General features: G+C 61.6%; 99 protein-coding genes and 1 pseudogene. 18 read left to right on the forward strand and 82 right to left on the reverse strand.

The window, feature by feature from the left end; genetic code table 11:
* Positions 1 to 210: 210 nt before the first annotated feature.
* From EGJ09_RS21245 to EGJ09_RS21270, 6 genes are all read left to right on the forward strand, one after another.
* Positions 211 to 1,104 carry a 2-hydroxy-3-oxopropionate reductase gene (locus EGJ09_RS21245; RefSeq protein WP_039603965.1) on the forward strand — a complete coding sequence of 298 codons (894 nt, stop codon included), beginning with the start codon at positions 211 to 213 and terminating at the stop codon, positions 1,102 to 1,104.
* Positions 1,105 to 1,270: 166 nt separating this feature from the next.
* The gene (locus EGJ09_RS21250) at positions 1,271 to 2,545 is read left to right on the forward strand and encodes a glycerate kinase (RefSeq protein WP_046785315.1); all 1,275 of its coding nucleotides are present in this window, start codon (positions 1,271 to 1,273) and stop codon (positions 2,543 to 2,545) included.
* Positions 2,542 to 3,957: a pyruvate kinase gene (pyk, locus tag EGJ09_RS21255; RefSeq protein WP_125924714.1), complete on the forward strand. Its 1,416-nt coding sequence runs from the start codon at positions 2,542 to 2,544 to the stop codon at positions 3,955 to 3,957. The genes EGJ09_RS21250 and pyk overlap by 4 nt, the downstream gene beginning before the upstream one ends.
* A gap of 191 nt (positions 3,958 to 4,148) precedes the next feature.
* Positions 4,149 to 5,018, forward strand: coding sequence for an urea transporter (locus tag EGJ09_RS21260; protein WP_115274204.1), 870 nt, complete (start codon positions 4,149 to 4,151; stop codon positions 5,016 to 5,018).
* Positions 5,019 to 5,063: 45 nt separating this feature from the next.
* A complete protein-coding gene (locus EGJ09_RS21265; protein ID WP_046785318.1) occupies positions 5,064 to 5,888 on the forward strand; it encodes an ion transporter in 825 nt (274 codons plus the stop codon).
* Between the two features lie 88 nt (positions 5,889 to 5,976).
* Positions 5,977 to 6,975, forward strand: a complete 999-nt coding sequence (locus tag EGJ09_RS21270) for a sulfate ABC transporter substrate-binding protein (RefSeq protein ID WP_125924715.1) — start codon at positions 5,977 to 5,979, stop codon at positions 6,973 to 6,975.
* Positions 6,976 to 7,032: 57 nt separating this feature from the next.
* Here the strand turns inward: EGJ09_RS21270 and EGJ09_RS21275 are convergent, their stop codons facing one another.
* Both EGJ09_RS21275 and EGJ09_RS21280 read right to left on the reverse strand, forming a co-directional pair.
* Positions 7,033 to 7,968, reverse strand: coding sequence for a class I SAM-dependent methyltransferase (locus tag EGJ09_RS21275; protein ID WP_125924716.1), 936 nt, complete (start codon positions 7,966 to 7,968; stop codon positions 7,033 to 7,035).
* Positions 7,969 to 8,066: 98 nt separating this feature from the next.
* Positions 8,067 to 8,963 carry a DMT family transporter gene (locus EGJ09_RS21280; protein WP_125924717.1) on the reverse strand — a complete coding sequence of 299 codons (897 nt, stop codon included), beginning with the start codon at positions 8,961 to 8,963 and terminating at the stop codon, positions 8,067 to 8,069.
* Between the two features lie 133 nt (positions 8,964 to 9,096).
* Between EGJ09_RS21280 and EGJ09_RS21285 the strand changes: the two genes are divergently transcribed.
* From EGJ09_RS21285 to EGJ09_RS21295, 3 genes are all read left to right on the forward strand, one after another.
* Positions 9,097 to 9,534, forward strand: coding sequence for an Lrp/AsnC family transcriptional regulator (locus EGJ09_RS21285; RefSeq protein WP_039603292.1), 438 nt, complete (start codon positions 9,097 to 9,099; stop codon positions 9,532 to 9,534).
* A gap of 450 nt (positions 9,535 to 9,984) precedes the next feature.
* Entirely contained in the window at positions 9,985 to 11,517 is a 1,533-nt protein-coding gene (locus tag EGJ09_RS21290; RefSeq protein WP_046785322.1) for an NCS1 family nucleobase:cation symporter-1, read from the forward strand.
* Positions 11,518 to 11,533: 16 nt separating this feature from the next.
* Positions 11,534 to 12,262: an aspartate/glutamate racemase family protein gene (locus EGJ09_RS21295; RefSeq protein WP_125924718.1), complete on the forward strand. Its 729-nt coding sequence runs from the start codon at positions 11,534 to 11,536 to the stop codon at positions 12,260 to 12,262.
* Positions 12,263 to 12,384: 122 nt separating this feature from the next.
* Here EGJ09_RS21295 and EGJ09_RS21300 read toward each other — a convergent pair whose 3' ends face one another.
* The 15 genes and pseudogenes from EGJ09_RS21300 to ccmA form a co-directional block, all read right to left on the reverse strand.
* Positions 12,385 to 13,047, reverse strand: a complete 663-nt coding sequence (locus EGJ09_RS21300; RefSeq protein WP_125924719.1) for a histidine phosphatase family protein — start codon at positions 13,045 to 13,047, stop codon at positions 12,385 to 12,387.
* A gap of 211 nt (positions 13,048 to 13,258) precedes the next feature.
* The gene (locus EGJ09_RS21305; RefSeq protein ID WP_125924720.1) at positions 13,259 to 13,597 is read right to left on the reverse strand and encodes an FKBP-type peptidyl-prolyl cis-trans isomerase; all 339 of its coding nucleotides are present in this window, start codon (positions 13,595 to 13,597) and stop codon (positions 13,259 to 13,261) included.
* 72 nt (positions 13,598 to 13,669) lie between these two features.
* Positions 13,670 to 14,077, reverse strand: a complete 408-nt coding sequence (locus EGJ09_RS21310; RefSeq protein WP_046785326.1) for a GFA family protein — start codon at positions 14,075 to 14,077, stop codon at positions 13,670 to 13,672.
* A gap of 177 nt (positions 14,078 to 14,254) precedes the next feature.
* Positions 14,255 to 15,043 (reverse strand): PhzF family phenazine biosynthesis protein, encoded by a 789-nt coding sequence (locus tag EGJ09_RS21315; RefSeq protein WP_046785327.1) that lies wholly within the window; start codon positions 15,041 to 15,043, stop codon positions 14,255 to 14,257.
* A 51-nt stretch (positions 15,044 to 15,094) separates the two neighbouring features.
* Positions 15,095 to 16,034: pseudogene (locus EGJ09_RS21320) on the reverse strand (2-hydroxyacid dehydrogenase).
* A gap of 116 nt (positions 16,035 to 16,150) precedes the next feature.
* On the reverse strand, positions 16,151 to 16,570 hold the full coding sequence (locus EGJ09_RS21325; protein ID WP_039601243.1) for a lipoprotein: 420 nt from the start codon (positions 16,568 to 16,570) through the stop codon (positions 16,151 to 16,153).
* A gap of 12 nt (positions 16,571 to 16,582) precedes the next feature.
* Positions 16,583 to 17,773, reverse strand: coding sequence for a c-type cytochrome biogenesis protein CcmI (gene ccmI / locus EGJ09_RS21330; RefSeq protein WP_125924721.1), 1,191 nt, complete (start codon positions 17,771 to 17,773; stop codon positions 16,583 to 16,585).
* Positions 17,766 to 18,242, reverse strand: a complete 477-nt coding sequence (locus tag EGJ09_RS21335; RefSeq protein ID WP_125924722.1) for a cytochrome c-type biogenesis protein — start codon at positions 18,240 to 18,242, stop codon at positions 17,766 to 17,768. The genes ccmI and EGJ09_RS21335 overlap by 8 nt, the downstream gene beginning before the upstream one ends.
* On the reverse strand, positions 18,239 to 18,775 hold the full coding sequence (locus tag EGJ09_RS21340) for a DsbE family thiol:disulfide interchange protein (protein WP_012315479.1): 537 nt from the start codon (positions 18,773 to 18,775) through the stop codon (positions 18,239 to 18,241). Before EGJ09_RS21340 ends, EGJ09_RS21335 begins: the two co-directional genes overlap by 4 nt.
* Positions 18,772 to 20,745: a heme lyase CcmF/NrfE family subunit gene (locus EGJ09_RS21345; RefSeq protein ID WP_177010805.1), complete on the reverse strand. Its 1,974-nt coding sequence runs from the start codon at positions 20,743 to 20,745 to the stop codon at positions 18,772 to 18,774. Before EGJ09_RS21345 ends, EGJ09_RS21340 begins: the two co-directional genes overlap by 4 nt.
* 11 nt (positions 20,746 to 20,756) lie before the next feature.
* On the reverse strand, positions 20,757 to 21,212 hold the full coding sequence (gene ccmE, locus EGJ09_RS21350) for a cytochrome c maturation protein CcmE (RefSeq protein ID WP_046785332.1): 456 nt from the start codon (positions 21,210 to 21,212) through the stop codon (positions 20,757 to 20,759).
* On the reverse strand, positions 21,209 to 21,385 hold the full coding sequence (gene ccmD, locus EGJ09_RS21355; RefSeq protein WP_039601249.1) for a heme exporter protein CcmD: 177 nt from the start codon (positions 21,383 to 21,385) through the stop codon (positions 21,209 to 21,211). The genes ccmE and ccmD overlap by 4 nt, the downstream gene beginning before the upstream one ends.
* Positions 21,385 to 22,149 carry a heme ABC transporter permease gene (locus EGJ09_RS21360; protein WP_125924723.1) on the reverse strand — a complete coding sequence of 255 codons (765 nt, stop codon included), beginning with the start codon at positions 22,147 to 22,149 and terminating at the stop codon, positions 21,385 to 21,387. The genes ccmD and EGJ09_RS21360 overlap by 1 nt, the downstream gene beginning before the upstream one ends.
* Before the next feature lie 46 nt (positions 22,150 to 22,195).
* A complete protein-coding gene (ccmB, locus tag EGJ09_RS21365) occupies positions 22,196 to 22,873 on the reverse strand; it encodes a heme exporter protein CcmB (protein ID WP_371316859.1) in 678 nt (225 codons plus the stop codon).
* Positions 22,861 to 23,493, reverse strand: coding sequence for a cytochrome c biogenesis heme-transporting ATPase CcmA (gene ccmA / locus EGJ09_RS21370; RefSeq protein WP_046785334.1), 633 nt, complete (start codon positions 23,491 to 23,493; stop codon positions 22,861 to 22,863). The genes ccmB and ccmA overlap by 13 nt, the downstream gene beginning before the upstream one ends.
* Positions 23,494 to 23,626: 133 nt before the next feature.
* Between ccmA and EGJ09_RS21375 the strand changes: the two genes are divergently transcribed.
* The 3 genes from EGJ09_RS21375 (at position 23,627) to EGJ09_RS21385 (ending at position 28,430) form a co-directional block, all read left to right on the forward strand.
* Positions 23,627 to 25,183, forward strand: coding sequence for a flagellar hook-length control protein FliK (locus EGJ09_RS21375; RefSeq protein WP_125924724.1), 1,557 nt, complete (start codon positions 23,627 to 23,629; stop codon positions 25,181 to 25,183).
* Positions 25,180 to 25,512: an EscU/YscU/HrcU family type III secretion system export apparatus switch protein gene (locus EGJ09_RS21380; RefSeq protein ID WP_046785336.1), complete on the forward strand. Its 333-nt coding sequence runs from the start codon at positions 25,180 to 25,182 to the stop codon at positions 25,510 to 25,512. Before EGJ09_RS21375 ends, EGJ09_RS21380 begins: the two co-directional genes overlap by 4 nt.
* Positions 25,513 to 25,634: 122 nt before the next feature.
* Entirely contained in the window at positions 25,635 to 28,430 is a 2,796-nt protein-coding gene (locus EGJ09_RS21385) for a dermonecrotic toxin domain-containing protein (RefSeq protein WP_125924725.1), read from the forward strand.
* 107 nt (positions 28,431 to 28,537) lie between these two features.
* Here the strand turns inward: EGJ09_RS21385 and EGJ09_RS21390 are convergent, their stop codons facing one another.
* The 14 genes from EGJ09_RS21390 to flhA form a co-directional block, all read right to left on the reverse strand.
* Positions 28,538 to 28,933: a DUF2802 domain-containing protein gene (locus EGJ09_RS21390; protein WP_119687533.1), complete on the reverse strand. Its 396-nt coding sequence runs from the start codon at positions 28,931 to 28,933 to the stop codon at positions 28,538 to 28,540.
* A 1-nt stretch (position 28,934) separates the two neighbouring features.
* Entirely contained in the window at positions 28,935 to 29,414 is a 480-nt protein-coding gene (locus EGJ09_RS21395; protein ID WP_003254393.1) for a chemotaxis protein CheW, read from the reverse strand.
* A gap of 42 nt (positions 29,415 to 29,456) precedes the next feature.
* Positions 29,457 to 30,332 carry a CheW domain-containing protein gene (locus EGJ09_RS21400; protein ID WP_125924726.1) on the reverse strand — a complete coding sequence of 292 codons (876 nt, stop codon included), beginning with the start codon at positions 30,330 to 30,332 and terminating at the stop codon, positions 29,457 to 29,459.
* Positions 30,329 to 31,120, reverse strand: a complete 792-nt coding sequence (locus tag EGJ09_RS21405; protein WP_046785340.1) for a ParA family protein — start codon at positions 31,118 to 31,120, stop codon at positions 30,329 to 30,331. Before EGJ09_RS21405 ends, EGJ09_RS21400 begins: the two co-directional genes overlap by 4 nt.
* Positions 31,121 to 31,211: 91 nt before the next feature.
* Positions 31,212 to 32,069 (reverse strand): flagellar motor protein MotD, encoded by an 858-nt coding sequence (motD, locus tag EGJ09_RS21410; RefSeq protein WP_046785341.1) that lies wholly within the window; start codon positions 32,067 to 32,069, stop codon positions 31,212 to 31,214.
* A 3-nt stretch (positions 32,070 to 32,072) separates the two neighbouring features.
* Positions 32,073 to 32,813, reverse strand: a complete 741-nt coding sequence (locus tag EGJ09_RS21415; RefSeq protein ID WP_012315493.1) for a flagellar motor protein — start codon at positions 32,811 to 32,813, stop codon at positions 32,073 to 32,075.
* A complete protein-coding gene (locus EGJ09_RS21420) occupies positions 32,813 to 33,943 on the reverse strand; it encodes a chemotaxis response regulator protein-glutamate methylesterase (RefSeq protein WP_125924727.1) in 1,131 nt (376 codons plus the stop codon). The genes EGJ09_RS21415 and EGJ09_RS21420 overlap by 1 nt, the downstream gene beginning before the upstream one ends.
* 46 nt (positions 33,944 to 33,989) lie before the next feature.
* Positions 33,990 to 36,209, reverse strand: a complete 2,220-nt coding sequence (locus EGJ09_RS21425) for a chemotaxis protein CheA (protein WP_125924728.1) — start codon at positions 36,207 to 36,209, stop codon at positions 33,990 to 33,992.
* A gap of 12 nt (positions 36,210 to 36,221) precedes the next feature.
* Positions 36,222 to 37,010, reverse strand: coding sequence for a protein phosphatase CheZ (locus tag EGJ09_RS21430; protein ID WP_039601990.1), 789 nt, complete (start codon positions 37,008 to 37,010; stop codon positions 36,222 to 36,224).
* A gap of 18 nt (positions 37,011 to 37,028) precedes the next feature.
* Positions 37,029 to 37,403 carry a chemotaxis response regulator CheY gene (locus EGJ09_RS21435; protein WP_115274187.1) on the reverse strand — a complete coding sequence of 125 codons (375 nt, stop codon included), beginning with the start codon at positions 37,401 to 37,403 and terminating at the stop codon, positions 37,029 to 37,031.
* 104 nt (positions 37,404 to 37,507) lie between these two features.
* Positions 37,508 to 38,248 (reverse strand): RNA polymerase sigma factor FliA, encoded by a 741-nt coding sequence (fliA, locus tag EGJ09_RS21440; protein ID WP_012315498.1) that lies wholly within the window; start codon positions 38,246 to 38,248, stop codon positions 37,508 to 37,510.
* Positions 38,245 to 39,078, reverse strand: a complete 834-nt coding sequence (fleN, locus tag EGJ09_RS21445) for a flagellar synthesis regulator FleN (RefSeq protein WP_011534890.1) — start codon at positions 39,076 to 39,078, stop codon at positions 38,245 to 38,247. Before fleN ends, fliA begins: the two co-directional genes overlap by 4 nt.
* A gap of 93 nt (positions 39,079 to 39,171) precedes the next feature.
* Entirely contained in the window at positions 39,172 to 40,479 is a 1,308-nt protein-coding gene (gene flhF, locus EGJ09_RS21450; RefSeq protein ID WP_046785345.1) for a flagellar biosynthesis protein FlhF, read from the reverse strand.
* Positions 40,480 to 40,490: 11 nt separating this feature from the next.
* Positions 40,491 to 42,620: a flagellar biosynthesis protein FlhA gene (flhA, locus tag EGJ09_RS21455; protein ID WP_046785346.1), complete on the reverse strand. Its 2,130-nt coding sequence runs from the start codon at positions 42,618 to 42,620 to the stop codon at positions 40,491 to 40,493.
* Positions 42,621 to 43,030: 410 nt separating this feature from the next.
* Between flhA and EGJ09_RS21460 the strand changes: the two genes are divergently transcribed.
* Positions 43,031 to 43,726: a GntR family transcriptional regulator gene (locus EGJ09_RS21460; RefSeq protein WP_042111626.1), complete on the forward strand. Its 696-nt coding sequence runs from the start codon at positions 43,031 to 43,033 to the stop codon at positions 43,724 to 43,726.
* On the opposite strand, the gene EGJ09_RS21465 is transcribed toward EGJ09_RS21460, so the two are convergent.
* Positions 43,686 to 44,780 (reverse strand): D-alanine--D-alanine ligase family protein, encoded by a 1,095-nt coding sequence (locus tag EGJ09_RS21465; RefSeq protein ID WP_125924729.1) that lies wholly within the window; start codon positions 44,778 to 44,780, stop codon positions 43,686 to 43,688. The two genes, EGJ09_RS21460 and EGJ09_RS21465, sit on opposite strands and share 41 nt — an antisense overlap.
* A gap of 93 nt (positions 44,781 to 44,873) precedes the next feature.
* Here EGJ09_RS21465 and EGJ09_RS21470 point away from each other — a divergent pair, with 93 nt between their 5' ends.
* From EGJ09_RS21470 to EGJ09_RS21490, 5 genes are read left to right on the forward strand one after another with little or no spacing between them, the layout of a single operon-like run.
* Positions 44,874 to 46,502, forward strand: coding sequence for a B12-binding domain/radical SAM domain-containing protein (locus EGJ09_RS21470; protein ID WP_125924730.1), 1,629 nt, complete (start codon positions 44,874 to 44,876; stop codon positions 46,500 to 46,502).
* Position 46,503: 1 nt separating this feature from the next.
* Entirely contained in the window at positions 46,504 to 47,670 is a 1,167-nt protein-coding gene (locus EGJ09_RS21475) for a PLP-dependent transferase (RefSeq protein WP_125924753.1), read from the forward strand.
* A gap of 36 nt (positions 47,671 to 47,706) precedes the next feature.
* Positions 47,707 to 48,585 (forward strand): LPD16 domain-containing protein, encoded by an 879-nt coding sequence (locus tag EGJ09_RS21480; RefSeq protein WP_125924731.1) that lies wholly within the window; start codon positions 47,707 to 47,709, stop codon positions 48,583 to 48,585.
* Positions 48,586 to 48,595: 10 nt separating this feature from the next.
* Complete coding sequence (locus tag EGJ09_RS21485) at positions 48,596 to 49,756, forward strand: cysteine desulfurase family protein (protein WP_012315506.1); 1,161 nt, start codon at positions 48,596 to 48,598, stop codon at positions 49,754 to 49,756.
* Position 49,757: 1 nt separating this feature from the next.
* Positions 49,758 to 50,672 (forward strand): D-alanine--D-alanine ligase, encoded by a 915-nt coding sequence (locus EGJ09_RS21490; RefSeq protein ID WP_125924732.1) that lies wholly within the window; start codon positions 49,758 to 49,760, stop codon positions 50,670 to 50,672.
* A gap of 155 nt (positions 50,673 to 50,827) precedes the next feature.
* On the opposite strand, the gene flhB is transcribed toward EGJ09_RS21490, so the two are convergent.
* From flhB to flgF, 50 genes are all read right to left on the reverse strand, one after another.
* Complete coding sequence (flhB, locus tag EGJ09_RS21495) at positions 50,828 to 51,970, reverse strand: flagellar biosynthesis protein FlhB (RefSeq protein ID WP_125924733.1); 1,143 nt, start codon at positions 51,968 to 51,970, stop codon at positions 50,828 to 50,830.
* 2 nt (positions 51,971 to 51,972) lie between these two features.
* Positions 51,973 to 52,749 carry a flagellar biosynthetic protein FliR gene (fliR, locus tag EGJ09_RS21500; RefSeq protein ID WP_012315509.1) on the reverse strand — a complete coding sequence of 259 codons (777 nt, stop codon included), beginning with the start codon at positions 52,747 to 52,749 and terminating at the stop codon, positions 51,973 to 51,975.
* A 7-nt stretch (positions 52,750 to 52,756) separates the two neighbouring features.
* A complete protein-coding gene (fliQ, locus tag EGJ09_RS21505) occupies positions 52,757 to 53,026 on the reverse strand; it encodes a flagellar biosynthesis protein FliQ (protein WP_012315510.1) in 270 nt (89 codons plus the stop codon).
* A 21-nt stretch (positions 53,027 to 53,047) separates the two neighbouring features.
* Positions 53,048 to 53,815 carry a flagellar type III secretion system pore protein FliP gene (gene fliP, locus EGJ09_RS21510; RefSeq protein WP_012315511.1) on the reverse strand — a complete coding sequence of 256 codons (768 nt, stop codon included), beginning with the start codon at positions 53,813 to 53,815 and terminating at the stop codon, positions 53,048 to 53,050.
* The gene (gene fliO / locus EGJ09_RS21515) at positions 53,815 to 54,270 is read right to left on the reverse strand and encodes a flagellar biosynthetic protein FliO (protein WP_046785348.1); all 456 of its coding nucleotides are present in this window, start codon (positions 54,268 to 54,270) and stop codon (positions 53,815 to 53,817) included. The genes fliP and fliO overlap by 1 nt, the downstream gene beginning before the upstream one ends.
* Positions 54,271 to 54,735, reverse strand: a complete 465-nt coding sequence (gene fliN / locus EGJ09_RS21520) for a flagellar motor switch protein FliN (RefSeq protein WP_012315513.1) — start codon at positions 54,733 to 54,735, stop codon at positions 54,271 to 54,273.
* A 47-nt stretch (positions 54,736 to 54,782) separates the two neighbouring features.
* On the reverse strand, positions 54,783 to 55,751 hold the full coding sequence (gene fliM, locus EGJ09_RS21525) for a flagellar motor switch protein FliM (RefSeq protein ID WP_012315514.1): 969 nt from the start codon (positions 55,749 to 55,751) through the stop codon (positions 54,783 to 54,785).
* 9 nt (positions 55,752 to 55,760) lie between these two features.
* Entirely contained in the window at positions 55,761 to 56,258 is a 498-nt protein-coding gene (gene fliL / locus EGJ09_RS21530; RefSeq protein WP_125924734.1) for a flagellar basal body-associated protein FliL, read from the reverse strand.
* 122 nt (positions 56,259 to 56,380) lie between these two features.
* Positions 56,381 to 57,688: a flagellar hook-length control protein FliK gene (locus tag EGJ09_RS21535; protein ID WP_125924735.1), complete on the reverse strand. Its 1,308-nt coding sequence runs from the start codon at positions 57,686 to 57,688 to the stop codon at positions 56,381 to 56,383.
* 72 nt (positions 57,689 to 57,760) lie between these two features.
* Positions 57,761 to 58,099, reverse strand: a complete 339-nt coding sequence (locus tag EGJ09_RS21540) for an Hpt domain-containing protein (RefSeq protein ID WP_115275502.1) — start codon at positions 58,097 to 58,099, stop codon at positions 57,761 to 57,763.
* Positions 58,100 to 58,156: 57 nt separating this feature from the next.
* A complete protein-coding gene (locus EGJ09_RS21545) occupies positions 58,157 to 59,851 on the reverse strand; it encodes a fused response regulator/phosphatase (protein ID WP_125924736.1) in 1,695 nt (564 codons plus the stop codon).
* Between the two features lie 5 nt (positions 59,852 to 59,856).
* Entirely contained in the window at positions 59,857 to 60,162 is a 306-nt protein-coding gene (locus tag EGJ09_RS21550) for an STAS domain-containing protein (RefSeq protein ID WP_012315519.1), read from the reverse strand.
* A gap of 84 nt (positions 60,163 to 60,246) precedes the next feature.
* Positions 60,247 to 60,699 (reverse strand): flagellar export protein FliJ, encoded by a 453-nt coding sequence (gene fliJ, locus EGJ09_RS21555; protein WP_119687540.1) that lies wholly within the window; start codon positions 60,697 to 60,699, stop codon positions 60,247 to 60,249.
* A gap of 6 nt (positions 60,700 to 60,705) precedes the next feature.
* Positions 60,706 to 62,064 carry a flagellar protein export ATPase FliI gene (gene fliI, locus EGJ09_RS21560; RefSeq protein WP_125924737.1) on the reverse strand — a complete coding sequence of 453 codons (1,359 nt, stop codon included), beginning with the start codon at positions 62,062 to 62,064 and terminating at the stop codon, positions 60,706 to 60,708.
* A complete protein-coding gene (gene fliH, locus EGJ09_RS21565; protein WP_012315522.1) occupies positions 62,054 to 62,818 on the reverse strand; it encodes a flagellar assembly protein FliH in 765 nt (254 codons plus the stop codon). Before fliH ends, fliI begins: the two co-directional genes overlap by 11 nt.
* Positions 62,819 to 62,936: 118 nt before the next feature.
* Positions 62,937 to 63,956, reverse strand: a complete 1,020-nt coding sequence (fliG, locus tag EGJ09_RS21570; RefSeq protein ID WP_012315523.1) for a flagellar motor switch protein FliG — start codon at positions 63,954 to 63,956, stop codon at positions 62,937 to 62,939.
* Positions 63,949 to 65,727, reverse strand: a complete 1,779-nt coding sequence (gene fliF / locus EGJ09_RS21575; protein WP_115274182.1) for a flagellar basal-body MS-ring/collar protein FliF — start codon at positions 65,725 to 65,727, stop codon at positions 63,949 to 63,951. Before fliF ends, fliG begins: the two co-directional genes overlap by 8 nt.
* Before the next feature lie 15 nt (positions 65,728 to 65,742).
* Positions 65,743 to 66,075 (reverse strand): flagellar hook-basal body complex protein FliE, encoded by a 333-nt coding sequence (gene fliE / locus EGJ09_RS21580; RefSeq protein WP_012315525.1) that lies wholly within the window; start codon positions 66,073 to 66,075, stop codon positions 65,743 to 65,745.
* A gap of 140 nt (positions 66,076 to 66,215) precedes the next feature.
* Positions 66,216 to 67,592 (reverse strand): sigma-54 dependent transcriptional regulator, encoded by a 1,377-nt coding sequence (locus tag EGJ09_RS21585; protein ID WP_119689076.1) that lies wholly within the window; start codon positions 67,590 to 67,592, stop codon positions 66,216 to 66,218.
* Positions 67,592 to 68,809 carry a PAS domain-containing sensor histidine kinase gene (locus EGJ09_RS21590; RefSeq protein WP_046785355.1) on the reverse strand — a complete coding sequence of 406 codons (1,218 nt, stop codon included), beginning with the start codon at positions 68,807 to 68,809 and terminating at the stop codon, positions 67,592 to 67,594. Before EGJ09_RS21590 ends, EGJ09_RS21585 begins: the two co-directional genes overlap by 1 nt.
* 234 nt (positions 68,810 to 69,043) lie before the next feature.
* On the reverse strand, positions 69,044 to 70,519 hold the full coding sequence (gene fleQ / locus EGJ09_RS21595; RefSeq protein WP_125924738.1) for a transcriptional regulator FleQ: 1,476 nt from the start codon (positions 70,517 to 70,519) through the stop codon (positions 69,044 to 69,046).
* A 165-nt stretch (positions 70,520 to 70,684) separates the two neighbouring features.
* On the reverse strand, positions 70,685 to 70,981 hold the full coding sequence (locus tag EGJ09_RS21600) for a flagellar protein FliT (RefSeq protein WP_119687542.1): 297 nt from the start codon (positions 70,979 to 70,981) through the stop codon (positions 70,685 to 70,687).
* Positions 70,982 to 70,994: 13 nt separating this feature from the next.
* Positions 70,995 to 71,390, reverse strand: coding sequence for a flagellar export chaperone FliS (gene fliS, locus EGJ09_RS21605; protein ID WP_039603508.1), 396 nt, complete (start codon positions 71,388 to 71,390; stop codon positions 70,995 to 70,997).
* 201 nt (positions 71,391 to 71,591) lie between these two features.
* Positions 71,592 to 73,007 carry a flagellar filament capping protein FliD gene (gene fliD / locus EGJ09_RS21610; RefSeq protein WP_119687543.1) on the reverse strand — a complete coding sequence of 472 codons (1,416 nt, stop codon included), beginning with the start codon at positions 73,005 to 73,007 and terminating at the stop codon, positions 71,592 to 71,594.
* 82 nt (positions 73,008 to 73,089) lie between these two features.
* Positions 73,090 to 73,443: a flagellar protein FlaG gene (locus EGJ09_RS21615; protein WP_119687544.1), complete on the reverse strand. Its 354-nt coding sequence runs from the start codon at positions 73,441 to 73,443 to the stop codon at positions 73,090 to 73,092.
* A 71-nt stretch (positions 73,444 to 73,514) separates the two neighbouring features.
* Positions 73,515 to 74,369: a flagellin domain-containing protein gene (locus EGJ09_RS21620; protein WP_012315533.1), complete on the reverse strand. Its 855-nt coding sequence runs from the start codon at positions 74,367 to 74,369 to the stop codon at positions 73,515 to 73,517.
* Positions 74,370 to 74,587: 218 nt separating this feature from the next.
* Positions 74,588 to 74,836, reverse strand: coding sequence for a hypothetical protein (locus tag EGJ09_RS21625; RefSeq protein ID WP_125924739.1), 249 nt, complete (start codon positions 74,834 to 74,836; stop codon positions 74,588 to 74,590).
* On the reverse strand, positions 74,833 to 76,125 hold the full coding sequence (locus tag EGJ09_RS21630) for a motility associated factor glycosyltransferase family protein (protein ID WP_125924740.1): 1,293 nt from the start codon (positions 76,123 to 76,125) through the stop codon (positions 74,833 to 74,835). Before EGJ09_RS21630 ends, EGJ09_RS21625 begins: the two co-directional genes overlap by 4 nt.
* Positions 76,126 to 76,178: 53 nt before the next feature.
* Complete coding sequence (locus EGJ09_RS21635; RefSeq protein ID WP_119689077.1) at positions 76,179 to 77,123, reverse strand: ketoacyl-ACP synthase III; 945 nt, start codon at positions 77,121 to 77,123, stop codon at positions 76,179 to 76,181.
* A gap of 280 nt (positions 77,124 to 77,403) precedes the next feature.
* Positions 77,404 to 78,456, reverse strand: coding sequence for a pseudaminic acid synthase (gene pseI / locus EGJ09_RS21640; RefSeq protein WP_119687546.1), 1,053 nt, complete (start codon positions 78,454 to 78,456; stop codon positions 77,404 to 77,406).
* A gap of 3 nt (positions 78,457 to 78,459) precedes the next feature.
* A complete protein-coding gene (pseG, locus tag EGJ09_RS21645) occupies positions 78,460 to 79,938 on the reverse strand; it encodes a UDP-2,4-diacetamido-2,4,6-trideoxy-beta-L-altropyranose hydrolase (protein WP_125924741.1) in 1,479 nt (492 codons plus the stop codon).
* Positions 79,935 to 80,660: a pseudaminic acid cytidylyltransferase gene (gene pseF, locus EGJ09_RS21650; RefSeq protein WP_125924742.1), complete on the reverse strand. Its 726-nt coding sequence runs from the start codon at positions 80,658 to 80,660 to the stop codon at positions 79,935 to 79,937. The genes pseG and pseF overlap by 4 nt, the downstream gene beginning before the upstream one ends.
* Complete coding sequence (gene pseC, locus EGJ09_RS21655) at positions 80,653 to 81,834, reverse strand: UDP-4-amino-4,6-dideoxy-N-acetyl-beta-L-altrosamine transaminase (protein ID WP_119687549.1); 1,182 nt, start codon at positions 81,832 to 81,834, stop codon at positions 80,653 to 80,655. Before pseC ends, pseF begins: the two co-directional genes overlap by 8 nt.
* Positions 81,831 to 82,832: a UDP-N-acetylglucosamine 4,6-dehydratase (inverting) gene (gene pseB, locus EGJ09_RS21660; protein WP_119687550.1), complete on the reverse strand. Its 1,002-nt coding sequence runs from the start codon at positions 82,830 to 82,832 to the stop codon at positions 81,831 to 81,833. Before pseB ends, pseC begins: the two co-directional genes overlap by 4 nt.
* A 135-nt stretch (positions 82,833 to 82,967) precedes the next feature.
* Positions 82,968 to 85,865, reverse strand: a complete 2,898-nt coding sequence (locus EGJ09_RS21665; RefSeq protein WP_125924743.1) for a TIGR00180 family glycosyltransferase — start codon at positions 85,863 to 85,865, stop codon at positions 82,968 to 82,970.
* 54 nt (positions 85,866 to 85,919) lie between these two features.
* Positions 85,920 to 86,654: a cephalosporin hydroxylase family protein gene (locus EGJ09_RS21670; protein ID WP_119687552.1), complete on the reverse strand. Its 735-nt coding sequence runs from the start codon at positions 86,652 to 86,654 to the stop codon at positions 85,920 to 85,922.
* A gap of 6 nt (positions 86,655 to 86,660) precedes the next feature.
* The gene (locus EGJ09_RS21675; protein ID WP_125924744.1) at positions 86,661 to 87,746 is read right to left on the reverse strand and encodes a class I SAM-dependent methyltransferase; all 1,086 of its coding nucleotides are present in this window, start codon (positions 87,744 to 87,746) and stop codon (positions 86,661 to 86,663) included.
* Complete coding sequence (locus EGJ09_RS21680; RefSeq protein WP_125924745.1) at positions 87,736 to 88,593, reverse strand: NAD(P)-dependent oxidoreductase; 858 nt, start codon at positions 88,591 to 88,593, stop codon at positions 87,736 to 87,738. Before EGJ09_RS21680 ends, EGJ09_RS21675 begins: the two co-directional genes overlap by 11 nt.
* Positions 88,594 to 88,598: 5 nt before the next feature.
* Positions 88,599 to 89,822, reverse strand: a complete 1,224-nt coding sequence (locus EGJ09_RS21685) for a class I SAM-dependent methyltransferase (protein WP_125924746.1) — start codon at positions 89,820 to 89,822, stop codon at positions 88,599 to 88,601.
* Positions 89,819 to 90,379 carry a dTDP-4-dehydrorhamnose 3,5-epimerase family protein gene (locus tag EGJ09_RS21690; protein WP_039604263.1) on the reverse strand — a complete coding sequence of 187 codons (561 nt, stop codon included), beginning with the start codon at positions 90,377 to 90,379 and terminating at the stop codon, positions 89,819 to 89,821. Before EGJ09_RS21690 ends, EGJ09_RS21685 begins: the two co-directional genes overlap by 4 nt.
* On the reverse strand, positions 90,376 to 91,458 hold the full coding sequence (rfbG, locus tag EGJ09_RS21695; RefSeq protein ID WP_125924747.1) for a CDP-glucose 4,6-dehydratase: 1,083 nt from the start codon (positions 91,456 to 91,458) through the stop codon (positions 90,376 to 90,378). The genes EGJ09_RS21690 and rfbG overlap by 4 nt, the downstream gene beginning before the upstream one ends.
* Positions 91,440 to 92,213, reverse strand: a complete 774-nt coding sequence (gene rfbF, locus EGJ09_RS21700) for a glucose-1-phosphate cytidylyltransferase (protein WP_119687558.1) — start codon at positions 92,211 to 92,213, stop codon at positions 91,440 to 91,442. Before rfbF ends, rfbG begins: the two co-directional genes overlap by 19 nt.
* Positions 92,214 to 92,338: 125 nt before the next feature.
* Complete coding sequence (locus EGJ09_RS21705; RefSeq protein ID WP_125924748.1) at positions 92,339 to 95,920, reverse strand: glycosyltransferase; 3,582 nt, start codon at positions 95,918 to 95,920, stop codon at positions 92,339 to 92,341.
* A 118-nt stretch (positions 95,921 to 96,038) separates the two neighbouring features.
* Complete coding sequence (locus EGJ09_RS21710; protein WP_119687560.1) at positions 96,039 to 97,613, reverse strand: flagellar hook-associated protein 3; 1,575 nt, start codon at positions 97,611 to 97,613, stop codon at positions 96,039 to 96,041.
* Between the two features lie 13 nt (positions 97,614 to 97,626).
* The gene (flgK, locus tag EGJ09_RS21715) at positions 97,627 to 99,675 is read right to left on the reverse strand and encodes a flagellar hook-associated protein FlgK (RefSeq protein WP_125924749.1); all 2,049 of its coding nucleotides are present in this window, start codon (positions 99,673 to 99,675) and stop codon (positions 97,627 to 97,629) included.
* 12 nt (positions 99,676 to 99,687) lie between these two features.
* Positions 99,688 to 100,854, reverse strand: a complete 1,167-nt coding sequence (gene flgJ, locus EGJ09_RS21720) for a flagellar assembly peptidoglycan hydrolase FlgJ (RefSeq protein WP_125924750.1) — start codon at positions 100,852 to 100,854, stop codon at positions 99,688 to 99,690.
* 11 nt (positions 100,855 to 100,865) lie between these two features.
* On the reverse strand, positions 100,866 to 101,975 hold the full coding sequence (locus tag EGJ09_RS21725) for a flagellar basal body P-ring protein FlgI (protein ID WP_046785428.1): 1,110 nt from the start codon (positions 101,973 to 101,975) through the stop codon (positions 100,866 to 100,868).
* Between the two features lie 12 nt (positions 101,976 to 101,987).
* Positions 101,988 to 102,683 (reverse strand): flagellar basal body L-ring protein FlgH, encoded by a 696-nt coding sequence (gene flgH / locus EGJ09_RS21730; RefSeq protein WP_115274174.1) that lies wholly within the window; start codon positions 102,681 to 102,683, stop codon positions 101,988 to 101,990.
* Positions 102,684 to 102,717: 34 nt separating this feature from the next.
* Positions 102,718 to 103,503 (reverse strand): flagellar basal-body rod protein FlgG, encoded by a 786-nt coding sequence (flgG, locus tag EGJ09_RS21735; RefSeq protein ID WP_125924751.1) that lies wholly within the window; start codon positions 103,501 to 103,503, stop codon positions 102,718 to 102,720.
* 47 nt (positions 103,504 to 103,550) lie between these two features.
* Positions 103,551 to 104,291: a flagellar basal-body rod protein FlgF gene (flgF, locus tag EGJ09_RS21740; protein WP_125924752.1), complete on the reverse strand. Its 741-nt coding sequence runs from the start codon at positions 104,289 to 104,291 to the stop codon at positions 103,551 to 103,553.
* Positions 104,292 to 104,554: the final 263 nt, after the last annotated feature.

Raw genomic sequence — 104,554 nt, forward strand, 5'->3', positions numbered from 1 at the left:
GGCTGGCTGAAGACACACAACGCAATCTAAGAACGCTCGCAGAACCTGCTGTAGGAGCGGCCTTGTGGCGCGAAGGGCTGCAAAGCAGCCCCGGCAGATTGCCTGCGCAACTGAGATCGCGGGGCCGCTGCGCGCCCCTTCGCGACACAAGGCCGCCCCTACAGGGGGCCGAGTCGCCTGCTCACATAAATATAAAAGAGGTAATTTCTCATGGCTAAAATCGGTTTCCTCGGCACCGGCATCATGGGCAAGCCCATGGCTCAGAACCTGCAAAAAGCAGGTCACAGCATTTTCGTTTCCACCCACCACGAGGCCGCACCGGCTGACCTGATCGCCGCTGGCGCAGTGGCGCTGGCCAACCCGAAAGAGGTTGCCCAGGAAGCCGAGTTCATCATCGTCATGGTGCCGGACACCCCGCAGGTCGAAAGCGTACTGTTCGACCAGAACGGCGTCGCCGAAGGCGTGGGCCCGAACAAGGTGGTGATCGACATGAGCTCGATCTCGCCAACCGCCACCAAGGCCTTTGCCGAGAAGATCAAGGCCACCGGTGCCGCCTACCTCGACGCACCAGTGTCCGGTGGTGAAGTCGGTGCCAAGGCCGCGACCCTGAGCATCATGGTCGGTGGCTGCCCGAACGCCTTCGAACGCGCCCTGCCGCTGTTCGAAGCCATGGGCAAGAACATCACCCGCGTCGGCGGCAACGGTGACGGCCAGACGGCCAAGGTCGCCAACCAGATCATCGTCGCCCTGAACATCCAGGCCGTCAGCGAAGCTCTGCTGTTCGCGGCCAAGAACGGTGCAGACCCTGCCAAGGTGCGTGAAGCGCTGATGGGCGGCTTCGCCTCCTCGAAGATCCTCGAAGTGCATGCCGAGCGCATGATCAAAGGTACCTTCGACCCAGGCTTCCGCATCAATCTGCACCAGAAAGACCTGAACCTGGCCCTGCAAGGCGCCAAGGAGCTGGGCATCAACCTGCCCAACACCTCCAACGCCCAGCAAGTGTTCAGCACCTGCGTGGCACTGGGCGGCGGCAACTGGGACCACTCGGCGCTGATCAAAGGCCTGGAGCACATGGCCAACTTCTCGATCCGCGGCGAGAAATAAGCTTCAAGCTGTAAGCCTCAAGCGGCAAGCAAAAGCAGGTCTGCTTTTACTTGCGGCTTGTAGCTTGAAGCTTGCAGCTCTGGGGACCGCCCCTGGTTCGGCCTGCACGGAGGCAGTTCCAGGGGCGTTTTCGATTCTGCAGAACAACAATAATTGGGAGCCTGCCATGTCGGTCGATCCGCAAAAACTTCTCCGCGACCTGTTCGACACAGCCATCGCTGCCGCCCACCCCCGTCAAGTCCTCGAACCCTACCTGCCCGCCGACCGTAGCGGCCGGGTCATCGTCATCGGCGCCGGCAAAGCCGCAGCGGCCATGGCCGAAGTGGTCGAGAAGAGCTGGCAGGGTGAAGTGTCCGGGCTGGTGGTCACACGTTACGGTCATGGCGCCAACTGCCAGAAGATCGAAGTGGTCGAAGCCGCCCACCCGGTCCCCGACGCCGCTGGCCTGGCCGTGGCCAAACGTGTGCTGGAACTGGTCAGCGACCTGAACGAAGACGACCGCGTCATCTTCCTGCTCTCTGGCGGTGGTTCGGCCCTGCTGGCGCTGCCAGCCGAAGGCCTGACCCTGGCCGACAAGCAACAGATCAACAAGGCGCTGCTCAAATCCGGTGCCACCATCGGCGAGATGAACTGCGTGCGCAAGCACCTCTCGGCGATCAAGGGCGGCCGCCTGGCCAAAGCCTGCTGGCCCGCCACTGTCTACACCTATGCCATTTCCGATGTGCCCGGCGACCTGGCTACGGTCATCGCCTCCGGCCCTACCGTGGCCGACCCGAGCACCTCGGCCGACGCCCTGGCGATCCTCAAGCGCTACAACATCGAAGCGCCCAAGGCCGTCATCGACTGGCTCAACAACCCCGCCTCGGAAACCGTCAAGGCCGATGACCCGGCCCTGGCCCGCAGCCACTTCCAGCTGATCGCCAAGCCCCAGCAATCGCTTGAAGCCGCTGCAGTGCAAGCCCGCCAGGCCGGCTTCAGCCCGCTGATCCTCGGCGACCTGGAAGGTGAATCGCGTGAAGTGGCCAAGGTGCATGCCGGTATCACCCGGCAGATCGTCCAGCACGGGCAGCCGCTCAAAGCACCTTGTGTGATCCTTTCTGGCGGCGAAACCACCGTCACCGTACGCGGCAATGGCCGTGGCGGGCGCAATGCGGAGTTTTTGCTCAGCCTCACCGAAAGCCTGAAGGGCCTGCCGGGCGTGTACGCCCTGGCTGGTGATACCGACGGCATCGACGGCTCGGAAGAAAACGCCGGCGCCGTCATGACGCCAGCCAGCTTCGCCCGCGCCGAGGCCCTGGGCCTGTCGGCCAGTGACGAGCTGGACAACAACAACGGCTACGGCTATTTCGCCGCACTCGATGCGCTGATCGTCACTGAGCCGACCCGCACCAACGTCAACGACTTCCGCGCCATCCTGATCCTTGAGACTGCACAATCATGACGCCTGATAAAAAAGTCAAAATCCTCGCCACCCTCGGCCCTGCGATCAATGGCATCGACGATATCCGCCAGCTGGTAGAAGCCGGGGTGAACATCTTCCGCCTCAACTTCAGCCATGGCGAACACGCCGACCACGCCCTGCGCTACCAGTGGATCCGCGAGGTCGAGCAGCAACTGAACTACCCGCTCGGCATCCTCATGGACTTGCAGGGCCCCAAGCTGCGCGTTGGCCGCTTTGCCGAAGGCAAGGTGCAGCTGCAACGCGGCCAGGCGCTGCGCCTGGACCTGGACAAGGCCCCGGGTGACAGCCGCCGGGTCAACCTGCCGCACCCGGAGATCATCGCCGCGCTGGAGCCCGGCATGGACCTGCTGCTGGACGACGGTAAGCTGCGCCTGCGGGTGACCGCCAAGCACAGCGATGCCATCGACACCGAAGTGCTGGCCGGTGGCGAGCTGTCCGACCGCAAGGGTGTCAACGTGCCGCAAGCGGTGCTTGACCTCTCCCCGCTCACCGAAAAGGACCGCCGCGACCTGGCCTTCGGCCTGGAACTGGGCGTGGACTGGGTGGCGCTGTCGTTCGTGCAACGCCCCGAAGACATCCTTGAGGCCCGCCAGCTGATCGGCGACCGTGCCTACCTGATGGCCAAGATCGAAAAGCCGTCGGCCGTGGAGCAGCTGCAGGCGATTGCCGAACTGTCCGATGCAATCATGGTGGCGCGTGGCGACCTGGGTGTGGAAGTGCCGGCCGAGAGCGTGCCGCAGATCCAGAAACGCATCATCGGCACCTGCCGCCAGCTGGGTAAACCGGTGGTGGTGGCCACGCAGATGCTCGAATCCATGCGTTTCTCGCCAGCCCCGACCCGCGCCGAAGTCACCGACGTCGCCAATGCCGTTGCCGAAGGTGCCGATGCGGTGATGCTGTCGGCCGAGACCGCTTCGGGTGACTACCCACTGGAAGCCGTGCAGATGATGAGCAAGATCATCCGCCAGGTGGAGAACGGCCCGGATTACCAGGCCCAGCTCGACGTTGGCCGGCCCAAAGCTGAAGCCACCGTGTCGGACGCCATCAGCTGCGCGATCCGCCGGATCAGCGGCATCCTGCCGGTGGCGGTGCTGGTCAACTACAGCGAGTCGGGGGCTTCGACCCTGCGCGCCGCACGCGAGCGGCCACGGGCACCGATCCTCAACCTGACGCCGAACCTGGTCACTGCCCGCCGCTTGAGCGTGACCTGGGGCGTGCACTCGGTGGTCAATGACCGTTTGCGCCAGGTAGATGAGGTGGTCTCCACCGCACTGGAAATTGCCCAGGCCCAAGGCATGGCCAGCCGTGGTGACACATTGCTGATCACTGCCGGTGTGCCGTTCGGCAAGCCGGGCTCGACCAACAGCCTGCGGATCGAGACCTTGGTCTGAGATTGCCGGGGGCGCTTTGCGCCCCTTTCGCGACACAAGGCCGCTCCTACCGGCGAACGCGAAACCCTGTAGGAGCGGCCTTGCGTCGCGAAAGGAGGGCAAAGCCCTCCCCTTGCACCCCAACAACAGACACGCGGAAAACCGAGGCCCAAAGAGGCCCACCGCTCTTCCATCAACCTTACCGACTGCCCATGTACACCAAAAATTTCGTCAACCCGTGCCCCGACTGGGCCACGGCGCTACTCAACGGCTTCAGCCAGGTACTGCTGCTGCGCAGCCCCCTGTGCGGCCTGTGCTGCCTGCTGGCCATCCTGCTGACCGCCCCCGACCTGGTCGGCGGTGCCCTGCTCGGCGCCCTCGCCGGCCTGCTCACCGCACAGCGCCGCGGCTATGACCGCGCCGACCGCCAGGCCGGGCTTTACTGCTATAACGGCGTGCTGATCGGCATCCTGATCTGCGCGGTACTGCCCTGGTCGGCAATCATGCCGCCGCTGATCATCGCTGCCGGTGGGCTGTCCAGCATCATTACCCACCAGTGGCGCAAGCGCGGGGGCAAACTGCTGATCGCCTACACCGCCCCTTTCGTGCTGCTGGGTTGGGGCACACTGCTGCTCGCCAGCCCCTCACCCAGCGGCTTCGTCGAAGCCGACCCTCTGTATGCTCTGGCGCGGGGCGTAGGCCAGATTTTCCTGCTCGACCAGCCATTGGCCGGGTTGCTGATCATCTTAGGCATGTTCATCGCCAACCCCTATGCCGCGATGTGGGCGGTGATCGGCTCGGCCATCGGTGGCAGCGTAGCCTTGTTTGCCGAAGCGCAATCTGCCTGGCTGGGTCTGTACGGCTTCAACGCGGCACTGGCGGCGCTGGCCTTCAGCAGGCAGGGTGAAAAGCCTTGGGTGACCCTACTGGCGATTGCCCTGGCTCTACTGCTGCAACCGCTGTTCAAGCTGCTACCGGTGCCCGGCCTGACCGCCCCGTTCGTCGCCGCCTGCTGGCTGATGCACTTGGGCAGCCACCTGGCCCAGCCCAGGCAGCGCAATGCCAGGCGCTTGCACAGCTGAAACGCAACCCCTAGGCTCAGCCCATCGCTTTTGTGGAACGAGCCCATGAACAACCCTGCGAGCCTGCGCGAACGGCTCTACGTCATCGTATTCCAGACCGACACCGTCGCCGGCCGGCGCTTCGACAAGACCCTCCTGCTGATCATCCTGGCCAGCCTGGTCACGGTGATCCTCGACAGCATCGACGAGATTCACCAGAACTACGCAGGCCTGCTGGCCGGTATCGAATGGGGCTTCACCGCGATCTTCCTGGCCGAGTACATCACTCGCCTTTACTGCTCGCCCAAGCCCATGCGCTACGCCTTCAGCTTCTATGGCCTGGTCGACCTGCTGGCGATCGTGCCGGGGATCATCGCCCTGTACTACAGCGACGCGCAGTACCTGCTGATCATCCGGGTGATCCGCATGCTGCGGATTTTCCGTGTGCTCAAGCTCGGCCAGTACCTGAACCAAGCGAATTACCTGATGGCGGCACTGCGTGGCAGCAAGCAGAAGATCATCGTGTTTCTGCTCAGCGTGTCGACCCTGGTTACTGTGTTCGGCACCTTGATGTATGTGATCGAGGGCCCCGAGCACGGCTTTACCAGCATCCCCAAAGGCATCTACTGGGCCATTGTCACGCTCACGACCGTGGGCTTTGGCGATATCGTGCCGAAAACACCGCTGGGCCAGGTGCTGTCCTCACTGGTGATGATCACCGGTTATTCGATCATTGCCGTGCCCACAGGGATTTTCACCGCCGAACTGGCCAATGCCATGCGCGCCGAACAGTTGCAGCACGACTGCCCAAGGTGCAGCAAAAAGGCCCATGAACACGGCGCTGCATTTTGCTCGCGCTGCGGTAACCTGCTGTTCCCGAAAACAGAATAAGCAAAGAGCCATTTGGTCTTTAGTCGTTCAATAACGAAACGCTATAGTCGCGCATAAGTTACCAAACACTCCGGAACAAGGACGCATCGTGAAAAAACTCTTCACTGCTTCGCTGCTGGCCGCCGGCCTGGCGTTCGGCACCCTCGCTCAGGCCGCTCCGACCCTGCTCAACGTTTCATACGACGTGATGCGCGACTTCTACAAGGATTACAACCCAGCGTTTCAGAAACACTGGGAAGCCGAGCACAACGAGAAGGTCAACGTGCAGATGTCCTTCGGCGGTTCGAGCAAACAGGCACGTGCAGTGATCGATGGCCTGCCGGCCGACGTCATCACCATGAACATGGCCACCGACATCAATGCGCTGGCCGATATCGGCAAGCAGGTGCCGGACAATTGGGTTACACGCCTGCCCAACAACAGCGCCCCGTTCACCTCGGCCACTGTGTTCATCGTGCGCAAGGGCAACCCCAAGGCACTCAAAGACTGGCCTGACCTGCTCAAGGATGGGGTGCAGGTAATCGTGCCCAACCCCAAGACCTCGGGTAACGGGCGCTATACCTACCTGTCGGCCTGGGGTTATGTGCTCAAGCAGGGCGGTGACGAGAACAAGGCCAAGGACTTCGTCGGCAAGCTGTTCAAACAGGCACCGGTACTCGATACCGGTGGCCGAGCCGCGACCACGACCTTCATGACCAACCAGATCGGCGATGTGCTGGTGACCTTCGAGAACGAAGCCGAAATGATCGCCCGCGAATTCGGCCGCGACCAGTTCGAAGTGGTCTACCCGAGCGTGTCGGCCGAAGCCGAACCACCGGTGAGTGTGGTCGACAAAGTGGTAGCGAAGAAGGGCACCCAGGCCGTGGCCGAGGAATACCTCAAGTACCTGTGGTCGCCGGCAGCCCAGGAAATCGCGGCACAGAACTACCTGCGTCCGCGTGATGCAACCGTACTGGCCAAGTACACCGACCGCTTCCCGAAGGTCGACTTCCTGTCGGTGGAGAAAACCTTCGGTGACTGGCGCACCGTGCAGAAGACCCACTTCAACGATGGTGGGGTGTTTGACCAGATCTATACCGGTCAGTAATTGAATGCTGCCCTCACTGGCCGCCATCATGACGCTCAGTGAATGTGTCCCAGAGCATCAGGCCGGTGATTTACCGCGAAATACCAAGGCCTTCAAGCCCCCCGCCGGATCGGCATCCGGAAACTCCGGGGGGTTGTCCAAGCGCTCGACGAAGGCCAAAGCCGGGGCCTGCTCAGCCATGCCCTCGATCAGAAACTCCGGCCCGATCGCCGGATCATTCACGCACGCCAGCACAGTCCCACCCTCGGTCAGCAACTCTGGCAAGCGCCGCAAGATCTTTGCGTAATCCTGGGTCAGCACGAAACTGCCTTTCTGAAAGGTGGGCGGGTCGATGATGATCAAATCGTAGAGTCCGTACTTGCGCACCTTGCCCCACGACTTGAACAGTTCATGCCCCAGGTACGCCACCCGCGATGCATCGTGGCCATTGAGGCGATGGTTGTCTCTGCCACGGGACAGCGCCGACTTGGCCATGTCCAGGTTGACCACCTGCTCGGCGCCCCCGGCAATCGCTGCCACCGAGAAGCCGCAGGTGTAGGCGAACAGGTTCAGCACACGCTTGCCCGCCGCCTGCTCACGCACCCAGCGTCGGCCGTAGCGCATGTCGAGAAACAGGCCGTTGTTCTGCCGCACGCCCAGGTCGAGCAGATAGGTCAGGCCATCTTCGACCACCTCGCGCTGCTGGCACGGCTCGCCCCACAACCACTGGCCCGGGCTGTCCGGCAGGTAACGGTGCTGGATGAGGATCGCTTGGCCGGCCCACTGTGGGTGCTCGGCGAGGTTGCGCAGCATGGCCTCTAGTTCTGCCAACTGGCCCTCGGGTGGTTCACGGAACAACGCTACCGACAGCACGCCCTGCAACCAGTCGACGGTGACCTGCTCCAGCCCCGGCCAGCAACGGCCGCGACCATGGAACAGGCGGCGGGTTTCCTGCGGGGCGGGGTCGAGGGCGGTGAGCAGATGCTGTTCGAGGGTGTGGATCGGCGAAGTCATGGCGGGTCGCAAGCAGATAAAAGGGAGCATTCTACCCCGCTAGGCCGCTGCGTGCCCTATCGCCGGCTTGTTCGGCGATAGGTCATACAGCGGCCTCACTATCCTTTGGCAATGATCGGCGCCGAACGGAACCACCACCCTTGCTGCATGCCCGCCGCCGCCAGCAAGATCAGCGCCACACCGAGCCACTGCAGTGGCGCCAGGCGGTGCCCGAAGGCCACCCAGTCGACCAGGATCGCGGCAATCGGGTAGATGAATGAAAGGGCACCGGTCAACGCCGTGGGCAGGCGCTGGATGGCACTGTACAGCAGCACGTACATCAGCCCCGTGTGCGCCATGCCCAACGTCACCAGGCTGGCCAACGCCGAAGGCTCGCCAGGCAACCCGCCCAGCTTGACCCACGGCGCCAGCAGTATTACGCCGGTCGCTACCTGGATCAAGGCAATCAGATGCGGTGGCGTGCCGCTCAGGTGCTTGATGATCAATGCGGCAATGGCATACAGAAACGCCGCCCCCAGCGCCAGCGCAATGCCCACCAAGTACTCTTCACCGCTGCCCTGCCCTGCGCCATGGGCGCTGACGATGGCCAGCATGCCAAGGAACGCCACGCTCAGCCAGGTGAGCTTGGCCATAGTGATCTTCTCGCCCAGAAACACTGCCGCCAGCCCCACCAGCAGGAACGGCTGGACGTTGTACACCGCTGTGCCGATGGCGATCGACGCCCGCGAATAGGAAGCGAACAGCAACACCCAGTTGCCGACGATGGCCACGCCGCTGGCAATGGCCAAGAGCAAAGCCGTGCGGCTGGTCACGCCGGGCTTGAGGAACCCGAACGCCGCGCAGATCACCAGCAACGTGCCAGTACCGAACACGCAACGCCAGAACACCACGTCCAGCACCGGCTGCCCGGATACCAGCACGAACCAGCCAATGGTCCCGGAAATCAGCATGGCAGCGACCATTTCCAGCGAGCCACGGCGCAACGAACTGTCCATCTCACACCTCCCATTGATGATGGCCACAGTATGCAGAGGCTGACGATTAACCTACCAGCGGATAACCAAGGCAAAATGGCCAGTGCGCCTTTACTATCAAGGGGAAATCTCTCCTTAACCTAATGAGGCGTATATGACCGATGCCATCGACCAACTCCTGATCAATGCCCTGATGGAAGATTCCCGCCGCTCACTGAAAGCACTGGCGCAGATCAGTGGCCTTTCTGCACCCAGCGTCAGCGAGCGCCTGCGCCGTCTGGAGGAGCGCGGCGTGCTGCGGGGTTACACCGTGGATGTCGATGCGCGCAGCTTTGGTTACCAATTGCAGGCCATCGTGCGCATTCGCCCGCTGCCGGGGCAGTTGCAGGAGGTGGAACGGCAGATTGTCGCGATTCCCGAGTTCACCGAGTGCGACAAGGTAACGGGCGAGGATTGCTTCATTGCCCGGCTGCATGTGCGGTCGATGGAACAGCTCGACGCCCTGCTTGACCGTATCAATGTGCTAGCTGACACCAACACGGCGATCATCAAGAAGAGCCCGGTAAAGCGGCGCTTGCCGCCGATGGACTGAGGCGCCTGGAAAACCTGACCCACCTCTGTACACATAAATGTCACCTTAGGTGCCATTTTTGTGTGCATAAGTGCTAGCAATGCCCCATTACGTTACACAGTTCGCGCAACTTAATCTGACCAAATGATCAACTAATTATCCGAACAAAAAATTAAACCTGTTCAATTGGTCAATTTATAGTTTCTTTAATTCATCAACTTAGCTTTCAGAGAGATAGATTCGAGATAGTGACAACTCGAAGTACGGTTTTTGAGTGGCATGGAACTCGCTTTTGTGTGTTCGTGTTTTGTATACAAGTTAAACAGAACATAAATACACAAGAACCCGCGACGCCGCCCCAAACCGGCCGCCGCGCCCAGAACCCAGTGATGCCAACGCTGCACTGACGAGATGGCGAGCCCGTGCGCATGCCCGCTCATCGCAGTCCACGTGCATCAGGAGCCTGCCGGAATGAGTACCAGCCTCGACCTTGCCCCTGAACTATCCGTCGCCAGCACCACCCCCGCTTCCTCCCTGGCCGGCCATGCGCCACAACTTGAACTGAGCCCGCGCCTGCATAACCGCGACCTTGCCCCGACGCGCATAGAGGGCCGCCGCTGGGGGCGCTACAGTATCTTCGCGCTGTGGACCAACGATGTGCACAACATTGCCAACTACTCATTCGCCATGGGCTTGTTCGCCCTGGGCCTGGGCGGCTGGCAGATACTCTTGTCATTGGCGATCGGCGCCGCGCTGGTGTACTTCTTCATGAACCTGTCCGGCTACATGGGGCAGAAGACCGGCGTGCCGTTCCCGGTGATCAGCCGCATCGCCTTCGGCATCCATGGCGCGCAGATCCCTGCGCTGATCCGTGCAGTGATTGCCATCGCCTGGTTCGGCATCCAGACCTACCTGGCCTCTGTAGTGCTGCGCGTGCTACTCACGGCCGTGTGGCCGCAACTCGCCAGCTATGACCAGGACAGCATCCTCGGCCTGTCGAGCCTGGGCTGGGTGTGCTTCGTGGCGATCTGGCTGGTGCAACTGGTGATCCTCGCCTACGGCATGGAGATGGTGCGCCGCTACGAGGCATTCGCCGGCCCGGTGATCCTGCTGACCGTGGCCAGCCTGGCGGTGTTCATGTACTTCAAGGCCGATGCGCGCATCGCCTGGTCGGTGGCCGAGCCGCTGACCGGTTACGAGATGTGGCGCAACATATTCGCCGGCGGCGCGCTGTGGCTGGCAATCTACGGCACCCTGGTGCTCAACTTCTGCGACTTCGCCCGTTCCTCGCCGTGCCGCAAGACCATCCGCGTAGGCAACTTCTGGGGCCTGCCGGTGAACATCCTGGTCTTCGCGGTCATCACCGTGGTGCTGTGCGGCGCACAGTTCCAGATCAATGGCCAGATCATCGACAGCCCGACCCAGATCGTTGCCAGCATCCCCAACACCGCTTTCCTGGTGCTCGGTTGCCTGGCCTTCCTGATCGTCACCGTTGCGGTGAACATCATGGCCAACTTCGTCGCCCCGGCCTTCGTGCTGAGCAACCTGGCGCCGCGGCACCTGAACTTTCGCCGCGCGGGGTTGATCAGCGCCACCCTCGCCGTGTTGATCCTGCCATGGAACCTCTACAACAGCCCGCTGGTGATCGTCTACTTCCTGTCCGGCCTGGGCGCCCTGCTGGGCCCTCTGTACGGGGTGATCATGGCCGACTACTGGCTGCTGCGCAAAGGCTGCATCAACGTGCCGGAGCTGTACAGCGAACACCCGGCCGGGGCCTACCATTACAGCAAGGGCATCAACCTGCGGGCCGTCGCCGCGTTCCTGCCGGCCGCGCTGCTGGCCATCGTCCTGGCGCTGGTGCCCAACTTCCATGCCATCGCGCCTTTTTCCTGGCTGATCGGTGCCGGCATCGCCGCTGCGCTGTACCTGCTGATCGCCCCGCGCAACCGCCATTACGCTGATGTCAGCGGCGAATGCATCGCCGTCGACCACAGCAGCCACTGATCAAGGAGCAGTGTTCATGCGTATTCTGATCGCCAACGTCAACACCACCGAAGCCATCACCGAGGCCATCGCCGAACAGGCCCGCAGCGTGGCGTCGCCCGGCACGCAGATCATCGGCCTGACCCCATGGTTCGGTGCCGAGTCGGTGGAGGGCAATTTCGAGAGCTACCTGGCCGCCATTGCCGTGATGGACCGCGTGCTGGCCTACGAGGGCCCGTACGATGCCGTGATCCAGGCCGGCTACGGCGAACATGGCCGCGAAGGTCTGCAGGAACTGCTGAACGTGCCGGTGGTGGACATCACAGATGCCGCCGCCAGCACTGCGATGTACCTGGGCCACGCCTACTCGGTGGTGACCACCCTGGACCGTACCGTGCCACTGATCGAAGACCGCCTGAAGCTTTCCGGGCTATACGACCGCTGCGCCTCGGTGCGCGCCAGTGGCCTGGCCGTGCTGGAACTGGAGGCAGACCCGCAGCGTGCGGTACAGGCCATCATCGAACAGGCCGAACGGGCGGTGCGCGAAGACAAGGCCGAGGTGATCTGCCTTGGCTGTGGCGGCATGGCCGGGCTGGACGAGCAGATTCGCCAACGCACCGGGGTGCCGGTGGTCGATGGCGTGAGCGCGGCGGTGACCATTGCCGAATCGTTGGTGCGGATGGGGCTGAGCACGTCCAAGGTGCGGACCTATGCCACCCCGCGGGCGAAGAAAGTGGTGGGCTGGCCGATGCGGTTCGGGCGGTAAAGCCTCAGGGGTCTTCGCCGGCCCTATCGCCGGCAAGCCGGCTCACACAGGTTGCCCCGCTGCTCTCAAATTCAGCTCAACCCAGTGGGAGTCGGCTTGCTTGCCAAGACAGTAACAGCAGATCAGGTCGGACAGCTATGCGCACCGCCATCCAGGCCCTGGCGTATGTTGCGGCTGAGCAGGCTGGCCTTGCCGTCGCGCCAGGTCAAGGTCAGAACATACAGGGTGTCGAAGTCATCGCCCTGCCAATCTTCGGTGATCACCCGGTCCTCACCCAGCGCCTTGCCGGCGACAGTATTGATCAGCTCCGGCAGGTAACCATGGGACCAGGCAGTGTAGACGGTGGCGTTGCGGTACTTGCCACTGAGCAATTCATCGGCTAGCTCATCGGTGTCGTTTGCACCATAATCGATATTCACCGGCAGGCCGAGACGTATCGCACTCGGGGTGATGGTCATCAGTGGCCGGATGTAGCTGTAGCTCTGGTCACTGCTGCCTTCCTCGACCTCTCGTGTCGGGTTGGCTGCGAAGACGAAATCGGCGTTGCCGAAGCGCTCGGGCAGCAGCGTGGCCAGGTCCAGTGCACGGTTGAGGCCTTGACAGTTCAACTGCCCCAACCCTTCGCCGGGTTTCTCGGCATGGCGCAGAAACACCAGGGTCTGGGTGCCATCGACCGGTTGAGCGCGGCTTTCGACCAATTCCAGTGCCAAGGGCACCGCCGCACCGACGAGTGCGAGGCTCAGCAGCAGGTGGCGACTACGGCGAACAAACGGTGGCAACTTCATGTAGGCAGGCTCTTGTGGCAGACAGTTTCGGGTCGACCCGCCACATTGCCCTGAGGCTCAAGCCGCAAGGCATCCTTGTAGTGAATGCCATCCCTGGCCAACGAGTAGGGGTCAGAGTGCCCTCAACGCGTTTGGTTCCTCCCTGGGCAAGACTTACGTTAAGGCATACATGTTGCCGAATTATGTAAAGCCTGCCGGCCGCATCCGACACTCAGTCCTCCCGCGTCAACACCTCGAGCAATTCGATCTCGAACGTCAGGTCCGAATTCGGCGGGATCGCGCCCACGCTACGTTCGCCATAGCCAAGGTGCGCCGGCACCTGCAGCTTGCGTTTGCCCCCCACGCGCATGCCCATCAGGCCTAGGTCCCAGCCCTTGATCACGCGGCCCGTGCCGATCACGCACTGGAACGGCTTGCCGCGCGACCAGGACGAGTCGAACTCGCTGCCATCGGCCAGCCAGCCGGTGTACTGGGTGGTGATCAGGGCCCCTTTGACGGCGGCCTTGCCGTCGCCTTCGACGAGGTCGGTGATTTGCAGTTCGCTGCTCATGGGCATGCTCCAACGCTGAAATTCAAGGCCGCCCTTTTCTCAGGAATGCACGGGTTTGGCAAGCCGCCAGGCTCAACCCAACTGCTCGAAGGCTTGCTGTCCAGTCAATTCCTTGGTTTGGTTGGCAAAGCAGTACCAGGCAGGTTTCTGCTCGACGAATATCTGCAGGTCGAAATCCCAAGCCTCATCGCCGTCCAGCAGGCCCACCGGCACCGCGTAGAAATCGTTGGCCTTGAGCCGGTAATACAGGTGAGTGCCGCAGCGCCCGCAAAAGCCGCGCTGGGCCCAGTCGGATGAATCGTAGACGCCGGGCGAACGCCCTTCGATGACCGGCGGCTGGCTGCAGTGAACGACCAGCAACGGCCCACCGGTCCACTTGCGACACATGCTGCAATGGCAGGCACTGATATGGGTGTTGTCGAGGGTGACCGTGAGCTTCGTGGCGCCGCACAGGCAGGCGCCTTGTTTCTCCATGACCATGGGGTGCTCCATTAGCGAGGATTGGGCCAGCAATTATAGATGCCCGGTAGGAGCGGCCTTGTGTCGCGATGGGCTGCAAAGCAGCCCCCTGGTTTAATGATGATTGCGTAACTCGAGAGGCCGCGTTGCGGCCTGATCGCGACACAAGGCCGCTCCTACAGTGGACTACACAAACGTCTAGATGTAGACAGTACCGCGCAGGTACAACGCCGCCCGCCCGCTGATGATCACTCGGCCATTACCTGGCACCTCACAGTGCAGCTGGCCCTTGCGCGCGCCGCCCTGCTCGCAGGTCAGGGTGCGCTTGCCCAACCGCTGCGCCCACAAAGGCGCAAGTGAGGTGTGCGCAGAACCTGTGACCGGGTCTTCGTTGACACCGACTCGCGGGCCGAACCAGCGCGTGACGAAATCGTATCCGCGCCCGGGCGCGGTCACGGCGATGCCACGCACATCGAAGGCCGACAAGGCGACGAAATCAGGCTGCAGCGGGTCCAAAAGCGAGGCGTCATCGATCATCACGACATAGTCGTCGGACTGATACACCGCACTCGCCCCGCTCAACCCCAGCGCCTTCAGCAAACCGGCGGGCGCCTCGACGGCCAGCGGCTGCTTGGCCGGGAAGTCCATGGCCAGCAAGCCGTCGGCCCCGCGGCTAACCCGCAATTCACCGCTGCGGGTGTTGAAGCGCAGTACTTCTGCCTGCTCGCCCAACTGCTCGAACAGCACATAGGCCGACGCCAAAGTGGCATGGCCACACAGCTCGACCTCCACCGCCGGGGTGAACCAGCGCAGGTCGAAGGTTTCGCCATTGCGCACGAAATAGGCGGTTTCGGAGAGGTTGTTCTCTTCGGCGATACGCTGCAGCACGTCATCAGGCAGCCAGCTTTCAAGCGCGATCACTGCTGCCGGGTTGCCACCGAACGGCTCGGCGGAAAAGGCATCGACCTGGAAGATCTCGAGTTGCATGCGAACACTCCTTGTGGCCCGGGCAGCGCCGGGCAGAAACTAAAACGAAGGTTACGGACGGACTGGTGTGAGTACCGGTTCGCCGGCAAAGAAGGCCTGTAGATTGCGCAGGACCAAGGCCACCGTGTCGCGCGCCGCTTCAGGGGATTGCCCGGCCACATGCGGGGTGAGCACCGTATTGCCGAGGGCCTTGAGGGCATCGGGCACGGCCGGTTCGTCATCGAACACATCAAGTGCTGCACCCGCAAGTTGCCCGCGCTGCAGCGCGCCGACCAGGGCCTGGGTATCCACCACGCTGGCACGGGCGATGTTCACCAAATAGCCCTCGGGGCCCAAAGCCTCGAGCACCCGAGCATCGACCAGATGGTGCGTATTGGCACCGCCCGGGGTGGCCACGACCAGAATGTCGACGGCATCGGCCAGGTGCAACGGGCTGTCGTACCAGGTGTAAGGCACGCCCTGGCGCGGTGTGCGGCTGTGGTAGCTGATGTTCATGTCGAAGCCGAGGCTGGCACGTTTGGCGATAGCCAGGCCAACTGCGCCCAGGCCGAGGATGCCGAGGCGCTTGCCACTAACCGAGGGGCTGATGACCCGGTGCCACTCGCCGCGGCGGATACCGGCATCGGCGCGGGGGAATGTCGCGCAGCAGGGCCAGCAGCATCGCCAGGGTGTGGTCGGCCACGGCGGCGGCATTGGCACCCGCGCCATTGGTGACGGTAATGCCACGGGCAGCGGCGGCGGCCAGGTCGACGTGTTCGTAACCGGCGCCGATCACGCAGATGATCTGCAAGCTGGGCAAGGCTTGGATTTCCACAGCGGTCAGGCCCAGCGGGCCGCGGGTAAGCACCGCATCGATTTCAGCGCCTTGGCGCTGGATGGCGTCGGCACGCAGTGGCGCGGACGGTGCACGGATCAGCCGGTAGCCGGCCTGTTCGAGCAGGGGCAGGTAATCATCGACGGTTTCCACCAACACCAGGACTGTCTTGCTCATGCACCCCTCCGGCTCAAATTCGAAGGGGCATTATGCGGAGTCGGCGGGCGGTACAGTCAATCTGTAAATCGTGGGTCAACTGTACTGTATCGGTTGGCCTGAAAAGGCAACAACAACTACTGAGCGAACGCCCGGCCCAGCCCACCGGGTACACCACTGCTGTCGGTCTCCTGCCACGGGCCATCCGGGCTCAAAGACCAGCTCCAGCCATTGTCATAACGGTAGTAGGTGCGCTGCCGATAGAACGTATTGGGCTTCTTCTCCAATACATAAACACCCAGTTTCGGATCCCAATGGCTGGCGCCCCCCGGCGGCGGTGCAAAGCTTGCGGAGGTCCGCGGCATCGGTTTGGGGGTCGCTGCCGGTTTGCTCGGCTGCGTGGCCGGTTGGCCGCCAGGCAGTGGCTTGACCACCGGCCCCTTGTGCGGCGGCACCGTTTCGATCGGTGGCGCCGGCTGTTCGTACGGCTCGCGCACCGTACACGCAGACAAACCCAGGGCCAGGGTGATCAGGGTCAGGCGGACGGCGTTTCGCATGGCAGGGTTCTCTTACGGGTCGGGGCTGTCGATGGTCAGGAGCTGGGTGGCCTGGGTCTTGCTGGGCAGCGGTGCGCCCTGGCCGATCCACTCACCACGGGTGGGCTGGCCGGCGCGCGATACCCTTGCAACCAGTTGGACTTCGGCGAAGTCGGACAGTTTCATCTGCGGCATCATCGCATCGGCGTCAGACAATTCTACCTCCAGCGGCAATTGGGCAACGGTCACCCGTTTGGCCGCCAGCGGCATGGGCGGGCCGCTGGTGGCGCGGGCGAAGATGAACACAGTGTCGCTGGGCTTGACCTTGTCCTTGAGCGCCGGTGCAAGCTCTACCCGCACCTTCAGGCGTGCCGCCACCGGGGTCTCGGGCTTGCCTGTATTGCCACCCAGGCGCTCTGCCGCACGGTCGATACCGCCTTGCAAGGCCGCCCGTGAGGCGTCGCCCTCAGGCAACTGCGCCAGCAGGCGGTTCCAGTAGTCGATGGCTTCCTGATAGCGCTCGCCTTCAAAGGCCGCAATGCCGCGCAGGCCAAGGCTGGTCACTTCGTTCGGGTCGGCCTTGAGCGCCTCGTCGGTCAGCGCCTGCACCTGTGCGCTCCACTGCTTGTTGGCAGCGAAATACAGGGCCTGGGCCCATTGGCCGAGCAATTCGGGCTGGCGACCGGCCAGGGCCACGGCGCGCTCGTAGGCCTTGGCCGCATCTGCCGGGCGCTGCTCGGCCATGTAGGCGCGGCCCAGGAAATACAGGCCTTCGGCCGAATCCGGCTGAGCCTGGACGGCGCGCTCAAGGCGCGTGGTCATTTCTTCCATCGACTTGGGCGCAGCAGCGAACTCCTGAGTCAGCTCCACTTTGTCCGCAGCACCAAAGTGCAGATACAGACCAAGCGCCACCACCGGCACCAGTACTGCGGCCAGCAGTGGCAGCACCTTGCCCAGGTGCCCCTGGCGCGGCGCTTCGGCGCCTTCGGTATCGGCCAGCAGTTCACGGGCGGCCTCATCGCGGCCGTTGGCCAGTTGCGCGTCATCCAGCACACCGGCGGCCTGTTGGGCAGCCAGTTCGGCGACACGTTCCTGATACAGCGCCACGTTCAGCGCAGTACGGTCTTCTTCCTGCTGCTGGCGACGGCCACGCAGGGTCGGGATCAGCAGAAAGCCGAGGGCGGCGAGCAGCAGCAGGCCCGCACCAAGCCAGAATTCAGTCATGGTTCTGTTCTTTATCCAGCAGTTTGGCGAGACGCTCGCGTTCTTCGACGGACAACTCGTGCGAACCTTGGGTAGCCGGCACACGGCGGCGGCGGACAATCACCGCCAGCACCGCAAAGCCACCGACCAGCAGAATGCCCGGGCCGAACCAGAGCAGCCAGGTACGCCCAGTGAGGGCTGGCTTGTAGCGCACAAAGTCGCCATAGCGGTCGACCATGAAGTCGACGATCTGCTGATTGCTCTTGCCTTCGCCCAGCATGCGGAAGATCTCGCGGCGCAGGTCGGCGGCAATCGGTGCGTTGGAGTCGGCGATGTCCTGGTTCTGGCACTTGGGGCAGCGCAGTTCCTTGGTCAGTTGCTGATAACGCTCACGCTCGGCGTCGTCGCGGAACTGGTACGTATCGATGGCCGCCCTGGCCATGCCGGCAACACTCAAACCCAGTACTACGGCCGCAAGCCAGCGCCTCATGGCTTGGCCTCGTCGACCAGGCCCTGATACAGCGGTGCCAGTTGCTCGCGCCACACGGTGGCATCGACGACGCCCACATGCTTGTAGCGGATGATGCCCTTGGCGTCGATCAGGAAGGTTTCCGGCGCGCCATAGACGCCCAGGTCCAGGCCCAGGCTGCCCTGCTCGTCGCGAATATCCAGCTGGTACGGGTTGTGGAACTCGGCCAGCCACTTCAGGGCGGCAGCATTGTCGTCCTTGTAGTTGATGCCGTAGATCACCACGCCCTGCCCGGCAAGCTGGTTGAGGTAAGGGTGCTCGACCTTGCACGACGGGCACCAGGTGGCCCATACGTTGACCAGCGCCGGGCGGCCTTGCAGGTCGGCCTGGGTCAGAGTGCGATCGCCCTGGGTCGAGGCCAGGGAAAACGCCGGGAACGGCTTGCCGATCATTGCCGAGGGCAGCTCGTCGGGCTTGAGGAACAGGCCCTTGTAGAGGAAAACGGCCAACAGCAGGAATACCGCCAGTGGCACCACCATGATCCAACGCTTCATGCAGCTGCTCCAGACACGCCCAGGACATCACGCACCCGGGTCTTGACCTTGACGCGGTAGCGCCGGTCGAGGGCCGCCAGCAAACCGCCCAGGCCGGTCAGAAGACCGCCCAGCCAGATCCAGCGGACGTAAGGCTTGATATGCACGCGCACGGCCCAGGCGCCGTTGTCCAGCGGCTCGCCCAAGGCAACGTACAGGTCGCGGGTGAAACCGGCATCAATGCCGGCCTCGGTCATCATCGACTGCTGCACGGTATAGAGCCGCTTCTCGGGGTGCAGCGTGGTCACTTCACGGCCATCGCGGCTGACGACGACGGTGCCCTTGTCGGAAATGAAGTTCGGCCCTTCGAAGTGCTTGGCGCCCTGGAACAGGAACTGATAACCACCCAGCTCCACGCTTTCACCCGGGGCCAGGCGCAGGTCACGCTCGGCACTGTTGTTGCTCGACAGCACCACGCCAAGGGCGCACACCGCAAGCCCCAAGTGCGCCAGCTGCATGCCCCAGTAGCTGCGCGTCAGGCCACGCACGCCTTTGGCCAGGCCCTTGTGGCGGGTCTTGTCGAAAATGTCGCGCAACCCGCTGAGCACCACCCAGGCTGCCAGGGCAAAAGCGGTAAGGGTCGGCCAGTCGAAGTCGTCGACGATGAACCCGGCCACTGGCGCCAGCACTGCGCTCGCGATCAGTACCGGCGTCATCATGCTCGCCAGCCACTTGCCTGGGGTGTCCTTCCAGCGCACCACCACACCGATGCCGAGCACCACCATCAACAGTGCCATCAGCGGCAGGAACAAGGCATCGAAGTACGGCGGGCCCACCGACAGCTTGGCCCCGGTCAGGGCATCGAGCACCAACGGGTAGAGGGTGCCGAGCAGGATCATCGAAGCCGCCACCACCAGCACCAGGTTGTTGGCCAGCAGCAGCGTCTCGCGCGACCACAGGGCAAAGCCCACCTGGCTTTTGACCACTGGGGCACGCAGGGCGAACAGGGTCAGCGAACCACCGACCACGAACAGCAGGAAGATCAGGATGAACACGCCACGTGAAGGGTCGGAGGCGAAGGCATGCACCGAGGTCAGCACGCCGGAACGCACCAGGAACGTCCCCAGCAGGCTCAGCGAGAACGCGGCAATCGCCAGCAGCACGGTCCAGCTCTTGAACACGCCGCGTTTTTCCGTCACCGCCAGCGAGTGGATCAGTGCCGTGCCCACCAGCCAAGGCATGAAAGAAGCGTTTTCCACCGGGTCCCAGAACCACCAGCCGCCCCAGCCCAGTTCGTAATAGGCCCACCAGGAGCCCAAGGTGATGCCCACGCCGAGAAACGCCCAGGCAATGATGGTCCAGGGCCGCGACCAGCGCGCCCACGCTGCATCCAGGCGCCCGCCCAGCAGCGCGGCGATGGCGAAGGCGAAGGCCACCGAAAAGCCCACATAACCCATGTACAGCATCGGCGGGTGAACGATCAGGCCAAAGTCCTGCAGCAGCGGGTTGAGGTCGCGGCCATCGGTCGGCACTTGCGGCAGCAAGCGCTGGAACGGGTTGGAGGTGATGATCAAAAAGCTCAGGAAGCCCACACTGATCATGCCCATCACCGCCAGCACCCGCGCCAGCATCACTTGCGGCAGCTGGCGCGAGAACACCGATACGGCGAAGGTCCAGCCACCGAGAATCAGCGCCCACAGCAGCAACGAGCCTTCGTGCGCGCCCCACACGGCACTGAACTTGTAGTACCAGGGCAAGGCGCTGTTGGAGTTGCTGGCCACGTACGCAACCGAGAAGTTGTCGGTCATGAAGGCGTGGGTCAGGCAAACGAAAGCAAAGGCCAGGAAGGCAAATTGGCCCCAGGCCGCCGGGCGTGCCAGGCTCATCCACAGGCTGTCGCCGCGCCAGGCGCCGAGCAACGGCACGGTCGCCTGCACAACGGCGAAACAGATCGCCAGGATCATCGCCAATTGGCCCAGTTCAGGGATCACCAACGCCGCATTCATGGTTTGGCCTCCGCGGCACTGGCGGCCTGGCCGCTTTCCTTCAGGGCCTTGGTGACTTCTGGCGGCATGTATTTCTCATCGTGTTTGGCCAGCACTTCATCGGCCACCACCACACCCTCGGCATTGAGCTTGCCCAGGGCGACGATGCCCTGCCCTTCGCGGAACAGGTCGGGGAGGATGCCGCGGTAGGTGATTGGCACCGACTTGTTGAAGTCGGTGACCACGAAACGCACATCAAGGGAGTCGCCCGAGCGCTGCAGCGAGCCCTTCTCGACCATGCCGCCTGCGCGGATGCGGGTGTCCAGCGGCGCCTCGCCATTGGCGATCTGCGTCGGTGTGTAGAACAGGTTGATGTTCTGTTGCAGGGCGCTCAGGGCAAAGCCGACGGCAACCGCCACCCCGACCAGCAGGCCGAGTATCAGGAACAGGCGTTTCTTGCGCTGCGGATTCACTGGTTGTTCTCCCGGCGCAGACGGCGCGCCTCATCTTGCAGATAGCGACGGCGGGCCAGCAACGGCGCGGCGACATTGACCGCCAGCACTGCCATGCAGATGGCGTAGGCCGACCAGACATACAGGCCATGGTGGCCCATGGCGAGGAAATCGCCGAATGAAGAAAAGCTCATCACACGGCCCTCCGGCCCAGGCTGTTCAATACTTCTTCCCTGACCCAGCTGGCACGCGCTTCGCGCTTGAGTACTTCAAGGCGCATGCGCAGCAACAGCACGGCGCCGAAGAAGCAGTAGAAGCCCAGCGCCGTGCACAGCAGCGGCAGCCACATCTCGGCGGGCATGGCCGGTTTTTCGGTCAGGGTGAAGGTGGCGCCCTGGTGCAGGGTGTTCCACCACTCCACCGAATACTTGATGATCGGGATATTGATCACCCCAACGATGGCCAGCACGGCACAGGCCTTGGCCGCGCTGTCACGGTTACTGATTGCCTGGCCCAGGGCGATGATGCCGAAGTACAGGAACAGCAGAATCAGCATCGACGTGAGCCGCGCATCCCAGACCCACCAGCTGCCCCAGGTCGGCTTGCCCCAGATGGCCCCGGTCACCAGCGCCACGGCAGTCATCCAGGCGCCGATGGGCGCTGCGCACTGCAGGGCGACATCCGCCAGCTTCATCTTCCACACCAGCCCCACCACGCCAGCCACCGCCAGCAGCACGTAGCACGATTGTGCAAGCATGGCCGCCGGCACGTGGATATAGATGATGCGGAAGCTGTTGCCCTGCTGGTAGTCCTGGGGGGCAAAGGCCAGGCCCCAGATCACCCCCGTCACCAGCAGCAGGATGGCCGATACGCTCAGCCACGGCAGCATGCGGCCGCTGATGGCATAGAACCATTTTGGGGAGCCAAGCTTGTGGAACCACGTCCAGCTAATTTTCATCAGGGTACATCCAGGGTATTAGCCGGGCTTGAGAGCCCGGGACTCGTTATTCACCGACGCTGATCTTCAGGCCGGCCGCTATCGCAAAGGGTGCCAGTGTCACCGCCAGGGCCGTAAGGCTGGCCAGCCAGAGCAGATGGCCGGTCGCCGGCATATTTTGCAACGCCGCCTGCAACGCACCACTGCCCAGGATCAATACAGGGATATACAACGGCAGAATCAGCAATGCCAGCAGCAACCCACCGCGCTTGAGGCCAACCGTCAGCGCCGCACCTACCGCACCCAGCAGGCTCAGCACTGGCGTGCCCAGCAACAGCGAGCCCAGCAGCACCGGCAGGCAATGGCTTGGCAGCCCCAGCATCAGTGCCAGCAGCGGCGCCAACAATACCAGCGCCAGCCCGGAAAAGATCCAGTGCGCCAGCACCTTAGCCAGCACCAGCACTGCCAGAGGGTGCGGCGACAGCACCCACTGCTCCAGCGAGCCGTCTTCGAAATCGCTGCGAAACAGGCCATCGAGCGACAGCAGCACTGCCAGCAGGGCCGCCACCCAGACCAAACCGGGCGACAAGGTTTGCAACAATTGACTTTCCGGCCCAACCGCCAGCGGGAACAGTGCCACCACGATAGCGAAGAACACCAAAGGGTTGGCCAGTTCCGCCGGGCGGCGGAACAACAGGCGCGCTTCACGGCGCAACAACAGAATGAATACGCTCATGCCGCCCATTGCCCCAGGTTCAGTTCGCGATAGCCGGAGGGCTTTTGGTCAAGCGTGTGGTGGGTGGTCAGCACCACCGTGCCGCCGCGCTCGCAATGGCGTGCCAGATGGGCCTCCAACTGCGCGACCCCTTGCTTGTCCAGCGCGGTGAAGGGTTCATCGAGGATCCACAACGGCGGGCTGTGCAAGTACAGCCGGGCAAGCGCTACACGGCGCTGCTGCCCGGCAGACAGGGTATGGCAGGGAACATCTTCGAAACCGCGCAAGCCGACCGCTTCCAGAGCAGCCCAGATCGCTTCGGCTGTGGCAGGCTGGTGCAAGGCACACAGCCAGGCCAGGTTTTCTTCAGCGCTGAGCAAGTCCTTGATACCGGCAGCATGGCCGATCCAAAGCAGGATGCTGGCCAGCGCATGGCGTTGTTCGGCCAACGGCTTGCCGCCCAGCAGGATCTGCCCGGCAGTCGGCTGCATCAGCCCGGCCAACAGGCGCAGCAGGCTGGTCTTGCCGCTGCCGTTGGGGCCGCTGATCTGCAGCATGTCGCCTGGCCGCAGCTCGAAATCCAGGTGCTCGAACAGCAGGCGCCAGTCGCGCTCGCAGGCCAGGCCCACGGCTTGGAGGTGAAGGGTCACGGTTTCGCCTTATCCAGTTTACGGCTCAAGTCGCCCCCCTGGCTGCCGTTATACTGGCAGTGGCGGACGGCCGGCATTATTACATGCGCTGCCCCGCTGCCAAGAGGGCGGGCTCGACAGGTTGTATACAATCATGACTGAAATCAATAGTCTCGGCGCACAAAACGTCGTCAACCCGCAGGCGATCAAGGCGGCGCTGACCGGCGAGCTGCTGAACCTGACCCAGGCACAACCCGGGCTGCTCAAGCCTGGCGAGACCGCCCAGGCCGAGGTACTGACGCTGCGCCAGTCAGGTGGCGAGTTTCAACTGGTGCTCAAGCTGATCCAGGCCAACGGCAAGCAGGACCAGCTGCAGGTCACCACCAGCCAACCCATCCCCCAAGGCAGCCAGATCACCGTCAGCCAGCCAGAGAGCAACCGCCTCGCGGTAATGGTGCAACAGGCCAGCGCCAGCAACGTCACCCTCCTCACTCAACTCGATACCAGCAAGGTGCCTGTCGGCACCCTCCTGCAAGGCAAGGTCCTGACCAACCAGGCACTTGCCCTTGGCCCTGGTGCCGCCACCAGCTTTCGCGCGCTGGTGAGCTTGCTCAACAGCGCACAGGCAGGCGCCGTCCTGACCATCGACAGCCCGCGCCCGTTGCCGGTCGGCAGCCTGCTCAGCGCGCTGGTGCAAGGCGACCAGTCGCTACGCTTCGTGCCGCTCAGCGGCCGTCAGGAGCAATTGAACATCGCCCAGCAGCTGCTCACCCAACAGGGCCGCCAGGCCTCCTTGCCCGGCCTGCTCAACGCTTTGCAGCGCATAGCCAGCGACCCGAGCGGCAACGGCGAACTGCGCACCAGCGCCGAGCGCCTGCTGGCCAGCCTGCCGGACGCTCGCCAACTGGGCGATGGCAAAGCGTTTGCCCAGGCCTTGAGCAACAGCGGGGCATTCCTTGAAGCGAAACTGCTTGGCGGCCAGAGCACACACGTGGCAACCGACCTGAAGGCCCATCTGATCAGGCTGGTGGCCCAGGCCTCGGCGTACGCACCGGCAAGTCCTGCCGTCGCCTCCACCACCTTGGCCCAGGCTTTGCCAACCATGGCACGCGGCGCCCTGGGCATGCTCGAGCGGGCCAGCCCGAAGCAACAGCCAGGCGGGTTTCCGCTGCCCTCCCGGTTGCTGCAGGCCATGGAACACGAAGGCGACCTGCAGCAGCTGCTGCGCCTCGCCGCCGCGGCCATCTCGCGCCTGCAAAGCCACGCCCTGAGCAGCCTGCAACAATCCGGCAGCTTGGAAAACGGCAACCTGCAGACCACCTGGCAAACCGAGATACCCGTGCGCCATGGCCTGGATTTCATCCCGCTTCAGGTCAAGCTGCAGCGCGAGGAAACCGCGCAGCAACAAGCCGACCGGGAGCGTGAACAACAGGACCCACTGCAGGCGCTGTGGCGCATCGACCTGGCCTTCGACCTGGCACCGCTCGGCCCCCTGCAGGTGCAGGCGCAACTGAGTCAGGGCCGGCTGTCCGGCCAGTTGTGGGCTGAACGTGAACAAACCGCCCGGCTGATCGACAGCCAGCTCGGCGCGCTGCGTGAACGCCTTCTGGCCCGCGGATTGGACGTTGGCGAACTCGAATGTCATCCCGGCATCCCGCCTCAAGGGCCGCGCACACGTGTGGAACAACGCTGGGTGGACGAAACCGCATGAGCAGCAAGCAACCGCGTCAGGCCATCGCCCTGAGCTACGATGGCCAGCAAGCCCCCACCCTGAGTGCCAAAGGCGACGATGAACTGGCCGAGGCCATCCTGGCGCTGGCACGTGAACATGAAGTGCCGATCTACGAGAACGCTGAGCTGGTGCGCCTGCTGGCTCGCCTGGAGCTGGGCGAGCAGATTCCCGAAGCGCTGTACCTGACCATCGCCGAGATCATCGCCTTCGCCTGGCAATTGCGCGGCAAAGTCCCTGTTGGCTTCGACGACGAGCCAGCCCCAAGCCGTGATATCACCCCGCAAACATTGCGTCTGCCCTCGGGTTGATACGGTGAGGCGCGCGGGCGCATCGGTAAAGGCCGGTGAACAACCCCACAATTAATTAGCCCCACCCCCCTCTCTGCACAAGTCACTTTTGCCAGCCCTTCCCCACTGCGAAAGTGAATTCCATGAAGAACCGATACGTAAATGCCAAGGGTGTGCAATATGTGCGCGACAGCCTCGCCGGTTTTCCGCGCCCGGACCGCGCAGCAGCCGACGCCATACGCCAGTGGGCCAAAGAACGCGCCATAGACCTTGACCCTGACAGGGTCGATGCCGTCACGCTGCACTGCCAGTTCAACCCCAAGCTCGGCTGGGTTGCCGTCATTGCGCAGAAAATGACACTGACCCAAGCGGTGCTGTCGAACTGGCAAGGTGAATCGGCCAACAACTGGCTGGGCGCGGCAATCGGTGCGCCTTGGGCCGGACATCTACCCGATGGCCCGCTGACCATCGTCGACAGCCTGCGCGAACAAAGCCTGCTGGACAACCACTCACCGTATGGCGTCTACAACGGCCTGTTCAGGCATAGCGACAAGCAACAATACAGCGCCAGCACCCATGTACCACTGGACGCCGAGGCCTTTGAGTCCTTTATCTGGGAACTGGACTTGCACGGGCATTACAAGTCGATGCTCGACAGCTACTGGGATGCTCACTTCGACCACTACCGCATCGGTGCAAAAATCAACTTCATCGCCGCCTGCAACAAGCAAGTGGCCGAAGGCAGCCTCACTGACGCTGGCAGGCAACTGGCCTGGCAGGCATGTGGCCTGGAAGCTGCGGCCCCGGTACTGCGCAGCGACGGCACGGCCAGCAGCAAACCGAGGGTGCGGGCCAGGCTGCTGAATGTGTACGGTTATGCGGCCACCGACCTGCTGTGTATAAACGACGCCGTCAGCGACCTGGTTCTGCTCTACATTCCTGGCAACGCTTCGCCGCTGCATGAGTTCAGGGGCAAACAGGCCCTGCTGGACTGGTTCGCCGAACAATGCCGCGCACCCGACAAACGCGATGCACTTCAAGCCCACTTCGCGCTCGCTGACCGCGAAGACGGCTTGAGCTACAGCGGCCTTCACACTGCCCTGTGCGGCCTTGGCAGCTATCCAGAACCCTATCATCTGGACAGCAACCGCCCCGGTTTCACGGCAGAAGGCATCTGGCCACCAAAGGACTACATCAACTACAAGGCCAAGGACTACAGCCCACTGATCCAGGGCGACCTGTTCCTTACCTTGGCCAAACGCCAGAAGCAGCGCAGCTACCAGGATGCGAGTTTCATCATCACCAGCGACAGTGAGGTGACCAAGGCCAGGTGGCGCGGCTACCTGAACTCAGCGATCAATCTGCTGGCACCCCTGGCTTTGGTGGTCCCCGAGCTGGCCCCGCTGTTCGCCCTGGGCGGCGTCGCCCAGTTTGGCCTGGGCCTGGACCAGGCCATTGAAGGCAAGAATGCACAACAGAAAGCCGAAGGTGTCAGTACGTCGGTCTTCGGGTTGCTCAATGCCGCGCCGCTGATCACTGCCGGCTTGTCCGAAGCCCCCACGCTGCTACGCATCAAAAACGATGGTTTCGTGCTACCCAGCAGGGTCAACGGGAAACCTGGCTACCCACTGAGCCCCATCACGCCGCCCCACCTGCCGCTGGCCGAAGTGGCTGATTATTTCCATATCCCGGACCCTATTGCACCACTGGCTGACGCAAACACTGCCGTCGCCGGGGCAATCATCAGGACTCCTCGCTACGACGGTACGCCTGACCTGCTAGCCGCAATGATCGGGGGTTATCAGGCAGAAATGCTTTACGACATGCAAACAGATGCGTTTCGCCTGCAAAGCGATCTCAATGAAATCGAGCCGACCTATTACATCGCAACGCCGGGCTCGCTCAACCTGGTTGAAGTAGATGTGCGAACGCGTCCGGTCACCAATGCCATGCGCATGGCAACCCTGCGTGCATTGGGCGTGGACTTGGAGCTCCCCATCGATTTGCCCGCGCCACACGCCGCAGACCTGCGCCCGATCCCCAAGCAGATCCTCAACGTGTGGGTGGGCGACAAGGTCATTCCGGACTTGTTGATCGACAACGTCGCCAGCAACGCCCTGAAAGTGCAGGATACGCAGTACGCGCTGCGTCTCTATCTTTCCAGGGCCGAGCCTGCTGCCTTCCAGGAAAACCTGGCTCGCCTGACAGCGCATGCCCCGGGGGTCGAGGTACTGGCACTTGAAGACCAGCCGTTCTATGCAAGCTTGCGGGGCAGCGACAACTACACCCAGTATCAGGCGGCGATCGACGGGAACGGCGGCGTGGCCAGCAACTTTGCCTCCGCCGCAGACATCTTGCGCTTTGCCCTGCTAGAGCACGAGGGAGGCTTGTACATGGACATCGACGATGCATTGCTGGCACCGGGTGAGTACCCTTCGGTCATCGACGGTGTACCCAGGGGGCAGCCGGGTGAGCGGCTTGATGACGTGACACTCGCCACCACCGAAAGCGGCCTGCTGCTCTACCCCCCTGTGTCCAATGAAAAAATGGGCATGAACACCCTCTATAACAGCAGCCTGATAGGCAGCCATGCGGGTAATCCGACACTAAGGGCAATCCTCGAAGAGATGCATGCGCGCTACCTGGAGGAACCAGACTTCTACGACAGCAAGCCTACCCTGCAAACTGACCCGCACGGCTTCTATCAATATGCCCAGACCCTTTGCCGCCTCACCGGGCCGAGGCTGCTCACCGACATGGTCGATCGCCACCTGCCAGAGCTCGGCGTCATGCGCCAGATCATCAACCTGTACGCCTTCCCCCGAACCCACTCATGGCAGTTCGTGAACCTTACTGACTTGCGGGCGGTGCAAAGGCAGATGCTCCCGCTTGACCGGATTGCCAGGATCGGCGGATTCAATTCCTGGGTCAGGCCCTGAGCGGCATATTCATTGGGGTTTGTGTGAGCCGCAGACTGGCTTGAACGAGCCGGTACAGAAAAGGAAAAGGCGACCTGGGTCGCCTTTTCAACTACTCGCTGCTTCAACTACTCGCTGCGATGCAACTTGCTCATCAGCTCGGCCTCGGCTTGCGTCAATCCGCAGCTTTCGGTCAACTCCGACACACTCGCCCCCATCCCTACCAGTTTGGCCGCCTGGCTGAAGGTGACATTGCTCGGGTCGCGTTGCTCCAGACGCTCCAACCGGTCTGGCAAGGTGGCCACCACCGCGCGCAACTCATGGATGGCTTCACCCATGCGCACGGTACCGTTCTGGTAGTCATCCAGGCGCTTGGCCAGGTCCTTGATGCGCTGGTCACGCACCGCATCGCCCAGGGCCTGCTGGGCAGCGAGTTCGCGCTGGCGCTTGCTGTAGTTGAGGAAGAACCACAGGCTCAGCGCCCACAACAGCGCCAGGAAGATGACAGCAACCTCGAAAATCAACTCAGATGTTCTCCAGCTCGGACCACTCTTCCTCGGTCATCATCTTGTCCAGCTCGACCAGGATCAACAGTTCTCCATTCTTGTTGCATACACCTTGGATGAACTTGGCCGACTCTTCGTTACCCACGTTCGGCGCAGTCTCGATCTCCGACTGACGCAGGTAGACCACCTCGGCGACGCTATCGACCAGGATGCCGACCACTTGCTTGTCAGCCTCGATGATGACGATACGGGTGTTGTCGGTCACCTCGGTAGGCATCAGGCCGAAGCGCTGACGGGTATCGATCACTGTCACCACATTGCCACGCAGGTTGATGATACCCAGCACGTAGCTCGGCGCACCCGGTACCGGGGCGATCTCGGTGTAGCGCAGGACTTCCTGCACCTGCATGACATTGATGCCGTAGGACTCGTTGTCCAGACGGAAGGTTACCCATTGCAGAATCGGATCTTCCGAACCTTGTGCAGACGACTTTTTCATTCCCCTAGCCCTCAAATTCCGCCGATGGCGGTGTGTTCGCAGTTATTTGTGTTTGGCATGCAACTGCTTGACCGCGCCACTGGCGATCAGCTCGGCCAGTTCGGCGACGTCCAGCAGCGCACACATGTGTTCGATCACCGTGCCGGCCAGCCACGGTCGCTGGCCACGCTGGCTGCGCCATTTGATCTCGGACGGGTCCAGGCGCAGCGAACGGCTGACCTGATGCACCGCCAGCCCCCATTCGTAGCCCTGAACGGAAATGACGTAGTGCAGGCCCTGGCGGAAATCGTCCCGGTAGCGATCCGGCATGACCCAGCGCGCCGTGTCCAGCACCTTCAGGTTGCCCGCCTGACAGGTGAGGATGCCAAGGAACCAGTCCGGCTGGCCGAACAGCGGCGTCAGCTCCTGGCCCTCCAGGCTGTAGATAGAGCCCAGGCACACCAGCGGCACCGCCAGCGTCAGCCCGGCGACGTCGAACAGCAGGCACTCGAAGGGCTCGGCCGCCCAGGCCGGGCGACCATCGACCGTTGCCGGTGGCACGGGCGCACTCGGCGCGGGCAGGTTGACTTCAACCAGCGGCGCGACGGGCTCGGGCGATTGAACCTGGGTCAGTACAGGAATGGCGGCTTCGGCCACCACCTTGGTCTCGACCACCGCCACGACCGGCGCTTCGACCGGCAAGACGGTCGCAAGCACCCCGGCCTGCGGTTCGGCAAAAGGCCTTGCCGGGATGCTGACTGCAGGGCTTTGGATCTGCGGCTGCGCATCTCGGGCCTGTTCTTCGCGCACGGCAGCGGCAAATTCGTCGCTCGCAGCCGGCAGGTCAAGAATGCCTTCAGCCTCGGTGGCTTCCTGCAGCAGACCATCCAGATAGGATTGCAGGGCCAGTTGCGGCCGGGTACCGGTCTTCACCGTCATGAAGCCACCTGTACTGCAGTCTTGTAGGTGAGCAGGTGCTTGAGCAATGCCCGGTAAGCGATCACGCCGCGGCTCTTGCCATCGAACTGTGACGGCGTGACGCCGTTGCGGCTGGCATCGCGCAAGCGCGTATCGACCGGAATGTAGCCCTGCCATACCTGATGCTCATAGGCATCACGTAGCACTTTCAGCGTACCCAGCGAGGCCTGGGTACGGCGGTCGAACAGGGTCGGCACGATCTGGTACGGCAAGGCCTGCTTGCGCGAACGGTTGATCATGGCCAGCGTGCCGATCATGCGCTCCAGGCCCTTGACCGCGAGGAACTCGGTCTGCACCGGAATCACCAGTTGCTGGCTGGCGGCCAGTGCATTGACCATCAGCACCCCGAGCAGCGGCGGGCTGTCGATCAGGGCGAAGTCGAAGTCCTGCCACAGCTGCGCCAGACTCTTGGCGATCACCAGGCCCAGGCCACTCTGCCCCGGCGACTGACGCTCCAGCACCGCCAATGCGGTACTCGAGGGCAGCAGCGAGATACGCTGGTCGCTGGTGGGCAGCAGCAGTTGCCCGGGCAAGCCATCCGGCACCTGGCCCTTGTGCAGGAACAGGTCGTAACAGCTGTGTTCCAGAGCATCGGGGTTGTGCCCGAAATAGCTGGTCATCGAACCATGCGGGTCGAGGTCGACGACGACCACGCGCTTGCCCGCCTCGGCCAGCAAACCGGCCAGGGCGATAGTGGTGGTGGTCTTGCCGACCCCGCCTTTCTGATTGGCTACTGCCCAGACTCTCATAGGACAACTCTTGATTCATGGAGGCCGCTGACCCCTGTGCGATCCGGTTTTCCGGACCGCAAAGGGTTTACGGTGACAGAGAATTGACGAGTCACTGCCCCGCCATCGCTGCTGGGGTTGCCGGTGCACTTTGTGTGCCAGCGCGGCGCAAGGCAGCGTCCGGTGTGGCGTTGGCACTGCCGGAGCCGGTCAGGCTGCGGCGTACTTCAAGGTTGCGGGAGATCACCAGCACCACACGGCGGTTTCGCGCCCGGCCCTCAGCAGTGTCATTGCCGGCCACAGGCTGATATTCGCCATACCCCACCGAGGCCATGCGCGCCGGGTTGACGCCTTCCATCGCCAGCAGGCGGACGATGCTCGCCGCCCGCGCCGAAGACAGCTCCCAGTTGGTCGGGTATTGCGCGGTACGGATCGGCAGATTGTCGGTAAAGCCTTCGACATGCACCGGGTTGGCGAACGGCTTGAGGATATTCGCCACCTTCTCGATGATGTCGAAAGCCTTGTCGCTGGGCATGGCATCGCCACTGCCGAACAGCAGCGAGGAATTCAGCTCGATCTCCACCCACAGCTCGTTTCCGCGGATGGTCATCTGGTCGGACTTGATCAGGTCACCGAAGGCATCGCGTACGTCGTCACTGATGGCTTTGAGTGGGTCGACGCTGCTCTGCGCAAGGCCTGCGTCGGTCTGCTCGCTGTCCTTGATCAACGGCTCGGCCGGCTTGATGCTGAGCGGTTGCTCATCGCCGATAGGGATTGGCTTCATGCTCCGCTCAGGGTCGTTGAACACCCCGAGCAGTGCTTGCGAAATGACCTTGTACTTGCCCTCGTTGATCGAGGAAATCGAGTACATGACCACGAAAAAAGCGAACAGCAAGGTAATGAAGTCGGCGTACGACACCAGCCAGCGCTCGTGATTTTCGTGTTCTTCGGTATGGCGACGGCGACGCATGGGTTACTCCATGAAGCCTTGCAGCTTCAACTCGATCGAACGCGGGTTCTCACCCTCGGCAATCGACAACAGGCCTTCGAGCAGCATTTCGCGGTAGCGCGACTGACGCATGACAATGGCCTTGAGCTTGCTGGCGACCGGCAGCAGGATCAGGTTGGCACTGGCCACGCCATAGATGGTGGCAACGAACGCCACAGCGATGCCGTTGCCCAACTGCGACGGGTCGGCCAGGTTGCCCATCACGTGGATCAGGCCCATCACCGCACCGATGATACCGATGGTCGGCGCATAGCCACCCATGCTTTCGAACACCTTGGCAGCCTGGATATCGCGGCCTTCCTGGGTGAGAAAATCGACTTCGAGGATACTGCGAATGGCCTCGGGCTCTGCGCCGTCGACCAGCAACTGCAAGCCCTTGCGGGCATACGGGTCGGGCTCGCCATCGGCCACACCCTCCAGGCCCAGCAGGCCTTCCTTGCGTGCGGTCAGGCTCCAGTTCACCACCCGGTCGATACCGCCAGCCAGGTCAACCCGTGGCGGGAAGATGATCCAGCGCAAGATCTGCAAGGCACGCTTGAACGATGACAACGGTGACTGCAAAAGCGCCGCCGCCAGGGTACCGCCCAGCACGATCAGGGCTGCCGGGCCATTGAGCAGCGCCCCGACATGGCCCCCTTCGAGAAAGTTGCCACCGACGATGGCGACGAAGGCCAGGATCAGACCGATCAGGCTAAGGACATCCATCAGACACACGCCTCGACCAAGTGCTTGCCGATCTCATCCAGGCTGTACACCGCATCGGCCAGGTTGGCCTTGACGATGGCCATGGGCATGCCATAGATCACGCAACTGGCTTCATCCTGGGCCCACACGGTGCTGCCGCCCTGCTTGAGCAGGCGCGCGCCCTCACGGCCGTCGGCGCCCATGCCGGTAAGCACCACCGACAGCACCTTGTCACCGTACGACTTGGCTGCCGAACCGAAGGTGATGTCCACGCAGGGCTTGTAGTTCAGGCGCTCGTCACCGGGCAGGATCTTCACCGTGCCCCGGCCATCGATCATCATCTGCTTGCCACCGGGGGCCAACAGGGCCAGGCCTGGGCGCAGCAAGTCGCCGTCCTCGGCTTCCTTGACGCTGATCTTGCACAGCTTGTCCAGGCGCTCGGCAAAAGCCTTGGTGAACGCCGCCGGCATGTGCTGGATGAGCACGATCGGCGCCGGGAACCCGGCAGGCAGTTGCGTCAGTACCCGCTGCAGGGCGACCGGGCCGCCGGTCGACGTACCGATAGCCACCAGTTTGTAGGGCTTGCGCTTGGGCGCTGGCGAATGGGTTGACGCCGGTGCCGCCGCCGCACGGGCAGGCGCCACGCTGCGCGTTGGCGCCGGGCTGGTCAGGCTGCTGGTGGCGGTGTGCGCAACGCTGGCAGGTGCCGGCGCAGCCGCCGCAGCGGGGCTTGCGTAACCACCGAAACGACGGTTGCTGCGCGAAAGGGTGTGAACCTTCTCGCACAGCATCTGCTTGACCTTCTCCGGGTTGCGGGAGATGTCCTCGAAGTTCTTCGGCAGGTAATCCACCGCACCGGCATCCAGCGCGTCGAGGGTCACCCGGGCGCCTTCGTGGGTCAGCGAGGAGAACATCAACACCGGCGTCGGGCAGCGCTGCATGATGTGCCGCACTGCGGTGATGCCATCCATCATGGGCATTTCGTAGTCCATGGTGATGACATCGGGCTTGAGCGCCAGCGCCTGGTCGATCGCTTCCCTGCCGTTGGTCGCGGTACCGACGACCTGGATCGTCGGGTCCGCCGAGAGGATTTCCGAGACGCGGCGGCGGAAGAAACCCGAATCATCCACCACCAGGACCTTGACTGCCATAAACACTCCATTAGGTGGCGCAGCCGGCAAGGGCGCGCCACCGAAATCAAATACGCCGCGCCGCGTAACGCTTGAGCATGCTCGGTACGTCGAGAATCAGCGCAATGCGACCGTCGCCGGTGATGGTGGCGCCGGACATGCCCGGGGTGCCCTGCAGCATCTTGCCCAGCGGCTTGATCACCACTTCTTCCTGGCCCACCAGTTGGTCGACCACGAAGCCGATGCGCTGGGTGCCCACAGACAGAATCACCACGTGGCCCTCGCGCTGCTCCTCATGCACCTGGCCCTGAACCAGCCAGCGCTTGAGGTAGAACAGCGGCAGCGCCTTGTCGCGTACGATCACCACCTCCTGGCCGTCGACCACGTTAGTGCGCGACAGGTCCAGGTGGAAAATCTCGTTGACGTTGACCAGCGGGAAGGCGAACGCCTGGTTGCCCAGCATCACCATCAGGGTCGGCATGATCGCCAACGTCAGCGGCACCTTGATGACGATCTTCGAACCCTGGCCTTTGGCCGAGAAGATATTGATCGAGCCGTTGAGCTGGGAAATCTTGGTCTTGACCACGTCCATACCGACACCACGGCCGGACACATCGGAGATTTCCGTCTTGGTCGAGAAGCCCGGAGCGAAGATCAGGTTGTAGCAGTCCGACTCGCTCAGACGGTCGGCGGCATCCTTGTCCATCAAGCCCTTTTCCACGGCCTTGGCGCGCAGAATGTTAGGGTCCATGCCTTTGCCGTCGTCGGAAATCGACAGCAGGATGTGGTCGCCTTCCTGCTCGGCCGACAGCACCACGCGGCCGGTCCGCGCCTTGCCCGAGGCTTCACGTTCTTCAGGCATCTCGACACCGTGGTCAACCGCATTGCGCACCAAGTGCACCAGCGGGTCGGCCAATGCCTCGACCAGGTTCTTGTCCAGGTCGGTCTCTTCACCGACCAGTTCCAGGTTGATCTCTTTCTTCAACTGGCGGGCCAGGTCGCGGACCAGGCGCGGGAAGCGGCCGAAGACTTTCTTGATCGGCTGCATGCGGGTCTTCATCACCGCAGTCTGCAAGTCGGCCGTGACCACATCGAGGTTCGACACGGCCTTGGACATGGCCTCGTCACCGCTGTTCAGGCCCAGGCGCACCAGGCGGTTACGCACCAGCACCAGCTCGCCGACCATGTTCATGATCTCGTCCAGGCGCGCAGTGTCGACGCGCACGGTGGTTTCCGCTTCGCTGACTGCGTGCTTCTCGGCAGCCGGTGCGGGCACGCGGGCCGGCGCGGCAGGCTTGGCCACAGCAGCAGGTGCCGGTGCCGGCTTGGCCACAGGCTGGGTTTGCGGCTTGGCGGCGACAGGGGTGGCAACGGCGGCGGGCGCTTCAGCGGTCACGGCATCGCCGGTGAACTTGCCTTTGCCATGCAACTGATCGAGCAATGCCTCGAACTCGTGCTCGCTGATTTCATCGCCGCTACCGGCAGCTGGCACTTCACCGGCCACCGGAGCAACGGCAGCAGGCAGCGCGTCCGCCTGGAACGTGCCCTTGCCGTGCAGCTGATCCAGCAGCGACTCGAACTCTTCGTCGGTGATTTCGTCGCTGGCTGGCGCGCTGGCTGCAGCGGCCACGGGCTCAGTGGCAACGACTTCGGCCGAGAACTGGCCCTTGCCGTGCAACTGGTCAAGCAACGACTCGAATTCGTCGTCGGTGATCTCGTCACCGGAGCCGGCCAACGTTTCGCCCTGCAGCTGCTGTTCGGCAGCCGCTGCTTGGGCTTTGACCGCATCGAGCGAATCGAGCAACTGCTCGAATTCGGTGTCGGTGATGTCTGCCTCGGCGGCAGGCTCGGCCGGCGCAGGTGCAGCCTCGGCCACCGGCGCAGCAGCTTCGGCGCTACCCGGCTCGGCCAGGCGGGCCAAGGCCGCCAGCAACTCGGGCGTGGCCGGGGTCACTTCACTGCGCTCGCGCACCTGGCCGAACATGCTGTTGACCGTATCCAGCGCTTCGAGCACCACGTCCATCAGTTCCGCGTCGACCCGGCGCTCACCTTTGCGCAGGATGTCGAACACGTTCTCGGCGATATGGCAGCACTCCACCAGCTCATTGAGCTGGAGGAAGCCGGCGCCCCCTTTTACAGTGTGGAAACCGCGAAAGATCGCATTGAGCAGGTCGGCATCATCGGGCCGGCTTTCCAGCTCGACCAGTTGCTCGGACAGTTGCTCAAGAATTTCGCCGGCTTCTACCAGGAAATCCTGAAGGATTTCTTCATCGGCGCCGAAGCTCATTAAACGTGCTCCTTAAAAACCCAGGCTGGACAGCAGATCATCGACATCGTCCTGACCGGACACAACGTCTTCACGCTTATCGGCATGAATCTGCGGACCTTCACCCCGAGCCGGATATTTTTCTTCATCTTTTTCAGCGCGCAGCTGTTGGTGGTCATGTTCGATACCGGCAAAACGGTCGACCTGACTGGCCATCAGCACGAGCTTGAGCAGATTGCTTTCGACTTCGGTCACCAGCGCGGTCACCCGCTTGATCACCTGGCCGGTCAGGTCCTGATAGTCCTGAGCCAGCAGAATGTCATTGAGGTGGCCAGATACCTTGCGGTTACCTTCAGCGCTGTGCGTCAGGAAACTGTCGACACGCTTGACCAACTCGCGGAATTCCGGCGCAGCGACTTCGCGGCGCATGAAGCGCTGCCAGTCGACACTCAGGTTCTGCGCCTCAGCGGCCAGGTCGTTGAGCACGGGCGTGCTCTCCTCCACCAGGTCCATGGTGCGGTTGGCGGCGCCTTCGGTAAGCTTGACCACATAGGACAAACGTTCGGTGGCGTCGGTGATCTGCGAGACTTCCTCGGCCTGCGGCATGCGCGGGTCGATCTGGAAGCTGACGATCGCACTGTGCAGCTCGCGGGTGAGCTTGCCGACTTCCTGATACAAGCCGCGGTCGCGGGTCTGGTTGAGCTGATGAATCAGCTGCACCGCCTCGCCGAACCGGCCCCGTTCCAGGCTTTCGACCAGTTCCTGGGCATGCTTCTTCAGGGTTGACTCAAACTCCCCCAAAGACGTTTGTGTTGATTCCATGGCGCCCCCTGACTTTGTTCAGCCGTTGACGCGTTCGAAGATCTTCTCGATCTTTTCTTTGAGCACCTGGGCGGTGAACGGCTTGACTACATACCCATTCACGCCGGCCTGAGCCGCTTCGATGATCTGGTCGCGCTTGGCTTCGGCCGTCACCATCAGTACCGGCATGGCCTTCAGGCGGTCGTGGGCACGTACCTTGCGCAGCAGGTCGATGCCGGACATGCCAGGCATGTTCCAGTCGGTCACCAGGAAGTCGTAATGGCCGCTTTCGAGCATCGGCAATGCCGTGGTGCCGTCGTCGGCTTCGTCGGTATTGGTGAAGCCCAGATCACGCAACAGGTTCTTGATGATCCGCCGCATCGTCGAAAAGTCGTCAACGATGAGGATTTTCATGTCTTTGTTCAATTAGACCTCCAAGCAGTCTCAAACGCGCTCGGCCCCGAGCGCGCATTCAATCAATTCGGTACAACGTGAAAACGACTGCAACGACCCCGAGCTCAACGCGCCCGCCATTCCCCAAGACGGCTGCGCAGTCGCGCGGCGCACTGGCTGTGCAACTGGCTGACACGCGATTCGCTGACCCCCAGTACCTCACCGATTTCCTTGAGGTTCAGCTCTTCGTCGTAGTACAGCGCCAGCACCAGCCGCTCGCGCTCCGGCAAGTTGGCGATGGCATCGGTCAGTGCGGCCTGGAAGCGCTCGTCTTCCAGGTCGCGCGACGGCTCGACCTGGCCACTGGCGCCCTCCTCGTGCAACCCTTCGTGCTCGCCGTCCTGCAACAGGTCGTCGAAGCTGAACAGGCGGCTACCCAGGGTATCGTTCAAAATCCCGTAGTAATCATCGAGACTCAACTTGAGTTCGGCCGCAACTTCATGATCTTTAGCGTCACGGCCGGTTCTTGCTTCCACAGCGCGCATCGCATCGCTGACCATGCGCGTGTTGCGGTGCACCGAGCGCGGTGCCCAGTCACCTTTGCGTACCTCGTCGAGCATGGCGCCGCGGATGCGGATGCCGGCATAGGTTTCAAAGCTGGCGCCCTTGCTGGCGTCGTATTTGTTGGCCACCTCAAGCAAGCCGATCATGCCGGCCTGGATCAGGTCTTCCACCTGCACGTTGGCAGGCAAGCGCGCCAGCAGGTGGTAGGCAATGCGCTTGACCAGCGGCGCGTAGCGTTCAACCAGATCGTACTGGGCGTCCTTGGACGCCTTGCTGTACATCTTGAACCCGCTCGCACTCATAGGACCGGCCCTGCGCTGGTGGGCTGCACCAGGCGCTCGACGAAGAACTCCAGATGCCCGCGCGGATTGGCCGGCAACGGCCAGCTGTCGACCTTCTGTGCAATGGCCTTGAAGGCCAGCGCACACTTGGAACGGGGGAAGGCTTCGTAGACTGCCCGCTGCTTCTGCACCGCCTTGCGCACACACTCGTCGTACGGCACGGCGCCGACGTATTGCAGGGCAACGTCGAGGAAGCGGTCGGTGACCTTGGTCAACTTGGCGAACAGGTTGCGCCCTTCCTGCGGGCTCTGCGCCATGTTGGCCAGCACGCGGAAACGGTTCATCCCATAATCGCGATTGAGCAGCTTGATCAGCGCGTAGGCATCGGTGATCGAGGTGGGTTCATCGCACACCACCAGCAGCACTTCCTGGGCTGCACGGACGAAGCTGACTACTGAGTCACCAATCCCCGCAGCGGTGTCGATCACCAACACGTCGAGGTTGTCGCCGATCTCGCTGAAGGCCTGGATCAGCCCGGCATGCTGGGCCGGGGCCAGGTGCACCATGCTCTGCGTGCCAGAGGCCGCCGGCACGATGCGCACGCCGCCCGGCCCTTGCAGCAGCACGTCGCGCAGCTCACAGCGCCCTTCAATGACATCGGCCAGGGTGTGTTTGGGGGTCAGGCCCAGCAATACGTCGACGTTGGCAAGGCCCAGGTCGGCGTCCAGCAGCATGACCCGGCGGCCGAGCTCGGCCAGCGCCAGGGACAGGTTCACTGAAACGTTAGTCTTGCCGACGCCACCTTTGCCACCGGTTACGGCGATCACCTGTACGGGATGCATGCTACCCATGTTCGTTGTTCACCTTGTCTCGCTTGGACCCAAGCCACACGTGGGGCATGACTGCGGCCCCCTTGGTGTAGGTATTTTGCATACGCTTGATCATCAACCCGCTCTCCTTGGGTTGTGATAGAGATCAGCGAACATGTCGGCCATGGCCTCTTCGCTGGGCTCGTCCTGCAACTGCACATTGACCGCGCGGGTAACCAGTTGGTGCGCCCGCGGCAAGTGCAGGTCGTCAGGAATGCGCGGGCCATCGGTAAGATAGGCAACGGGCAGTTCATGACTGATGGCCAGGCTCAGCACATCGCCGAGGCTCGCCGTTTCATCGAGTTTGGTCAGGATGCAGCCGGCCAGCCCACAGCGTTTGTAGCTGTGATAGGCAGCCGTCAGCACCTGCTTCTGGCTGGTGGTGGCCAGCACCAGGTAATTCTTCGAGGCGATGCCGCGGCTGGCGAGGCTTTCCAGCTGCATGCGCAGGGCCGGGTCGCTGGCCTGCAGGCCGGCGGTATCGATCAGCACCACGCGCTTGCGCAGCAGCGGCTCCAACGCCTGGGCCAGCGACTGGCCGGGGTCTACATAGGTCACCGGCACGTTGAGGATGCGCCCCAGGGTCTTGAGCTGCTCCTGGGCACCAATGCGGAAACTGTCCATGCTGACCAGGGCCAGGTTCTGCGGGCCGTACTTGAGCACATAGCGCGCCGCCAGCTTGGCCAGGGTGGTGGTCTTGCCCATGCCGGCGGGGCCGACCATGGCGATCACACCACCCTCTTCGATCGGCTCGATCTCAGGCACTTCGATCATGCGTGCCAAGTGCGCCAGCAGCATGCGCCAAGCCTGGCGCGGCTCCTCGATTTCGGCGGTGAGGTCAAGCAACTCGCGGGCGATCGGCCCCGACAGGCCGATGCGCTGCAGCCGGCGCCAGAGGTTGGCCTGCGCCGGCTTGCTGCCTTGCAGCTGGCTCCAGGCCAGCGAGCCAAGCTGCACTTCCAGCAGCTCGCGCAGGCCCGACAGCTCAGAGCGCATGGCATCGAACAGGCGCGGATCGACCGGTGCCGGCGCAGCAGGTGCTGCAGGGGCCGGTACATCCACATGCGGTTCGATCAACGGCTGCGAGGCGGTCAGCGACTGGCCGGCGAACAATTGGCGGCTGCCTTCGGTGGCATCACTGCGGTTGTCCAGCTCGGCCTGGGCAGTAGCGATGCGCGTCTGGGTCTTGCGCAGCTCGTGCTCGAGCTCGGCATTGGGCACGCGCGGGGCCAACGCGGACAGTTTGTAGTCCAGCGCGGCCGTCAGTTCGACACCGCCAGCGATGCGCCGGTTACCGATGATGGCGGCGTCGGAGCCCAGCTCATCACGGACCAGCTTCATGGCCTGGCGCATATCGGCGGCGAAAAAACGCTTAACTTGCATAACCCACTACCTCAGCCGTTGGGGCCCACGGTGGCAACGATGGTGACTTGCTTGTTATCCGGTATTTCCTGATACGCCAGAACATGCAAATTCGGTACAGCCAGGCGGCCGAAGCGCGACAGCATGGCTCGGATCGGGCCGGCAACCAGAAGGATGGCCGGCTGGCCCTGCATCTCCTGACGCTGGGCCGCTTCGATCAACGAACGCTGCAGCTTTTCGGCCATGCTCGGCTCCAGAAGAACACCGTCTTCCTGACCTTGCCCGGCCCTTTGCAGACTATTGAGCAAAATCTGTTCCAACCTTGGCTCAAGAGTGATCACAGGCAGCTCGGACTCAACGCCGACAATGCTTTGCACGATGGCGCGACACAATCCGACGCGCACTGCCGCCACCAGCGCGGCGGTATCTTGACTCTTGCCGGCATTATTGGCGATGGCCTCGGCAATGCTGCGGATGTCACGCACCGGCACCTGCTCGGCGAGCAGTGCCTGCAGGACCTTGAGCAGCCCCGACAAGGAAATGACACCAGGCACCAGCTCTTCGGCAAGTTTAGGCGAAGCCTTGGCCAGCACCTGCAGCAGTTGCTGCACTTCCTCGTGGCCGATCAGTTCATGGCAATGCTTCTGCAGGATCTGGTTGAGGTGCGTGGCAACCACGGTACTGGCGTCGACCACGGTGTAGCCCAGCGACTGCGCCTGGGCGCGCTGGCCAATATCGATCCAGACCGCTTCCAGGCCGAAGGCCGGATCACGGGCGGCGATACCGTTGAGGGTGCCGAATACCTGCCCCGGGTTGATGGCAAGCTCGCGGTCCGGGTAGATCTCGGCCTCGGCCAGAATCACGCCCATCAGCGTCAGGCGGTAGGCGCTGGGCTGCAGGTCGAGGTTGTCGCGGATGTGCACGGTGGGCATGAGGAAGCCCAGGTCCTGGGAGAGCTTTTTGCGCACCCCCTTGATCCGGGCCAGCAACTGCCCACCCTGGTTGCGATCGACCAGCGGGATCAGGCGGTAGCCGACCTCCAGGCCGATCATGTCGATCGGCGTCACGTCATCCCAGCCAAGCTCCTTGGTTTCCATCGCCCGTTGCGGCGACGGCAACAGGTCCTGCTGGCGTTGCACCTCTTGCTGCGCGGCGAGCTTGGCCTTCTGCTGCTTCTTCCACACCAGATAGGCACCACCGCCGGCCAACAGCCCAAGGCTGATGAAAGCGAAGTGCGGCATGCCCGGCACCAGGCCCATGACGATCATCAAGCCTGCCGACACCGCCAGCGCTTTTGGCGAATCGAACATCTGCCGGTTGATCAGCTTGCCCATGTCCTCGGAGCCGGAGGCACGGGTCACCATGATCGCGGCAGCGGTGGACAGCAGCAGTGATGGCAATTGCGCCACCAAACCGTCACCGATGGTCAGCAGCGCGTAGACCTTGCCGGCCTCGCTAAAGGACATGTTGTACTGGAGCATGCCAATGAGCATGCCGCCGATGAGGTTGATGAACAGGATCAACAGGCCGGCGATGGCGTCGCCGCGCACGAATTTGCTGGCACCGTCCATCGAACCGTAGAACTCGGCCTCCTGGGCGACCTCAGCGCGCCGCGCCTTGGCCTGGGCCTGATCGATGAGGCCGGCATTGAGGTCGGCGTCGATCGCCATCTGCTTGCCGGGCATGGCGTCGAGGGTGAAACGCGCGCTCACTTCAGAGATGCGCCCGGCACCCTTGGTGACCACCACGAAGTTGATGATCATGAGGATGGCGAACACCACCGCACCGACCACATAGTTGCCGCCGATCACCACATCACCGAAAGCCTGGATCACTTGGCCTGCGGCACCATGGCCCTCCTGACCATGGAGCATCACCACGCGCGTGGAGGCGACGTTCAACGCCAGTCGCAGCAGCGTCGCGACCAACAAAATGGTGGGGAAGGCGGCAAAATCAAGTGGCCGCAAGGCATACACGCAGACCAGCAGGACCACGATCGACAGCGCGATGTTGAAGGTGAAGAACACGTCGAGCAGGAACGGCGGTATCGGCAACATCATCATTGCCAACATCACCAGCAGCAACAGCGGCACACCCAGGTTGCCCCGGCCCAGGCCGGCCAGGTTGTGGCGTGCGTTGTTGATTAACTGACTGCGATCCACCGAGAGCCCTCTTCAAGCAAAACTTTGACGCCCAAGGGGCGCTTGGGCGTGGCTTTGCAAGAAGCTTTCCAACTTTGACCGATCCCACGTGAAACGTGAACCGGGCGGGCCCCATCGCGTTGACTGGTGGCTCATCAGCGGGCAATCAACAAGAGAAACAAGACCTCCTACCCACTCGCTTCAATGGCAGCGACCCAAAGCTTCACCTCTCGGAAAACCACAGAGAGGCTGATCCGCTGCAAAAACTCACACTGATTTGAACATGCCAAAGCGCGTGGTTTCTATGCGCATGCAGGGGGCAAATGACAGCTATAAGGCACTGAACATCAGTCAATGACTCGATTGGTAGCCCTAGTGAGTCTGTGATACCTTCGCCAGCGTTTTTGACTGCATCGCTTGACCCGGAGAACATGGTGGCAAACTCTCTCGATAGCTTTATCGTTCCTGACAAACATCGCCATAAAACCGCGATGGATTATGTAGTCGAGTCGCTACGGGAAGGCATACTTTCTGGCGCAATAGCCGAAGGCACGGCTTTGCGCCAAGAAGAGCTCGCCTCAAAATTCGGTTTGAGTCGAATGCCGGTAAGGGACGCCATAAGGCAATTGGAGGCCGAAGGGCTTGTTACCTATGAAGTCCATAAAGGCGCATCTGTAGCGATCATGACGATTGAAGATATTGTCGAGATCTATGACATGCGGATCATGGCAGAATGCACAGCCCTGGATTTTGGTTTTTCCAATATTGTAGCGAATGATCTGGCGCAGATGCATGACCTCGTGTCTACAATGGAGCAGGCAACAGATCCGCACCAGCTTAGCGAACTAAATGAAAGGTTTCATCACCTTCTTTATTCAAAAGCCAAACGCCCCAGGCTACTTGCATTGATTAAGTCCCTTCATGACTCGGTGGATCGCCATCTTCGTTTTTTGTTGACAAATCTCGACTACCACAAGAAATCGCAACAGGATCACAAACGAATTGTGAAAGCGTGCGCTCAGGGTGATCGCGAAGCCGCCAAGCAATATTTGGCCGAGCACCTTGCCGAGGGACGAGATTCAATCGTTACGTTTCTGGAGACACGGCGTCGACAGGACGCGCCTTAAAACGGTCCTTCGATGCTGACGAGAGCGCATATTCCACCAGCGCTCCTACTAGCTTCTCAGGGGGATAGCCGGAGCACTCAAACATTTTCGGGTACATACTGGAACCTGTAAATCCGGGTAACGTATTGACCTCATTGAGAATAATTGCACCATCCTCTGTCAAGAAAAAATCCACCCTGGCGTATCCCTTCAGTTCAAGGCATCTGAATGCTTGAACGGATAAATCCTGAATGCGTTCGACAATGTCCGGTGCCAATAAGCTTGGCACACGAATATCTGCTCCGCTTTTAGAATCATATTTCGCCTGATAATCGTAATATGCCTGCCCTTCCTTTTTAAGTATTTCACCCACCACCGAGGCGATCAAGCCTTCCTCAAGTTCGAGCACACCACACTCTATCTCTCTTCCACAGATTTCAGCCTCCACAAGCACCTTTGCGTCTTGACATGCTGCAATAGCAAATGCCTCAGCATACTCCAAGGCATTGGATACCTTAGATACACCAATCGATGACCCCGAATTAGCGGGCTTCACGAAGAGCGTGCTGCTACCCAGGCACTCGACCAGTTCTTCCCAGGGGCGCATGAAATTCATGGCCCTCCATGGCCCCACAACTAGCCCAGAAGACTGGAGCATTCTCTTCGTAACATCCTTATCCATGGACATTGCTGAACCCAGCACCCCGGAGCCCACACAAGGCAAACCGCACATCGCTGCCAATCCTTGAATCGTCCCATCCTCCCCCCACCGACCATGCAGTGCCGGAAAGAGCAGATCGATCGCAATCTCCACCGTGTCGCTCCCTTGAGTTGTGTACGAGAGCGAGGGATGACCTGGACGTATTGAAATCAAAGGCGCCGACCGATCAACCTCGCCTGGAAACTGGCACGGCTCCCCCTGATATCTCCAGCTCCCCTCACGATCTATCCCCACACAGTGCACACGGTGACCGAGGGCCATTAGCGCCTCGTGAATCATAGAGGCGGAGCGGAGCGCCACTGAGTGCTCTGAGCTCCTCCCCCCAAAAACCAATGCGATCACATTTTGTTTCATTTCGATAGACCTCGGCCTGGAAATTTTGGCTACTGTATCCAATATCCAACAAATATAACAACGGCTATTGCCGATATCCAGGAAAGGAAGACCATGGCTTTAGAAATCACCAACGGGGGGAGCCTGGGCGAGCGTTCTTGCGAGTCCCTAAACGCCGCGCCGGATCTCCAGATCAGAGCGATCGCGATCTCAGCACCAGAATGCATCAGCGGCTCCAAATCAGGCAGGGCCTTGAACAGCACCGACCCTGTCAGCCTATTTAACGCATGCCGCTGCGCGGCAAGCCTTGCGCAAGAAAGGAAAGGCGCTTGGGCAAACAGCAATTGGGGGCGACCTGACAAAAAGCTGAGAGAACACTTTTTGCTCATGTACTCACTGGATGACATGCATCGTCTCGAAAATTTAATACAAGTATCTCTTCCCAATATTCTGTTCATTGGTGCCATGACGCTCTGCATGCCTGGTGCAGTGAAATGTGCAAAACTCGCAAGAAAGATGCTCGGCGATAGAGCACTCATCATACTGGGTGGGCGACATATAAATGAAACGATCTACCTTTCTGACGAAAGAAGAAGATCACCTTCCGTTGTCAAACACCATCGAGCCTCGCCGGGGCGCCTTATTAGAGAGCTTGAGATCCCCCCACTTTTCGACGTCATAATTTCCGGCGAAGCGGAAAAGTTGATTGCAGAGATCGGAGAGCTTTTTAGTCGCTCCAATCATAACCCTACGACGTTCATTGCAGAAAATCTGGATACGAAAACCGAAGGGCGATGGATCGCTGACTTCCCGCGTATCGATAAAACACTTGTAAGTGATGGCAACCCCCTGCAGCACGACGAACTGCCCTCGGTAGTCGGTACGTTTGGGGTTACCGCTTCGTTTGATGTTTTCCAAGGACGCATGACCTCACATATTTTTAGCGATACTGGTCCTGGGTGCATCTATGACTGCACTTTCTGCAGTGAGCGCCGGAGCATTGTTGGAAACATTCAAGAAATTCAAGGCGCCCCACGACGACTGTATAACCAACTCAAAGAGACAATTAGCGCAGTAAAGCAAGATCATCCCAACAAGGGAGCAAGTGCATTCGTCGAAGATTCGATACTCCTTAGCGGCAGCCCAGTCGCAATTACTCAATTATGTCAATTGCTTGAGAAAGACCCGCTAGAAATCATTTTTGGTGGCCAATTCACGATTGATCAGATTCTTAGAAAAAAGGACTTAATTCAACGGCTAGCCAAATGTGGTCTGAGGTATGTCTTCATCGGGCTCGAAACGCTTGAACCACAAGAAATTGGAGGTATGAGCAAAGACGTTGACGGCAAAAAACGAACGTGGAAAGACCGATTCATACAAGCTCTGGACTTTATGGCAGCAAACCACATCGATTGCGGGTGCGCATTACTGTTTGGCTTGGGTGAAGCGCATACCAGCCGCCGAAGTTTACTGAATGGTCTCATAGCGCTTAAGCGGGAGACCGGACAGCCTGTTGCCCTAAGCGCAAACTGGGCAGTCCAGCACCCCCTGCGGAGTTGCCGCGAAAGCGAAAATGAAAATTACTTACGCTGGGGCACTCCCGAAGGTGAACTGCTTGAATATTTCCACAGATTCGGTGAAGCCTCCCACGAGTACCCTTTACCCGATGTCTCTCCACCTCAGACTAGCGAAGTTAAAGAAATAATCCATCTCCTCAATGAGTTCGAGGCAATCGATGTCTGAGATGACGCTTAGCAAACTGGCACAGGTTGGCCTATTCCCTGTAGGAGAAATCCAATCAACACAAACGCCAGCTATGGAGTGCACCAGCTATTTAGTTGACAGCTTTGATCAGCTGCCACCTATCAATGAGGAAAGCCTGGCAGATACAGACAACGATCTTTTCAATGGCCTGTACTATGGCGGCGTTGATACTCCAACGACCCGCCAACTCTCTCAGCGGGTGGCCAGCATTGAAAAGGGCAAATTCGCAGTCTTAACACCCTCCGGGCAATCCGCCTTCAACCTACTGCTATCAACATTTGTAAAACCAGGTGATCACGTACTTGCTGGAGACACCACCGTTTACTCCACACAGTGGCTGCTGACTTACTTTGAAAAGATAGGCGTAAAAATTGAATACTTCACACCCAACGACGCCGCCACTCTAAAAAACAAATTAACCCTAAAGACAAAATTAATCATTTTTGAAAACCCCGGCGCATTCATGTATGAGGTCATGGATATTCGAGCAATTGTCAAATCACGACACGACCATCCAGCGTTAATTGTCGCCGACAACACATGGGCAGCATCAGTATTTCACCACCCCTTATCACTCGGCGCGGATATCAGCTTGATATCAATGAGCAAATACCACGGGGCGATAGAGGGCATATCTCTCGGAGCACTAACAACTAAGCGAAAAGATTTGTATTTAAACTTGAAAATCACATCCGCACTAATGGGCAACCATGTGAGCTCACAAGCCTGCTCAGCAGCAATTCGATCAATTAGCACACTGGGCGCTCGCCTATCGTTCCAAATGAGCACAACTCGCAAGGTGCTTCGAAGCCTCCAGCCAATGCCCCTTTTAAAACAAGTGATACATCCAATTCTCCAGAACACTGAGCTCCACCTACAAAACTCCATGATCACTGGATTCAACAGCCTACTCACCGCTGAGTTTTCATGCTCTCGTGACGAACTGATATCTCGCCTAAACCGCCTAAACGTAATAAAGATAGGCTACGGATGGGGCGGTGCAATAAGCATCATTAATATTATTGATACTCAAAACATGCCATCAGCAAAACGACTAGGTATTAACAGTGAATGCGCAAGGATATACCTCGGCCTTGAAGATCCAGATGAGTTAATTCGCGACCTTTCTAACGCATTCACCCACTAGTCATTCCAACCGCAGCATCGCCTGCAAGGATAAGTCATGCACAAAATAACAACATATGAAAACTTCGCATTCAGCGAAGATGAGCTTAAAAACAACATTTTCAGCTTCATGAATGCCTCCCCCTCAGATTCCGTTCACATTATGGCCGGCCACTTCATGCTATTTTATGACAAGCAGAGTGATCGACTAGCGCCCGGCGTTTTCGAAGACATACAAGACCCCCTATTGAAATCACAAGTCAAACAACGGGTGGGCATATTTCCCACCTACTCTTGGAAATTAGCAATAGAGCTCGCAGAACACCATATAGTGAGCAACAACAAAAACGCGAAACTGCTCCTTTTAATTAACGACTGGCAATACGTCCCAAGCGGCGATTCGGCTTGCGACTACAGGACCGAATTTTACAATAGCTTCAAGGAACTTCCAAGAAGCTACCTTGCGCATCTTAACTCTTCCTCAATCGTCACCACCCAAAATATTACATGCAGCCGCAGACACGCACTTTGCTTCCCTGAGACCTGGTTGAAGAACCGTTTTCAAAATGAGGCTTCACGACTGGTAAAGCAAGGAAAACTCGCGAAACGATATATTCCAGAGCAACCAGACATGTCCGAAATCTCATTCACTGACGCTTCTGGTACCTCTTTACCGCTGGTCAGTTGCGGGATGACTGGCTGCGCAGGTGAAATAACTGAGATGATTTCCGAAGCCTACAGAGCAGGCGCTCGACTTTTGATTCTTCTCGCCCCAAATGAATGCCACGCCCCCATAAGAAAAGGCGTCGAAATCGCCCTTTCACTTTACGACTTCGAACCGTTAAGCGTATTGGTGGCAGACCTGGGAGGTAGTGGGGAGCTTACGACCGATTATATATATAGCAAAGGCATCCACATCGCCACCTATAGAACTTGAGAGACCAGTCATGCCATCGAACTCATTAATCTATTTAGATGCAGCAGCCACTACTCCGTGCGCCGATGATGTCATAAAAGAAATGATCAAATTCAATAAATCTAACTACGGAAATCCCTCCTCCACACACATTTTAGGCAGACTTGCACGGAGCGCCATCCTTGAAAGCGCCTCACATATTTCTGAGCTAATAGGCTGCACATCAGCTGAAATAATTTTCACATCAGGCGCCACAGAAAGCAATAACATCGCGATTCTTGGGAGCGCCCCACCCGACTCAAACAGCAATATAATCATCTGCCCCATTGACCATAAATCCAGCCTTTTAGCCGCCGAAGAATTGGAAAAGCGCAACGTAGAAATACGACGAATGAAAGTCGATTCAAACGGCCGTGTCAATTTACCCCACCTACACAGTCTGCTGGATACCAATACATCACTACTTTCCATATCCTACGTAAACTCTGAAATAGGTACATTTCAAAACCTTGTAGAAATAAAAAAGGCATTAGAAAAATCAAATGCATTGTTCCATATCGATGCCGCTCAAGCTCTCGGCAAACTTCCTATAAACGTGAAACAACTTGGCGTGGATTGCGCTTCGATTTCAGCCCATAAAATTGAAGGCCCCAAGGGCATAGGCGCGCTCTATGTTTCTTCATCTTGTATGTCTCGTTTGCGCCCTCTAACATTTGGCGGCGGTCAATCTTCACTCCGCAGTGGAACACTTCCCACTCAACTGATCGCCGGATTCGGTGCTGCGGCACGCCGATTAAAGAGCAAGGATTACCCTGCCTCATGGGCTGCAGCGAAACAACTGAGAGATGCAATCCTTGAAACACTAAACAAGCATCAGATCTCTTACGTAATTAACTCTCCAGACAACGTATCAACACCTCACATCTTGAATATTTCCCTTCCCGCGATCCGCTCAGAAACCTTGATCAGCTGCTTGAGAAACGTCTGCATCTCTTCCGGCTCCGCCTGCAACTCTAACAATCTTGCCCCCTCTTACGTCATCACTGGCATTGGGCACGACGCAATAAGAGCCAATAGCGCGATCCGCTTTTCCTTTACCAGCGACATGGATATCAAAACCGTTCGAAAAGGCGCAGAGTCGCTTTCACAAACAGTGCTGCAGCTTACCCAGCTAAACAATAGGAACAAATGAAATGAATGAGTATATCGCAATTATAACGGGCGGAGACTCCTCGGAGCGGGAGGTCTCTCTTCAAACTTCCCAAGCTGTCTCACAATCGTTAGAAATTTCTCAAATCCGCCATGAGATCTTCACCATATCGGACTATAGAGAATTGCTTCGTTTAGACCTTGCCAAATTTACTAGAGTCTTCTTGGCGCTTCATGGCGGCTTCGGCGAAAACGGGATGGCACAAGCATATTTAGAAGGGCAAGGCATCCCATATAATGGGCCCTCCCCACAAACCAGCGCAATTTGCATGAACAAGCTTCTAACAAAACATATTGCAATGGGTCTAGGAATCAATGTCGCAAACTATCTCTATTCGAGGAGGGGTGACGACCTCTGTGTTGAGAAAATCAATGAGCAACTAGGGACACCCTGTATTGTCAAACCGAACCGTGAGGGATGTAGCTTCGGCGTATCGCTGGTCCGCGATCTCGAAACAGACCTCCAGGATGCGATCAACGCAGCAGCACAATTCCACACCGGAGTTTTAGTAGAAGAATTCATAAGTGGGCCGGAGCTATCTGTGTGCTATTTCAACAAAGCCACGCTACCTATCTATTCACTTGCATTCGAAAGTGAATTCTTCTCTTATGAAGCAAAATTCATATCCAGCAAGACGACTGCCACCCTCACCACCTTGGGCAGGACTACCCACCAACAACTCAACAACTATTGCTTTGCTATCGCCGAGGCACTTGAGCTTGATTACTTTCGGGCAGACTTCATCATCCACAACACCGAGCCATACCTTATTGAACTCAACACGCTCCCCGGACTGACAAGCCACAGTCTTTTTCCTAAGGCATGCCAGCAGCATGGCATCGAATTTGATAAATTAGTACTTCTCTTAAATAACTTGGAACCTAGCCAATACTGCTGACCTGAGGCCAAGAAAACTTCGTCCCGTCGGCTCCGCGGTGTTGTTGGTGATCTTTTCAGGTGGGAATCTATTAATCATGTGGTTGAGATTAAGCGCCGCGCAGGCGGCGTTCGATCTCGACAACCTCAAAACTCAACGGCGTACAGTCCCCGCCATCAGCTATCACGCCGCAAATCCGGCGGTATCGGCAGATCTTCCTTCAACGGCTCCGGCCGCTTGCCCTTGCCGGACCGGTACTGACGGATCTGGAACACATACGCCAGCACCTGCGCCACCGCGAGGTACAACCCTGCTGGAATCTCCTGCTCGACTTCGGTGGAGTAGTAGATCGCACGCGCCAGCGCAGGCGACTCTAGAATCTGCACCTTGTGCTCGACCCCGATCTCGCGAATTTTCAAGGCAATGAAATCCGTACCCTTGGCCAGCAGCAGCGGTGCCACCCCACCCTTCTCGGGGTCATACTGCAGCGCCACGGCATAGTGGGTCGGGTTGGTGATGATCACATCCGCATCGGGTACGGCAGCCATCATGCGCCGCTGCGACACCTCGCGCTGCAACTGGCGAATCCGTTGCTTGATCTCAGGCTTGCCTTCGCTGTCCTTGTACTCGTCCTTGACCTCCTGCTTGGTCATCTTCAGCTTCTTGTGCGTCTGCCAAAGCTGGAACGGCACGTCTGCCGCGGCAATCAGCAACAGCCCCGCCGACATCCACAATGCACTCCACCCCACCACCTGGACGCTATGGATGATCGCCTGGTCCAGCGGCTCGTTGGCGATCGCCAGCAACGCCTGGCGGTCGTTGGCCAGCACCACCAACGCCACCACCAGGATGACGACGAACTTGGCAACGGCCTTGAGCAGCTCGGTCAGCGCATTCATAGAGAACATGCGCTTGATCCCCGCCAGCGGGTTCATGCGGCTGAATTTTGGCTGCAGCAGGCTGCCGGAGAACAGAAAGCCGCCCAACGCGATGGGCGCAATGAATGCCACCACGAACAGCAAGATCAGCACCGGCTGCACTGCCCAGATCGCCATCTTGCCCGAGGCCAGCAAGAAGGCGCCCATGGCACCCTCGTCGACGATCACTTCACGGGTCAGGCTGAAGTTGAGGCGCATCATTTCCAGCAGCGTCTCGGCCAGGTGCCCACCGAACGCCAGCAAACCGCCGGCACCCGCCAGGGTCACCGCCACCGTGTTCAGCTCCTTGGACCGGGCGATCTCACCTTTTTCGCGCGCGTCGCGCTTGCGTTTGTCGGTGGGGTCTTCTGTCTTGTCCTGACCACTCTCGCTCTCAGCCATGCTCAGCGCGCCCTCGCCAGTTCACGCAGCCATTGCAGCGCTTCGCTGGCCAATGCCTGGTAGTGGGAAAGAACATCGGCCAGGCCCACCCAGAAGATGCCCATACCCAGCACCAGTGTCAGCGGGAAACCGATAGAGAAGATGTTCAACTGCGGCGCGGCGCGGGTCATCACGCCAAAGGCGATGTTCACCACCAGTAGCGCAGCGATTGCCGGCAGGATCAGTAGCAGACCGGCACCAAATACCCAGCTAAGGCGCCCGGCCATCTCCCAGAAGTGGTTGACCACCAGCGCATTGCCCACCGGCAAGGTGGTAAAGCTTTCGGTCAGCACCTCGAACACGACCAGATGGCCGTTCATCACCAGGAACAGCACGCTCACCAGCATGGTCATGAACTGGCTGACCACCGCCACGTTTACGCCGTTGGCCGGGTCGACCATCGATGCGAAGGCCATACCCATCTGTATCGCGATGATCTGCCCGGCGATGACGAACGCCTGGAACAGCAACTGCAACGAAAAACCGAACAACGCCCCGACGATGATCTGCTCACCGCACAACAACAGGCCGCGCAAGCTCAGCGGGTCGAATTCAGGCAACGGCGGTAACGCTGGCACGATCACCACGGTAATGGCCACTGCCGCGTACAGGCGAATGCGCGCCGGCAGCATGCGGGTACCGAAGATAGGCATGGTCATCAGCACCGCGGTCACCCGGAACAGCGGCAGGATGAAGGTGGCGACCCAGGTGCCGATCTGTGCGTCGGTCAGCTCCAGCATGGCCGCCTCAACCGATCAGCTGCGGGATGCTGGTGTACAGGCCCGTGATGTATTCCATGAACTTCTGCGTCAGCCACGGCCCGGCGACGATCAGTGTCACCAGCATCACCAGCAGGCGCGGCAGGAAGCTCAGGGTCTGCTCGTTGATCTGCGTGGCGGCCTGGAACATCGCCACCACCAGGCCGACCAGCAGGCTCGGCACCACCAGGATGGCCACCATCAGCGTGGTCAGCCACAGGGCGTCGCGGAACAGGTCGACGGCAACTTCAGGGGTCATGCAAGGCTCTCCTTGACGGCGTCAGACGCCGCCGAAACTGCCGGCCAGGGTGCCCATGATCAGCGCCCAGCCATCGACCAGAACGAACAGCATGATCTTGAACGGCAGCGAGATGATCAACGGCGACAGCATCATCATACCCATGGCCATCAGCACGCTGGCGACCACCATGTCAATGATCAGGAACGGGATGAAGATCATGAAACCGATCTGGAACGCCGTCTTGAGCTCCGAGGTGACGAACGCTGGCACCAGGATGGTCAGCGGTACCTGATCAGGCCCGGCGATATCGGTGCGCTTGGACAGGCGCATGAACAGGTCCAGGTCGCTCTGCCGGGTCTGCGCCAGCATGAAGTCCTTGAGCGGCCCCTGGGCCTTGTCGATCGCCTGCTGGGCGGTCATCTGCTCCTTCAGGTACGGCTGCAGTGCATCCTGGTTCACCCGGTCGAACACCGGGGCCATGATGAACATCGTCAGGAACAGCGCCATGCCGGTCAGCACCTGGTTCGACGGTGTCTGCTGCAAGCCCAGGGCCTGGCGCAGGATCGAGAAGACGATGATGATTCGGGTGAAGCTGGTCATCAGGATGACGAACGCAGGTATGAAACTCAGCGCCGTCATGATCAACAGGATCTGCAGGCTGACCGAATATTCCTGCTGCCCGTCCGGGCCGTTGGACAAGGTAATGGCCGGGATCGACAGCGGGTCGGCGGCCAGGGCCAGCGGCGCGGCCAACAGCAGCGCCAGCATCAACAACAGGCCCGACAGGGTACGTAGCGCGCCGCTCATCACTTCTTGTCCTTATGATCCTTGCCCATCAGCTCCATAAGGCGCTGGGCAAACTCCGGCGTCGCCTGGCGGGCGCTGGCAGGCACTTCCACGGGCTCGGCCAGCACATGCAAGGCCTCGATGCTGCCTGGGGTATGGCCGATGAGGATCTGCTCCTTGCCGACCTGCACCAGCAACAGCCGGTCACGCGGGCCGATGGCGCGGCTGCCGATCACTTCGATCACCTGGCCACCCTTGGGTGCCGCGCCCTGCATACGGCGCAGCAACCAGGCCAGGAAGAAGATCAGGCCCACCACCAGCAGCAAGCCCAGCACCATTTGCGCCAGCTGCCCACCCAGGCTGCCGGGCGCCGCAGCTGGCGGCGTGGCCACCACGGCCGGCGCGGCAGCGGCGATCACCACTTCGCTGGCGAGCAGCGCGGCAAGGGCCGTGACGGCCCGTATCGTGCCCTTCACTCAGCGCAGCTTCTTGATACGTTCGCTGGGGCTGATCACGTCAGTCAGGCGGATGCCGAACTTCTCGTTGACCACAACCACTTCGCCGTGGGCGATCAGGGTGCCGTTGACCAGCACATCCAGCGGCTCGCCGGCCAGGCGGTCGAGCTCGATCACCGAGCCCTGGTTGAGCTGCAGCAGGTTGCGGATGTTGATTTCGGTGCTGCCCACTTCCATGGAGATGTTCACCGGGATGTCCAGGATCACGTCCAGGTTCGGGCCTTCCAGGCTGACGTTTTCTTTCGGCCGTGGCGAGCTTGCGAACTCTTCCATCGGCAACCGGCCGGCACCGGCGCTACCGCCGTCGCCACCGAGCAGCGCGTCGATGTCAGCCTGGCCGGCATCACCGGTTTCTTCCAGCGCCGCCGCCCATTCATCGGCCAGGGCCTGGTCTTCCGGGGAGGTGATCTCGTTTTCGTTAGCCATGATGTCCTCGACAGGCATTCAATTCGTAGTGAGCGACCGGCACGCCGTCAGCGGCGTTCGATCGGGTCGATGATCTGCAGCGCCAGGTTGCCCTTGTGCGAACCCAGGCGCGCCTTGAACGACGGTACGCCATTGGCACGCAGCACAAGGTGCTCCGGCAGCTCCACCGGGATCACGTCACCCGGTTGCATGTGCAGCACATCGCGCAATTTGAGTTGGCGGCGGGCAACCGTGGCACTGAGCGGTACGGAAACGTCCAGCACGTCCTCGCGCAGGGCCTTCACCCAGCGCTCGTCCTGGTCGTCCAGGTCGGACTGGAAACCGGCATCGAGCATTTCGCGCACCGGCTCGATCATCGAGTAGGGCATGGTCACGTGCAGGTCGCCGCCGCCACCGTCCAGTTCGATATGGAAGGTCGACACCACCACTGCTTCGCTCGGCCCGACGATGTTGGCCATGGCCGGGTTGACTTCGGAGTTCATGTACTCGAAGTTGACCGGCATGATCGCCTGCCAGGCTTCCTTGAGGTCGATGAAGCACTGGTCCAGCACCATGCGCACAACCCGCAGCTCAGTGGGGGTGAACTCGCGGCCTTCGATCTTGGCGTGACGACCGTCACCACCGAAGAAGTTGTCCACCAGTTTGAACACCAGCTTGGCATCCAGAATGAACAGCGAAGTGCCGCGCAGCGGCTTGATCTTGACCAGGTTGAGGCTTGTCGGCACATACAGCGAATGCACGTACTCGCCGAACTTCATCACCTGCACACCCCCAACCGCCACGTCGGCGGAGCGGCGCAGGAGATTGAACATGCTGATACGGGTGTAACGGGCGAAACGTTCGTTGATCATTTCGAGGGTCGGCATGCGCCCCCGCACGATCCGATCCTGGCTGGTCAGGTCGTAGCTTTTGATGCTGCCAGGCTCGGCAGCGCTCTCGGTCTGTACCAGCCCATCATCGACGCCATGCAACAGGGCGTCGATCTCATCCTGGGACAGCAGGTCCTGTACGGCCATTGCGGACTCCTACTGCAATACGAAATTGGTGAACAGCAGCTGGTCTATCACCGGCTTGCCGACTTCCTTTTGCGCCACTTCCTGAACCACTGCGGTGGCTTTCTGGCGCAGCATCTCCTGGCCCACGGAGCTGGCGGCCAAGGTGTCGAAGCCCTGCCCGGAGAACATCATCACCAGGTTGTTGCGGATCACCGGCATATGCACCTTGAGGGCATCAAGGTCGGCCTGGTTGCGGCCCTGCAGGGTGATGCTCACCTGCATATAGCGCTGGCGGCCGTTCTGGTTGAAGTTGACCACGAAGGCTGGCGCCAGGGGCTCGTAGATCGCCGCCGGCTTGACACTGGCCGCTGCCGGGTCGGCCGCGGGTGCCGACTCGCTCTTGTGCATGAAGAACCAGGTCGCGCCTACCGACAGGCCGACCGCCAGCAGAAGGGCCAGCACCAACAGCAGGATCAGCTTGAGTTTGCCTTTAGTGGCGGGGTCTTTCACTGCGTCGCTCTTCGCCATGCCAATAATCCGTCGTCCATCGGGGTTTCAAATGAGGATGACGTGGCTTGAGCAAGTGTTATGCCAGATTGGGAATTTTTGCCTGTACCGGCCCTATCGCCTGCGAAAGGGCCATCAGCAACTCACGCGTAGAAATCGACCGCACTGTCGCCAACGACCACCTGCTGCTCCACCGGCCGTGAGGCATCGGCAAGCTCACCCTGCTCGGTACCACCGCCATCCTGCGCCCGCCGTGCGGCAACGCCGGACAGCTGTGAACCGTCCTGCTGGGCTTGCTGTTGCTGCCCGCGCGACTGGTCAGCCACGTTGACGTCCGGCTGCGCCAGCCCCTGCTGGGCAAACAGTTCACGCAGGCGATGCACCTGGCTGTCCAGCGCATCACGCACGCCCGCGTGGCCGCTGATGAAGGTCACCTGGGTGGCCTGGTCGGCCGCCACGTTGACGCGGATATCCAGGCGGCCAAGCTCGGCCGGCTCCAACTGGATGTCCGCCGACTTCAGGTTTTGGCTGGACAGGTACATGACGCGGTTGACCAAACCTTCGGCCCAGGCGTTCTGGTTCATCGGCAACGGCTGATGCAGCGGATTGCCGGTCACCGGTACGGCATTGGCCGTCTTGGCCGTGGCAGCCTGGGTCAGGCTCGCCAAGCGGTTGGCGAAATCGTCGATTCGGGTGTCAGTGGAGGCGCTCTTGGTGTCTTTGAGGCCATCTTCGAGCAACGCACCAAACGCCTTGTCCCCGCTCTCCGATTGCCCTGCCTCAGCCTCGACCTTGTCCATCAAGGTCGCCAAGGGATTGACGGCTGGCTGACCATCCTCGGCGCCGGCCTGGGAAGGATCGGTGGCGTGGGCCGAGGTCGTGCCCTTGGCCTGGGCAGTTTGCTCCAGCGCCAGGCGCAGGGTCGGCAAGTTGGCCAATGGGTCGGCATCAGGGTCGAAGGCCTGCGCTGCCGGATCCTCGGGCAGCTCTTCGGTTGTCGGGGCTTGCGGTAACTGGACCGCTGCCTGAAGCACCGGCGCCACGGCTTCAGCCTGGGCTTGCAGCAACTGCGCCCCCGGCTGCGCATCGGTCACCTGGCCCGCCACCAGGCTGGCGTCCAGCGAGGTCGATTCACTGCCAGGTGCGCTATCGGCACCGGCTTGTGCCTGATCGTCAGCTGGCAACTTATTGCCGTCATCGGCAACCGCCGGTTTGTCGGCAGCCTCTTTCTTGCCGCCTTGGGCGACCTCGGGTTTGTCTTTGGACTTGGCCTGGGCAACCTTGTCATCGCGTACCGGCGCTTTGTCATTGCCCTGCTTGGCCATGACCTGATCGAAGCCGCTGCCCTGCCCGCCCGAGGCCTGCAGCGGCTTGTCCACCTGCGAGGCACCCGCACGCGACGGCTTGCTCAGCGTACTGGTTTGCAACAAAGGATTAGGTGCGACAGGCATTGAAGGGTCTCCGCGCCAGAAACAAAGGTATCGTTCAGGCACATACAGGCAAAAGTCGAGCCAACTGGCCGATCAGCCTGCGGAAACCCGCTTGCGCTCGCCCTGATAGAAACGCTGCACCTCAAGATATTCCTGGTCGATGCGGTTGATCAGCTCTTCTATGCCATGCAGCGAGCGCTGCTTGACCCGCTCCTCCAGTTGATGGCAAAGCTGCGCCAGCCCGACCGCACCCATGTTGCTGCTGCTGCCCTTGAAACTGTGCGCAGCCACGCCCAGCTCATCGGCGTTCCTGGCGCCATGAAGTTCGTCAAGACGCCGCCCGGAATCTTCCAGAAAGGTTTCCAGCAGTTGCAGGTAGCCATCTTCCATGACCTCCTGCAGCTCACTGAGCACCCTGTGATCAATATGCATGTCAGTCACTTGCTCACTCCTTGATCAAGCAGAATTATGCCTCAAGCGCCAAACAGCTCACCAATCGAACTGCACCCATGCGCAACGGCCACCGTCCCGCCACCCGGCACTACTACCAAGGCGCCGTACCAGGTGCAACCCTCGACCACTCAATCCATGCTCACGGGAAGGACGCGCCAGCACCCGCTGCACATCGAACCCAGCACCACTGTCACGAACTTCGATCATCAGACGACCGCCTGCAGCCATCGGTTCCACCTTCAGATCGATGCGCACGCTGCCCTCGGTCAACACACCGAGCCTGCGGGTGCGTTCCTGATAATAGTCGGCAAACCCATGCACATCGCGCTTGAGCCGCGAATCCAGGCCCAGCACACCGTGCTCCAGCGCATTGGAATACAGCTCGCTTAGCACGCTGTGCAGGGCGCCGGTGCGGGGCCGCAAACCGTGGATTTCCTGCAGCAACTGCACAAGGTACGGCACCGGGTTGAAACGTTTGAGGCTCTCACCGCGCAACTCGAAGCCCAGCGACCAGTCCAGCGGGCTGGAGCGCCCACTATCAGAATAGATGGTTGGGGCCGGCACCCGCTCCTGCGCAGTGAACATGCGGATATCGCACAGGCTGATGTCATCTCTGGGGCACCCGCCGAAGCGCTCCAGCGCCTCCATCACCTCGTCGAAAAGCCGTGCCGGGTCACGATTGGCCGCCAGCACCGCACGCAAGCGCTCGACACCGAACAACGTCTGCGCCTCGTCGGCTGTATCCACAACGCCATCGGACAGCAGTAGCAGCCGCTCCCCCGGCGCCAGCGGCAACACCTCGGTACTGTCATCGAAGCGCTCCGGCGCCAGGATGCCCAGCGGAAGGTGGCGCGAACCCAGCATGGAAAGCACCTCACCGCCGGCCGACAGCCGGTAACCATCCGGCATGCCACCGTTCCAGACCTCCACCGAGCCGCGCTGCACGCTCAGGCTGAGGAGCTGTGCGCAACAGAACATGTCTACCGGCAGGATGCGCTTGAGCTTGGCGTTCATCTCGCGCAGCATCTGCGCCAGGCCGTAGCCCTTGGCAGTCATGCCGTAGAACACTTCTGCCAGGGGCATGGCACCGACTGCGGCGGGTAGCCCATGCCCGGTAAAGTCACCCAGCAGCACATGCATGTCGCCGGATGGAGTGAACGCGGCCAGCAGCAAGTCGCCGTTGAATAACGCGTAAGGCGACTGCAGGTACCGAATGTTCGGCGCCGTGATGCAGCCAGAATGGGCAACCTTGTCGAACACTGCCTTGGCCACCCGCTGCTCGTTGAGCAGGTGATGGTGATGCCGGGTGATCAGGTCACGCTGCTCCAGCACCGTGGCCTGCAACCTGCGCAGGCGGTCCATGGCGCGGATCTTGGCACCAAGGATCACCGCACTGTAGGGCTTGGCCATGAAGTCGTCACCACCGGCCTCCAGGCAGCGCACCAAGGCCTTTTCCTCGTTGAGCGAGGTAAGAAAGATGATCGGTACCAGGGCCTCGCCGGCCAGTGCCTTGATCTGCCGCGCAGCTTCGAAACCGTCCATGACCGGCATCAGGGCATCGAGCAAAACCAGCTGCGGGCGCTTTTCGGCAAACAGCTCAACGGCCTGCTGGCCGTTTTCGGCGGTATACACGTGATGCCCCTGGCGCCGGACGATTTGGGCCAGCAACAGCCTATCCGTGGCCCCGTCTTCGGCCACCAGCACAGTCAACGGCTGTTCGGCCGGCGTCATGACGCTCAACTGATAGCGAACAGTTTGTCGAAATTGGAGATGGCAAGGATCTTGCGCACATCTGAACTGGCATGCACCACGCGCACGTCCGATTCATCGCCACCGGCGTGATCGCGCAGCAGCAGCAACATGCCGAGGGCGGAGCTGTCCAGGTAAGTGGTGTCTTTGAGGTCGACCACCACCGAGTCCGGGCGCTTGGGCTGGCGCTCGTAGGCATCGCGAAACTCCTGATGCTTACCGAAATCGAAGCGGCCTTTGATCTTGATCGTCAGCTTTTTCTCGTCCTGCGAAAAATCAGTCTCGACTGCCATGCTAGCGATTCCTTCGATGATGGCGAATGCAACAGTTCAAGGTTTAGCAGGCGGGGGGCAGAGCTGCAAGCTGCAAGCTGCAAGCTAGATGTGGCCTTGCCTTGGCAACCGCTGTGATAATTCATCCAGCAAGCGCTGCTCGCGTTTGTCCTCGGCCCGCCGCGCCTCTTCCAGGTAACGCTGCACCAGTTTGCGCAGGCCCTCTACCCGGGCATAGGCTTGCTGCCAGGTGCCCCTGGCGTTCTTCAGGTTGCTCTGGTGCCATGTCAGGCTCTGGCGCTGCTGGGTCATGGCCGTTTCAAGCTGCCCCAGAAAGCGCTGGTAGTTGACCAGCCAACTGCCATTGACGCCTTGGCCACCGCGGTCGATCCATTGCGCCTGGTAGCCCTCACGAAACGACTCGAGTTCGGCCAGCTTGGCCTGGGCCTGAGCCACCAACTGCTGAAAGTGCCCCAGCCGCTGGGCTGCCTTGCGTTCGGCCTCCTCGGCCATCTGCACCACTGGCGCCAGGCGCGCGGCACGGCTTGGCGTACTCATGGCCTATCAACCGTTCGCCGGAGGCGTGAAGATCGCCCCCAACTGCTGTCGGCTCTGGTCCATACCGACATTTTCATCCAGCCCCTGGCGCAGGAAGTCCACCAGTTTTGGCTGCAGGGCAATGGCCAGATCGGTTTCCGGATCGCCGCCTGCCACATAGGCGCCAACACTGATCAGGTCGCGGCTTTGCGACAGGCGTGACCACAGCTGCTTGAATTTTTGCGCCTGGCGCAGGTGATTGGCATCGACCACCTGGGGCATTACCCGGCTGATCGAGGCTTCGATGTCGATAGCGGGGTAATGGCCTTCCTCGGCCAGCCGCCGGGACAAGACGAAGTGGCCATCGAGCACGCCCCGCGCCGAGTCGGCAATCGGATCCTGCTGGTCGTCACCTTCGGACAATACGGTATAAAAGGCCGTGATCGAGCCACCACCCGGCTCACCGTTACCGGCGCGCTCCACCAGCTTGGGGAGCTTGGCGAACACTGATGGCGGATAACCACGGGTAGCGGGCGGCTCGCCGATTGCCAAGGCAATTTCACGCTGGGCCTGGGCAAAACGGGTCAGCGAATCCATCAGCAACAGGACGTTCTTGCCTTTGTCGCGGAAGTACTCGGCAATGCGCGTGCAATACATGGCCGCGCGCAAACGCATCAACGGCGCGTCGTCGGCCGGGGATGCGACCACCACCGATCGCTTGAGCCCCTCTTCACCCAGAATATGCTCGATGAACTCCTTCACCTCGCGGCCCCGCTCGCCAATCAGGCCAACCACGATGATTTCGGCTTCGGTGAAGCGAGTCATCATGCCGAGCAACACCGACTTACCGACACCGGTACCGGCGAACAGGCCCAGGCGCTGGCCCCGGCCGACGGTGAGCAGGCCGTTGATGCTGCGAATGCCCACGTCCAGTGGCTGGCTGATAGGGTCGCGGTTGAGCGGGTTGATGATCGGGCCGTCCATCGGCACCCAATCCTCGGCCTTCATCCCGCCCTTGCCGTCCAGGGCGCGACCGGCGCCATCGAGCACCCGGCCGAGCATACTCATGCCCATGGGCAAACGGCCGCTGTCGTCCAGTGGCACCACCCGCGCCCCGGGCGCGATACCGGCGATGCTGCCGACCGGCATGAGGAAGATCTTGCTGCCAGCAAAGCCCATGACTTCGGCTTCGACCTGCACCGGGTGGTACGAGTCGTCATTGATCACCAGGCAGCGTGCGCCCACTGCGGCGCGCAGCCCCTCGGCCTCCAGGGTAAGGCCGACCATGCGCAGCAGGCGGCCTTCGACCACCGGCTGCACGGGCAGCTTGATCGCCTCGGCGTAGCTACCCAGGCGTTTGCCGAAGCTGGTGCGGTCAAGGCGCATCGTTGGCGCCCAACTCGATCGATACATCCGGCGCCGCCGGGTGCAGGGACTGGTCGTGCAACTGGTCGAACAGCTGGGCCACGGCCTTTTCGATACGGGTTTCCATGGTCGCGTCGATGCGGCTGTGCGCGGTCTCGATGCGGCACCCCCCGGGTAACAGGGCGTCATCCTCAAGCAGCTTCCAGCTCTCCTCATGGCGTTCGCGCAGGGCCTTGGCCAGCTCGAAATCCTGGGGATTGAGGTGAATGCGGATATTGTCCGCCCCCATGGGCAGCAGCTTCAACGCTTCACGCAGTACTTGGGTGATCTGACTGGAGTCGCTGCGCAGTTCGCGACCGATCACCTGGCGCGCCATGTGCGCCACAAGGTGAACGAGGGTCTTCTCGATCTGTGTGTCCTGTTCGGCGATAGGCTCGAGCAGGTGTGCCATCAGTTGTTCCAGGTCAGCCAGCCGGGCATTGAGCGCCTCCTCAGCCTCCTGTCGCACCTTCAACTGGGTGCTGTGAAAGCCCTCGCGCTCGCCGGTGGCAAAACCTTCGTTGTAGGCCTCCTGCCGGATCGCTTCGAGCTCTTCAAGGGTCAGTGGCTGGACTTCCTCCAGCGGCACTTCCTCGACCTCTTCCTCGATGATTTCGGGTTCCGGTTCCGGCTCCGGTTCCGGCTCAGGGTCGAAGCTGGGCAGTGCCCACACATCGACGCCTTCCAGGTCACGTGCACGAATCAGGTCGCTGGGGTGAGTTTCTTTGCTGGACATTGGCATGCCTGGTGTTGAAAGCGGGATGAGCTGCAAGCTGTTAGCTGCAAGCTGCAAGAAGAAGCAGGCTGTGCAGCGTCTGGCTTTCCCTTGTAGCTTGCAGCTTGTGGCTTGCCGCTTAAATCATTTCCTCGGCGCCCTTGCCGCCGAGCACGATCTCGCCGGCCTCGGCCATGCGTCGGGCAATGGTGAGGATTTCCTTCTGCGCCGTTTCCACGTCGCTGACGCGCACCGGGCCCTTGGCCTCGAGGTCGTCGCGCAGCAGTTCCGAAGCACGCTTGGACATGTTCTTGAAAATCTTGTCCTTGACCCGCTCGTCGGCACCTTTGAGCGACACCACCAGCACATCGGAGGACACTTCGCGCAGCAGCGCCTGGATGCCACGGTCGTCGACATCGGCCAGGTTGTTGAAGACGAACATCAGGTCTTCGATCTGCTCCGACAGGTCGTTGTCGACCTCGCGGATCGAGTCCATCAGCGCACCTTCCACAGAGCTGTCGAGGAAGTTCATGATGTCGGCGGCGCGCTTGATGCCACCCAGGGTGGTGCGTGCGGCATTGGAGTTCCCCGAGAACTGCTTCTCGAGAATCTGGTTCAGTTCCTTGAGCGCGGCAGGCTGAACGGTGTTGAGCGACGACACGCGCAGGATGATGTCCAGGCGCACCTTGTGGTCGAAGTTGCTCAGCACTTCGCCAGCCTGATCGGGGTCGAGGTAGGCGACCACGATGGCCTGGATCTGCGGGTGCTCGAAGCGGATCACATCCGCCACCGCCCGTGGTTCCATCCACTTGAGGCTGTCCAGGCCGCTGGTGTTGCCGCCCAGCAGGATGCGGTCGATCAGGCCGTTGGCCTTGTCCTCGCCCAGGGCCTGGTTGAGCATCTTGCGGATATAACCGTCGGAACCTACGCCCAGGCTGGTCTGGTCGCCGACGATCTCGACGAACTCGCTCATCACCTGCTGGACCTGCTCGCGGTGCACGTTGCCCATCTGAGCCATGGCCACACCGACCCGCTGCACTTCTTTGGGACCCATGTGCCGCAGTACCTGGGCGGCATCGGTCTCACCCAGCGAGAGCAAAAGGATTGCCGCCTTGTCGGTGCGGCTCAGCTTGGCGGTAACGGCTCGGTTATCACTCATCGGCGTTGATCCACTCTTTCACGACCTGGGCGACACGGCCCGGGTCTTCGGCCACCAGGCCTTTGATTGCGTTGAGCTGTGCCTCGTAACCCTCGCTCGGGCTTGGCAACAGAATGCTTGTCGGGCCACCCAGGCTGACGCGGTCGTTGGCCAGTTCGCCATCCAGACCGATCATGCCGCCCAGCTCCATGTCGCTGTCCGTTGCAGCAGCCTGCTTGCCGCCGCCAGTGATGTTGTTGAGTACCGGGCGCAGCACGCCGAACACCAGTACCAGGATGAACACCACGCCCATCACCTGCTTGACGATGTCCCAGAACCAAGGCTGCTGGTAAAACGCGATGTCGGCGATTTCTTCGCCCCGGTCGGCGGCGAACGGCACGTTGATCACCGTCACGCTGTCGCCACGGCTGGCATCGAAGCCAACGGCGTCCTGTACCAGGCGGGTGAAGCGCGCCAGGTCTTCGGCGCCCCACGGCGCGCGGGTGGTCTCGCCGGCGGCGTCGACCTTGACCTGGTCATCGACCACTACCGCCACCGACAGACGGGTCAGGCGACCCTGCTGCTGGCGGGTGTGGCTGATCGAGCGGTCCAATTCGAAGTTCTTGGTGGTCTGCAGACGCTTGTCGGCCGGGTATGGCGCGAGCATTGGCTGGCCGGTGGCCGGGTCCATGATCTGCTGGCCATTGGCATCCACCAGCGGCTGGCCAGGCTGGATGGCACCGGCAGCAGGGGCTGCGGCGGTGGCGTTTTCAGGCGCTGCGGCACCTGCCGGCGGCTGGTTGCTCAGCGCGCCCGGCACACCTTGCGGCCCCGAACTGCTGGCGCGCTGCTCGTTGACCGACTGCTCGCTGCGCAGCGCCGGCTGGTCCGGGTTGAACTGCTCGGAAGTGGACTCCACCGCACTGAAGTCAAGGTCGGCCGACACCTCGGCCTTGTAACGGTCGTTACCCAAGACGGGTTGCAGGATGTTGTGCACACGCTGGGTGAGCATGCCTTCCATGCGGCGGCTGTAGTCGAACTGCTTGCCAGCCATGGTCAACGCCGTGTCCTGCAACTGGTCGGAGAGCAGGTTGCCCTTCTGGTCGACCACGGTGACCTGCGACTTGTCCAGCTCGGGCACGCTGGTGGCGACCAGGTTGACGATCGCCATCACCTGGCCGGCTTCCAGCGAACGGCCCGGGTACAGTTCGACCAGGACCGAGGCGCTTGGCTTGCGCTCATCGCGCACGAACACCGAGCTTTTCGGGATCGCCAGGTGCACGCGCGCCGCCTTGACGTTGTTCAGGCTGGAGACCGTACGGGCCAACTCGCCTTCCAGGCTGCGACGGTAACGGGTAGCTTCCATGAACTGGCTGGTACCCAGGCCCTGCTCTTTGTCGAGCAGTTCGAAGCCAACATTGCCGTCGCTTGGCGCAACGCCGGCGGCTGCCAGTTTCAGGCGCGCACGGGAGAGGTCGTCGGCCTTGACCAGCAGAGCACCGGAATTGGGCTCGACATTGTAGGGGATGTCTGCAGCGGCCAGGGTATCCATGACCTGCTTGGTGTCCATGCCCGCCAGGCTGCCATACAGCGGGCGGTAGTCCGGCTGTTGCGACCACAGCACCACGGCGAAGCCGATCGCCACGCTCGCCGCCAACCCGACCAGCAGGCCGACCTGACGCAGCATGGGCATCTGCGAGATGTTTTCCAGAAACGCCATGCCGAACAGCGGCGGTTTGGACGCTGGCGGGCCACTTTTGGCGGGGGCGTTATCGACGACTGCTTCAGCCATGACTTACTTCCGTCCTCAAACCGGCATCTGCATGATGTCCTGGTACGCCTGGACCAGCTTGTTGCGTACCTGGGTCAGCGCTTGCATGGAAACGCTGGCTTTCTGCGAGGCGATCATCACGTCGGTCAGGTCGACACCACTCTTGCCGATCTCGAAAGCATTGGCGAGCTGGGTCGACGCCTGCTGGGTCTGGTGCACTTTGCCGATGGCCTGGCCGAGCATGTCAGCGAAGCTGCTCTGGCCTTCTGCCAATTCGGGGGCGGCAGTGGCTTTTGGCAGCGACATGGCATCGGCCTGCATGGCACGCATGTCCAGCATCAGACGATTGAATTCAACACCTTGGCTCATGAACTTCTCTCTCCGGCGGCCGCATTTTTTTGACACTCATGCGGCGGATAGCCTCTCTAAGCAACAACAGTGCCAGCCTTTGAAAGCTTCAAGCTTCAAGCCAGGCTGCGGTGCTCTTGCGCTTGCTTGTAGCTTGTAGCTCACCCGTACAGGCTGGCTTCCACGTCGAGCCCGGCATCGCGCATTTGTGCCAGCTTGTAGCGCAGGGTACGCGGGCTGATGCCAAGCCGCTCGGCAGCCTCCTTGCGGCGACCGCGCTCGGCGCGCAAGGTGTCGATGATCATCTGGAACTCATGGCGGCGCATGTCATCGCCCAGGCCACCGGCCTCACCTGCCGGCTCGACCGCCACGGGCAACGCCGCGGCTGGTGCAACCGCCGACAAGGGAATGGCGCCGGCCAGACAAAAATCCGCCGCCTCGATCACCCCGCCCTGCTGCAGGATCAGCGCCCGCTGCAAAGCGTTGTCCAGCTCACGCACATTGCCTGGCCAGGCATGGGCCTGCAGGCAGGCCTGCGCCGCAGCAGACAGGCGCACCGGCGCATGCTTCATCTTCGCCACATGCCGCGCCAGCAAGCGCTCGGCCAGCGGCAGGATGTCACCGGCACGCTCACGCAGCGGCTGCCAGGCCAACGGGAACACCGACAGGCGATAGAACAGGTCTTCGCGGAACCGCCCGGCCGCCACTTCACCGGCCATGTCGCGATTGCTGGTTGCCAGCACGCGGATGTCCAGGGCAATCGGCTTGCGCCCCCCTACCCGCTCGACCTCACGTTCCTGCAAGACACGCAACAGCTTGGCCTGCAGGCCCAGAGGCATTTCGGAAATCTCGTCGAGCAGCAAGGTGCCACCCTCGGCCTGCTCGAATTTGCCGGCCTGCGCCGCAATGGCGCCGGTGAAGGCTCCTTTCTCGTGACCGAACAAGGTCGCCTCGAGCATGTTGTCCGGGATGGCCGCGCAGTTGATCGCGACAAATGGCTGCGCTGCACGCGGCGACTGTTGGTGAATGTACCGCGCAAGCACTTCCTTGCCGGTGCCCGACTCACCCGAGATGAGTACGGTCGAATCGCTGCGGGCCACACGCGCAGCAAGCTCCAGCAATTGGCGGCTGGCAGGCTCGCTGGCCACCGGCCCTTCGTCCTCGACCGCGCTCAGGCGCCCGGCGGCATGGCGCTCGACCAGGCTCAGCAGCGCCTTGGGCTCGAAGGGTTTGACCAGGTAATCCACAGCGCCCTGGCGCATCGCCTCGACAGCGCGCTCCACGGCAGCGTGAGCGGTCATCAGCAGCACCGGCAATTGCGGGTGCTGGCGGCGCAGGTGCGCCAGCAACTGATGCCCATCCATTCCCGGCATGTTCACATCACTAATGACCAGGCTGTACGCGTCGCTTTTCACTGCCTCCAGCGCTTCTTCCGCGCTGCCGACAGCGCGATAGGCAAAACCGCCGATCTCCAGGGTATCGCCAAGTGCCTGGCGCAACGCGCGGTCATCCTCGACCAGCAGCACCTTGATGAGCATCATGCGACCTCCGCAGGCTGCCCGCCGATCAACGGCAACTCCACCCTGACGCAGGTGCCACGCCCTACCCTGGAGCGCAGCTGCAACTTGCCGTGGTGCGCCCGCACCACGGCCATGACCACCGCCAAGCCGAGCCCGGTGCCGGTAGCTTTGGTGGTCAGGAACGGCTCACCCAGCCGACCCAACAGGTCGGCATCGATGCCGCTGCCGGCATCGCTGACGCACAGGTGCAGGGTGTGCGCGCGCCGATACAGGTGCACTTTGAGCCGCGCAGCGCCAACGCTTGCCTGCAGGGCATTCTCGATCAGGTTGAGCATGGCACCGACCAGGGTGTCGCGATTGCACAGCAACTCACCCAGGTGGCTGTCGCACTGCCAACGCACGGCATGGCCCTGGACATGAGGCTGGGCAGCCTGCTGCAAGGCCTGGAACAGGCCCTTTGGGCTCAACCGGTCACCCAGTGGCAGCTCGCCGCGGGCGAACACCAGCATGTCGCGCACCTGGTGCTCCAATTCGTGCAGACGTTCCTTGAGGCTGCCGGCGAAACGCCGGCGGGTCTCTGGCGCAAGCTCACGCTCGTCTTGCGCCAGGTGGCTGGCATAGAGCATGGCTGCCGACAGCGGCGTGCGTATCTGATGGGCCAGCGAAGCAACCATGCGCCCCAGCGACGACAGGCGCTCATGGCGTGCCAACTGGTCTTGCAGGCGACGGGTTTCGGTCAGGTCATTGAGCAGCACCAGCTGGCCTGGCTCGGCATCCAGCGAACGCGTGGCAATGGACAGGCGACGGCCATCGCGCAGTGACACCTCATGCCCGTCATCCTTGCGCGGGGCGAAGCTGCGGGCGATCACCTGGCGCCACAACTGGCCGAGCAAGGGTTCACCCAACAGCTCACAGGCCGCCGGATTGGCTTCGCGCACCAGGCCCTGGTCATCGATGACGATCACCCCGCCGGGCAGCAGGGCCAGCAGGTTCTGCAAGCGATTGGCCAGGCGCTCTTTCTCGTTCAGCTCGGCCATGCGCTGGGCGCCGACCACCGCCAACTCGCCTTTGAGTTCGCTGACGCGGGCCTCGAGCATGCTGTAGGACTGGTTGAGCTGGGTGGAGACCTGGTCGAACAGGGCGAACGCCTGCTCAAGCCCCTGTCGACTCTCCTGTTCGACGGGGGTAGGCCCCTGCGGATCAGGGACTCGGGAAACATGGGCGGCCTGGGGCATCGTGCTCTCTCGCGTGGCTGACCGTCATAAAAACGGTGTGATGCCAGCGGTGTAGCAATAGCCGTGCCGGGGATGGGGGTTTGTGCTGCCTGCTCGGGCCCTATCGCCGGCAAGCCGGCTCCCACCACGACCGCGCTGCTCTTCAGGTTTGCGCTTTACCTGTGCAAGCAAAATTTCTTAAAGCCGGCGCAAATCCATGTGGGCTTGCCGGCGATTGTGGCGGTACAGGCGAAGTCAATCTTCAGCCTGCTCCTCACCGCCCTGGCGGCTCATGCCGTACTTGCGCATCTTCTCCACCAAGGTGGTACGCCGAATACGCAAACGTTCAGCCGCCCGCGCCACGATACCGTTGGCGTCGTCCAGCGCCTGCTGGATCAGCCCCTGCTCCAGGCTGCCCAGGTAATCCTTCAGGTCCAGGCCCTCAGGCGGCAGCATGGCATGGTTGGCAAAGCTCGGCGCGTGGCCGTTGATCGCCACGCGCTCTTCGAGGTCGCTGCGCAGGCTGTCGACCAACTGCTCGTCTTCATCGTCGATGTAGCGGAATTTCTTCGGCAGCTCCGACACACCAATCACCCCGTACGGGTGCATGATCGCCATGCGCTCGACCAGGTTGGCCAGCTCGCGCACGTTGCCCGGCCAGCCATGCCGGCACAGCGACATGATCGAAGCAGAGTTGAAGCGTATCGAGCCGCGCTTCTCATGCTCCATGCGCGAAATCAGCTCGTTCATCAGCAGCGGAATGTCTTCCACACGCTCACGCAACGGCGCCATCTCGATCGGGAACACGTTGAGGCGGTAGTACAGGTCTTCGCGGAAGGTCCCACCCTCGATCATGGTCTCGAGGTTCTTGTGGGTCGCGGCGATGATGCGCACGTCAATGCTCTGGGTCTTGTTGCTGCCCACCCGCTCGAAAGTACGCTCCTGCAGCACACGCAGCAGCTTGACCTGCATCGGCAGCGGCATGTCGCCGATCTCGTCAAGGAACAGGGTGCCGCCATTGGCCAGCTCGAAACGCCCGGCACGGCTGGTGATGGCGCCGGTGAACGCACCCTTCTCGTGGCCGAACAGTTCGCTTTCCAGCAACTCGGCCGGGATCGCCCCGCAATTGACCGGCACGAACGGCGCTTCGCGGCGCTTGGAGTGGTAATGCAGGTTGCGCGCGACCACCTCCTTGCCAGTACCGGACTCACCAAGAATGAGCACGCTGGCGTCGGTATCGGCGACCTGCTGCATCATCTGCCGAACATGCTGGATGGCGCGGCTGGTGCCCACCAGGCTGCGGAACAGGTTGGGCTCGCGCTGACGGCCACGCTCACGGGCCTGGTCGTACATCTCGCGATAGACCTGGGCACGGTGCAGGGAGTCGAGCAGCTGGCTGTAGCTGGGCGGCATCTCAAGGTTGGCCAGCACGCGACGGCGAAGCTCTTCGGGGAAATCCGCAGAAGAAATTTCGCCGATCAGCAATACGGGAAGGAACTCATCCCACCCGGCCACTGTCTTAAGCAACCCAAGCACATTGCCTGGAGCATTCACGGTTCCGATGAGCACGCAGAGCACTTCACGGCTGGAAGACAATGCCCCCACCACCTGCTGCCAATCATGGCTGGAGCAGGGCAGGTTTTCTTCGCCGAGGAAGTTCAGAACCACCGCCAGATCGCGGCGGCGGGCGCTGTCGTCATCGATCAGGAGAATCTTGGTTTCACGCCACATGCAATAGCAACTTCCCTAGTCATATCGGCGCCCGAGGGCGTGCTCGACATCATTCAGACTGAATGGTCAGTGTTCGGACGTCTGAAATTCGAAAACAGCCACTAGTAAAGTCAAAAAAAAGCATGCAGTCAAATTAATGGCGCATGGCTTTTAGGACATCTGTGGTCAAGTGAACAGATGGTATACCTTAGCGGCGTTTTTCGCCTGACGGATTTGCACCATCTCGTCGACTATCGATTGACGCTCACCGCTTGCAACTTCAATTAACTTCCCGTAGACCGCTAGCAGGCCCTCAAGGCTCGAGCGTACCGCGTCTTCATTGCTGAGCGCCTCAGCCAGAACGTCCTCGACACAAAGACGGCACTTCAGGTCAAGCTCACCTACCGCATCCCAGTCACGGCTGGCCAATGCGGCAAGCAACTCGCTGCGAGTCCGCTCGATACCCTCGATCACCTTGCTCATAAAACCTCCCGGCTCAGGGGACCATCGACTGTGGGCCGATCGCGTCCCAGCCTTCCTTGACAGTGCTCAGCAAGTCCCTGACCTCGTCCAGGATCGCCGGATCGTTCTGGATATTGGCCTCACTCAGACGACGAGTCATGTACAGGTAGAGGCTGTCGAGACGATTGAGCTCGTCAGTCATGTTGTCACGGTCCAGACCTTCGCGCAGGCCGCCAATGATGCCAATAGCCTTGCCTATCGCGATGCCCTTGCCGGCGATGTCCTTGCGCTGCATCGCGCCACTGGCCTGGGCAATGCGGTCCAGGCCACCCTCCATCAGCATTTGCACCAAACGATGCGGGCTCGCTTCAGAGGTCTGCGCCTGGGCGCCAATCTTCTGGTACTGCCGAAGGGCTAACATTGGATTCATGGGGTACCTCGTCACCACGGGGTTGCTGTATGACCGGGCTATCGGCGCGGCGTCAAAAAACTTTAGGGAGAATACAAAAAAGCCCGACCAAGCGTCACGCTTCGTCGGGCTTTTGGCGTTTGTTTACCGTGCCTACATCGTAACACGCGCGCGGCGCCATACAGTGTGACGCCGCGACCTTGCCATGAAGCCTCAGGCAGATCAGGAGTTCTTCTGTTGCGCTGCCATTGCTTCAAAAATGGAAACGACGCTGTCGCGCTGAGCATTGAGCTGCCCAACCAGGGTGTCCATGGTGTTGTACTTCTTGGTCAGCGACGCTTCCAGGTCCTTGATGCGGGCATCCAGAGAGCTTTGCTCCATGCTCAGGCTTTTCTTGGCAACCTCAAGCGACTTGTTGCGCTCATCCAGCACACCACCGGACGCAGAGAATGGCTCCATGGTCTTGACCATGCGATCGAGCAGGCCGCCGTCACCATTGAACAGGTTCTGCACCTCGCCACCAAGCTTCTGATCATTGATCGCCTTGGTGAACTTGGTGCTGTCGAACTCCAGCAGGCCGCTACTCTGAGCGGTATTGATCCCCAACTGCGAAAGTACCGTCAATTGCCCCGAACCACCGGTACCGGAGACCACCAGCTCATTACGCATGGCCGACAGCATGCTGCGCACTGCCGGGTCACCCGACAGAGCCGGAGTGTTCCAGCTGCCGTCTGCCGCCTTGGTCGACACACTCACACTGTTTATCGTATTCACCAACGCGTTATAGGCATCGACGAACGACTGCACCGACTTTTTCAGGCCCTCAGTGTTGGCAGCCACGGTGACGCTGACCGGGCTGAGCGTTTCGGTCTTGGACAGCAGTTCGAACGTCATGCCACTGATCGCGTTATCGACCTTGTTCGATTTGCTGGTGAGCTTCATGCCATCGATATCGAACTCGGCATCTTTTGCGAGTTCGCCGATACGGCCAGCACCGCCCGCATCGGCCATCTGCGTTGCTGGGTCGATGGTCAGGTCAGCGATCCCCGAAGTAGAGATGTCCGAACCTTCGCCCATGGTTTCGGAGCTCAACACCAACCGCGAACCGGTACCGTCGTTAACGATGTTGGCGGTGAAGCCCTTGCCGCTCGCCTGGGCGTTGATCGCATCACGCGCCTGCTGCAGCGTAGCGTTGGCCGGAATGGTCACATCGAAGTCGACGCTATTCTGGGTGATGGTCAACGTGCCACCACTGGCGGAAACAACCGAGCTGCTGTCGGTGAAACGCTGACTGGCTACGCGCGACGCCGTGGCCAGCTGGGTAACCTGGATCGAATAGCTGCCGTTGACTGCCGCACTGCCTGCCGTGGCCTTGACGTACTTGTCGTTGGAGGAGGCTGCCGTCGACCCGAGAAACGCAGGGTTGGCACTGTCGTTAAGCTTCTCCAGCGCCGTCTTGTAGGCGGTCAACGCACTTTTGAGGCTACCCACCGCCGAAATCGATGCGGTGTTCGCCGACGTGCGGCGGTCGAGCTGGCTCTGCTTGGGAGTCTTTTCGGCATCAACCAGGGCCTTCACAATGGCCGAGGTATCGAGACCGGAACCCAGCCCCAAACTCGGTAGAATTGGACTTGCCATTACATCCTCCTTTCTGGTTAACGCCCAAACGCAGAGTTGCCTGATCAGCGCCGGTGCAACAATTCAAATGACCGGCCGGCTGTCAGACTTTCTCATCGAAGAGCAAACTATTGACATCTTGCAGGCTTCGGGCCAGCTCCAGCGCTGTTTCCGACGGGATCTGACGGATCACCTCACCGCTATCGCGGGCAACGACCTTGACGATCCACCTGCCGGTGGAATCATCCACCGAAAACTCCAGGTTGCGCTGCAACGACTGGACAAAATCTTGAATTTCCTTGACGGCCGATTGTAACTCGGCCTCGCTCTTGGGAGCGTCTTGCTGCAATGTCTTGCGCAGCTGACCTGAAACCTTGTCAGCAGCTGTATTGTGCTCGGTGTTGCCAACCAGCGACGACACCGGATACGACGGGCTTGACTTGACGCTTATGTCCATCGCACATCACCTTTAAAAAGTAAAAAGCGAGAGAGCGCATGAGCACTCCCTCGCCGAACTTCATCGCGCTATTACTGAAGCAGTTTCAGTACGGCGGATGGCAGCTGGTTAGCCTGAGCCAGAACAGAGGTCGAAGCTTGCTGCAGGGTCTGCTGCTTGGTCAGCTGAGCGGTTTCTGCGGCGAAGTCGGTGTCCTGAACTCGGCCCATGGCGGCAGCCGAGTTTTCGTTCATGCTTTGCAGGTTGTTGATGGTCGACTGGAAGCGGTTCTGGATAGCACCCAGGTCCGACTTCTTGGTGTCAACGGTCTGCAGAGCAGCGTCGATCGCGGTAATGGCGGCGTCGACGGAGGTGTGAACGGCGGAGTCGGAAGTACCCGAGATCGCCAGGGTGCCAGTGCCGACAGCCAGGGTCGAAGCAGCGAACGAGGAAGTCATCGAAACGCTCAGGATCTGGCTGGTACCAGTCATCGCGCCAACCTGGAACTCCATGGTGCCAGCGGTGCCGTTCAGCAGTTGCTTGCTGGTACCGAAGGTGGTGGAGGTCGCGATACGAGTGATCTCGTCGGACTTGGCCGCGAATTCTTTGTTCAGAGCAGCGCGTTCAGTGGTGCCGTTGGAGTCGTTACGTGCCTGCAGAGCCAGTTCACGCATACGCTGCAGGATGTTGGTGATTTCCGACAGCGCGCCTTCAGCGGTCTGGGTGATCGAGTTACCGTCGTTGGCGTTCTTGATGGCAACGGTGGTACCGGTAACCATGGTCTGCAGCTTGTTGGCGATCTGCTGACCAGCAGCATCGTCTTTAGCGCTGTTGATACGCAGGCCGGAAGACAGGCGAGTCATCGAAGTGCTCAGCGCGTCGGAAGCTTTGTTCAGGTTCTTCTGCACGCCCAGCGAAGTGGTGTTGGTGTTTACGGTTAAAGCCATGACGAATTCCTCGTTGGATGGATACTGCGGCTTCCGGCCCTGGCGTCCGCCGGGTGTGGCCTAGAGAACCTTCGTAATGGTTATCGTCGGGTTTGCAAGTTGCTTTAGGGCTTTTCCAAAAAAAAATGCCATCACCACGCCCCCCCCTTGCAAACCGGGCTTTACAGCCGTTCCCCGCGATGCTTTCGCCAACCACGAAGTGTGATACAGCTCACACTTCAGCGCGAGGCCGCCTGCTCGATCAGATGCAGCAGCTCATATTCGAGGTAATCGGCCAGCGCCAGCCAGTCCTGGCGCTGCTGGGCATCGAGCATGGCCTGCATGACCACCGCCCCCGCTTTTGGATCGACCTGCGGCAATACCTCATCGAACAGCTCGACCATACGCAACGCCGCCTCCACATCCCGCCCAAGGCGTAACAGCGTGGCGCATTCGCGCGCCGCGCGCCCTTGATCGGCAGCATTCATGAACAGAACTCCGGATCGAAAGTGGTGCCGGCGATGTGCGCGCCGGCACGACTGGTGTTGTGGAACCGCACCTGGGGATGGCGCGCAATGAACCGCTCAAGCTCAATCAGGTAACTGCGGAAGTTAAGCTGGGTACGTGCCCGCTGGCCATGGCCATCCAGCACCCAGTGCTGCGCCGCCGCAATCGCCGGGCCGAGTACGCCATCGTCCCAGCCTGTGTGGGTGCGACCACCCGGGAAGGCGAAATCAGCGCCGAAAAACGTAATGCGCACGGCCCCCATCTTCACAGCCAGGTCCGTAGCAGGGTGAATCACGCTTCCCCCAACGAACAACTCGGCGCGCGGTATGGCTTGGCGCACCTGTGCATACAGCGCACTGCCGGAATAGGCTGTGTAGCGTGGCCCACGCCAATTACCGAGCAGCTCGACGTCCAGCATCGGCATGTAGACCAGGGTGGTCGCAGCCGAGTCTTGCGGCGGCAAGTGATGGAGGCGGATTTTATGGTCGACACTGACCACGATGTCAGGCTGGATTCCGGCGCGCAGCAGGGGGATATAAGCGGTGTCGACGCAGATGAACAGTGGCCGCTCGGCCTGAGCGCGCACCCTTGCCAATGCAGACAGGTGCCCGGCCAAGGTTGGCCCGGTGGCAATCACATAGCAGTCACGCCCGGCCTGGCTACCGAACAGCGCGGCCACATCAGGGTCGTGGCGCAACAACGGCAAACTGTCTTCGAGCAGCTTCTGCAAGCGCGGGTCGGCCACATCGAAAGCGCGATTGCTGTCTGCCAGGTGGGCCTCGCTGATCAGACGGTCGCGCACCTTCGCATTGAAGTCATCGGCCAGCACCCGTTCGGAAGGCAAGGCGAAGAACGGCAAGGCGATTTCCGCGCTGTCGCCGGCATAGGCCAGTTCGACGCGCGGGTCGGCAAGCCAGTCGGACTGATCCAGCAGTTGCAGCACCAGCTGGAACAGTGCGCCATTGAGCAGGTACACCTGCAACCGCACGAGCCCAGGCCGCTCCAGCAGCACGCGCTGCAAGTCACCCAGCCCACTGCCATAGAGATGAAGAGTGGAACTGTCTTCAGGCAGGCTCGCGGCCTGCAGGCGCGCCTCGGCAAGACGATCGTGACGACTTGTGAGCTGGATGCCACACACGCTCAGGGTAGACCCCAGCCCCTCCACCAGCTCGACCTCGAGCGCACTACACGCCTCGCCTTGCAGGCGCTCGTACAGTGCCGGCCAGCGGGCCTGCAGCACTTCAGCGTTACGCTGGAAAAACTCGCTCATGGGTTGAGCTTCCCTTACCTGCGAAACACCGAAGAGTACCCGACTGGCAGCGCTTATTCAGCCTTGTAGAGAACCGCCGAGCCCCACGACAGGCCGACACCGAAGCCGCTAATGGCCACGCGCTTCCAGGCACTGTCGAACATGTGCTTCTGCAACAGCAGCGGAACGCTCGATGACACGGTATTACCGGTCTCCAGCATGTCCTTGATGAACTTGTCGGCCTGGGACTTTTCCGGGTCTTCCTCGAAGCGTCGTGCCACGGCATCGACGATCGCCGCACTGCCCTGATGGATGCAGAAGGCGTCGATATCCTTGTTTTCCAGCCCTGACTCGCGCAGCAGCTCATGCAGATGCGCCGGCACCTTGATCAGAGCGAAGTTGAAGACCTGACGACCGTTCATGAAGAACTCGCCATCAGTCACCTTCAGGTGCGGCGCACCAGCACCGTCGGTACCGAACTTCGCCTTGCCCAGTTGCCAGGTAGCGCCCTCACCCATCCAGGTGGCAGTGGCCGCGTCGCCGAACAACATGGTGGTATTGCGGTCTTCTGTGTTGACGATCTTGGAGTACGGATCGGCCGTCACCAGCAGGCCATTCTTCAGGCCTGCGGCTTCCATGAAGCCTTTGAGCGCGTAAATGCCATAGACGTAGCCGGAGCAGCCCAGGGAAATGTCGAAGGCCGCGACATGGGTCGGCAGACCGAGTTTGTGCTGGACGATGGCAGCGGTGTGAGGCAAGCCTTCCTCGTCACCGTTCTGGGTGACGACGATCAGCGCATCGATCGCCTCGCGCTTGAGTTGCGGGTTAGCGGCGAACAGGTTGTTGACCGCTTCGACACACAGATCGGAAGTCTCCTGCTCATCGTCCTTGCGCGGCAGGAAGCTTGCGCCGATCTTGCCGAACATGAACTCTTCGTCCTTGCCGAATTTCGCGCCTTGTACATAGTTGTCCAGGCCGGAAGCGGGCACATAGCTCGCGATGCTTTTAATGCCGATCATCATGGCTTCCCAATAAATAACAGCTCAATACCACCGCCCGGATGACTCGAGCGGCGCCTGAAGAACGGGATCTGCCGCCCAGGTGGAGTGGCGACAGGCAGGGTGGCAGGCGGCAATTGCACACCTGCCCCATTAACGGTTACAGAAGGAGATGCCCGCTCTGACCGATAGGTCACGAATATTTCAAGACAATCGCATATTTTGCCTGGCCGCGTCACGTCGTCATAGCGCTTGCGAGTTTGCCATGCAGGGCAAACCTGGCCCCGGCTGGAGCCAACTTTCAGTCGAGCAGTTGCCAGTCCAGGGGCGTACCGCGCTTGAGTGGTTGCCTGGCCTTGCGGCCAAGCACCGCATCGAGATGGCCTGGCGCCAGCCCCAAACCTGGGCGGATGGCGCGCACGTTGCTACGGTCGAAGACCTCGCCAGCAGCCATGTCACGCACTACATACAGCGAGCGGCGGAAACGCCGCGAGGCCTCCTCGGCCTGGGTCGCGCCATAGTGCACCCGCCCCAGCGACTGCCAGGCACGCTCGGTTTCCAGCACCAGCGCTGCCATTTCCTGGGGTTCCAGGGAAAATGCCGCATCCACGCCGCCATCGGCACGGTCAAGCGTGAAGTGCTTTTCCACCACCGTCGCCCCCAGGGCCACTGCCGCCACGGCAACCCCAACCCCCATGGAGTGATCCGACAGCCCGACCTGACAACCGAAGAGCTCGCGCATGTGCGGGATGGTCAGTACGTTGCTGTTCTGCGGGCTGGCCGGGTAGGTACTGGTGCACTTGAGCAGCACCAGGTCGCGACACCCTCCTTCGCGCGCCACCCGCACGGTACGTTCGAGTTCCGCGAGGCTGGCCATGCCGGTGGAAATGATCATAGGTTTACCAGTGGCCGCCACTTTGCGTATCAGCGGCAGATCGGTGTTCTCGAAGCTGGCGATCTTGTAGGCCGGCACATCCAGGCTTTCGAGGAAATCCACCGACGTTTCGTCGAACGGCGTGGAGAACACCAGCATGCCCAGCTCACGAGCGCGCTCGAAGATCGCTGGGTGCCACTCCCAGGGGGTATGGGCCTTTTCATACAGCGCATACAGCGATGAGCCAGACCAGAGGCTGTTCGGGTCGGCGATGAAAAACTCACCATGCGCCAGGTCCAGGGTCATGGTGTCGGCAGTGTAGGTCTGCAGCTTCAGCGCATGGGCGCCGGCGGCGGCGGCCGCTTCGACGATCTCCAGTGCCCGGGCCAGCGACTGGTTGTGATTGCCACTCATCTCCGCGATCACCAGCGGTGGCTGGTCCGGGCCGACACAGCGGTGCCCGATGTTGAATCTGTTCATGGGCTACTCCTGGAATACCCGCTCGAACGAGCACGGCGACTTAGCGAAGCCGGCACCCGCGAATAATTGCAATGACGCCTGATTGTCGGGCAGCACCTGGGCCTCGATCGCACGCAGGTCCGGCCAGAACTCACGCACGCAGGCCTCGCCACGGGCGAGCAACGCTCTGCCCCAACCCAGCCCGCAACGCCCCGCGAAGAGATACAACGACACCTTCGCCCGCTGCCCGGGCAAGCGGTCGTAGCGAACACAGCCCACCGGCCCGTCGCCTGTCTCGGCGATCAGCAGCAAACGCTGCCGATCAGCCAGCGTAGCAGCCAGCCAGGCCAGATGCCCCGCCCAGTCCAGCTCCCGCGCCTGCTGCGAACGGCGACGTACCTCGGGCGCGTTGCGCCCGTCGAACAAAAGCCGCGCGTCTTCACTGCTGGCCGGACGTAGCGCAAGCCCTGCCCCCAGCAAGGCCACCGCCACCCGCTGCGCCCCCAGGCCATCGACCAGTGCCCGACTGCGCTCGGCGAAGCTCTGGCGCAGGGCCTGATTGCTCAGCAACAAGGCAATCGCCTGGCGCAGCGCAGGCACCTGGACCTGCCCAGCCTCACCCAGGTAAAGGTGCATGCCCGCCCGAGCCATGGCCTGGGCATTGGCCCGCTGGTTGTCTGCCACGCTCACGCACAGGCTCGGCAAGCCCAGCGCGGCGCGCTCCCAGGTAGTACCGCCGCCGGCGCCGATGAACAAGTCTGCCGCAACCATCCGCATTGGCAGATCGTCGACATAGTCATGCAGCTCCCAACCCGCCCGCGCGTCGCACAACTGGGCCAGCAGCTCACTCTGGCGATGCCCGAGCCCAGCGATGCAGGTGACCTGCAACCCTTCCAGCCCGGACAGCGCCTGCAAGGTCTTGGGCAGCATGCCAGCCACATCGAAGCCACCGAAACTCACCAGCACCCTTCGTGCCTGCAGGGGCGGCGATATCGCCGCCCCCTGAAACGCCGGCCCCACCAGCGCATAGCGTGGCCCCAGCAAGCGCCGGCACTCCGTTGCCAGCCGCGGCGCGTAGAGCGCCTCGCTGGCACTGAAATTCTGATCCAGCAGCAGGTCGGCGGCATGATCACGATCAGCCAGGTCATCGATGACCGCGATGCGCCGGGCGAACGCCCGGGCTGCCTGCTCCCAGCGGGCGTCCAAGGCGTAATGATCGACGATTAGCCAGTCGAATCGGGCCTGTGCCGGCAGCACATCACGCAGCGCCGCGATATCCGCGGCCCAGGGTTCGATGCCCGGTTTTTTTTCCTCGCGCTGCGGCCATGCAAAGACCTCGAAACCCTCCTGCTCGATGGCGGCCCGGCGATGACCGTCAAGCAGGCAACAGGCAAAGCTCACCTGCGCACCGAGCTCTCGGAGGGCTTTGCCCAGCGTCAGGCAGCGCGCCGTGTGGCCGACGCCAATCGATGAAGAGGCATCAGCACGTACCAGCACCTTCATGGCGCCAGCTCCCCGCCCGCTTTGAGCGCTGCGTACAGGTACTGCGCGCGCAACCAGTCTTCCTCGCTGTCGATGTCCTGAACCAGATGCCGGGGGATGATCACTGGCAAACTCCGCTCGGAATGAAGGGCCTCGTTCTGCAACCAGGCCTGCACCCGCCCCCAGTAAAACTGGCCAGCATCCTGATAGGCCGGTGCAAGGTCCTGAGACCGGGTCTCACGATACTGTGGGTACAGAGGCACAAGCGCACCCTGATCGTCGAGCGACAGCGCCCGCTGTACCGGGAAACCGAAGCTGCTCACCGAAAAGGCGAAAGAGCGCTCAGGGTGTTGCCGCAACAACGCCAACCCCTGTTGCAAGTAACGCTGCTGCACGAAAGGCGCAGTGGCGTAGATGCAACAGGCATGGGTCAGGACATGGCCCTGGCTGGCCATTGCCTGCAGGGCGTGGCTGACCACAGCCTGGGTGGTAGCATGATCGTCAGCCAGGTGCGCCGGCCGACGGAACGGCACCTGCGCACCGTATTCCCGTGCCACCGCCTCTATTTCAGGGTCGTCGGTGCTGACCACCACCTGTTCGAACAAGCCACTGGCCAGTGCCACTTGGATCGAGTGGGCAATGATCGGCAGCCCGGCGAACATCTTGAGGTTCTTGCCAGGGATCCGTTTGCTGCCTCCACGGGCCGGGATGATCGCGACGTTGGTTTCCATTCGCTCAGGCATTCACGCAGCCCACCGGCAACTTCAGCAACCCGCACAGGCTGGCGATCACTTGATCCTGCTGAGCGTCAGTCAGCTGCGGGTACATTGGCAGGCTCAGGGCTTGTGCGTAGTAACTTTCGGCCTGCGGAAAATCGCCCTGTTTGAAGCCCAGGTCGCGGTAATAGGGTTGCAGGTGAATGGGAATGTAATGAAGGTTGACCCCAACTCCTGCAGCCCGCATCCCATCGAAAATCTCCCGGTGTGAACGCGGGATACGATCACACTCAAGGCGCACCACGAACAGATGCCAGGCGGACTCGGCATCCTGCTGAGGTGCCTGGACGCTCACGGGCAGGTGCGCCAGCAAGCGCTGATAGCGAGCCGCCAACTCGCGGCGACGGGCAAGGAACGCATCCAGCCGGGTCAGTTGAGACAGCCCCAGGGCAGCTTGCAGGTCGGTGATGCGATAGTTGAAGCCCAGTTCAAGTTGCTGGTAGTACCAGGCACCATGGCTTTCTTCGGTCATTTGGCCCGGGTCACGGCTGATCCCGTGACTGCGCAGCCTGCGCAAACGCGCGGCCAGATCGGCACGCGCGGTAAGCACCATGCCGCCCTCGGCCGTGGTGATGATCTTTACCGGGTGAAAGCTGAACACCGTCATGTCGGCATATTCGCCACAGCCGACCGGCTTGCCCGCGTAACGTGCGCCGACCGCGTGGGCAGCGTCCTCGATAAGGGTAAAGCCATACTGCCGGGCCAGCACCGCGATCGAACGCATGTCGGCGCTTTGCCCGGCAAAGGCCACGGCGACTACTACCTTGGGCAGGCGCCCCTCCCGGGCGGCCTGCTCGAGTTTCAGCGCAAGTGCCTGGGCGTCGATAGTCCAGGTGTGCGGGTCGATATCGACGAAATCGACACCGGCGCCGCAGTAGCGCCCACAGTTGGCTGATGCGACAAAACTGATGGGGCTGGTCCATAGCCAGTCCCCGCTCCCCAGGCCAGCGGCGAGGCAGGCAAGGTGCAGCCCCGCAGTGGCGTTGCACACAGCTACCGCGTGCGTTGCGCCACAACGCTGGGCCATAGCCTGCTCGAAGTGCTCGATCAGTGGCCCCTGAGTCAGCCAGTCGGACTGCAGCACCTCTACGACCGCGGCGATATCCGCCTGATCGATGCTCTGCCGAGCATAGGGGATCATGCTGGCAAGCCTGCGTGCAGGTCTGCCAGCTGGTCCACGGTGAGGAAGGCGGGATTGGTATCGGAACGGTACTCGAAATCCTCGGCAACCCAGCGCCCGGTTTCACCCACGCAATCGATCGCAAAATCCACATCCGTATGGTTGAAGCGGATCGACGGAACGATGGTGAAATGATCACCAAACTCAAGGGTCATCCGCGCATCGTCCAGCGGGATCATCAGTTCGTGCAGCTTTTCCCCCGGGCGGATGCCGACCACGTTCTGCGGCAAGTGCCCGGCCATGCCGCGCGCCAGGTCGACGATGCGAATGGATGGGATCTTGGGCACGAACACTTCCCCCCCGTGCATGCGGGCAAAGCTGTCGAGCACGAACTGTACGCCATGGTCGAGGGTGATCCAGAAGCGCGTCATCCGCGGGTCAGTGACGGGGAGCTCGTGGGCACCCTCCTCGATCAGGCGCTTGAAGAATGGCACCACCGAGCCCCGGGAGCCCGCCACATTGCCATAGCGCACAACCGCAAAGCGGGTGTCCTGTTGGCCGGCAAAATTGTTGGCGGCCACGAACAGCTTGTCGGACAGCAGCTTGGTCGCACCATACAGGTTGATCGGGCTGGCCGCCTTGTCGGTGGACAGTGCGACGACCTTCTGCACGCCATTCTCGATCGCCGCGGCGATGATGTTTTCGGCACCATTGACGTTGGTGCGGATGCATTCGGTGGGGTTGTATTCGGCCGCGGGCACATGCTTGAGCGCGGCGGCATGAACCACATAGTCGATACCGCGCATGGCCTGGCGCACGCGCTCGGCATCACGGACATCGCCCAGGAAATAGCGCATGCACGGCGCGTTGAAACGCTGCTGCATCTCATACTGTTTCAACTCGTCGCGGGAGAACACCACGACGCGCCGTGGGCGGTAGCGCTCAAGCAACCGCTCGATGAAGCGGCGCCCGAACGACCCGGTCCCCCCGGAGATGAAAATGGACTTGTCGTCGAACATACCTGGTTCCTAGGGGCGGCGCCGTCAGCTGACGAAGGCGCCCGATTGCACTGTAAGGCAGGGCGCACAGCGTACAGATTTCTGACTCGCGCCCCCAATGAACCAGCTCGAAGCAAGATGCAGGCCAGTCCCGCGTCAGGCGATCAGCCCGGCCCAGTCCAGCGCCGCCTTGCCGGGGGCAAGCACCTGGCTTTGGACTGTACCTTGCCACTGCGCCGACCATTTGGCACGCAATGCCGCCAGCGCCGCCTCGTCCTCGGCGACCACGCCGGGGTGAATCACCTGCACCTGTGGCGTCCAGACTGTCAGCAGGCCGGCCGCGGCTGCTTTCAGGCACAGGTCGACATCACCATGGGCATGGGCGAACGTGGTTTCGTCGAGCCCCTCCAGAGCACGGAAGACTTCGCTACGGACCATCAGGCAGCTCGCCGAGACCGCTGGGCAGTTCTGCTCGACCGCCAGCCGATTCAGGTAACCCATGGCATTGGCGGCCTCACCGGCAAAAGCTGGCGCAACTGCGCCTTCGGCGTCCAGCAGCAAGCCCGCCTGGGCAAGCTTGCCGTCAGTATCGAGCAGCTTGGCACCGACCACGCCTACTTCCGGACGCTGCGCCTGGTTGAGCAACGCTTCGATCCAGTTGGCATTGACCACTTCGGCGTCCGCCGCCAGCAATATCAGGTATTGCCCCTTGGCCTCGGCACTGGCAGCGTTGCATAGCGCTGCCGCGCTCAGGCGCTCGGCACTTTGCAGCACGCGCACCTTGCCAACTTGCTGCTGCGCCAGCCATTCGAGCAACTGCGGTGACTGACTGGCGTTGTCGGCGATCAGTACCTCGTAGCGCGCATAGCGAGTGCGCTGCAGGATGCTCTTCAGGCAGCGCTGCAGTTCGTCCAGATTGTCCTCGCTGCGCAGCACGATGCTCACCAGCGGCCGCTCGACATGCCTGTAGTCGATACGCAAGGTGCCAGGCAGCGGCGTACTGACCTGGGCCTTGTAGCCACGGCCGGCCAAGTGTCGCATCAAGGCCTGGCGGGCATGCTCGCTGTCCTTGGCCTGCGGTGCCGGGGTGATCAGCATCGGCTCGTCGAGATGGGCCAGCCCGTTGAGGCCGCCCTGCTCGATCAGGCGCAGCAGCAGGTCGAACTCCAGTGCCTCGGCAAAGTCTTTGTCGAAGCCACCCGCCTCCACCAGCACCTCCCGACGCAGCAGCCAATGGCGTGCCATCAGCGCGGGATTGGCCTGCAGCAGGTCCAGGTTTACCCCCGGGCGCAACAGCTCACGCCAGGCACCATCGGCCTGTTGCTGGATCTCGTCTACCGCGACCGCTCGGCAATCGGGAGCGTTCAGCAGCTCGAGGCTGGCGCGCAAAAGACCGGTGGCGGTGAAACGGTCACCCGCATCAGCCAGCAACAGCCATTCGCAGGCCGTCTGCCGGGCGATCTGGTTGATCCGCTCGACGTAGTCTTCGCGGCTGACCTTGATGAAATGCAGGGTGTTCTGCAGCGAGGTGGCCACAGGCGGCTCGCCTGTGGTGAAGACCATGATCCGGAACGCCTTGCTCAGGCCGCCCAGCAGGCTGTCGAACGTGTCCTGGAGCTTGGCCATGTTGTTGTCCAGGTCCAACAGCAGGATGCCGAACTGCGGACCACCCTGATGCAGCGCCAGGTGCTCGTTGATGGTCGCTAGCGCGGCGGTGTCCGGCTTGCGCGCCTCCAGCCAGTCGAGCAGGCGACCCGAATGCATGCTCCCAAGCAGTTGGCGACCGCTTTGCTTCAATACGCCTTCAAGCCGTGCCAGCCAAGCGAACAGCGCCTCGCTCTCCTCGGTCTCATCACTGTCACGCAGGTGTCCGGCCAGGTGCCGCACCACCTCACGGTTGAACGCGTTGCACTGCAGTGCCTCCCACAAGCGGGTACGTACGGTGCCCGAAGTGTCGCTGGGCTGTGCCAGCAGCAGCTGTTCCTGGCGCAATAGCAGCGGCTCCAGTTGCTGCAACTGCAGGCGCCCGGCCGGCATGGCATGGATCAGAAACTCCAGTGCCGTAAGCTGATCGAAGAATGCCTGGTTGTAGAACGGCATTTCCACGTACTGGGACGGCTGGAAGGTACGCACCGGCGGGTTCAGCGGGTCGGTCCAGCTTGACTCCCAGATCAGCTCCAGGGTCATCGCCCGGCCTTTGAACAGCCCCTCGGCAGTGACTGCAAAGCTGTCCAGGGCCAGCTGGCGCCGCGCCTCATGGTCCAGCCCCTCGATGGCGGTTGGCAGGCCGGCAAGGAAGTCGGCAAACTGTTCGCGCTCGGCCACCGACTTGGCGTCGGTGAAGGCCAGCACATGAATGACCTCGGTCTGATGCTCGGAGACACCGTAGTTGGTTTCACGTACCGCGTAGGGGATTGGCAGGATCCGCGCTTTGGCGTTGGTCAGCAGGAAGTACGCGTGGCCGATTTCCTGCCACTCGAAGCTCGTGCCCTCGGGCAGCAGCTCAAACCACTGGCGCAGCAATGCAGTGCGGGTGACAGCGAAGAAGGGCGGGATGAACTCACCCATGTAGTCCAGCAGGCGCTGTTCAGCGCGCGGAGCGTTGTAGTCCTCACGGACCTTCTTGTTACGCCGGTAGTACTTCACCTGGGTGGCTTCGGCCAGGTAGTTCAGACAGTAGCCATGGCACAGGCCGTAATCGGGGTTGGCCTCAAGGAAGTCCAGCGACTGGTTCAGCCCGTCGTACAGCAGGAAATCGTCATCAGCGGCGAAGGCCATGAACGGCGTGTTCACCCGGCCCACGCCATAGGCCAGCTTGGCCTGGAAGCCCTGGTAGGAAAACTGTGGCAGGTGCAGGTACTCGACGCCGGGGTACTGCGCGGCCATCACCTCGGCCGATTCGCCCGAGGAATCCAGCACGAGGATCGAGCACCGATAGCCGCTGTAATACTGCAGCGTGCGCTGCAGGAACGCCGGCCGGTTGTGCGTCATCAATACCAGCGTGAACCGCTCGCGCAGTGTGGCTGCCTGGTCTGCCGAGAAATTGCCTTGCATAGTCTTACCCACCATTGGCGTTGCCGCCGAAGAAATCGAACTCTGTTGAATGTCTCAGCGAACCCGGCGCAGGTAGCCGTCCGGTGCCACGGTGACCAGCAGCTTGTTCTGCAGCTGATAGTCGATTTCGAAGCTGTCGTTACCCTTGAGGTATTCCCAAACTGCGGTCTTGGGGTTGTCGCCAGGCCCCCACGGGCGATCGGGGAAGAAGTCTGCCGGCATGTCCTCGACCACGGTGTCCATCACCACGCAGTAACTGCCCACGGCCACCAGCGGCGCATACAGCTCCAGCTCCTTGAGCACGTGCTCATGCGTGTGGTTGGAGTCGAGCACCAGGATGACCTTCTTGCCTTCGGCGAGCGCCCTGACCTGCCCGGCGATCTCGGCATCGATGCTCGAGCCTTCGATCATGCGCACGCGCTTGCTCATCGGGTGCGCCTCGATGGCCTGGCGGTTGTGCGGGCGGATGTCGATGTCGATGCCAAGCACCTCACCATGGCCCTGCAGCTCCAGCAGGGAGGCGTAGTAGAGGATCGAACCGCCGTGAGCGATGCCGCACTCGATGATCAGGTCAGGCTTGACCTGCCAGACGATCTCCTGCATCGCCATCATGTCCTGGGGCAACTGGATGATCGGCCGGCCCATCCACGAAAAATGGTAGCTGTACTTGTGCTCGGCGGACTTGTTGAAGAAGTCGCGAGACAGTTGCTGCAGCTCCTTGTCTTCGCCCTGGGAGGCGATCTGCGCGTTGCACTCGGCTTCGAAGGCTTTGATCGGCGTGTCGGTCATGGTTCTTTACTCGGTTGGCTGGTCGGTGAAATCGGCATTGTCGACGGCGTGATAGACAAAACGGCCATCGGTCATGCGGCGGATTTCCTCGAGGTAATTGGAATTCATCACGAACAGGTGGGCGCCATCCGGCAGGCTTTGCATCGCCTCTTGCGGCGATGACACCCGCGCGCCACTTAACGGCAGGTAGCGACCCTGCTTGGCAGGATTGATGTCGATAACCTGGTCCACCGGCGCACCGGCACGCTGCAGGAACAGCGAATAGATCACGCCCTTGGACGATGCGCCCCAGATCGCCGAACCACGTCCGGCATCGCGGCGCACCAGACATGCGGCATGCTGCAGACTGGCACTGAAATCGGCCGGCAACGACAGCGGCGGCACGGGCTCGAGCGTGGTGCGCAGGCTGGCAAGGTCGGCAACGATGTACAGGTACTGGCCATCGAACAGGTGACCGGCCTCGGCGACCGTGCCGAACAGGCGGCGCAGGTCGGCCAGGCGGAAGTAATTGACATGCTCGTAGAACAGGTCGAACCACGCTTTGTGCTCGATGATCCAGTCCAGGCAGGGCACTTCGATGTATATCTGCCCTGCCCCGCCATTGGCATCGGCGATGGCGGCAAGGAACGTGACCGGGTCCTGAATGTGCTCCAGGACATGGCGCAACACGATGGCTTCGGCCTGGCGGTTCAACTCACGGGTGAAGGGCGCTTTGACCACGTCCGGGTTGTCGCCCTCGTAGGCCGGGTCGATGCCGGTGACGGCATAGCCGCGCTCGCGCAACAGTTCGAGGAACCAGCCTTTGCCACAGCCCACTTCGATCAGGCGCTGGCCCCTGAAGTGACGGGCGATGACACCTTCGACATCGTCCAGGTGGCGCTGGAAGCGCGCCGAATGCGCCTGCTCGTTCTGGTAATCACTGTCGTAGCTGAGCTTGTCGGCGTCGAAAGCGTCGTTGTAGACCAACCCGGTGCGGCTATCCTGCACCAGACGCATGTCGGCGCTGGCTGAGGCTCGGGCCGACCGGGCATCGGCGAATGTGCGGTTCTGCAGCACCGGCAGGCCGGTAGCGCGATACAACTCATGTTTCATGGCGTACTCCCAGCAGAGCCTGCAACTTGCGGGCATCGCCCCAGAACGCCATGGGTTCGTGGGCAGGATAAGGGTAATGGCCAAGGTTCAGCGCAAGGGTGGCGTTGCGCTCGGCGATGCGGGCTTCCACCAGCTTGCGTACCGATATCGGCTGGCCGCTGCAGCAATTGACCACGCCGCTGAAATCGCGCTGCCCGAGCAGGTCGGCCAGATATGTACTGGCGCTTTCGATGGCAAGGTAGTCGCGCAGTTGCTCGCCACCGGACATGTCGAAATGCGGCTGCCCCTGGTCGATTGCGCGGTCCAAGGCTGCCAGCAGACTGCCTGGGTTTTGCCCCTCGCCAAACAGGTAGAACAAGCGCACCCACTGCAGGTTGAACGGTTGCTGGCGGGCCAGGCTTTCGAGGAACAGGCGCAAGCTGTGCTTGGCCAGCCCGTAAGGGTTGGCCGGCTGGCAGTCCAGCGCCTCGTCCAGCGCGCCATTGCGCAGGCCGTATTCGAAACAGGTGCCGGCCACCTGCACTTGGCCGACACCGGCTGCGACGGCACGCTTGATGAAGGCATAGTCAGCCATCAAGTTGCGCTCCAGGTGGAACAGCCCTTGATAATTTGGCAGGCCAGGCCAGGCCAGGTGCACCAGCGCATCGATGCCATCGCACAACTGATTGACGTCCAGCTGCGGGTCATGCAGATCGGCGGCGACGAAATCGACCTGGCCGAACCACCGCATGGCTTGAGCCGGCTCCAGCCGACGTGCCAGCGCACGCACCCGGTGCCCGCGCGCCAGCAAGGCGGCGACCAGATGCCGGCCCACAAAGCCTGTGGCACCGGTGACAAGCACCTTCATCGCGGTCACAGGACGGTCAGCTCAGGCACGGCGATCACAAAGCGCCCACCCCATTCGCGGATGTGCGCCTGCTGCTCGCTGACTTCCTTGAGCAGGTTCCACGGCAGTACCAGCACATAGTCCGGCCGCTCGATGGCCAGGCGCTCGGGGGCGACCACGGGAATTCGGCTGCCCGGCAGGAACTTGCCCTGCTTGTGCGGGTTGGCGTCGGCCACCCAGGCCAGCAGGTCGGGCTTCACGCCTGCGTAGTTGAACAGGGTGTTGCCCTTTGCTGCGGCGCCATAGCCAACCACTCGCTTGCCTTCGGCCTTGGCCTGCAACAGGAAGCGCAGCAGCTGGTGCTTGATCCGCTGCGCCGCCGGTGCAAGGGTGCTGTAGAACGCCGCCGTGCTGACACCGACCCGCGCCTCGATGCCAAGCAGGTCGTCGACACTGGCCTGGCGCGTGCGCGGGCCATCGGCGCGCTGCACGAAAACCCGCAACGATCCGCCATGGGTCGGCAGTTCGCTGACATCGAAGATCACCAGGCCGTTGCGGGCACAAAGCGTGTTGACCGCCGTCAGCGACAGGTAGGAGTAGTGCTCATGGTACAGGGTATCGAACTGCTGCTCGGCCATCAGGCGCAGCAGGTGCGGAAACTCGAAAGTGGCCACACCATCGGCTTTGAGCAGGGTCGCGAAACCGCGCAGAAAATCGTTGATGTCCGGCACGTGGGCGAGCACGTTGTTGGCGGCCATCAGGTCAGCCGACCAACCTTCACTCGCCAGGTCACGGGCGGCCTGTTCGCCGAAGAACACCTCACGAATCTGCAGCCCCTTCTCCCGGGCCGCCTGCGCAGTGCTTCGGGTGGGTTCGACACCGAGGCACGGAATGCCGCGCTCGGCCACATACTGCAACAGATAACCGTCATTGGCGGCGATTTCCACCACCCGGCTCTCGCCGTTCAGGCCGAAACGCTCGACCATCTGCCCGACATAGTCGCGGGCATGGGCCAGCCACGAACTGGAATAGGAGCTGAAATACGCATAGTCGGCATCGAACAGCGTCTCGGCGCGGGTGTAATCCTCGGTCTGCACCAGCCAGCACTGCTCACACACCGCCACTTTAAGCGGCACCCAGGCCTCGGCCGCGGCCAGTTGGTCAGCGCGCAGGTAGGCGTTGGACGGCGGCGCAGTGCCAAGGTCGATCAGGGGCAGGCTCAGGCAGGTACCACAGCCACGGCAGTTCATGGACGCACTCCGGTAAACGACAGGTCCAGCCAGGGATGAGCGGCATCCCGGGCCGACAGATTCTTGACAGCGAGCGGCCAACGGATGGCCAATTTCGGATCGAGTACCGACAGCCCGCCTTCGCGGCCCGGCGCATAGTCGGCACTGTGCAGGTAAAGCAGCTCGGCATCCTCGCTCAGCACCTGGAAACCATGGGCAAAGCCGGCCGGTATCAACAGGCTGCGGCCATCGCCGGCCCGCAAGTGCTCGGCGTGCCAGTGCAGGAAGGTTGGCGAGCCTTCGCGAAGGTCCACTGCCACGTCCCACACCTCACCGCGCAGGCAGGTGATCAGCTTGGCCTCCGGGGTGTCGCCGGTCTGGTAGTGCAGGCCACGTACGCTACCTGAGCCCTGAGTGTGCGAGTGGTTGATCTGGCGCACATGGAACGGCGCACCCAGGGCGCCCAGGCTGGATTCGCAGAACAGCCGCGCGAACTGCCCGCGGGCATCGCCATGGCGCTTGTGCTGGACACTGAACAGGCCACCCAGTGGCAAGGCTTGCAGCAGCAGATCAGTCACGGCAACTCCGTGTACAGGTTCAGCTGGTGCAGCGTGACGGCGCGCATGTTGTCGCCACGCTGCCACGCCAGGTGCCAGTCGAGCGTGTGCTGCAGGCATTCGTGCAACGACCAGCGTGTACGCCAGCCCAGCACCTGGCGGGCGCGAGAGCTGTCCAGGCGTAGCAACCCGGCTTCATGCAACTCGCTTGGCTCGACCCGCACCCCTGGTGCCTGCGGCCATTGCCGGGCCAGGCGGTCGACCACCTCACCGACGCTGCACATGTCGCCTTCGCTCGGGCCGAAGTTCCACGCACCGGCGCAGGCCGGCCCCTGGGTATACAGGCGCTCGGCCAACTGCAGGTAGCCGGCCAGCGGTTCCAGGGCGTGCTGCCAGGGGCGCACGGCCTGCGGGTAGCGCAGGGTGACCGGCGACCCGGTCGACCAAGCCTTGAGCACATCGGGTACAAGCCGCTCTGCGGCAAAGTCTCCACCGCCCAGCACGTTGCCGGCGCGCGCGGTGGCCAGGGCCACGCCATGTTCTGCGTGCTCGGCGGCCGGGAAGAATGACGCGGCATAGGACTGCGCCAGCAGCTCGCAGCAGGCCTTGCTGCTGCTGTACGGGTCATGCCCGCCCAGGGCCTCGTTCTCGCGGTACGGCCAGGGCCATTCCTGGTTGGCATAGACCTTGTCGGTGGTGACCAGGACGCACGCACGCACCCCGCCAACCTGGCGCACCGCTTCAAGCAGGTTAAGGGTGCCCATCACGTTGCTGGAATAGGTACCTAGCGGGTCACGGTAGGCCTCGCGCACCAGTGGCTGAGCCGCCAGGTGCAGGACGATTTCCGGCTGGGCCTGGGCCACAGCTTCAAGCAGCGCGCCGAGGTCGCGCAGGTCGCCGCGCACGTCGGCAATGTCGCTGCCGACCTGGGCAAGTTCGAACAGGCTTGGTTCGGTGCCAGGGTCCAGCGCGAAGCCTGTGACCTGAGCGCCGAGCTCATGCAACCAGAGCGCCAGCCAACTGCCTTTGAAACCCGTGTGACCGGTGAGCAGAACACGCTTGCCCTGCCAGAACGCTGGACTCAGGCCCACTGCTTCCATGGAGCCTCCCCGCTTTGCCAGAGTTGTTCCAGATGGTTCTTGTCACGCAGCGTATCCATTGGATGCCAGAAGCCATCATGCTCAAAGGCGTTCAGTTGCGACTCAGCGGCCAGGCAGGCAAGCGGCTCCGACTCCCAGGAAGTCTGATCGTTGGCGATGTAGTCGAGCACCTTGGGCGAAAGCACGAAGAAGCCACCGTTGATCCAGCCACCGTCACCACGGGGCTTTTCGACGAAACCGGTGACACTGTCGCCGTCGCGTGCCAGCGCGCCGTAGCGGCCAGGAGGCTGTACCGCAGTAACGGTGGCGAGTTTGCCGTGGGCCAGGTGGAAATCCACCAGGGCGCCGATGTTCAGGTCCGAAACACCGTCCCCGTAGGTGAAACAGAAGGCATCTTCGCCCTCAAGGTAGCGAGCGGCGCGGCGCAGGCGGCCACCGGTCATGGTTTCTTCACCGGTGTCGACCAGGGTCACGCGCCATGGCTCGCTGTAGTTCTGGTGCACGTCCATGCGGTTTTCGCGCATGTCGAAGGTGACGTCCGAGGTGTGCAGGAAGTAGTTGGCGAAGAAATCCTTGATCGCGTAGCCCTTGTAGCCCAGGCAGATCACGAAGTCGTGGATGCCGTGAGCCGAGTACTGCTTCATGATGTGCCAGAGAATTGGCTTCCCACCGATTTCGATCATGGGTTTGGGCTTGAGGTGAGACTCTTCGCTGATACGCGTGCCCAGTCCACCCGCCAGAATTACCGCCTTCATGTCGTCCCCTCGTGTTCGTCACCGGCCATAAGTCGTGTGGCTGCACGATTTATGGCGATATGACGGGGGGCTTGCAGGAAACGCGCCAGAAGGCGCTTTACTGGTGTCGTCCATACACCCCGCAGTCAGCCCGGCATCCAGCCGCTGTACCAATGCTGAACGTGCTCTTCGCGCAGCACATAGTCACGCAGCACTTCCTGCTTCAGACGGTCGCCCTGGCGGAAACTTTCGTCAGGGTCCGCCAGGTGCATGCGGATCGCCTCCAGCCACTCGGCGGTGCTGTTGGTCTTGATCCGCGTGCACGGCAAGTAGCCTTCATAGGCACGGGTATCGGTGACGATCACCGGGTACCCGCACGCGCCGTATTCCAGCAAGCGCAAGTTGCTCTTGCAGTCATTGAAGATGTGATACTCCAGTGGCGCCAAGGCCAGGTCCAGGTTCAGGCTGGCGAGCTTGGCCGGGTACAGCTCCAGCGGCACCGGCGGATGGAACTCGCTGATGTAGGGCCGCAATGCCGGCGGACACATACCGAAGAACACCCATTGGACTTCGTTCGCCAAGGTCTTGACCACCTCGGCAATCACTTCCAGGTCGCCGGTATGGCTGGTGCCACCGCCCCAACCCACCCGCGGCTTGCGCGCGCTGCGGCGCTGGCTACGCAAACCGGTCCAGAGCTGCTCGGCCAGCATGTTCGGCATTACCCGGATATCGCTATGGGTGTCATGCAGGGCATCCGCCAGCGCCTGGGTCGACACCACCAGCCGATCACAGCGTTCGATACCTCGGCGCAGGGATTTTTCCAGATCTTTTGGCGTGTGCTTGAGGTGCCCGTTCTTCTTCGGCACATCAATCACGTAGTCGTCCAGCTCGTAGATGCAAAAGCCCTTGGAGAAGGTCTTGAGGCGCTCGATCTCCTTGACGAACCCTTCGGTATAACGCCCCTGCAGAATTGCCACATCCGGCGAGCTGCGTTCCAGCTCGACGTTGCTCGGTATCTCGAAGTACTGCTGCTGGGTCACCCAGCCAGCCTTCTCCAGCTCGACCAGCGGCTGGATCACCCGGTAATGCCCGACCGCAGTCTTGTTCATTGGCAACGCCAGCACATGGGGCAGTGGACGGCTGACGAAAGGCGTCCAGGCGGCCTTGAGGCCCGGATCCAGGCAGAAGCTGGAGCCGTTCAGGGACAGGTTGATATTGTAAGCGGGGTCACGCGCTACCACCGGCATCCAGGCCTTGAAGAAGGCATCATGCTGCTGCGCCAGCCGGGCCTGGCGCTCGGCTTCAGCCTGCGCATCGATCGCCGCCGGCGCTGGCGGGTCCAGTACCAGCCGGGCATCCGGCGCCCACACCACAAGGTACCCGGCTTCGCCCAGGCGCAGGCCCAGGTCGATATCGCTGAAGGCCAGGCTGAAGACGCTTTCATTGAGCCCGCCCAACGACAGGAACAGCTCTTTGCGCACCAACAGGCAATCAGCCCCGACAGCAGAATAATTCTGCGCCACTTGCAAGCGCTGCATGTAACCGCCCGCCTCCATCGGCTCGCCCACGAACGGCGACCCCACGGCGCCACGCAGGCCCAGCACGCCGCCCGCATGCACGATCAGACCGTGGGCGTTGCAGAGCTTGGCACCCACCGCTCCGACTTCAGGGCGCTGGCCATGGCTGAGCAGTGCGTCGAGCCAGTCTGGCTCGGTGACCACAGCGAACGGGCTCAGCATCAGCAGGTATTCACCCCGGGCGTGTTGCGCGGCAAGGTTCTGCACAGCGGCGAAGCTGGCCTGCTCGCCCAGCATCAGGACCCGCAACTTGTCTTCGCCCAGCTGTTGAAGGGCGCTGAGCCAGGCGTGAGTCTCGGCACCTTGACTGGCATTGTCGACAATCAGCACTTCGTAGTGACCGTAGGCGGTCTTCTCAAGCACGCTTTCCAGGCAGCGCTCGAGGGCAGGCAACTGGTCCTGGGCACTGATCACCAGGCTTACCAGTGGCTGGGTGGCGTGCAGGTAGCGGACCTGGTTGATTGCCCCGCCACTGTTCTGCAGCCGGTAGGTCACGCCCAAGCGCTTGAGGTGGGCATCCAGCAGTTTCGGATTTTCCTCAACCACTGCCTGCGAAGACAGCCAGGCAGCGTAGCTGAACGCGCTTTCGGCCAGCACTTCCGGAATGTGCTCGATGGCATGGGGGCCGCGGCTTTCCACAAGACGCCAGAGCAGATCGTGCGGCGCCAGTTCGCGATATCCGGGCGTGAAACCGCCCAGTGCCCGCAAGGCGTCAAGCGAGAACGCCAGCATGCGACCGGTATAGGGGTAGCCGCGCATCAAATCGAGGTTGAAGTCGGGCTTGAACACCGGCTCTACGGACGCCTCATCCCGCACGCCCCCCTCATCGCCATAGCAGCAGGCGATCTGCGGGCGCGATACGACCCGCTCGGCCAGGAGCATCAGGCTGAAGGCATTGAGCCGGTCGCCAGCACGCAGCAGGTAGATCCAGTCCACCTCGCCCAACTGGTCAAACGCCGTGTTCAGTTGTTCAGCCCAGTCGGCCTGCAATGGCTGGTGGACCCTGCGAACATCTGGGCCGCCTGGCAGCGGCGCGCTGGACAATACCAGCGTCATCTCTGCGCCATAGGCCTGGCGCTCAATGCTGTCCAGGGTAACCTGCAGAGCTTGTGCATCACCCTCGCTGTCGATAACCACGGGCACGATTCGCGGACGAGTTGGCCAGTGCTCGCTAAGGCGCATCAGACGCGCGAGCACCAGCGGATCCTGTCGGCAGGCCAGCCATTTGCTGTACAGCTCGGCAAAACTGTCGCTGTCGCTGCCGACATGAGATTCCTGGATCGCCTGCAAGCAGCGCAGGGTATGGATCAGGAACAGGTTCTCCCAGATACGCTGGGTATCGCCCTCGTCGCCCTGGAGGATTTGCACCCGCACCCAACCGGAGAACGGCTCACGTACTGCAGTGCGCGCGGCGAACATGTCGCGCAGGTGTTGTGATTCACTGGTAGCGGCAGCCTTCACATCGCTCTGGCGACGCAATTGGTCGGGATGAACCCGCTCGACACAGTGCACCCCGGCGGTCACGCCCAGATGGCCGCGACGCAGCAGGCACACGAACAACACGAAATCGAGCATTGCCACAAAGCCCGGCGCCAGCGCAGGCAGCAATTCACGCAGATCGCGGGTACGCACCAGCACGCTGCTCAGCCCGCCGATGAAGTTGAGCTGGCGGGTCTCGAAGAAATCCAGCAGGTCGTCACCGTTGAACAGTGTGTCGCCAAACGTGACCGGGCTGGTTTCCAGACGCTGCGGCAAAATGTGATCTTCAGCATCGACCTGGTGGCGCCTGGCCGCGACCAGGCTGACATCGTCATGGGCCTGGAACAGTCGCACCTGGCTGGACACGCAATCGGCCATCAGGCGGTCATCGTCACAGAGGAACTTGATGTAGTCGCCCTGGCTCTGCTCCAGCCCGTGTTGCAAATTCCCGGCAAAACCCAGCGGTTGCGGGTTACGCAAGTAAATCAGTGGATGACGTGCAAGACTGCGCAGCTCATCGACCACCGCCTCGATCTGCGTACCTGGGCTGTCGTCGCAGACGATGACTTCGAGGTTTGCGTAATCCTGAGCCAGGGCGCTGACCAGAGCAGTACGGAAGTAACGGGGGTTGCAGGCGGGAATGACGAGGCTGACTAGAGGGGCTGGGTTCACGAGGAAATCTCTCGACCGATGACTGCCCGCAGGGAATTCAGAACAGTCGATACTACGGGGAAATCAATGCGCCTTCACCGCGTACCCGAGGGGTAAGCGGTGAAGGCGACGGGCGCACTTAACCGATGGCGTTGAACAGGCTCAGCTGGCTGACGCGTGCGAAAGCCGCCTGCGAAGCCTGAAGCAAGGTCTGCTGCTGGGTAAGGCGGACCAGCACGGTGGCAGGGTCCGAGTCACGGATCGACGACTGCGTGGTGCTGTTGGCAATGCTCAGACTCTCGTTGGTGTTCTGCTGGATTTCCAGCGCCTTGCCACGGGCACCGATATCGGTGACTGCCGTGTTGAGCGCGTCCTGACCGCTCTGGATATTGGCGATGGCCGAATCCAGGTCTGCACGCAGTTGCTGGTAGGCCGCGTTGTCGCCGTCGATCGGCTTGCTCAACGCCGTACGTAACTGGGCGACGGTGTCCAGAACGTTCTGGGTCTGGTGGTTGTCGACGTTCACCACGTACTGGTCACCGGACTGCTGCGCGGGCGTGCTGGTGAAGGTGAAGTCCACACCGGCAGCCGAGGCGACGTTGCCAGTCATGGCACCACTGGCCACCGGGCGGCTGTCAGCGGTCAGCGGCTGGGCATAGAGTTCGAAGTCCGTGGCGCTGGTGAACTTGATGACCGCACCGCCATTGGGAAACATCGCTTTGTACTGGGCCGGATCAGTGATGCTGATCGACGATACCTGAGCACTCGACGGGTTGCCCGGGCTACGGGTCGCAGTGATGGTATCGGGCTTGCTTTGCAGGGTGAAGGTATGACCTGCCACCGCTGCATCCGGAACGTCGCCGTCCTGAAGGTTGATGTTCAGCCGCATGTCCACACCACGGAAGCTGATCATCGATCCGCCTACGGTATCGGGATCGAATTTACCGCCCTGGGTGGCCTCGGCGGTCACATCGTTGCCCAAGCTGTCGGTGATGCTGAACTCGGTACTGCTGAGCATGGTGACTGTGTACGGCTGACCACTGCGGAAGCGATCGTTGTACGTGACGCTGCCGGACACTTGCCCATTGGACAGCTTCACGCGGCCATCATCCACCGCGGGGGCGCTCAGGCTGGTTTCGGTGCGGCTGGTGTTGAGGGCTTGCTCGAATACGCTATAGCCAGAGCTGTTGCCGGCCATCTTGAGCATGTCACCAACCTGCAGCTCCAGCTGGGTCTGGTCACCTTGATAAGAATAGGTACCATCGGCATTGCGCACGAACGGCGCGGTGTCGGTACTGGAACCGGCAAACAGGTACTGGCCGTTCTCATCACGGCTGTTCATGAGGCTCAACAGCTGGTCTTCCAACTGCCCCAGCTCGGCTGCCTTGGCCTTGCGCTCGGTGTCGGTGTAGCCGGCGTTACCCGACTCGATCGCCAGCTCGTTGACCCGCGTCAGGATCGTGTTGATCGAATTGAGCGTGGTCTCGGTCTGGTTCAGCGAGTTGGTGATGTTTGTCGCGTTGGTCTTGTACTGGGCCAGCATGTCTGCCTGATTACCCAGCTGCAGCAGACGTGCAGCCCCCACCGGATCATCGGCAGCGGTGTTGACCCTGACGAAGGAACTGGCCTCTTCGTTGGTCTTGATCAGGTTGGAATAGTTGCGCTGGTAGTTCGCCGCGCTGGTCTGGTAGAACTGGGCCGTGGAAATACGCATGGATCAATACTCCTTAAAGCGCAGCGATCAGGGTGTTGAAGATGTCCTGCGCCGTCTTGATGATCTGCGACGAGGCCGTGTAGTACTGCTGGTACTTGATCAGGTTGCTGGCTTCTTCATCCAGCTGCACGCCAGACAACGAATCGCGGGCGCCGGCAGCCTGGGTAAGGATGACGCCGGTTGCCTGGGTATCCATCTGGCCCTGCTTGGCCTGGGCACCCACACTTTCCACCAGTTTGCCGTAGGCATCGGTAATGCTGATGCCCTTGGTCGAACCGATGTCCATCGTCTGTTTGGTCTGCAGCTCCTGCAGGGACAGTGCATTGCGGTTGTCCGAGGAGCCTGCGCCGGTCAACGATACGGTAAAGCTGTCGCCATTCTTGGGCGAGCCGGCTACATCCATCTCGAAGCTGAATGACTTCTGGACGCCGCTGGCGTCATTGATCGGGTTGCCCGAGGCATCGATCATTGGCACATCGAGCTTCAGGGTATTGCTTTGCCCCGGAATGAAGGTGCCGGTGCCAATGCTGTTGCCCTTGGCATCGAAGGCTTCGTAGGTTTGCGGTGAGGTGGTTTCGTCACCGAACACCAGGCGCACCGGGGTGGAATACTTTATGCCGGTTTGCAGCTCCAGACGCTGGGCAGGGTCGGCGATGTCCAGCACCGAGGTCAGAACCGGCTGGGTGATGACACCAGTACCGGAATTGCCGCTGCCGGATGTGGCGGTCAGCGGTGCGGCCAAGGCCAGCCGCTTGGCGTCAGTGAGCACCACATCGATTTCTGCCGAGGCATTGCGGGTCGGGGTGATCTTGAAGCTGTCCCCCACTGCAGCAGTACCGCTCTTGAGGTCGATGCTGAAACCGTCGATCACCGGTGCCGGGTCGTCGTTGGTGCTGTAGGTGCCCATGTCCGTGCCGTCAGGCAGCTTCTTGACCTGGAACTTGTCCGCGGTCGGGCCGACGAACGTCACCTGATAGTCACTGGTGCTCAGCTTGCCGGTATCGCGGATGACAACGTTCAGGGCGGCGTCGCCAGCATTGCCAATCTTGGCAGTGCTGCGCGCAGACATGGCTTTGTCGCTATTGATGTCGCCAAACAGAGCAGCGCCGAATTCACCGTTCTTGTCGATACCTTGGCCGAGCTGCGAGTTGATCTGCTGCGACACCACCAGCGCGATACGACCCAGCTCGTTCATGGCCGGCGCCAGGGTTTCACTGCGGTAGCGCAACAGCCCACCCATTTCACCACCGGTGATGCTGTTGGTGATGTCCATGGTGGTGCTGCCACGATCGAGCTTGATCGCAAACTGCGTAGGGTCGGTGGCGCTGGGTTCAGCGCTCATCTTGTTGGTGGTCTTGCCCAGTACCAGTGACTGGCCGTTCTTCAGGTAGACATCGATATTGCCGTCACGCTCGACGGTTTGCACACCCACCAACTCATTGAGCTGGCGCACGGCCTCGTTGCGCTGATCGAGCAGGTCGTTGGGCTGACCATTGACTGCCGAAACCTTGGAAATCTGCTCGTTGTACTGCGCGATACTGGAGGTCAGCTCGTTGATCCGGGCGGTCATCGAGCTCAAGTTGCCATTGATGTTGGTGTTCTGCTCCTTGAACTGGGCAGACAGGCTGTTGAAGCGATTGGCCAACGCATCGGCATTGCTCAACAACAGCTGGCGGGAAGCATCTTCGGTCGGTTTGTTGGCGGCGCTCTGCAAGGCAGAAAAGAAGTTGGTCAGCGCGCCAGTGATACCGGTGTTGCTGTCAGACAACAAGTTGTTGAGCGGCGTGACCTGATTCAGGTAGGCGGTGCTGTCACTGTTGAGCGAGGTGGCGGTCTGCAACTGTGCATCCAGGAAGGCGTTGTACACACGGCGCACATCCGCCAGCGTCGTACCGGTGCCCATGAACAACTGGCCTTCCTGAAGCGAACCCTTGGCACGCTGGATGTTCTGCTGACGGGAGTACCCGGCGACATCGGCGTTGGCGATGTTGTTGCCTGTGGTATGCAGACCCGACTGGGAGGCCGACAACCCCGACATGCCAATGTTGATCAAACTCGCCATGTTTCCATACCCTTAAAGTGGTGTTGTGGTACCGAGCGATGCATAGCTCTCGTACGACTTCATCTGTCTTGCGATCTGCGAGATCTTGCTGGCGTAATTCGGGTCGGTGGCGTACCCGGCCTTTTGCAACTCTTGCACGAACTGTTCTGGCTTATCGGCCGCCTTCACCGCTTCTTGATAGCGGGAATTGTTCTGCAGCAGGCTCACCAGGTCGTGGAAGCTGTCCTGGTAGGAATCGTAGGAGCGGAACGCTGCCGTCTCCTTGACGAACTGGCCGTCACGGAACTCGCTGGTGATCGCCCGCGCCGAATCGCCTTCCCAATTGCCCGTGGCCTTGATGCCGAACAGGTTGTGGCTGCTGCTGCCATCGCTGTTGCGCATGACCGACTTGCCCCAACCGGTTTCCAGGGCGGCCTGGGCCACCAGGTAACGCGGGTCGACACCGATACGCTTGGCGGCCTGTTCGGCCATCGGCAGCATGGTGGCGACGAACGCGTCGCTGTCGGCGAACGCTTTGTTCGGCGCCAAGGGTGGCTGCGCCACGGCACGGCCGGTGATGCGCAGGCCGCGTTCGGGCACGGCAAAACTCTGGGCCACCTGCTGCCCATCGCGGGCCGGCACGGCGGCGGTATTGGTGGCCGCCGCCGGATTGTCCGCCGAGGGCACGATACCGGCCAGCAAGCGGTCGGTCAGCTTGCCCGGCAACGCCAGGCGCCGTGAATTGAGCGCGGCAACGTCGTTGCGGCTGGCAGCCGACTGCGCAGCATGTACCGGCTCGGCTACCTTGTTGCCCCACAGCGCCGGCGCACTGCCCTCGATACGCGGGAACGGGCTGGTGTTGACCGGCGCGCTCTTGTTCTTCGACAGCTGGCGCACCAGCACGTCCTGCAGGCCGATACCACCACCCTCGCGGGACATGCTCACGGCCAGCTGCTGGTCGTACATGTCGCGGTACTGCTTGACCGTCGCGCTGTTCATCGGGTTGTCATCGGCCAGGACATCACTGGCCTTGCGCGAGGCCTTGAGCATTTCGCTGATGAACAGCGACTCGAACTCCTGGGCCACCTTGCGCACGTTGGCGTCGCTGTCGCGATCACCGTGCTTGAGCGAGCTCAGGCGATTGAGGTCGGTGTAGGCGCCGCTGTCGGCCGCGCTGGAAACCAGGCTTTTCGAGTTCATGCGTGGCGTCCTCAGATCACGATCAGGTCGGCCTGCAAGGCGCCGGCCTGTTTCAGGGCTTCGAGGATGGCCATCAGGTCGCTGGGCGCTGCGCCCACCTGGTTCACCGCACGGACGATTTCATCCAGCGTGGTGCCCGGGCCGAACTTGAACATCGGCTTGGCTTCCTGTTGCGCGTTGACCCGCGAGCGCGGCACCACGGCCGTCTCACCATTGGAGAACGGCCCCGGCTGGCTGACGATCGGGTCTTCGGTGATGGTCACGGTCAGGCTGCCGTGGGTCACCGCGGCCGGCGAGACCTTGACGTTCTGGCCGATCACGATGGTGCCGGTACGCGAATTGATGATGACCTTGGCAACAGCCTGGCCCGGGTCGATCTCCAGGTTTTCAAGGATCGACAGGTAGTCCACACGCTGAGTCGGGTCCATCGGCGCGCTGACGCGCACCGAGCCGCCATCCACGGCCTGGGCCACGCCTGGGCCCAGCAGTTCGTTGACCTTGTCGACGATACGCTTGGCGGTGGTGAAGTCGGGCCGGTTGAGGTTCAACGTCAGACTATTGCCCTGGTTGAAACCACTCGGTACTGCACGCTCCACCGAAGCGCCACCCGGGATACGGCCAGCTGACGGAACGTTGACGGTGATCTTCGAGCCATCGCGGCCTTCGGCATCGAAGCCGCCGACCACCAGGTTGCCCTGGGCGATCGCATAGACGTTGCCGTCGATACCCTTGAGCGGCGTCATCAGCAGGCTGCCGCCGCGCAGGCTCTTGGAGTTGCCGATCGAGGACACGGTAATGTCCACCACCTGGCCCGGCTTGGCGAATGGCGGCAGGTCGGCATGCACCGACACCGCAGCGACGTTTTTCAGCTGCACGTTGCCGGAGCCGGCGGGCACTTTGATGCCGAACTGCGACAGCATGTTGTTGAACGTCTGCAGGGTGAATGGCGTCTGGGTGGTCTGGTCACCCGTGCCGTTGAGCCCCACCACCAGGCCGTAACCGATCAACTGGTTGGAACGCACGCCCGAGATACTGGCGATGTCCTTCAGGCGCTCGGCATGGGCGCCGAACGCACAGGACAGAAGCAAGGTTGCGGCAATCAGTTGCCTGACGTTGAACATGTTCATCCGTACTCAGAAGGGCCAAAGCGGGCTGAGGAAGAAACGGTCCAGCCAACCAGGCTGGCTGGCGTCGGCGAAGGAACCGGTACCCGAATAGGTGATGCGCGCATCGGCCACACGGGTGGACGGCACTGTGTTGTCGGTGGCGATGTCGTCGGCGCGGATCAGGCCGGCGATGCGCACCAGCTCTTCGCCGGTGTTCAGGGTCATCCACTTCTCACCACGCACGGCGATGATGCCGTTGGGCAGCACTTCAGCGACGGTGACAGTGACCGAACCCGTCAGCGTATTGCCTTGGGTAGCCTTGCTGTCGCCCTTGGTGGCGCGCTCACCGCTGTAGCCCGCTTCCAGCGACAGATCGCCGCTGCCGAACGGGTTGTTGGTGCTCGGCGTGGCACCGAACAGCGAGGTCAGGCCGATGTTGGCGCTGCTGTCCTTCTGGATCTGCGAACCGGCATTCTTGCTGGCCGAGGTGCGTTCGTTGAGCGTGATGGTGATGATGTCACCGACGCGGAACGCCTTGCGGTCGCTGTACAGGTTCTGCTCGAAACCGGCCTGGTAGATCGAACCGTTGTTGGCCGCTGCCGGCAACGGGGTGCGCGGCAAAACCGGCGCGTAGTACGGGTCGTTGGGCTTGGCCGTCGGCGCGACGCAACCAGCCAGCAACACCGCCCCCCCCAGGGCGAACAGGGACAACAGACGATTCATGACGCTTACCTCACGGTGTAACAGGGACTTGGGCTTACAACTGCTGGGTGACAAACGACAGCATCTGGTCGGCGGTGGAGATGACCTTGGAGTTCATCTCGTAGGCGCGCTGAGTGGTGATCATGTTCACCAGCTCTTCCACGGTGCTGACGTTGGAGTTTTCCAGGGTCTGCTGCAGGGTGGTGCCGAAGCCGTTCAGGCCTGGGGTACCGACCTGTGGGGCACCACTGGCAGCGGTTTCCAGGAACAGGTTGTCGCCGATCGCCTGCAGGCCGGCCGGGTTGATGAAGTCGGCGGTCTGGATGTTGCCGATCACCTGCGCTGCCGGGTTGCCCGCAGTGGTGATCGACACGGTGCCGTCCTGGCCGACGGTGAAGGTCTGGGCGTCGTTCGGCACGACCACCGCAGGCTCCAGCGCAAAACCATTGGCGGTGACGATCTGGCCGTCGGAGTTCAGGTGGAAGGTACCGTCACGGGTGTACGAAACCGTTCCGTCCGGCTGCAGCACCTGGAAGAAACCACGGCCGTTGACCGCCATGTCCAGCGGGTTTTCGGTGGTCTGCAGGCTGCCGGTCTGGAAGCTTTTCTGAGTGCCGACGATGCGCACACCGGTACCGACCTGCAGGCCCGACGGCAGTTCGCTGTCCTGGGTGGACTGCGCGCCTGGCTGGCGTTTGATCTGGTACAGCAGGTCCTGGAATTCGGCGCGGTCACGCTTGAAGCCGGTGGTCGACACGTTGGCCAGGTTGTTGGAAATGACCGTCAGGTTGGTGTCCTGGGCGGACAGGCCGGTTTTAGCGACCCAAAGAGCCGGAAGCATCAGTATTCTCCTCGTGCGCCTGTTTTACGGCACCCGTTCAAGTGTGGTTAGCCGAGTTGCAAAACACGCGCCATGGCTTCGTCGCCTTCCTTGGCCGCGTTCATCATTTTCACGTGCAGTTCGAATTGGCGAGACAGCGCCAGCACCGACGTCATCTCTTCGACGGCATTGACGTTGCTGCCCTCCAGGAAGCCCGATACGACCTTGACGTTGACGTCGGCAGCAGCCGGCTGGCCGCTGGTGGTGTGGATCAGCCCGTCCAGGCCCTTGGTCAGGCCTTTGGTGTCCGGGTTGACCAGCTTGATCCGGTCGACTTCAGCCATCACCCGTGGGTCTTCACCCATGGAGCGGATGCTGATGGTGCCGTCAGCGCCGACTTCGACCTTCTGCTCTGGCGGAATGGCGATCGGGCCGCCGTTGCCGATCACCGGCATGCCATTGCCGGCGCGCAGCACGCCGAGGGCATCGATGTTCAGGCTACCGGTACGCACGTAGGCTTCGCTGCCATCGGGGGCCTGCACGGCAATGAAGCCCTGCCCCGCCACCGCCACGTCCAGGTCACGCCCAGTCTCGACCATGGGCCCTTCACTGAAGTCGGTGGCAGGACGCTCGGTCATGGCATACGCCCGCGACGGAAAGCTGTCACCAAACACCGGCATCGAGCGCGCCTGCTCCAGGTCACGCTGGAAACCATTGGTGGAAATGTTCGCCAGGTTGTTGGCATGGGCCTTCTGCGCCAGCGCGTTCTGGCTGGCGCCGGTCATGGCCACGTAAAGCATCTTGTCCACAGTCATCCTCCGCTGCACTGGCGATTGCTTGCCGCTCGCCGTTGCTGTGCAGGCACTCAAGCAAGTTCCGAACCAACTTTTTGAAATCGTGGAATAGCCCGTAAATACAGGCTTTGAGGGGAGCTGCCGACCATGAGAACGCCGGTTATCCGGCGCCGGGTTGCCGGTGGCGGCAAAGCAGGTGTTTGCACCGGCCTCATCGCCGGCAAGCCGGCTCCCACAGGGTTTAGCAGCGCTGCGGATATTGTGGGGGCAAATGTCTT

Source organism: Pseudomonas sp. p106 (assembly GCF_003936645.1).
Taxonomy (GTDB): Bacteria; Pseudomonadota; Gammaproteobacteria; order Pseudomonadales; family Pseudomonadaceae; genus Aquipseudomonas; species Aquipseudomonas putida_E.

Coding starts and splice junctions, on each gene's coding strand:
- EGJ09_RS21360 (WP_125924723.1), bottom strand. CDS start 22,149: ATGAAAATTAGCTGGACGTGGTTCCACAAGCTTGGCTCCCCAAAATGG.
- EGJ09_RS21245 (WP_039603965.1), top strand. CDS start 211: ATGGCTAAAATCGGTTTCCTCGGCACCGGCATCATGGGCAAGCCCATG.
- EGJ09_RS21620 (WP_012315533.1), bottom strand. CDS start 74,369: ATGGCTTTAACCGTAAACACCAACACCACTTCGCTGGGCGTGCAGAAG.
- pyk (WP_125924714.1), top strand. CDS start 2,542: ATGACGCCTGATAAAAAAGTCAAAATCCTCGCCACCCTCGGCCCTGCG.
- EGJ09_RS21635 (WP_119689077.1), bottom strand. CDS start 77,123: ATGATCGGCATTAAAAGCATCGCGAGCTATGTGCCCGCTTCCGGCCTG.
- EGJ09_RS21415 (WP_012315493.1), bottom strand. CDS start 32,813: ATGGATGTCCTTAGCCTGATCGGTCTGATCCTGGCCTTCGTCGCCATC.
- EGJ09_RS21375 (WP_125924724.1), top strand. CDS start 23,627: ATGACTGAAATCAATAGTCTCGGCGCACAAAACGTCGTCAACCCGCAG.
- EGJ09_RS21625 (WP_125924739.1), bottom strand. CDS start 74,836: ATGAATGCTGCCGATCAAGGGCGCGCGGCGCGCGAATGCGCCACGCTG.
- pseF (WP_125924742.1), bottom strand. CDS start 80,660: ATGCCTGAGCGAATGGAAACCAACGTCGCGATCATCCCGGCCCGTGGA.
- fliH (WP_012315522.1), bottom strand. CDS start 62,818: ATGTCCAGCAAAGAAACTCACCCCAGCGACCTGATTCGTGCACGTGAC.
- EGJ09_RS21400 (WP_125924726.1), bottom strand. CDS start 30,332: ATGACGGTGAAGACCGGTACCCGGCCGCAACTGGCCCTGCAATCCTAT.
- fliE (WP_012315525.1), bottom strand. CDS start 66,075: ATGAGCCAAGGTGTTGAATTCAATCGTCTGATGCTGGACATGCGTGCC.
- EGJ09_RS21300 (WP_125924719.1), bottom strand. CDS start 13,047: ATGAAGTTGCCACCGTTTGTTCGCCGTAGTCGCCACCTGCTGCTGAGC.
- EGJ09_RS21305 (WP_125924720.1), bottom strand. CDS start 13,597: ATGAGCAGCGAACTGCAAATCACCGACCTCGTCGAAGGCGACGGCAAG.
- EGJ09_RS21250 (WP_046785315.1), top strand. CDS start 1,271: ATGTCGGTCGATCCGCAAAAACTTCTCCGCGACCTGTTCGACACAGCC.
- EGJ09_RS21540 (WP_115275502.1), bottom strand. CDS start 58,099: ATGCATATTGATCACAGGGTGCTCAGTGAGCTGCAGGAGGTCATGGAA.
- EGJ09_RS21280 (WP_125924717.1), bottom strand. CDS start 8,963: ATGGACAGTTCGTTGCGCCGTGGCTCGCTGGAAATGGTCGCTGCCATG.
- EGJ09_RS21310 (WP_046785326.1), bottom strand. CDS start 14,077: ATGGTCATGGAGAAACAAGGCGCCTGCCTGTGCGGCGCCACGAAGCTC.
- EGJ09_RS21435 (WP_115274187.1), bottom strand. CDS start 37,403: ATGAAAATCCTCATCGTTGACGACTTTTCGACGATGCGGCGGATCATC.
- ccmB (WP_371316859.1), bottom strand. CDS start 22,873: ATGGGCGGCATGAGCGTATTCATTCTGTTGTTGCGCCGTGAAGCGCGC.
- fliS (WP_039603508.1), bottom strand. CDS start 71,390: ATGAATCCAATGTTAGCCCTTCGGCAGTACCAGAAGATTGGCGCCCAG.
- EGJ09_RS21615 (WP_119687544.1), bottom strand. CDS start 73,443: ATGGACATAAGCGTCAAGTCAAGCCCGTCGTATCCGGTGTCGTCGCTG.
- pseB (WP_119687550.1), bottom strand. CDS start 82,832: ATGTTCGACGACAAGTCCATTTTCATCTCCGGGGGGACCGGGTCGTTC.
- EGJ09_RS21475 (WP_125924753.1), top strand. CDS start 46,504: ATGACGCTTAGCAAACTGGCACAGGTTGGCCTATTCCCTGTAGGAGAA.
- EGJ09_RS21680 (WP_125924745.1), bottom strand. CDS start 88,593: ATGAAGGTGCTTGTCACCGGTGCCACAGGCTTTGTGGGCCGGCATCTG.
- fliM (WP_012315514.1), bottom strand. CDS start 55,751: ATGGCCGTACAGGACCTGCTGTCCCAGGATGAGATCGACGCCCTGTTG.
- EGJ09_RS21665 (WP_125924743.1), bottom strand. CDS start 85,865: ATGCAAGGCAATTTCTCGGCAGACCAGGCAGCCACACTGCGCGAGCGG.
- fliD (WP_119687543.1), bottom strand. CDS start 73,007: ATGGCAAGTCCAATTCTACCGAGTTTGGGGCTGGGTTCCGGTCTCGAT.
- EGJ09_RS21630 (WP_125924740.1), bottom strand. CDS start 76,125: ATGAGCGAGTTTTTCCAGCGTAACGCTGAAGTGCTGCAGGCCCGCTGG.
- EGJ09_RS21670 (WP_119687552.1), bottom strand. CDS start 86,654: ATGACCGACACGCCGATCAAAGCCTTCGAAGCCGAGTGCAACGCGCAG.
- EGJ09_RS21600 (WP_119687542.1), bottom strand. CDS start 70,981: ATGAGCAAGGTGATCGAGGGTATCGAGCGGACTCGCAGCGAGTTGCTT.
- fliL (WP_125924734.1), bottom strand. CDS start 56,258: ATGGCGAAGAGCGACGCAGTGAAAGACCCCGCCACTAAAGGCAAACTC.
- EGJ09_RS21590 (WP_046785355.1), bottom strand. CDS start 68,809: ATGCCCCAGGCCGCCCATGTTTCCCGAGTCCCTGATCCGCAGGGGCCT.
- EGJ09_RS21535 (WP_125924735.1), bottom strand. CDS start 57,688: ATGCCTGTCGCACCTAATCCTTTGTTGCAAACCAGTACGCTGAGCAAG.
- EGJ09_RS21460 (WP_042111626.1), top strand. CDS start 43,031: ATGGTGGCAAACTCTCTCGATAGCTTTATCGTTCCTGACAAACATCGC.
- EGJ09_RS21290 (WP_046785322.1), top strand. CDS start 9,985: ATGAGTACCAGCCTCGACCTTGCCCCTGAACTATCCGTCGCCAGCACC.
- fliR (WP_012315509.1), bottom strand. CDS start 52,749: ATGCTGGAGCTGACCGACGCACAGATCGGCACCTGGGTCGCCACCTTC.
- fliJ (WP_119687540.1), bottom strand. CDS start 60,699: ATGAGTACGCCAAGCCGTGCCGCGCGCCTGGCGCCAGTGGTGCAGATG.
- rfbG (WP_125924747.1), bottom strand. CDS start 91,458: ATGGAAGCAGTGGGCCTGAGTCCAGCGTTCTGGCAGGGCAAGCGTGTT.
- EGJ09_RS21420 (WP_125924727.1), bottom strand. CDS start 33,943: ATGGCAGTCAAGGTCCTGGTGGTGGATGATTCGGGTTTCTTCCGCCGC.
- pseI (WP_119687546.1), bottom strand. CDS start 78,456: ATGAACAGATTCAACATCGGGCACCGCTGTGTCGGCCCGGACCAGCCA.
- EGJ09_RS21380 (WP_046785336.1), top strand. CDS start 25,180: ATGAGCAGCAAGCAACCGCGTCAGGCCATCGCCCTGAGCTACGATGGC.
- EGJ09_RS21405 (WP_046785340.1), bottom strand. CDS start 31,120: ATGAGAGTCTGGGCAGTAGCCAATCAGAAAGGCGGGGTCGGCAAGACC.
- EGJ09_RS21550 (WP_012315519.1), bottom strand. CDS start 60,162: ATGGCAGTCGAGACTGATTTTTCGCAGGACGAGAAAAAGCTGACGATC.
- EGJ09_RS21585 (WP_119689076.1), bottom strand. CDS start 67,592: ATGCTCATCAAGGTGCTGCTGGTCGAGGATGACCGCGCGTTGCGCCAG.
- EGJ09_RS21545 (WP_125924736.1), bottom strand. CDS start 59,851: ATGACGCCGGCCGAACAGCCGTTGACTGTGCTGGTGGCCGAAGACGGG.
- flgH (WP_115274174.1), bottom strand. CDS start 102,683: ATGAATCGTCTGTTGTCCCTGTTCGCCCTGGGGGGGGCGGTGTTGCTG.
- rfbF (WP_119687558.1), bottom strand. CDS start 92,213: ATGAAGGCGGTAATTCTGGCGGGTGGACTGGGCACGCGTATCAGCGAA.
- ccmD (WP_039601249.1), bottom strand. CDS start 21,385: ATGAGCTTTTCTTCATTCGGCGATTTCCTCGCCATGGGCCACCATGGC.
- EGJ09_RS21340 (WP_012315479.1), bottom strand. CDS start 18,775: ATGAAGCGTTGGATCATGGTGGTGCCACTGGCGGTATTCCTGCTGTTG.
- EGJ09_RS21490 (WP_125924732.1), top strand. CDS start 49,758: ATGAATGAGTATATCGCAATTATAACGGGCGGAGACTCCTCGGAGCGG.
- fliG (WP_012315523.1), bottom strand. CDS start 63,956: ATGAGTGATAACCGAGCCGTTACCGCCAAGCTGAGCCGCACCGACAAG.
- pseC (WP_119687549.1), bottom strand. CDS start 81,834: ATGATCCCCTATGCTCGGCAGAGCATCGATCAGGCGGATATCGCCGCG.
- fliP (WP_012315511.1), bottom strand. CDS start 53,815: ATGAGCGGCGCGCTACGTACCCTGTCGGGCCTGTTGTTGATGCTGGCG.
- EGJ09_RS21725 (WP_046785428.1), bottom strand. CDS start 101,975: ATGTTCAACGTCAGGCAACTGATTGCCGCAACCTTGCTTCTGTCCTGT.
- EGJ09_RS21480 (WP_125924731.1), top strand. CDS start 47,707: ATGCACAAAATAACAACATATGAAAACTTCGCATTCAGCGAAGATGAG.
- flgK (WP_125924749.1), bottom strand. CDS start 99,675: ATGGCGAGTTTGATCAACATTGGCATGTCGGGGTTGTCGGCCTCCCAG.
- EGJ09_RS21395 (WP_003254393.1), bottom strand. CDS start 29,414: ATGAAAAAGTCGTCTGCACAAGGTTCGGAAGATCCGATTCTGCAATGG.
- EGJ09_RS21485 (WP_012315506.1), top strand. CDS start 48,596: ATGCCATCGAACTCATTAATCTATTTAGATGCAGCAGCCACTACTCCG.
- EGJ09_RS21465 (WP_125924729.1), bottom strand. CDS start 44,780: ATGAAACAAAATGTGATCGCATTGGTTTTTGGGGGGAGGAGCTCAGAG.
- EGJ09_RS21315 (WP_046785327.1), bottom strand. CDS start 15,043: ATGCAACTCGAGATCTTCCAGGTCGATGCCTTTTCCGCCGAGCCGTTC.
- EGJ09_RS21675 (WP_125924744.1), bottom strand. CDS start 87,746: ATGAAACATGAGTTGTATCGCGCTACCGGCCTGCCGGTGCTGCAGAAC.
- EGJ09_RS21285 (WP_039603292.1), top strand. CDS start 9,097: ATGACCGATGCCATCGACCAACTCCTGATCAATGCCCTGATGGAAGAT.
- EGJ09_RS21710 (WP_119687560.1), bottom strand. CDS start 97,613: ATGCGTATTTCCACGGCCCAGTTCTACCAGACCAGCGCGGCGAACTAC.
- fleN (WP_011534890.1), bottom strand. CDS start 39,078: ATGGGTAGCATGCATCCCGTACAGGTGATCGCCGTAACCGGTGGCAAA.
- fliA (WP_012315498.1), bottom strand. CDS start 38,248: ATGAGTGCGAGCGGGTTCAAGATGTACAGCAAGGCGTCCAAGGACGCC.
- flhB (WP_125924733.1), bottom strand. CDS start 51,970: ATGGCTGAGAGCGAGAGTGGTCAGGACAAGACAGAAGACCCCACCGAC.
- EGJ09_RS21335 (WP_125924722.1), bottom strand. CDS start 18,242: ATGAGGCGCTGGCTTGCGGCCGTAGTACTGGGTTTGAGTGTTGCCGGC.
- EGJ09_RS21295 (WP_125924718.1), top strand. CDS start 11,534: ATGCGTATTCTGATCGCCAACGTCAACACCACCGAAGCCATCACCGAG.
- EGJ09_RS21385 (WP_125924725.1), top strand. CDS start 25,635: ATGAAGAACCGATACGTAAATGCCAAGGGTGTGCAATATGTGCGCGAC.
- flgJ (WP_125924750.1), bottom strand. CDS start 100,854: ATGAACTCGAAAAGCCTGGTTTCCAGCGCGGCCGACAGCGGCGCCTAC.
- EGJ09_RS21425 (WP_125924728.1), bottom strand. CDS start 36,209: ATGAGCTTCGGCGCCGATGAAGAAATCCTTCAGGATTTCCTGGTAGAA.
- EGJ09_RS21275 (WP_125924716.1), bottom strand. CDS start 7,968: ATGACTTCGCCGATCCACACCCTCGAACAGCATCTGCTCACCGCCCTC.
- EGJ09_RS21685 (WP_125924746.1), bottom strand. CDS start 89,822: ATGAACTGCCGTGGCTGTGGTACCTGCCTGAGCCTGCCCCTGATCGAC.
- EGJ09_RS21260 (WP_115274204.1), top strand. CDS start 4,149: ATGTACACCAAAAATTTCGTCAACCCGTGCCCCGACTGGGCCACGGCG.
- flhF (WP_046785345.1), bottom strand. CDS start 40,479: ATGCAAGTTAAGCGTTTTTTCGCCGCCGATATGCGCCAGGCCATGAAG.
- ccmI (WP_125924721.1), bottom strand. CDS start 17,773: ATGACTGAATTCTGGCTTGGTGCGGGCCTGCTGCTGCTCGCCGCCCTC.
- motD (WP_046785341.1), bottom strand. CDS start 32,069: ATGCGTCGCCGTCGCCATACCGAAGAACACGAAAATCACGAGCGCTGG.
- fliN (WP_012315513.1), bottom strand. CDS start 54,735: ATGGCTAACGAAAACGAGATCACCTCCCCGGAAGACCAGGCCCTGGCC.
- fliQ (WP_012315510.1), bottom strand. CDS start 53,026: ATGACCCCTGAAGTTGCCGTCGACCTGTTCCGCGACGCCCTGTGGCTG.
- pseG (WP_125924741.1), bottom strand. CDS start 79,938: ATGAAGGTGCTGGTACGTGCTGATGCCTCTTCATCGATTGGCGTCGGC.
- EGJ09_RS21265 (WP_046785318.1), top strand. CDS start 5,064: ATGAACAACCCTGCGAGCCTGCGCGAACGGCTCTACGTCATCGTATTC.
- flgG (WP_125924751.1), bottom strand. CDS start 103,503: ATGCTTCCGGCTCTTTGGGTCGCTAAAACCGGCCTGTCCGCCCAGGAC.
- fleQ (WP_125924738.1), bottom strand. CDS start 70,519: ATGTGGCGTGAAACCAAGATTCTCCTGATCGATGACGACAGCGCCCGC.
- EGJ09_RS21325 (WP_039601243.1), bottom strand. CDS start 16,570: ATGCGAAACGCCGTCCGCCTGACCCTGATCACCCTGGCCCTGGGTTTG.
- EGJ09_RS21430 (WP_039601990.1), bottom strand. CDS start 37,010: ATGGAATCAACACAAACGTCTTTGGGGGAGTTTGAGTCAACCCTGAAG.
- fliF (WP_115274182.1), bottom strand. CDS start 65,727: ATGGCTGAAGCAGTCGTCGATAACGCCCCCGCCAAAAGTGGCCCGCCA.
- fliI (WP_125924737.1), bottom strand. CDS start 62,064: ATGCGCCTTGACCGCACCAGCTTCGGCAAACGCCTGGGTAGCTACGCC.
- EGJ09_RS21470 (WP_125924730.1), top strand. CDS start 44,874: ATGGCTTTAGAAATCACCAACGGGGGGAGCCTGGGCGAGCGTTCTTGC.